The sequence below is a fragment of the Campylobacter lari genome, assembly GCF_001017575.1.
In the GTDB taxonomy this organism is placed as follows: domain Bacteria; phylum Campylobacterota; class Campylobacteria; order Campylobacterales; family Campylobacteraceae; genus Campylobacter_D; species Campylobacter_D lari_C.
The window spans coordinates 1-112146 of the sequence record NZ_CP011372.1 but is presented as its reverse complement, the minus strand read 5'-3'; the positions used below and the strand labels follow the sequence as shown (position 1 = coordinate 112146).

Annotated in this window: 134 protein-coding genes, 2 tRNA genes and 1 pseudogene (1 of these 137 only partly in view); 33 read left to right on the top strand and 104 right to left on the bottom strand. The window is 30.9% G+C overall.

The features are described 5' to 3' along the window. The 3 genes in view from CD56_RS00675 to CD56_RS00665 are tightly spaced (at most 9 nt apart) and all read left to right on the top strand, a layout consistent with a single transcriptional unit that may run on beyond the window. A protein-coding gene (locus tag CD56_RS00675) for a hypothetical protein (protein ID WP_047207888.1) crosses the window boundary here: on the top strand, positions 1–487 show its 3' end. It extends 860 nt beyond the left edge of the window; 487 of the gene's 1347 nt are visible here — the last part of the coding sequence; the start codon falls outside the window, past its left edge; it ends in the stop codon at positions 485–487. 9 nt (positions 488–496) lie between these two features. Further along, entirely contained in the window at positions 497–1117 is a 621-nt protein-coding gene (gene lpoB / locus CD56_RS00670; RefSeq protein ID WP_047207887.1) for a penicillin-binding protein activator LpoB, read from the top strand. Further along, positions 1111–1983, top strand: a complete 873-nt coding sequence (locus CD56_RS00665; protein ID WP_047207886.1) for a hypothetical protein — start codon at positions 1111–1113, stop codon at positions 1981–1983. The genes lpoB and CD56_RS00665 overlap by 7 nt, the downstream gene beginning before the upstream one ends. Here CD56_RS00665 and CD56_RS00660 read toward each other — a convergent pair. Next, positions 1967–2824 carry a radical SAM/SPASM domain-containing protein gene (locus CD56_RS00660; protein ID WP_047207885.1) on the bottom strand — a complete coding sequence of 286 codons (858 nt, stop codon included), beginning with the start codon at positions 2822–2824 and terminating at the stop codon, positions 1967–1969. The two genes, CD56_RS00665 and CD56_RS00660, sit on opposite strands and share 17 nt — an antisense overlap. Continuing rightward, positions 2814–3857, bottom strand: coding sequence for an A/G-specific adenine glycosylase (mutY, locus tag CD56_RS00655; RefSeq protein WP_052768399.1), 1044 nt, complete (start codon positions 3855–3857; stop codon positions 2814–2816). Before mutY ends, CD56_RS00660 begins: the two co-directional genes overlap by 11 nt. Before the next feature lie 74 nt (positions 3858–3931). Between mutY and CD56_RS00650 the strand changes: the two genes are divergently transcribed. The 6 genes from CD56_RS00650 to CD56_RS00625 all read left to right on the top strand — a co-directional run bounded on the left by CD56_RS00650 (position 3932) and on the right by CD56_RS00625 (position 8150). After that, positions 3932–4684, top strand: coding sequence for an SIMPL domain-containing protein (locus CD56_RS00650; RefSeq protein WP_047207883.1), 753 nt, complete (start codon positions 3932–3934; stop codon positions 4682–4684). Between the two features lie 62 nt (positions 4685–4746). After that, the gene (locus tag CD56_RS00645; RefSeq protein WP_047207882.1) at positions 4747–5160 is read left to right on the top strand and encodes a DUF1104 domain-containing protein; all 414 of its coding nucleotides are present in this window, start codon (positions 4747–4749) and stop codon (positions 5158–5160) included. Between the two features lies 1 nt (position 5161). Then, positions 5162–5848, top strand: a complete 687-nt coding sequence (locus tag CD56_RS00640) for a response regulator transcription factor (RefSeq protein WP_039627745.1) — start codon at positions 5162–5164, stop codon at positions 5846–5848. Continuing rightward, complete coding sequence (locus CD56_RS08040; RefSeq protein WP_052768349.1) at positions 5838–7151, top strand: sensor histidine kinase; 1314 nt, start codon at positions 5838–5840, stop codon at positions 7149–7151. Before CD56_RS00640 ends, CD56_RS08040 begins: the two co-directional genes overlap by 11 nt. Positions 7152–7153: 2 nt before the next feature. Next, on the top strand, positions 7154–7843 hold the full coding sequence (gene ung, locus CD56_RS00630) for a uracil-DNA glycosylase (protein WP_047207881.1): 690 nt from the start codon (positions 7154–7156) through the stop codon (positions 7841–7843). 49 nt (positions 7844–7892) lie between these two features. After that, positions 7893–8150 carry a TFIIB-type zinc ribbon-containing protein gene (locus CD56_RS00625; protein ID WP_039617224.1) on the top strand — a complete coding sequence of 86 codons (258 nt, stop codon included), beginning with the start codon at positions 7893–7895 and terminating at the stop codon, positions 8148–8150. A 19-nt stretch (positions 8151–8169) separates the two neighbouring features. On the opposite strand, the gene CD56_RS00620 is transcribed toward CD56_RS00625, so the two are convergent. Together CD56_RS00620 and CD56_RS00615 are read right to left on the bottom strand one after the other, a co-directional pair. Further along, positions 8170–9006, bottom strand: coding sequence for a YncE family protein (locus CD56_RS00620; protein ID WP_047207880.1), 837 nt, complete (start codon positions 9004–9006; stop codon positions 8170–8172). Between the two features lie 65 nt (positions 9007–9071). Beyond that, entirely contained in the window at positions 9072–9950 is an 879-nt protein-coding gene (locus CD56_RS00615) for a helix-turn-helix domain-containing protein (RefSeq protein WP_052768348.1), read from the bottom strand. 113 nt (positions 9951–10063) lie between these two features. Here CD56_RS00615 and CD56_RS00610 point away from each other — a divergent pair, with 113 nt between their 5' ends. Then, positions 10064–10603 (top strand): superoxide dismutase family protein, encoded by a 540-nt coding sequence (locus tag CD56_RS00610; RefSeq protein WP_047207879.1) that lies wholly within the window; start codon positions 10064–10066, stop codon positions 10601–10603. Between the two features lie 32 nt (positions 10604–10635). Here the strand turns inward: CD56_RS00610 and CD56_RS00605 are convergent, their stop codons facing one another. From CD56_RS00605 to CD56_RS00550, 12 genes are read right to left on the bottom strand one after another with little or no spacing between them, the layout of a single operon-like run. Further along, positions 10636–11157, bottom strand: a complete 522-nt coding sequence (locus CD56_RS00605) for a flagellar FLiS export co-chaperone (protein ID WP_052243052.1) — start codon at positions 11155–11157, stop codon at positions 10636–10638. A gap of 42 nt (positions 11158–11199) precedes the next feature. After that, positions 11200–11790 carry an ABC-type transport auxiliary lipoprotein family protein gene (locus tag CD56_RS00600; protein WP_047207878.1) on the bottom strand — a complete coding sequence of 197 codons (591 nt, stop codon included), beginning with the start codon at positions 11788–11790 and terminating at the stop codon, positions 11200–11202. A gap of 1 nt (position 11791) precedes the next feature. Beyond that, positions 11792–12619 carry an MlaD family protein gene (locus CD56_RS00595; RefSeq protein WP_047207877.1) on the bottom strand — a complete coding sequence of 276 codons (828 nt, stop codon included), beginning with the start codon at positions 12617–12619 and terminating at the stop codon, positions 11792–11794. Continuing rightward, positions 12619–13341, bottom strand: a complete 723-nt coding sequence (locus CD56_RS00590; RefSeq protein ID WP_047207876.1) for an ABC transporter ATP-binding protein — start codon at positions 13339–13341, stop codon at positions 12619–12621. The genes CD56_RS00595 and CD56_RS00590 overlap by 1 nt, the downstream gene beginning before the upstream one ends. Then, entirely contained in the window at positions 13338–14438 is a 1101-nt protein-coding gene (locus CD56_RS00585; RefSeq protein WP_373274253.1) for an MlaE family lipid ABC transporter permease subunit, read from the bottom strand. The genes CD56_RS00590 and CD56_RS00585 overlap by 4 nt, the downstream gene beginning before the upstream one ends. Position 14439: 1 nt before the next feature. Continuing rightward, complete coding sequence (gene tkt / locus CD56_RS00580) at positions 14440–16344, bottom strand: transketolase (RefSeq protein WP_047207874.1); 1905 nt, start codon at positions 16342–16344, stop codon at positions 14440–14442. A gap of 3 nt (positions 16345–16347) precedes the next feature. After that, a complete protein-coding gene (locus CD56_RS00575; protein ID WP_047208738.1) occupies positions 16348–17193 on the bottom strand; it encodes a polyprenyl synthetase family protein in 846 nt (281 codons plus the stop codon). Further along, positions 17193–18272, bottom strand: coding sequence for a DUF7488 domain-containing protein (locus CD56_RS00570; protein WP_047207873.1), 1080 nt, complete (start codon positions 18270–18272; stop codon positions 17193–17195). Before CD56_RS00570 ends, CD56_RS00575 begins: the two co-directional genes overlap by 1 nt. Further along, the gene (locus CD56_RS00565; RefSeq protein ID WP_039640540.1) at positions 18269–18574 is read right to left on the bottom strand and encodes a YbaB/EbfC family nucleoid-associated protein; all 306 of its coding nucleotides are present in this window, start codon (positions 18572–18574) and stop codon (positions 18269–18271) included. The genes CD56_RS00570 and CD56_RS00565 overlap by 4 nt, the downstream gene beginning before the upstream one ends. Beyond that, a complete protein-coding gene (locus tag CD56_RS00560; RefSeq protein WP_047207872.1) occupies positions 18575–19858 on the bottom strand; it encodes a UDP-N-acetylmuramoyl-L-alanyl-D-glutamate--2,6-diaminopimelate ligase in 1284 nt (427 codons plus the stop codon). It lies immediately after the preceding gene. Further along, positions 19842–20381: a hypothetical protein gene (locus tag CD56_RS00555; protein WP_039617205.1), complete on the bottom strand. Its 540-nt coding sequence runs from the start codon at positions 20379–20381 to the stop codon at positions 19842–19844. The genes CD56_RS00560 and CD56_RS00555 overlap by 17 nt, the downstream gene beginning before the upstream one ends. Further along, the gene (locus CD56_RS00550; RefSeq protein WP_039619526.1) at positions 20368–20637 is read right to left on the bottom strand and encodes an iron-sulfur cluster biogenesis protein NfuA; all 270 of its coding nucleotides are present in this window, start codon (positions 20635–20637) and stop codon (positions 20368–20370) included. Before CD56_RS00550 ends, CD56_RS00555 begins: the two co-directional genes overlap by 14 nt. Before the next feature lie 124 nt (positions 20638–20761). Here CD56_RS00550 and CD56_RS00545 point away from each other — a divergent pair, with 124 nt between their 5' ends. Then, positions 20762–22003 carry a multidrug effflux MFS transporter gene (locus tag CD56_RS00545; RefSeq protein WP_047207871.1) on the top strand — a complete coding sequence of 414 codons (1242 nt, stop codon included), beginning with the start codon at positions 20762–20764 and terminating at the stop codon, positions 22001–22003. A gap of 345 nt (positions 22004–22348) precedes the next feature. Here the strand turns inward: CD56_RS00545 and flgE are convergent, their stop codons facing one another. The 16 genes from flgE to infA all read right to left on the bottom strand — a co-directional run bounded on the left by flgE (position 22349) and on the right by infA (position 35400). Further along, on the bottom strand, positions 22349–24727 hold the full coding sequence (gene flgE, locus CD56_RS00540) for a flagellar hook protein FlgE (protein WP_047207870.1): 2379 nt from the start codon (positions 24725–24727) through the stop codon (positions 22349–22351). A 311-nt stretch (positions 24728–25038) separates the two neighbouring features. Beyond that, positions 25039–25665 (bottom strand): bifunctional phosphoribosyl-AMP cyclohydrolase/phosphoribosyl-ATP diphosphatase HisIE, encoded by a 627-nt coding sequence (hisIE, locus tag CD56_RS00535; protein WP_047207869.1) that lies wholly within the window; start codon positions 25663–25665, stop codon positions 25039–25041. 11 nt (positions 25666–25676) lie between these two features. After that, on the bottom strand, positions 25677–26444 hold the full coding sequence (hisF, locus tag CD56_RS00530) for an imidazole glycerol phosphate synthase subunit HisF (protein WP_039625107.1): 768 nt from the start codon (positions 26442–26444) through the stop codon (positions 25677–25679). Further along, a complete protein-coding gene (locus CD56_RS00525) occupies positions 26445–27410 on the bottom strand; it encodes an HTH domain-containing protein (protein WP_047207868.1) in 966 nt (321 codons plus the stop codon). Beyond that, positions 27395–28126 (bottom strand): 1-(5-phosphoribosyl)-5-[(5-phosphoribosylamino)methylideneamino]imidazole-4-carboxamide isomerase, encoded by a 732-nt coding sequence (gene hisA, locus CD56_RS00520; protein WP_047207867.1) that lies wholly within the window; start codon positions 28124–28126, stop codon positions 27395–27397. The genes CD56_RS00525 and hisA overlap by 16 nt, the downstream gene beginning before the upstream one ends. A 6-nt stretch (positions 28127–28132) precedes the next feature. Then, on the bottom strand, positions 28133–28714 hold the full coding sequence (hisH, locus tag CD56_RS00515; protein WP_039617194.1) for an imidazole glycerol phosphate synthase subunit HisH: 582 nt from the start codon (positions 28712–28714) through the stop codon (positions 28133–28135). Further along, positions 28711–29778, bottom strand: a complete 1068-nt coding sequence (hisB, locus tag CD56_RS00510) for a bifunctional histidinol-phosphatase/imidazoleglycerol-phosphate dehydratase HisB (protein WP_047207866.1) — start codon at positions 29776–29778, stop codon at positions 28711–28713. Before hisB ends, hisH begins: the two co-directional genes overlap by 4 nt. Then, on the bottom strand, positions 29775–31055 hold the full coding sequence (gene hisD, locus CD56_RS00505) for a histidinol dehydrogenase (RefSeq protein ID WP_047207865.1): 1281 nt from the start codon (positions 31053–31055) through the stop codon (positions 29775–29777). The genes hisB and hisD overlap by 4 nt, the downstream gene beginning before the upstream one ends. Before the next feature lie 9 nt (positions 31056–31064). Beyond that, positions 31065–31964, bottom strand: coding sequence for an ATP phosphoribosyltransferase (gene hisG, locus CD56_RS00500; protein ID WP_039617188.1), 900 nt, complete (start codon positions 31962–31964; stop codon positions 31065–31067). Between the two features lie 116 nt (positions 31965–32080). Next, complete coding sequence (gene rplQ, locus CD56_RS00495) at positions 32081–32434, bottom strand: 50S ribosomal protein L17 (protein ID WP_012660847.1); 354 nt, start codon at positions 32432–32434, stop codon at positions 32081–32083. Positions 32435–32437: 3 nt separating this feature from the next. Further along, positions 32438–33451 carry a DNA-directed RNA polymerase subunit alpha gene (locus CD56_RS00490; protein ID WP_039627711.1) on the bottom strand — a complete coding sequence of 338 codons (1014 nt, stop codon included), beginning with the start codon at positions 33449–33451 and terminating at the stop codon, positions 32438–32440. A 14-nt stretch (positions 33452–33465) separates the two neighbouring features. After that, entirely contained in the window at positions 33466–34092 is a 627-nt protein-coding gene (rpsD, locus tag CD56_RS00485) for a 30S ribosomal protein S4 (RefSeq protein ID WP_039617184.1), read from the bottom strand. Positions 34093–34122: 30 nt separating this feature from the next. Next, positions 34123–34515 (bottom strand): 30S ribosomal protein S11, encoded by a 393-nt coding sequence (gene rpsK / locus CD56_RS00480; protein ID WP_012660844.1) that lies wholly within the window; start codon positions 34513–34515, stop codon positions 34123–34125. A 9-nt stretch (positions 34516–34524) separates the two neighbouring features. Further along, entirely contained in the window at positions 34525–34890 is a 366-nt protein-coding gene (gene rpsM / locus CD56_RS00475; RefSeq protein ID WP_012660843.1) for a 30S ribosomal protein S13, read from the bottom strand. Between the two features lie 3 nt (positions 34891–34893). Further along, complete coding sequence (rpmJ, locus tag CD56_RS08145) at positions 34894–35007, bottom strand: 50S ribosomal protein L36 (RefSeq protein WP_002781429.1); 114 nt, start codon at positions 35005–35007, stop codon at positions 34894–34896. A 174-nt stretch (positions 35008–35181) separates the two neighbouring features. After that, positions 35182–35400, bottom strand: a complete 219-nt coding sequence (infA, locus tag CD56_RS00470; RefSeq protein WP_012660842.1) for a translation initiation factor IF-1 — start codon at positions 35398–35400, stop codon at positions 35182–35184. A 135-nt stretch (positions 35401–35535) separates the two neighbouring features. On the opposite strand from infA, the gene CD56_RS00465 reads away from it, so the two are divergent. The 4 genes and pseudogenes from CD56_RS00465 (at position 35536) to CD56_RS08620 (ending at position 39589) form a co-directional block, all read left to right on the top strand. Next, positions 35536–36825 carry an MFS transporter gene (locus tag CD56_RS00465; RefSeq protein WP_047207864.1) on the top strand — a complete coding sequence of 430 codons (1290 nt, stop codon included), beginning with the start codon at positions 35536–35538 and terminating at the stop codon, positions 36823–36825. Positions 36826–36879: 54 nt separating this feature from the next. Continuing rightward, the gene (locus CD56_RS00460; RefSeq protein WP_080956349.1) at positions 36880–37803 is read left to right on the top strand and encodes a cytochrome-c peroxidase; all 924 of its coding nucleotides are present in this window, start codon (positions 36880–36882) and stop codon (positions 37801–37803) included. Further along, a pseudogene (locus tag CD56_RS08625) lies at positions 37787–38461 on the top strand (DAHL domain-containing protein); the annotation flags it as partial. The gene CD56_RS00460 and the pseudogene CD56_RS08625, both read left to right, overlap by 17 nt. Before the next feature lie 480 nt (positions 38462–38941). After that, positions 38942–39589 (top strand): methyl-accepting chemotaxis protein, encoded by a 648-nt coding sequence (locus tag CD56_RS08620; RefSeq protein WP_410689932.1) that lies wholly within the window; start codon positions 38942–38944, stop codon positions 39587–39589. Positions 39590–39605: 16 nt separating this feature from the next. Here CD56_RS08620 and map read toward each other — a convergent pair whose 3' ends face one another. The 30 genes from map to rpsJ form a co-directional block, all read right to left on the bottom strand. Next, positions 39606–40361 (bottom strand): type I methionyl aminopeptidase, encoded by a 756-nt coding sequence (gene map / locus CD56_RS00450; RefSeq protein WP_039617176.1) that lies wholly within the window; start codon positions 40359–40361, stop codon positions 39606–39608. A gap of 89 nt (positions 40362–40450) precedes the next feature. Further along, positions 40451–41818: an L-serine ammonia-lyase gene (locus tag CD56_RS00445; protein WP_047207861.1), complete on the bottom strand. Its 1368-nt coding sequence runs from the start codon at positions 41816–41818 to the stop codon at positions 40451–40453. 11 nt (positions 41819–41829) lie between these two features. After that, positions 41830–43113, bottom strand: a complete 1284-nt coding sequence (locus tag CD56_RS00440) for an aromatic amino acid transport family protein (RefSeq protein WP_047208737.1) — start codon at positions 43111–43113, stop codon at positions 41830–41832. 99 nt (positions 43114–43212) lie between these two features. Continuing rightward, positions 43213–44241 (bottom strand): oxidoreductase, encoded by a 1029-nt coding sequence (locus tag CD56_RS00435; protein ID WP_047207860.1) that lies wholly within the window; start codon positions 44239–44241, stop codon positions 43213–43215. 225 nt (positions 44242–44466) lie between these two features. After that, entirely contained in the window at positions 44467–45018 is a 552-nt protein-coding gene (locus CD56_RS00430) for a ribonuclease HII (RefSeq protein WP_047207859.1), read from the bottom strand. After that, positions 44996–45490 (bottom strand): DNA-deoxyinosine glycosylase, encoded by a 495-nt coding sequence (locus CD56_RS00425; protein ID WP_047207858.1) that lies wholly within the window; start codon positions 45488–45490, stop codon positions 44996–44998. Before CD56_RS00425 ends, CD56_RS00430 begins: the two co-directional genes overlap by 23 nt. A 54-nt stretch (positions 45491–45544) precedes the next feature. Continuing rightward, on the bottom strand, positions 45545–46192 hold the full coding sequence (locus CD56_RS00420) for a ferritin family protein (protein WP_012660833.1): 648 nt from the start codon (positions 46190–46192) through the stop codon (positions 45545–45547). Between the two features lie 83 nt (positions 46193–46275). After that, on the bottom strand, positions 46276–47307 hold the full coding sequence (locus CD56_RS00415; RefSeq protein ID WP_257936139.1) for a type II asparaginase: 1032 nt from the start codon (positions 47305–47307) through the stop codon (positions 46276–46278). A gap of 115 nt (positions 47308–47422) precedes the next feature. Next, positions 47423–48163: a glutamate racemase gene (gene murI, locus CD56_RS00410; RefSeq protein ID WP_039627696.1), complete on the bottom strand. Its 741-nt coding sequence runs from the start codon at positions 48161–48163 to the stop codon at positions 47423–47425. A gap of 40 nt (positions 48164–48203) precedes the next feature. After that, complete coding sequence (gene secY, locus CD56_RS00405) at positions 48204–49466, bottom strand: preprotein translocase subunit SecY (protein ID WP_047207857.1); 1263 nt, start codon at positions 49464–49466, stop codon at positions 48204–48206. After that, a complete protein-coding gene (gene rplO / locus CD56_RS00400; RefSeq protein ID WP_039617163.1) occupies positions 49466–49858 on the bottom strand; it encodes a 50S ribosomal protein L15 in 393 nt (130 codons plus the stop codon). Before rplO ends, secY begins: the two co-directional genes overlap by 1 nt. Positions 49859–49861: 3 nt before the next feature. Then, positions 49862–50305 (bottom strand): 30S ribosomal protein S5, encoded by a 444-nt coding sequence (gene rpsE / locus CD56_RS00395; protein ID WP_039617161.1) that lies wholly within the window; start codon positions 50303–50305, stop codon positions 49862–49864. 16 nt (positions 50306–50321) lie between these two features. Beyond that, positions 50322–50678 (bottom strand): 50S ribosomal protein L18, encoded by a 357-nt coding sequence (gene rplR / locus CD56_RS00390; protein ID WP_039617157.1) that lies wholly within the window; start codon positions 50676–50678, stop codon positions 50322–50324. Positions 50679–50687: 9 nt separating this feature from the next. Beyond that, complete coding sequence (gene rplF / locus CD56_RS00385; protein WP_039617154.1) at positions 50688–51224, bottom strand: 50S ribosomal protein L6; 537 nt, start codon at positions 51222–51224, stop codon at positions 50688–50690. 78 nt (positions 51225–51302) lie between these two features. Continuing rightward, positions 51303–51698 (bottom strand): 30S ribosomal protein S8, encoded by a 396-nt coding sequence (gene rpsH / locus CD56_RS00380; protein ID WP_039617152.1) that lies wholly within the window; start codon positions 51696–51698, stop codon positions 51303–51305. Positions 51699–51710: 12 nt separating this feature from the next. After that, positions 51711–51896 carry a type Z 30S ribosomal protein S14 gene (locus CD56_RS00375; RefSeq protein WP_012660824.1) on the bottom strand — a complete coding sequence of 62 codons (186 nt, stop codon included), beginning with the start codon at positions 51894–51896 and terminating at the stop codon, positions 51711–51713. 1 nt (position 51897) lies between these two features. Continuing rightward, positions 51898–52443: a 50S ribosomal protein L5 gene (rplE, locus tag CD56_RS00370; protein ID WP_039617150.1), complete on the bottom strand. Its 546-nt coding sequence runs from the start codon at positions 52441–52443 to the stop codon at positions 51898–51900. A gap of 1 nt (position 52444) precedes the next feature. Continuing rightward, on the bottom strand, positions 52445–52672 hold the full coding sequence (gene rplX / locus CD56_RS00365; RefSeq protein ID WP_012660822.1) for a 50S ribosomal protein L24: 228 nt from the start codon (positions 52670–52672) through the stop codon (positions 52445–52447). Further along, positions 52672–53040 carry a 50S ribosomal protein L14 gene (gene rplN / locus CD56_RS00360; protein WP_012660821.1) on the bottom strand — a complete coding sequence of 123 codons (369 nt, stop codon included), beginning with the start codon at positions 53038–53040 and terminating at the stop codon, positions 52672–52674. The genes rplX and rplN overlap by 1 nt, the downstream gene beginning before the upstream one ends. After that, on the bottom strand, positions 53040–53291 hold the full coding sequence (rpsQ, locus tag CD56_RS00355) for a 30S ribosomal protein S17 (protein ID WP_039617148.1): 252 nt from the start codon (positions 53289–53291) through the stop codon (positions 53040–53042). The genes rplN and rpsQ overlap by 1 nt, the downstream gene beginning before the upstream one ends. A gap of 9 nt (positions 53292–53300) precedes the next feature. After that, a complete protein-coding gene (gene rpmC, locus CD56_RS00350; protein WP_012660819.1) occupies positions 53301–53486 on the bottom strand; it encodes a 50S ribosomal protein L29 in 186 nt (61 codons plus the stop codon). After that, the gene (gene rplP, locus CD56_RS00345; RefSeq protein WP_012660818.1) at positions 53473–53898 is read right to left on the bottom strand and encodes a 50S ribosomal protein L16; all 426 of its coding nucleotides are present in this window, start codon (positions 53896–53898) and stop codon (positions 53473–53475) included. The genes rpmC and rplP overlap by 14 nt, the downstream gene beginning before the upstream one ends. A gap of 2 nt (positions 53899–53900) precedes the next feature. Continuing rightward, a complete protein-coding gene (gene rpsC, locus CD56_RS00340; protein WP_039617145.1) occupies positions 53901–54602 on the bottom strand; it encodes a 30S ribosomal protein S3 in 702 nt (233 codons plus the stop codon). A gap of 1 nt (position 54603) precedes the next feature. Next, positions 54604–54978 (bottom strand): 50S ribosomal protein L22, encoded by a 375-nt coding sequence (gene rplV / locus CD56_RS00335; protein ID WP_039640497.1) that lies wholly within the window; start codon positions 54976–54978, stop codon positions 54604–54606. Between the two features lie 9 nt (positions 54979–54987). Beyond that, entirely contained in the window at positions 54988–55269 is a 282-nt protein-coding gene (rpsS, locus tag CD56_RS00330) for a 30S ribosomal protein S19 (protein WP_039617142.1), read from the bottom strand. Position 55270: 1 nt separating this feature from the next. After that, positions 55271–56101: a 50S ribosomal protein L2 gene (gene rplB, locus CD56_RS00325; RefSeq protein WP_039617141.1), complete on the bottom strand. Its 831-nt coding sequence runs from the start codon at positions 56099–56101 to the stop codon at positions 55271–55273. Between the two features lies 1 nt (position 56102). Then, a complete protein-coding gene (locus tag CD56_RS00320) occupies positions 56103–56384 on the bottom strand; it encodes a 50S ribosomal protein L23 (protein ID WP_039617139.1) in 282 nt (93 codons plus the stop codon). 1 nt (position 56385) lies between these two features. Then, complete coding sequence (rplD, locus tag CD56_RS00315) at positions 56386–57000, bottom strand: 50S ribosomal protein L4 (RefSeq protein WP_039617137.1); 615 nt, start codon at positions 56998–57000, stop codon at positions 56386–56388. After that, positions 56997–57572 (bottom strand): 50S ribosomal protein L3, encoded by a 576-nt coding sequence (gene rplC, locus CD56_RS00310; protein ID WP_012660811.1) that lies wholly within the window; start codon positions 57570–57572, stop codon positions 56997–56999. The genes rplD and rplC overlap by 4 nt, the downstream gene beginning before the upstream one ends. Before the next feature lie 9 nt (positions 57573–57581). Continuing rightward, positions 57582–57893, bottom strand: a complete 312-nt coding sequence (rpsJ, locus tag CD56_RS00305; RefSeq protein ID WP_012660810.1) for a 30S ribosomal protein S10 — start codon at positions 57891–57893, stop codon at positions 57582–57584. 226 nt (positions 57894–58119) lie between these two features. Here rpsJ and CD56_RS00300 point away from each other — a divergent pair. Together CD56_RS00300 and CD56_RS00295 are read left to right on the top strand one after the other, a co-directional pair. Next, positions 58120–58195, top strand: a tRNA-Ala gene (locus tag CD56_RS00300). A gap of 18 nt (positions 58196–58213) precedes the next feature. Further along, positions 58214–59275, top strand: a complete 1062-nt coding sequence (locus CD56_RS00295; RefSeq protein ID WP_047207856.1) for an ATP-binding protein — start codon at positions 58214–58216, stop codon at positions 59273–59275. Here CD56_RS00295 and CD56_RS00290 read toward each other — a convergent pair. From CD56_RS00290 to coaE, 3 genes are read right to left on the bottom strand one after another with little or no spacing between them, the layout of a single operon-like run. After that, the gene (locus CD56_RS00290; RefSeq protein ID WP_047207855.1) at positions 59272–59979 is read right to left on the bottom strand and encodes a glucosaminidase domain-containing protein; all 708 of its coding nucleotides are present in this window, start codon (positions 59977–59979) and stop codon (positions 59272–59274) included. The two genes, CD56_RS00295 and CD56_RS00290, sit on opposite strands and share 4 nt — an antisense overlap. Further along, complete coding sequence (gene dapF, locus CD56_RS00285; protein ID WP_047207854.1) at positions 59954–60703, bottom strand: diaminopimelate epimerase; 750 nt, start codon at positions 60701–60703, stop codon at positions 59954–59956. The genes CD56_RS00290 and dapF overlap by 26 nt, the downstream gene beginning before the upstream one ends. After that, the gene (gene coaE, locus CD56_RS00280; RefSeq protein ID WP_047207853.1) at positions 60690–61292 is read right to left on the bottom strand and encodes a dephospho-CoA kinase; all 603 of its coding nucleotides are present in this window, start codon (positions 61290–61292) and stop codon (positions 60690–60692) included. Before coaE ends, dapF begins: the two co-directional genes overlap by 14 nt. Positions 61293–61350: 58 nt before the next feature. Here coaE and purM point away from each other — a divergent pair, with 58 nt between their 5' ends. Continuing rightward, a complete protein-coding gene (purM, locus tag CD56_RS00275; protein WP_047207852.1) occupies positions 61351–62340 on the top strand; it encodes a phosphoribosylformylglycinamidine cyclo-ligase in 990 nt (329 codons plus the stop codon). Positions 62341–62370: 30 nt separating this feature from the next. Here the strand turns inward: purM and sodB are convergent, their stop codons facing one another. The 5 genes from sodB to CD56_RS00250 all read right to left on the bottom strand — a co-directional run bounded on the left by sodB (position 62371) and on the right by CD56_RS00250 (position 66880). Further along, on the bottom strand, positions 62371–63024 hold the full coding sequence (gene sodB, locus CD56_RS00270; protein ID WP_039617122.1) for a superoxide dismutase [Fe]: 654 nt from the start codon (positions 63022–63024) through the stop codon (positions 62371–62373). A 68-nt stretch (positions 63025–63092) separates the two neighbouring features. Next, positions 63093–63602 (bottom strand): anaerobic ribonucleoside-triphosphate reductase activating protein, encoded by a 510-nt coding sequence (gene nrdG, locus CD56_RS00265; RefSeq protein ID WP_047207851.1) that lies wholly within the window; start codon positions 63600–63602, stop codon positions 63093–63095. Continuing rightward, positions 63574–65853, bottom strand: a complete 2280-nt coding sequence (locus CD56_RS00260; protein WP_047207850.1) for an anaerobic ribonucleoside triphosphate reductase — start codon at positions 65851–65853, stop codon at positions 63574–63576. Before CD56_RS00260 ends, nrdG begins: the two co-directional genes overlap by 29 nt. Before the next feature lie 132 nt (positions 65854–65985). Next, a complete protein-coding gene (locus CD56_RS00255; protein WP_052768347.1) occupies positions 65986–66600 on the bottom strand; it encodes a BspA family leucine-rich repeat surface protein in 615 nt (204 codons plus the stop codon). Positions 66601–66805: 205 nt separating this feature from the next. Then, positions 66806–66880 (bottom strand) — tRNA-Glu (locus tag CD56_RS00250). 122 nt (positions 66881–67002) lie between these two features. Between CD56_RS00250 and CD56_RS00245 the strand changes: the two genes are divergently transcribed. Then, complete coding sequence (locus CD56_RS00245; protein WP_047207849.1) at positions 67003–67560, top strand: manganese efflux pump MntP; 558 nt, start codon at positions 67003–67005, stop codon at positions 67558–67560. Here the strand turns inward: CD56_RS00245 and CD56_RS00240 are convergent. Then, complete coding sequence (locus CD56_RS00240) at positions 67557–68315, bottom strand: exodeoxyribonuclease III (protein WP_047207848.1); 759 nt, start codon at positions 68313–68315, stop codon at positions 67557–67559. The two genes, CD56_RS00245 and CD56_RS00240, sit on opposite strands and share 4 nt — an antisense overlap. A 98-nt stretch (positions 68316–68413) precedes the next feature. On the opposite strand from CD56_RS00240, the gene CD56_RS00235 reads away from it, so the two are divergent. From CD56_RS00235 to pyrC, 4 genes are read left to right on the top strand one after another with little or no spacing between them, the layout of a single operon-like run. Beyond that, positions 68414–69946, top strand: a complete 1533-nt coding sequence (locus CD56_RS00235) for a phosphoethanolamine transferase (protein WP_047207847.1) — start codon at positions 68414–68416, stop codon at positions 69944–69946. Further along, positions 69946–70317, top strand: a complete 372-nt coding sequence (locus CD56_RS00230; protein ID WP_047207846.1) for a diacylglycerol kinase — start codon at positions 69946–69948, stop codon at positions 70315–70317. The genes CD56_RS00235 and CD56_RS00230 overlap by 1 nt, the downstream gene beginning before the upstream one ends. Next, positions 70302–70532, top strand: a complete 231-nt coding sequence (locus CD56_RS00225; protein ID WP_047207845.1) for a helix-turn-helix domain-containing protein — start codon at positions 70302–70304, stop codon at positions 70530–70532. Before CD56_RS00230 ends, CD56_RS00225 begins: the two co-directional genes overlap by 16 nt. An 8-nt stretch (positions 70533–70540) precedes the next feature. Beyond that, positions 70541–71536, top strand: coding sequence for a dihydroorotase (gene pyrC, locus CD56_RS00220; RefSeq protein ID WP_047207844.1), 996 nt, complete (start codon positions 70541–70543; stop codon positions 71534–71536). Here the strand turns inward: pyrC and CD56_RS00215 are convergent. The 3 genes from CD56_RS00215 to CD56_RS00205 are packed head-to-tail and all read right to left on the bottom strand — an operon-like array spanning position 71520 to position 73011. Beyond that, positions 71520–71888 (bottom strand): TM2 domain-containing protein, encoded by a 369-nt coding sequence (locus tag CD56_RS00215; protein WP_039627667.1) that lies wholly within the window; start codon positions 71886–71888, stop codon positions 71520–71522. The two genes, pyrC and CD56_RS00215, sit on opposite strands and share 17 nt — an antisense overlap. An 8-nt stretch (positions 71889–71896) precedes the next feature. Then, a complete protein-coding gene (locus tag CD56_RS00210; protein ID WP_047207843.1) occupies positions 71897–72274 on the bottom strand; it encodes a TM2 domain-containing protein in 378 nt (125 codons plus the stop codon). Between the two features lie 38 nt (positions 72275–72312). Continuing rightward, a complete protein-coding gene (locus CD56_RS00205; protein ID WP_047207842.1) occupies positions 72313–73011 on the bottom strand; it encodes a class I SAM-dependent methyltransferase in 699 nt (232 codons plus the stop codon). 60 nt (positions 73012–73071) lie between these two features. On the opposite strand from CD56_RS00205, the gene CD56_RS00200 reads away from it, so the two are divergent. From CD56_RS00200 to CD56_RS00190, 3 genes are read left to right on the top strand one after another with little or no spacing between them, the layout of a single operon-like run. Continuing rightward, the gene (locus CD56_RS00200) at positions 73072–73908 is read left to right on the top strand and encodes a metal ABC transporter solute-binding protein, Zn/Mn family (protein ID WP_047207841.1); all 837 of its coding nucleotides are present in this window, start codon (positions 73072–73074) and stop codon (positions 73906–73908) included. Further along, positions 73905–74654, top strand: coding sequence for a metal ABC transporter ATP-binding protein (locus CD56_RS00195; protein ID WP_039627659.1), 750 nt, complete (start codon positions 73905–73907; stop codon positions 74652–74654). Before CD56_RS00200 ends, CD56_RS00195 begins: the two co-directional genes overlap by 4 nt. Next, positions 74647–75456, top strand: coding sequence for a metal ABC transporter permease (locus tag CD56_RS00190; protein WP_047207840.1), 810 nt, complete (start codon positions 74647–74649; stop codon positions 75454–75456). The genes CD56_RS00195 and CD56_RS00190 overlap by 8 nt, the downstream gene beginning before the upstream one ends. A 9-nt stretch (positions 75457–75465) precedes the next feature. Here CD56_RS00190 and CD56_RS00185 read toward each other — a convergent pair whose 3' ends face one another. The 10 genes from CD56_RS00185 to purB all read right to left on the bottom strand — a co-directional run bounded on the left by CD56_RS00185 (position 75466) and on the right by purB (position 87162). After that, entirely contained in the window at positions 75466–76374 is a 909-nt protein-coding gene (locus tag CD56_RS00185) for a DNA ligase (protein ID WP_047207839.1), read from the bottom strand. Continuing rightward, positions 76352–76705 (bottom strand): 50S ribosomal protein L20, encoded by a 354-nt coding sequence (gene rplT, locus CD56_RS00180; protein WP_039617097.1) that lies wholly within the window; start codon positions 76703–76705, stop codon positions 76352–76354. The genes CD56_RS00185 and rplT overlap by 23 nt, the downstream gene beginning before the upstream one ends. 98 nt (positions 76706–76803) lie before the next feature. Then, a complete protein-coding gene (rpmI, locus tag CD56_RS00175) occupies positions 76804–76995 on the bottom strand; it encodes a 50S ribosomal protein L35 (RefSeq protein WP_039617094.1) in 192 nt (63 codons plus the stop codon). Between the two features lie 76 nt (positions 76996–77071). Further along, entirely contained in the window at positions 77072–78166 is a 1095-nt protein-coding gene (locus tag CD56_RS00170) for a DNA adenine methylase (RefSeq protein ID WP_047207838.1), read from the bottom strand. Positions 78167–78200: 34 nt separating this feature from the next. Beyond that, positions 78201–78722, bottom strand: coding sequence for a translation initiation factor IF-3 (infC, locus tag CD56_RS00165; RefSeq protein ID WP_039617082.1), 522 nt, complete (start codon positions 78720–78722; stop codon positions 78201–78203). After that, positions 78719–80530 (bottom strand): threonine--tRNA ligase, encoded by a 1812-nt coding sequence (thrS, locus tag CD56_RS00160; RefSeq protein ID WP_047207837.1) that lies wholly within the window; start codon positions 80528–80530, stop codon positions 78719–78721. Before thrS ends, infC begins: the two co-directional genes overlap by 4 nt. Positions 80531–80636: 106 nt before the next feature. Further along, positions 80637–81443, bottom strand: coding sequence for an undecaprenyl-diphosphate phosphatase (locus CD56_RS00155; RefSeq protein ID WP_047207836.1), 807 nt, complete (start codon positions 81441–81443; stop codon positions 80637–80639). Then, complete coding sequence (locus CD56_RS00150; protein ID WP_047207835.1) at positions 81440–83425, bottom strand: OPT family oligopeptide transporter; 1986 nt, start codon at positions 83423–83425, stop codon at positions 81440–81442. The genes CD56_RS00155 and CD56_RS00150 overlap by 4 nt, the downstream gene beginning before the upstream one ends. Positions 83426–83440: 15 nt before the next feature. Next, entirely contained in the window at positions 83441–85816 is a 2376-nt protein-coding gene (locus CD56_RS00145; RefSeq protein ID WP_047207834.1) for a ribonucleoside-diphosphate reductase subunit alpha, read from the bottom strand. Between the two features lie 17 nt (positions 85817–85833). Beyond that, positions 85834–87162, bottom strand: a complete 1329-nt coding sequence (purB, locus tag CD56_RS00140; protein ID WP_047207833.1) for an adenylosuccinate lyase — start codon at positions 87160–87162, stop codon at positions 85834–85836. Between the two features lie 79 nt (positions 87163–87241). Here purB and CD56_RS00135 point away from each other — a divergent pair, with 79 nt between their 5' ends. Next, complete coding sequence (locus tag CD56_RS00135) at positions 87242–88144, top strand: RluA family pseudouridine synthase (protein WP_047207832.1); 903 nt, start codon at positions 87242–87244, stop codon at positions 88142–88144. Here the strand turns inward: CD56_RS00135 and CD56_RS00130 are convergent. From CD56_RS00130 to CD56_RS00120, 4 genes are read right to left on the bottom strand one after another with little or no spacing between them, the layout of a single operon-like run. Continuing rightward, a complete protein-coding gene (locus CD56_RS00130) occupies positions 88141–89151 on the bottom strand; it encodes a radical SAM domain-containing protein (protein ID WP_039627649.1) in 1011 nt (336 codons plus the stop codon). The two genes, CD56_RS00135 and CD56_RS00130, sit on opposite strands and share 4 nt — an antisense overlap. Continuing rightward, on the bottom strand, positions 89141–89251 hold the full coding sequence (locus CD56_RS08390) for a hypothetical protein (RefSeq protein ID WP_087699086.1): 111 nt from the start codon (positions 89249–89251) through the stop codon (positions 89141–89143). Before CD56_RS08390 ends, CD56_RS00130 begins: the two co-directional genes overlap by 11 nt. Next, positions 89248–90318: a 23S rRNA (adenine(2503)-C(2))-methyltransferase RlmN gene (gene rlmN, locus CD56_RS00125; RefSeq protein ID WP_039627647.1), complete on the bottom strand. Its 1071-nt coding sequence runs from the start codon at positions 90316–90318 to the stop codon at positions 89248–89250. Before rlmN ends, CD56_RS08390 begins: the two co-directional genes overlap by 4 nt. Before the next feature lie 8 nt (positions 90319–90326). Next, entirely contained in the window at positions 90327–90860 is a 534-nt protein-coding gene (locus CD56_RS00120) for a nucleoside phosphorylase-I family protein (protein ID WP_047207831.1), read from the bottom strand. A 90-nt stretch (positions 90861–90950) separates the two neighbouring features. On the opposite strand from CD56_RS00120, the gene rsmA reads away from it, so the two are divergent. The 5 genes from rsmA to prfA all read left to right on the top strand — a co-directional run bounded on the left by rsmA (position 90951) and on the right by prfA (position 95886). Further along, entirely contained in the window at positions 90951–91772 is an 822-nt protein-coding gene (rsmA, locus tag CD56_RS00115) for a 16S rRNA (adenine(1518)-N(6)/adenine(1519)-N(6))-dimethyltransferase RsmA (protein WP_039627644.1), read from the top strand. Next, positions 91738–93696, top strand: a complete 1959-nt coding sequence (locus CD56_RS00110; protein WP_087689676.1) for a ribonuclease J — start codon at positions 91738–91740, stop codon at positions 93694–93696. The genes rsmA and CD56_RS00110 overlap by 35 nt, the downstream gene beginning before the upstream one ends. A gap of 9 nt (positions 93697–93705) precedes the next feature. Next, positions 93706–94467, top strand: a complete 762-nt coding sequence (locus CD56_RS00105) for a pseudouridine synthase (RefSeq protein WP_047207830.1) — start codon at positions 93706–93708, stop codon at positions 94465–94467. 83 nt (positions 94468–94550) lie between these two features. Beyond that, positions 94551–94814: a 30S ribosomal protein S20 gene (gene rpsT, locus CD56_RS00100; protein ID WP_039617063.1), complete on the top strand. Its 264-nt coding sequence runs from the start codon at positions 94551–94553 to the stop codon at positions 94812–94814. 4 nt (positions 94815–94818) lie between these two features. Continuing rightward, complete coding sequence (gene prfA / locus CD56_RS00095; protein WP_039617060.1) at positions 94819–95886, top strand: peptide chain release factor 1; 1068 nt, start codon at positions 94819–94821, stop codon at positions 95884–95886. Positions 95887–95895: 9 nt separating this feature from the next. Here prfA and CD56_RS08035 read toward each other — a convergent pair whose 3' ends face one another. The 3 genes from CD56_RS08035 to CD56_RS00080 all read right to left on the bottom strand — a co-directional run bounded on the left by CD56_RS08035 (position 95896) and on the right by CD56_RS00080 (position 99741). Further along, the gene (locus CD56_RS08035) at positions 95896–96474 is read right to left on the bottom strand and encodes a lytic transglycosylase domain-containing protein (RefSeq protein WP_052768346.1); all 579 of its coding nucleotides are present in this window, start codon (positions 96472–96474) and stop codon (positions 95896–95898) included. 68 nt (positions 96475–96542) lie between these two features. Continuing rightward, entirely contained in the window at positions 96543–98114 is a 1572-nt protein-coding gene (gene recJ, locus CD56_RS00085; protein ID WP_047207829.1) for a single-stranded-DNA-specific exonuclease RecJ, read from the bottom strand. After that, positions 98104–99741, bottom strand: a complete 1638-nt coding sequence (locus CD56_RS00080; RefSeq protein ID WP_039627637.1) for a CTP synthase — start codon at positions 99739–99741, stop codon at positions 98104–98106. The genes recJ and CD56_RS00080 overlap by 11 nt, the downstream gene beginning before the upstream one ends. Positions 99742–99841: 100 nt before the next feature. Here CD56_RS00080 and thyX point away from each other — a divergent pair, with 100 nt between their 5' ends. Beyond that, positions 99842–100474: an FAD-dependent thymidylate synthase gene (gene thyX, locus CD56_RS00075; protein ID WP_039617054.1), complete on the top strand. Its 633-nt coding sequence runs from the start codon at positions 99842–99844 to the stop codon at positions 100472–100474. A 13-nt stretch (positions 100475–100487) separates the two neighbouring features. Here thyX and CD56_RS00070 read toward each other — a convergent pair whose 3' ends face one another. The 13 genes from CD56_RS00070 to dnaA form a co-directional block, all read right to left on the bottom strand. Then, complete coding sequence (locus CD56_RS00070) at positions 100488–100697, bottom strand: alkylphosphonate utilization protein (RefSeq protein WP_039617052.1); 210 nt, start codon at positions 100695–100697, stop codon at positions 100488–100490. A gap of 9 nt (positions 100698–100706) precedes the next feature. Further along, the gene (locus tag CD56_RS00065; protein ID WP_047207828.1) at positions 100707–101351 is read right to left on the bottom strand and encodes an outer membrane beta-barrel protein; all 645 of its coding nucleotides are present in this window, start codon (positions 101349–101351) and stop codon (positions 100707–100709) included. Positions 101352–101405: 54 nt separating this feature from the next. Then, positions 101406–101792, bottom strand: a complete 387-nt coding sequence (gene queF, locus CD56_RS00060) for a preQ(1) synthase (protein ID WP_039617048.1) — start codon at positions 101790–101792, stop codon at positions 101406–101408. Between the two features lie 46 nt (positions 101793–101838). Beyond that, positions 101839–102591, bottom strand: coding sequence for an urease accessory protein UreD (locus CD56_RS00055; protein WP_047207827.1), 753 nt, complete (start codon positions 102589–102591; stop codon positions 101839–101841). A 1-nt stretch (position 102592) separates the two neighbouring features. Next, positions 102593–103192 (bottom strand): urease accessory protein UreG, encoded by a 600-nt coding sequence (gene ureG / locus CD56_RS00050; RefSeq protein WP_039617044.1) that lies wholly within the window; start codon positions 103190–103192, stop codon positions 102593–102595. 10 nt (positions 103193–103202) lie between these two features. Continuing rightward, positions 103203–103871 carry an urease accessory protein UreF gene (locus CD56_RS00045; protein WP_047207826.1) on the bottom strand — a complete coding sequence of 223 codons (669 nt, stop codon included), beginning with the start codon at positions 103869–103871 and terminating at the stop codon, positions 103203–103205. Positions 103872–103873: 2 nt separating this feature from the next. Continuing rightward, positions 103874–104341, bottom strand: a complete 468-nt coding sequence (locus tag CD56_RS00040) for an urease accessory protein UreE (RefSeq protein WP_047207825.1) — start codon at positions 104339–104341, stop codon at positions 103874–103876. Further along, entirely contained in the window at positions 104341–106038 is a 1698-nt protein-coding gene (gene ureC, locus CD56_RS00035) for an urease subunit alpha (protein ID WP_047207824.1), read from the bottom strand. The genes CD56_RS00040 and ureC overlap by 1 nt, the downstream gene beginning before the upstream one ends. Further along, positions 106035–106706: an urease subunit beta gene (gene ureB, locus CD56_RS00030; RefSeq protein WP_039617037.1), complete on the bottom strand. Its 672-nt coding sequence runs from the start codon at positions 106704–106706 to the stop codon at positions 106035–106037. The genes ureC and ureB overlap by 4 nt, the downstream gene beginning before the upstream one ends. Before the next feature lie 47 nt (positions 106707–106753). Then, a complete protein-coding gene (locus CD56_RS00025; protein ID WP_047207823.1) occupies positions 106754–107281 on the bottom strand; it encodes a zeta toxin family protein in 528 nt (175 codons plus the stop codon). Between the two features lie 7 nt (positions 107282–107288). Next, positions 107289–109607, bottom strand: a complete 2319-nt coding sequence (gene gyrB / locus CD56_RS00020) for a DNA topoisomerase (ATP-hydrolyzing) subunit B (RefSeq protein WP_047207822.1) — start codon at positions 109605–109607, stop codon at positions 107289–107291. 9 nt (positions 109608–109616) lie between these two features. Then, the gene (gene dnaN / locus CD56_RS00015) at positions 109617–110684 is read right to left on the bottom strand and encodes a DNA polymerase III subunit beta (protein ID WP_047207821.1); all 1068 of its coding nucleotides are present in this window, start codon (positions 110682–110684) and stop codon (positions 109617–109619) included. A gap of 133 nt (positions 110685–110817) precedes the next feature. Continuing rightward, entirely contained in the window at positions 110818–112146 is a 1329-nt protein-coding gene (gene dnaA, locus CD56_RS00005) for a chromosomal replication initiator protein DnaA (RefSeq protein WP_047207819.1), read from the bottom strand.

The following is a 112146-nucleotide window of genomic DNA, read 5'->3' as shown; positions in this document are numbered from 1 at the left end:
ACCATTTGTTTTTAATGATAATCTTGCAAATATTAGCGTAGCTTTTGCTTATTTAAAGTCAAGAAATGCTTCTTATAAATTCTTGCAAAGTCAAGATGAAAAAACCCAAAATTTAATTTATTTTGATGATATTATAGCAAGTGAGTTTAAAACTCTTTTACCTTCTATGGTGATGAAAACCCTAGTCTCAAGCGCACTTAAAACTTCAATTAATTTAGCCATAGCTAATAATGATTCAAGTGGTTTTTTATCATTTATTAGCACTGCTAGCACTGCTTTAATCAACAAAGCCGATCTTAGAATGTGGCAAGCTTTACCAAAAAGTGCTAGTATTTTAATGCTAAAAAATGAAGGTTTAGTTAAAATTTATGATGATAAAGAAAAAATGATTTTTGAAGATGCGTTGGAAAAAGATAAAAATTATATTGTGCTTATAAGATCTTTTGCGCCAAATTCAAATATTATTTATAAAATCAAAGAACAATAAGGAGATAAAATGAAAAAAAGTTTATTTTTTATGATTTTTGCACTTTTAGTTTTCAGTGCTTGCTCTTCACAACCAAAATATACCGATGGCAAAGCTTCTCAAAAAGTGCAAGGCGATGCACTTACTTTAGGACTTGATAGAGAAGATTTTGAAAAAACTGCTGAAGATATGATACAAAGTTTGCTCAGCGATCCTGCTTTTGCAAATTTAAATAGCTCCAATAGAAAAGTTGTTGCTATAGGAAAAATCATCAATGACACCCCACAAAGAATAGACACAGACAAACTCACTTCAAAAATTACCATAGCATTAAGAAAATCTGGAAAATTTATACTAACAACTGCTGTAGCAGCAGGTGGAGCAAAAGATAGCTTATCTCATGATGTAAGAGACTTAAGAGACAATGAAGAATTTAATCAAAACTCCATAGCTAAAAAAGGCACACTTTTAGCCCCAAATTTCTCACTTTCAGGTAAAATCAGACAAGATACTGTGAAACTATACAATGGCAAAATTCAAACCGAATATTTTTTTCATTTAATTCTTACGGATTTAACTAGTGGCTTAGCCTTTTGGGAAGATGAAAAAATCATCAATAAAACAGGCAAAGGCAAAAGTGTAACATGGTAAAAAAACTACTAATTCTTTTTTTAACCCTAGTCTGTCTTTGTCAAGCACAAAGTGCTTTAAACAAAGAAAGTTATGGCGAGGGTTTTGGAAATACAAGAAGTGAAGCGATAAAAAATGCTATCAATGAAGCCCTAGGAAAAATGGAGGGTTTAAAACAAGTCAAGCTTAAAAAATTTGAGTTTAATTTTAATGGAAATTTCAATATAGGCTATGATGAAGAAATTGATTTTGTTAGCAATGGGGTTTTTAATAGCTATGATATTAAATCCTTAACTCAAACAAATCAAAACGAATTTCACGCAAAAGTTGTAATTTATAAAAAACTCTATAGTGAAAAAAACCTTGAGGATAAAAGTTCGCTAATTATCATCAACAAAGTTAAAGATGAACTCTCAGCTAAATTTGAACAAGAACTTTTAAGCGTTTTGCTCCAAAGTAAAAAATTTAGAATTTTAGATAGAGCAAATCTTGATCTTTATAATCAAGAAAAATCTTTACTTATAAAAAATGCAAGCGACGATGAGCTTATTAAGCTTTACAATGTTTTAGGTGCTGATTTTTTACTCATTTTAAATCCTAAAATAAAACAAACACAAAATGAAATTAGCACTCAAACTTATGATATTAACATTGATTATCGTTTGATAGAATTTGCTACAACTCAAATCAAAGCCTCTAATACCTTAGAGTTTAAAATGAGCTCTACAAGCAATTCAAGCAAGCAGAAAGCCCTTAGAGGCATTGCTACAAAAATTACAGAAGATATTTTTAAACATTCTAAAGACAATCAAGAAGAAGAAACAGAGCAAGGTTTAGACGCAAACTATCAAATCAACAATGAAGGTGGAGTTAATTTAGGTTTTTAGCCTCTAAAAACTCACACCTTTTGCAAAGCTCGGCTTTTAAAATTCCTTGCTTAAATCCTTCTTTTAATTCCATATATAAAGACGAATTTAAAAGCTCATTAAAATCTTTTTCAAAACAATTTCCTAGTTTTATATCCCCTTTAGTATCCAAACAACAAGGCACTAAAGTTCCATCACTTAAAATAGCAATTTGCCCATTTAAAGCATGACAAAACCCCTTCTCTCTAACAACCTCATCTTTCAAAGAAGGCCATTTAAAAAGCCTAGCTTGGTGTAAGATAATATGCCTTTCCAAGCGATTTTTAGCTTTTTGCTTTTGAATTTTTACTTTAAAAATTTGCTCTAAAAAATCATAAATTTTCTCATTTTCCAAAGGTGGGTTGAAATTTTTATCCAAATTCCATAGTCTTAGGTTGATAAAAGAATTATTTTTATTTTCTAAGTGCAAAAAAATAAGTTTCAAAATAGGCTCAAAGTATTCTTTTAAGCTCATTTTACTTTGAGATAAAAAAGCACCCAAGGAAATATTGATTTGTCGGACGTTTTTAGAGTCTAAAATGAGCTTTATCTTCTCATCATTAAAATAAAACCCACTCGTAGTAAGCTCTATTTGCATATTAAATTTTAAAGCTATTTTTAAATACTCTTTTAAATTTAAAATCCTTAAAGGATCTCCAAGTACATGAAAAGTAAAAAGCTTAGCGTGATTATGCACGCTTTTACAAATTTTTTCAAAGTTTTCAAGGCTCATTTGTTTTCTTTGGGCTTTTTGGCTAGGACAAAAATCACATTTTAACCCACAAATATCACTTAATTCTATATAAATTTTCTCAAATCGCATAATCACTCTTTTTAAAAAGTTCAAGTGCTTTTAGAGAAAGTTTTGAAAGAGCAAGATGTTCTAAGTCTTTACAAGAAAATGCTTTTGCTTTTAAATCTTCAAAATCATCATCTTTTAAAAAATACACCTTAGCATTGATTTTGTATTTAGTGTAAGAATGTTTAAATTCTCCTATAAATTTTGCATTTTTTTGGTTTTTATATTCTAAAAAATTATACATATTAAAATACAATTTTTCTACACTTTTAACAAGCAAGAATTGCTCATTTTTTTGTACTATAAGTATATTTAAAATGGTATTTTCGTATTGATTTTTTTTAGTTGGGTTGAATTTTTCATATTCATTTTTTCCACTACAAAAGCTTACTAAAGGGCAAACTTCACATTTTGCATTTTTAGGCAAGCAAACCAAAGCCCCTATATCTAGTAAAGCTTGATTATGATCAAATGCATTATCATGGTTTAAAAATTCTTTTGCTTTTTGTGTTAAAAGTTTAGAGTTTGGATTTTGCAAACTGTAAAATCTACTCAAAACTCTTTTAATATTTGAATCCACAAAAGACTTAGCTTGCAAAAAGCCAAAACAAGCTATAGCTCCGGCTGTATACTCCCCAATACCAGGAAGCTTTTGAAGCTCTTTGATATCAAATGGTAATTTTGCATTAAATTTTTGCACACATATTTTTGCACATTTGTGCATATTTCTAGCTCTAGTATAATACCCAAGTCCTTGCCAAGCTTTTAAAACCTCATCTTCACTTGCCATAGAAAGTACTTTTAAAGAAGGAAATTTAGCTAAAAACTGAAAATAATAATTTTGCAAAACACTTTTTACCTGAGTTTGTTGAAGCATAATCTCACTGACATAAACCGCATAAGCAATATCAATATTTTTTAATTTTTCCAAATCATCTGCTTTAGCGTATTTTTTATATTCATCATGCAAAATACGCCAAGGAAGATTTTTTCTACCATTTTCGTTATACCAATTTAAAATATTTTCATGAATCTTTTGCATTAAAACTTTCTTTATTTTTAAAAAAATTATACAATCTATTCTTAAAGGCTTTATGTTAAAATAAAAAAATGTTTTAAAAAGGAGCAAAAATGAAAAGTTTTTTAAAAGGTTTGGGTTTAGGATTACTTTGTTTAGTATTATTTGTACTAGGAGTAGTTTTTAACACTGAATTTTTAGGTTTAAAAAATCACGATAAACAAAATATAGAATTTTCAAGAAATATAGAAGTATCTAATGAAATTATGCCAAATATCTTTAATGCCACTTTAAATTTTAGTGCTAGCGAAGAACTTAGTAAAAAAACTACCATCTCTAGCATTGAAAAAGATCATATTGCCAAGACATTTAAAGAAATCTCAGATCGTATTGCCAAAGAAAATTATTGCAAAGGTGGAAGCTATACTTTAGAACCAAGTTATAATTATTATCAAGAGGCAAAAACACTAAATGGATATAAATTATACTCTAATTTCACTTGTCAAATTCCACAAAACAAAAGCAAAGACTATGAAAATCTTATAAAAGATATAGAAAGTATTAGCAATACTAATGTTTTAATTTCTTTTAACACTAAAGCTTTGCAAGCTGGTTTCGATGAGACTATTTTAGAAGCAAATAAAGAAGATTTATATGACCTTGCATTAAAAAAAGCTTTTGAAAAGGCTCAATATTATTCTAAGACTTTAGCAAAGACTTGCTTAGTAAAAAATATTCATTTTGATAATAACAATATTAAATATTATGCTCCAAACCTAACAGCGAGTGCAGATAGCGTTGTGCTACCTATTGTTAAAAGCGAAAAACAAAACCTAAAAGCCAATGTGCTTTTTGTTTGTCAATAAATTTCATTTTGACTTTATTTTGAGCTTTTATAATTTCTCATCATTAATTTAAAGGAGAAGCAATGAAAAAAATTATAAGTTTATTTATCACAAGTTCTTTAATGGCTTCATTTGCACTAGGAGCTGATTTTTCCAAAAAAAGCAATGAAGAGATTTTAAATCTTGCAAAAACCGTTAATGCTCAAGATCAAGCCGATTTGATGATAGAAATGAAAAAAAGAATGAATGAGATGAAATACAAAGACGCAAAAGATTTCCACCAACAATTTAGAACCAATTTACGCGAAAACATCTCTAAGCTTTCTGCACAAGAAAGAAACCAAAGAAGAGCTATCGTTCAAGAAGATATGCAAAAACTAACTGATAATATGAGTGGTAAAGAAATAAGAGAATTAAATTTACATCAGCATGGTAAAAATCCACATAAAATGCATAAAATGGATCATCAAAATCATACAAATTGTCCAATGAGATAAAATGGCAGCAAAAATTTTACTTCTTGAAGATGACTTAAGTTTAAATGAAATTATTAGTGATGCCTTAAGTGATGAGGGCTTTAAAGTCTCTTGTGTATATGATGCACAAGAGGCTCTAGAAAAAGCTTATGAAGAAAATTTTGATCTTTGGATTTTTGACGTTAAAGTCCCAAAAGGTAATGGTTTTGAAGTTTTAAAAGAATTAAGAGAAAGTGCCAAGAACACTCCTGCTATATTTTTAACTTCCTTATCTATGCTTGATGATGTAAAACAAGGTTTTTCATCAGGTTGTGATGATTATATTAAAAAACCTTTTGATGTAGATGAGTTAATCATCCGAGTAAAAAACATCATTAAAAGAAATTTTAGCCACCAAAAAGAAGATTTAATCTTACTTAGCACCTCAAAAAATATTTCTTTTGATCCACTCAATAAAACTCTTTATCAAGATAAAGAAATTATTACTCTTACCAACAAAGAAAAAGAGCTTTTATCTTTACTTTTAAAAAAACGCCCACATTTTGTAAGCATAGAGACAATTTTTAATGAAATTTGGAGTTTAGATGAAGAGCCTGTAATCATGAGTCTTCGAGTATATGTTAAAAACTTAAGAAAAATTCTTGGTAAAGATCTTATCATCAATCAAAGAAACATAGGTTATGCCATTAGGCTAGAAAATGAAAAGTGAAAATTTTAATAATACTATTTTCAAAATCTTAATCCTTTATATTATCACAAGTGGTGCTTTTCTTACGATTTTTTTTATCACTTTCTATCAAAAAGAAGCTAGCTATATACGCTTAAACCAACTAACGCATGTTTATACACACCACAATTATATTCTACAAAATATTATAGAGTCAAATCACAATCAAATTGCTTTAGAAAAAATTGATTTCGCAGAAATTTCTGATAAACTCAATACCTCTTTTGCTCTCATCTTAGATCAAAAGGTAATTTTTAGTAATCTTTCTTTTGATGCCATGAGTATCTTAAGACATTTAGAGCAAAACAATTTTATTTACAGTAGAGATAAGAAATTATTTATAGATTTTTTAAGAATTCGTAATCTTGATGCTTATATAGACAGAACCGATGTAAAAAAACCTAGACATTATTTTAAATTTTTAAAACATAAAAATATCCACATCATCATGGAAACAGATGATCTTGGTTTTAAAAAAGAACAATATCGCAAGGATAATTATAATAATTTAGACATTAATGATTTTTCTCATGAACTTTGGAAATTAAAATTAAAAACCATTTTTTATACTCTTATATGTATTATACTACTTGCTATAATTGCTTATGTGCTTATCATGCTTGTTTTTAAAAACATCAAAGAACAATTTAAAGCACTTAATGATTTCATCAAAGACACTACACACGAAATTAATACGCCTTTAAGTGTGATTTTAGCTAGTATTAAAAAATTTGATGATGCAAATTTAAATCCAAATAACGCAAAAAAACTAAATCATATTAAACTAGCAAGTAAAAATTTAAACCATATCTATCAAAACCTCATAGCCTTAAATTTTTTCATACAAAAAGAAAACACCAAAGAAGATATAAATTTAAAAGAACTTTTAGAGCAAAGATTAGAATACTTTGAAACTTTAATCGCCCAAAAAAATCTCATCATTGAAAAAAATCTTTTAGAGCAAAACTTTTATGCTAATAAAGAAGAAATGCAAATCTTAATCGATAACCTTTTAAGCAATGCCATAAAATACACCAATCCTCATAAAAAAATCTATATTTACTTAAAAGAGAAAACACTTAGCATTAAAGATGAAGGCCAAGGTATGAGCACTAAAGAAATAGCTCAAATTTTTACACGCTACAAACGCTTTAATCAAGACCAAGGTGGCTTTGGCATAGGTTTAAACCTAGTCAAACAAATAGCCGATAAAAACAATATCAACATTAAAGTTTTAAGTAAGGAAAACGAAGGAAGTGAATTTATACTTTCTTGGCAAGGATAAAAATGAATATTTGTTTAGAAAAAATAAAAATGGAACAAACTTGGAAAGAATTTCTAAAAGATGAATTTTTAAAACCTTATTTTTTAGAGATAAAAACTCATTATATCAATGCTATAAACGAAGGAAAAACCATATATCCACCAGCAAATTTAATCTTTAATGCATTTAATCTAACCCCTTTGCAGGATCTAAAAATCATACTTTTAGGACAAGATCCTTACCACAACCCTCATCAAGCCATGGGTTTGAGCTTTAGCGTGCCAATGGGAGTTAAAATTCCTCCATCTTTGCTTAATATCTATAAAGAATTGCAAGATGATTTAAATATTCCCATAGCAAAACATGGTGATTTAAGCAAATGGGCCAAACAAGGAATTTTGCTTTTAAATTCTATTTTAAGTGTAGAAGCAAATAAACCTGCTTCGCACACACATTTTGGATGGCAAAAATTTACCGATGCTGTTATATCAAAACTTAGCAATGAAAAAGAGGGTTTGGTATTTTTACTTTGGGGAAATTATGCTAAAAACAAAAAAGTTTTAATCAACACCCAAAAACACTTCATCTTAGAGGCAGCACATCCCTCGCCTTTAGCAAGAAACGCTTTTTTAGGCTGTAAGCATTTTTCAAAAAGCAATGAAATTTTATTAAAACTTGGTAAAAGTCCTATTGATTGGGATTTAAACTCATAATTTACTTTAAACCTATATACTTTAATGAAATTTTTTATAAAGGATAAATATGAATTGCCCAGTTTGTGTGAATACTGATTTATTAATGAGTGAAAGAAATGGAGTTGAAATTGATTATTGTCCAAAATGCCGTGGTGTCTGGCTTGATCGTGGTGAACTTGATAAAATCATAGAAAGAAGTTCTTCTCAAAGCACGCCACAACCATCTCATCAACAAAATTACAATCAACAAGCAAATTATCATCATAACAATGGCTATAAATATAAGAAAAAAGAAAGTTGGCTTGGAGAATTATTTGACTTTTAAGCCAAAAGGCTTAAAAGTTTTATAATTTTATTTTGATTAAGGCATTCTCTGCCATTTTTGGCACCCATAAATACTTACCATCAAAAAACATATCCGCAGGACCTTTTATAGGATTTAGATCTAGTTTTACCTCTTTATTATCTTTTAAAGCATAAATATATCCTTGAAGATTTTTACCCCAGCTTGATACTAAAAGATTTTTATCTTTATCATATACAATACCATCAAACTGTTCTATTTTATTGCTTAATTCTTGAATTTTCTTTGTGTTTAAATCAATACTAATGATTTTTCCACCTGCTTTATCACTTGGATCATAACCTGCAACAAATAAAGTGTTTTTATCTATCAATAATCCATTTGGCCCACCATATTTTGAATCTAAATGGATAAAGTTTTCATATTTTTTGTCTTTTAAAAATACTTTATGGATATACCCTGTGCCTGTATCACTCACTAGCAATGTATTATTATCTAAAACTGCTATATCATTTAAAAATACTGCATTTTTTATAGGAAGTTTAAAAATTTCTTTTTTGCTTTTTACATCAAAACCATATAAGATATCAATATCTACAACATACAAAATATCACCTATTTTAGACATACCTTTTGGAGCATTAAGATTTTTGATAAATTCTAATTCTATGATTTTTCCATTTTTATCCAACTTTGAGATAAAACCATCGTTATCCTTATTTAATGGAGCCAACTCTTTTCCTACATTAGACACATAAACCACACTTTTGTCTACATACACACTTTCAGGATGTGCAAAACCTTTAAATTCTTGCACCTCTAAAGCATTTGCACTACAAAATGCAAATAAAGCTAAAGCTAAAATACTTTTTTTCATATTGTTACCTTTCTTAATTTTTATTTACAAATTTTAATATAATTTAAAAATAAAATCTATCACTTTTAAGATAAAAAATATAAGTTTTTTGATTTTTGCTCTTGTTTTGGAGTAATACCATATCTTTTTTTATATCTTGCTATAAACCAAGCAGGGGAATTAAATCCAAGCTCATGACAAATTTGAGTAATATTTTTAGTAGAAAATTCTAATAAAAATTTAGCCTTCTCAAAACGTTTATTGTCAAGCCATTCTTTAGGACTTATCCCAAAACTTTGTTTGAAATTACGACTAAAGCTTGCTAAATCCATTTTACTAAATTTAGCCATAGAAGCCACATTTTCAAAATCATTTTTACAATACGCAAACATCTGATAAAGATCTAATTTAAAACCACTTAAAATTGCTTTTAAAAAGGCTAAAAATTCTGCATTGTCTTCACTATATAGTAAAGATAAAAATAATTCTTCAAATTTTAACTTAAGTAAATATTCGTTATTTTTAGAACTGTTTATATAAGGTAAAAATGATTGAAAAATACTCTTAGTTACAAAATCTGATTTTAAGCTAAACAAACTTTTAGAATACTCTAAAGAGCTTAATTTAGAAATTAAATCTTGATATTTAAAAACAAGCTCTATCAAAATACTCTCTTTAAAACATAAAATAACAGACTTATAAGTATTTTCACTATTTAAATAATCTCTAATAGAAAAGGAATTTTTTGTAAAAAAAATAATTTCATCTTTGCTTGCTTTAAAATGATTATCAATAGTATAAATACTTTTAGAACCCTCTAATATAAAAACCAAAGCATAATCTTTAAATATAACTTCTTGTTTTTTATCATTTAAGGAATTTTTTTGATAAAAACACAAAGAGAATAAAGAATTGTTTAAAACATTTGAACTAACTTTATTAAAGTCTTTTGGAAAAACTAACATTTTGACCTTTTTATAAGTTTTTTGATTATTGTATTTTATAAAAAATAACAAAATACAATTTTTTATTAATAGTATATGCTACAATAAAATAATTTTTAACAAAAGGAGAGATAATGAAAAAAATTATACTAGGTTCTTTATTAGCATCAAGTTTTTTAATTGGAGCAAATTTAGAAAATTTTGATCCAAAAGCACAAAAAGATCATTTAGTTATCAAAATGGAAATTCTTGATAAAAATACCAACAAAAATGCAGGTGAAGTAGTAGCGGTACAGACTCCTTATGGAGTAGCATTTTATCCAAATCTTCAAGGTTTAGAAAGTGGAATTCATGGTTTTCATGTTCATGCAAACGCTGATTGTGGAGCAACTGATAAAGGTTTAGGTATGAAAGCTGGTGGTCACTGGGATCCTGAAAAAACTGATGCACATTCAAGCCCATGGGATGATAAAGGCCACAGAGGTGATTTACCACCACTTTATGTAGAAAAAGACGGTAAAGCAACTAATCCTGTATTGGCACCAAAAATCAAAACACTTAATGAGCTTAAAAACCACTCTTTAATGATACATTTTGGAGGAGACAATCATAGTGATCATCCTGCAGCACTTGGTGGTGGTGGCGCTAGAATGGCTTGTGGAGTTATTAAATAAAACACATACTAAAGGCTAAAAGGCCTTTAGTATTATTTAAAAAGCTTAGTAAAATCTAAATCATTCATAAAATCATGGCTTGATCCGCCAAAACTTTGACTAGGACTGTAAGTAGCAATAGCCACTGCAAGCTCACTAAGCATAGAAGCTATTTCTTCTCTTTTATCTACTATATAAGCTTTCATACCCTCATAATCACTAGTTTCTAGAATTTTTAAAGGGTTGCAAATTTCAAAAGCAAAAGCCTTTGAGCCTACATTTACATTATAATTATTATCAAATAAAGCATTGCCTAAAAATGAGCAATTATCTACTATTTTCAAACTTTCACTTGCGATTAATACTTTATCTTGCACATCTTCATAATTTTTATCTTCTAAAAGTTTTGAAATTTTTTTCAACGAAGAATCTAAAATTTGTAAAGCACCAACAAAATCGTTTGCATCGGTAATATCTTCACTAAATTTTTGTGTTTGGTGTTTTAAATTCGCACCATCTATACTTGAACCTACTTGTCCTAAATGTTTTTGTAAGATTTCTAATTCATCTCTCATAATACACCTTCCTTGTTATTGCTATAACAAGAAAAGCATTTTTTATTCCAAATTTTGATCTATCCAAACTCTAAAATCTTTAGCAAAAAGTAAAAAAACCTCATCATAATTTTGGATTAAAATTTGAGGATTATTATCATTTAATTCTTTTTCATAGTAAAAATACTTACTTGCTATAAGTTTTTTAGTGTTTATTTGCACCAAATTTAAATTAATGCCTAATTTTATTTTAGAATGCATCTCATCGCTAAAATCTTGCTCTAAAATATCTACTTTACTTTCTAAAACATAATCAGCACTAGCTAGACTATCTTGGTTTAAAACCGCTTTAAATGCTTCTAAATCTTGCAAATGAAATTCCAAAAAAGTTTTAATCATCAAAGCAGGATTTTCTTTCCAAAAATGATAAGCATAAGCATTAACAACATGATCTTTTTTATAAAAAATTTCATTAGTATAAGCTAAGCCCTTAGGCAAAGAAACTATAATAGTTGCGTTTTTTTTATTTTGACTTTGCTCTAGCTTTTCTAAATTAATACTAAAATATTTATTTGCAGGTAAAGTTTGACTTGGACTAATCAAAGAACAAGCACTAAAAAAAATAGTTACTAAACTAATATATAAAAATTTCATTTTATTCTCCTGGAGCATATTGAGTGACTTTATCTTTATAAATTACATCGGAAGGATTTTGTTTTAAATTTTTTAATAATTGCGTAAAATCTAAAAATAAAACTCTTAAAATATCTAAATTTTCATTTAAAAGCATTCTGCTTTTATTAAGCTCGTTAAGTTGGCCATTAGCGTTATTTAAAAAATTTGAAAATTCATCTGAACTTTTACCAAGTTTAGAGCTTGTTTTATTTAAATTTTCTAAAAATACTGGTGCATTAGTATTTAAATACGCAGAAAACTCGGATGTATTTTGTAAAATAGACTCTATATTTTTTAAATTTTTATCACTTAAAAGATTTTCTAGTTTAAGCTTTGAGACATTAATAAGCTCTAAAAGATTATTTGCTTGCTTATCTATGCTCGTAAAAAAACTTTCCTTTGATTTTATAATAGGATAAACATCATCATCTGCTTTTAAAACACTAGCTTCCTCACTACCCCCTGCAAGCTGAATAAACTTAAATCCTGTTATACCTTGAATTTGCAAACTTGCATAAGTATCTGTTTTAACCGCTAAACTAGAATCAAGCTTAACTAAAATTTTCACTCTTAGTTGCTTACTTGAGCTATCTATGCTGATATTTTCAACACTGCCAACATCAACCCCTAAAAATTTAACCGGAGCTTTGACGCTAAGCCCTGCAACTGATTCTTCCATATAAATTTCATAATAATTAAAAGATTTTTCATCTTTTAAATTCCCATACCATACTATAAAAAACAAGCTGATAAAAAATAACACACAAACAAAAATTCCGATCAAAATATAATTTGCTTTATTTTCCATTATTGCATAAACCTCTCATAAAGTCTTGGATTTTGCTCTTGTAAAGCCTCAACATTTCCCAAAAAACCAACTTTTTTATTCTCTATAATCAAAAAGCGATTTAATACATTTTTCATACTTTCTTTATCATGAGTAATTAAAACTACACATAATTTAAAGCTTTGTTTTAAATTCAAAAGCAACTCATCAAATTCTCTTGAACTATAAGGATCAAGCCCTGAAGTTGGCTCATCTAAAAAAAGCAATTTAGAATCAAGTGCCAAAGCTCTAGCTATGGCCACTCTTTTTTTCATACCTCCGCTTAATTCACTTGGATAAAGTTTTGCCACACTCTCATCAAGTCCCACCATCTTAAGCTTCATCATGGCTATTTCTTTGATATCGTTTTTGCTAAGTTTTGTATATTCAACTAAAGGTATGCTAATGTTTTCAAGTATATTAAAAAAGCTAAATAATGCTCCATATTGAAAAACAACACCCCATTGTTTTTGCAAAAACAAAGCATCTTCATCGCTTATATTTTTTAATCTCTTGCCTAAAATTTCATACTTGCCCTTATCAAAATGCTCAAGCATTAACATTTGTCTTAAAAGCACAGATTTACCACTACCACTACCACCTAAAATGCCAAAAATTTCATTATCTTGCACTTCAAAACTAATATCTTCATGCACACATTTACTTCCAAAATAAGTGCTGATATTTTTAGCCTTTATAATCAAAATCCAGCCTTTGTTAAAAATACAGAAAAAATCGCATCAAAAGCTATCACCCAAAAAATAGCATTTACCACGCTTTTTGTCGTATAAACACCTATGCTTTCAGTAGTTTTTTGCACAAAAAATCCCCTAAAACAAGCAATAGAAGCGATCAAAAATCCAAAAATAGGTGCCTTTATAAGCCCTATGATGATATGTTTTAGCTCCACTGCTTCTTTGAAACGACTCATAAACTCACTCGCACTAATTTCTAAACTAAACCAAGCAACTACAATTCCACCTATAATGCTTAAAATATCTGCCACTATTACCACCAAAGGCATAGCAAGTGCCAAAGCTAAAACTCTAGGCAAAATGATAAATTCACTTTCTTTAAAACCCATAGTTTTCATCGCATCAATTTCATCAGTGAGTTTCATTACTCCAATTTGAGCTGTATAAGAACTTGCACTCCTACCAGCTATAACAATAGCACTAATTAATGGTGCAAGCTCTCTAGTAGCAGAAATTCCCATTAAATCAACAATATAAATATTAGCTCCAAATTGTGCAAGTTGATACGCAGCTTGATAAGCAAGCACTACACCCACAAGCAATGAGGTTAGCATAATAATAGGCAAAGCATTAATAGCACTATTTTCTACATGATATAAAAATGCTTTAAAGCGAAGTTTTTTAGGGTTTAAAAGTGTTTTAAAACAAGTATAAATGATAAGCCCTATGAAATTTAAAAACTGCACTAAAAGCGTAAAAGATTCAACAACCTTTTTTCCTAAATTTTCAAAAAAATCTTTAAGTGTTTTTTTATCTTCATGAGTATTATGAAAACTTTTATAGTGTTTTTGACAAAGTTCAAAAAGCTTAGCATGCTCGCTTTTAAGATTTATCCTACTAAACTCAAAACCTTTTTGCTTAAGTTCATTTTCTAAAGCTAGAAAATACCTAATCCCTGCAGTATCTATAAAATCTAAATTTGCAAAATCAAAAATAATATTTTTTTGAGTAGGAAAATCTAATTTTTCTAATTTTCCTACACTAGTTTTATCCCATATACCAAAAACACTAAAAACACATTCTTGGTTTTTAATGTCTTTGATGATTTTATTTTTCATTACATAAACTTAAAACATATGAGCTTAATTTTTCCTCGCTAAATCCAAAATGCTCAAACACATCTTTATCCTTACCGCTCTCACCAAAACTTTCTATACCATAAAGCTCATCACAAATTCTATAAAGCTCATTTGAATTTGCAGCTTCCACGCCTATAACCTTACCTTGTAGAATTCTTTCTTTATAAGATTTTTCTTGGGCAATGAATAATTCATAACAAGGCATAGAAACCACATTCGCAATTACGCCTTTTTCTTTTAAAAGCTTAGCTGCTTTTAGACACAATGATACTTCACTACCACTAGCTAAAAGTGTAAATTGCGCATTTGCGTTTTCTTCTAATAAATAAGCCCCATTTTCCACATCTCCAAAAACAGGCTCGCTTAAAGCATTTAATTTTTGGCGTGATAAAACAAAAACACTTGGCATATTAGTTTTAAGTGCTATTTGCCATGCTTTTACATTTTCAACCCCATCAGCTACTCTAAATGTTAATGAGTTTGGCATAGCTCTAAAAGTGCTAAGTTGTTCTATAGGTTGGTGTGTTGGACCATCTTCACCCACACCTATACTATCGTGAGTAAAGATAAAAAAGTGTTTAATTTTCATCAAAGCTGCTATTCTTGCAGCAGGTTTTAAATACTCACTAAATATAAAAAAAGTAGCACAATAAGGCAAAAACAAACCATATCTTGCAAAAGCATTTGATATAGCAGCCATTGCATGCTCTCTAATACCATAGTGGATATTTTTTCCATTTGGGAAATCACCCATATCTTTTAGTTCAGTTTTATTTGATGGACCTAAATCTGCACTACCACCTAAAAATCCCGGTAAAACTTTAGCGATAGCATTTAAAATCATACCATTACTATCTCTAGTAGCTAAATCTTTTCCTTTAAAATCAGGAAATTGTATTTTTGAAAAATCAGGCTCTAAAAGCTCTTTTAATAAAGCTTGTTTTTCTGTATTTAAATTTTGCACTTTTTGATTCCACTTAGCTTGTGCTAAATCTCCAAGTTCTATTGCGGCATTAAAGCGAATTTTAACTTCTTCTGGAATTTCAAAAGTTTTTTGTGGATCAAAACCTAAAGCTTCTTTTGCCTTTTTAATAAGATCTTCGCCCAAAGGCGCTCCGTGAGAATGATGACTTCCTTCAAGCTCCAAAGCCCCTTTAGCTATAGTAGTATGAGCGATGATTAAACAAGGCTTTTTACTTTCTTTAGCTGTTTTTAATGCTAAATCAATTTGCTCAAAATCATGCCCATCTATCTCAAGCACTTCAAAATTTTGCGCTCTAAAACGTTCTTTTACATTTTCATTAAAGGCAATAGCCACATCACCTTCGATTGAAATATTATTACTATCATAAATGATGATTAAATTATCAAGTTTGTGAAGTCCTGCTAAAGAACAAGCTTCATAAGAAATTCCTTCTTGTAAATCCCCATCACCACATAAACAATATACTTTATGATTGATAATATCCTCACTCAAAAGTAAACTTGCCTTTTTAGCTGCCATAGCAAAACCAACCGCATTTGCAATGCCTTGCCCTAAAGGTCCTGTGGCAATTTCAACACCTGGAGTGAAAATTTCAGGATGACCTGGGGTTTTAGAGTGTAATTGACGGAAATTTTTTAAATCCTCTAAACTTACATCATAACCACTCAAATGCAAAAAGCTATAAAGCAAAGCACTCGCATGACCACCTGAAAAAACTAATCTATCACGGTTTAACCATGTAGGATCTTTTGGATTATGCACTAAATGAGTACTTAAAACACTCATAATATCAGCTAAACCCATAGGTGCACCTGGATGGCCTGAATTTGCCTTTTGTATCATATCCGCACATAAAAATCTTATAGTGTTGGCTTGTTTTTGTAACATTGTTTAACCTTTTAAATATTTATCAATCAAAATTTGAAGCTCGTTAGCAAGCTTAGAATCTAAATTTTTCATTTTTTCTTCGCATAATGCAATTTTATCATCTTTTGCCTTTTTAGCACCTTCTAAACCCAAAAGTTTTACAAAAGAATTTTTATGCAAATCATTATGAGTTGGCTTTCCTGCTTCTTGGGTATCTAAAGTCGCATCGATAATATCATCTTTGATTTGAAAAACCAATCCTATCAAAAGCCCTATTTCATAAATTTGCTCGCATTCTTTTTCATCTAACTCACAAATTTCACAGCCCATTTTTAAAGCCGCTGCAATTAATCTTGCAGTTTTATGGATATGCAAAAACTCAACTTGTTCTAAATTTAAAGGTATATCTTCAAAACAACAATCAATAGCCTGACCGATAATCATACCATTAAGCCCTGCATTAAAAGCTAAGGTTTCTATGAGTTTTAATCTAACATTTTCTTTTAAATCAAGTTTAGAAAGTAATAAAAAAGCTTGAGTATTTAAAGCATCACCTACTAAAATAGCGGTGGTTTCATCGTATTTTTTATGTAAGGTTTGCTTTCCTCTGCGTAAAGAAGCATTATCCATAGCGGGTAAATCATCATGTATTAAAGAGTAAGTATGGATAAATTCCAAAGCCAAAGCTGCATTTAAAGCCTTTTTAAACAAAGCAGGATTTTTAGCATTAACTATACCCAAAAGAAGTTGGGCTCTAAAATGCTTCCCGCCAGCTTCTAACATCCATTTTAAAGCCTCATTGAAAAATGGATGAAAGCTTTGAGTTTTAGGAAAATTTTGCTCTAAATGTTGTTTGAATTTTTCTAAAATCACTTATTTAGCCTTATAAAAAAGTCAAAATACCCTTTATTAAAATGCTCAAAATCATTATTTTTCGCTGAAGGGATATTGCTTGCTTGTCTTGAAACTAAAACATCAAAAGTATTAGCTTGAGTTAATATGGCTTGAAGTTCATTGAAATTGTTGATTTTTTGATTATTAATTCTTAAAATTTTATCCCCTTTTAAAAATCCAGCCATTTGCGCTTTAGAATTTGGAGTTACCTCTGTAACATTCATTTTTGTATCTACGCGTAATCCTAGATTACTATAAAAAGAAGTCGGTTTAGTTTGAACTACTTTTTTAGGTTTAGCAAATATACCCAAATCTTTATCAAAAACTGTCGTAGAAATATTTACATCTTTATTATCTCTTAACATATTAAAATACAAAGTCGCACCACGATCAGCAAATAAAATTTTCTCATTCAATTTTCTTATATCATCATACACTTGCCCATCTACACTCACAAGCTCATCATTAAGCAAAAATTGTCCGTTTTTGCGTACATTTTTAACATAAATTTTACCATCACGCATATCAAAATCCACACCTATATCACCCCAATAAACATCAGGATATTTTGCAAAGTGTTTTAAATAGCGATTACCTATAAGCTTGCCATCTTCTAAAGTTATACCTAGCATTTTACAGCATGGTGAGTTAAGTTCTCCGATTTTAGAAGTAAAATCAAGCTGATCACGTTCTGTTAAACTTTGTCCAAAATACTTCAAATGTCCTATATAGCTTTTGTTATTGTCTAAAATTCCCACCCAGCTATTACGCGTTAATTCTTCTTCATCTCCCATGGGCGCAGGGATTAAACTAAAATCTGTTTTTACTAAATATAAATTTAAAAAAGGATCATACTTAGTATAACTATTTAATTTTGCATTTTTAGTTTTAACTACTGCTAAGGTGTTTTCATTTAAAGCAAAGGCAGGTAAACCCTCATAAATTAACATACTAGCTTTGTTTTTTTCATAACAACCCAAAAAATCATTAAAAGTCGGTCTTGGCACAGCAAAAAGCACACAAGTTATACCTAAAATACAAAGTAAAATTCTCATAGCATTCCCATTCCGCTAAATAAATTACTAGCCATTGATTTTTTATTTTGTTCTACCATTTTCATCACATCATTCATCGCTGCTATTAGTAAAATTTGCATAGACTCTTTATCTTCTAACAAAGAATCATCAATGCTTATATCGATGATTTCACCTTTTCCATTAGCACTAACTTTTACTAAACCACCGCCACTTTTTGCACTGAATTCTTTTTTTAAAGCTTCTTGCTCTAATTCATTTGCTTTTTCTTGAGCCTTAGTTAAAAGCTCGCCCATTTTAGAAAAATCCATATTTTCAAACATTTATTTTCCTTCTTTTAATATCTCTAATACTACTTCTTTATCATTAAAAGGATATTTTACACCCTTAATCTCTTGATAAGTTTCATCGCCCTTACCCAAAATCACTACAAAATCATTTTTAGTTTTAAACTCTAATGCTTTTTTTATCGCTTCTTTTCTATCACATTCTATAAAAATACTCTCATCTTTTTCTATACCACTTAAAATATCATTAATGATATCCATAGGCTCTTCTGAGCGTGGATTGTCACTTGTGATGATGAGTTTTTTGGCGTAGTGTTTGGCGATTTTAGCCATTAATGGACGCTTAGTTTTATCCCTATCTCCCCCTGCTCCAAAAACCACAATCAAATCACGATATTTTAAAGCATCTAAAACTTTTTCTATACCATCAGGAGTATGAGCAAAATCTACAATAACATCTTTTGCAACTACTTGCATTCTACCCTCAATGCCACCAAAATTACTAATGGCCTTTTCAAGCTCTTTTAAATTTGGCTTAACAAGTTCATTCACACAAGCACTTGCAGCTAAAAGATTATAAAGATTAAAAAGCCCCACTAAAGAAGAGTCAATCATAAAAGTTTCTTTACCAAAATTTACCACAGCTTCAATGCCATTTTTTAAAGCATAAGCTTTAATGTGATAATAACTTGGATTTTCTACTCCATAAGTAAAAGCACCTTTGACATTAAAATTTATAGCTTTTGCGTCTTTATTAATAAATTTCATACACTCATCAGTAAAAAAACTTTCTTTTGCCACTTGGTAGTTTTGAAAGTTTCCATGAAAATCTAAATGGTCTTGAGTGATATTAGTAAAAATTTTAGCCTTAAACTCAAGCCCTTCAATGCGGTTTTGCACCAAAGCATGTGAGCTTACTTCCATAATTAAAAATTCACATTTTTCCTTACTTGCTAAAGATAAAAGCTCTAAAGTTTGCAAAATAGGAGCAGTAGTTAAGCCTTTTGGAGTGATATTTTTATCATTTATAAAACTACCCCTAGTTCCCATCAAGGCACATTTATAACCTAAATCAAGCAAGATAGAGTAAATAGCCCCCGCAGTAGTTGTCTTGCCATTTGTGCCTGTAATGCCTATGATTTTTATATTTTCATCTATATTTAAAAGTTTCTTACACTCAGTTATATTTATAATTTTTGCTTGTTTTTCTAAAGCTTGATGAAGAAATTTTTCATTTTGAGCAGTTTTTAAGAAAAAACAATCTTTTTCGCATTCATTAGAATTATCACAAATGAAAGTATTTTCAATCTTTACTATCATAATTTAATTCCTTGATTTTCTCACTAAGCTTGATAAATCTATAGTTAGAATAAAAATGCACCGAAACATCTTCCATATAAGCTACAAGCATATCTTTATAACCATGCTCTAAAAGTTTTTCTAAAAAATCCACAAAATCTTCTTTATCATTAATGATAAGTTTATTTGATATTATAACATTTTCTAAAGCTTGTTTAAACCCAACTTTTGCTTCACTCAGTAAAAAATCTTGATAACTCAAACCCTCAAAGTCTTCACTATCTTCTTCAAACTGCACACTTTGACTAAGATTAATAAGTTTTTCAATATCTTTATCTACTTTAGTATTTTTATAATTTTGCATAAAAAACTCAAAAAACACAAAGGCTTCTTCAGGACTTTTTAATGCCAAATCACAAATATTAATAAAAGTTAAAAGTCTTTTATTTTTACGCTTTTCATAAGCAAGAGAAAAATACATCTTAGCATTTTTAAAATCTTTTTTATAAAAGCATTCTATGGCTATTTTTTTATAATTTTGCAAATTCGCTTTCCCCACCTGCTAAATTTACTATAGTAATATCTGGGTGTATGTCGATTTTAAGCTGTTTTTCTAAGCCATATTTTAAAGTCGTCCCACTAGCTGGACAACCATGACAAGCTCCTGTTAGCTTCACATAAACCACACCATTTTTAACCCCTAAAAAATCAAGCCCACCACCATCATTTTCTAAAATATGCATAGTTTTAGCTAGACTTGCTTTTACAGGCTCTATTAATTCCTCATCACTAAAAGGCATATTCATAACTTTTCCTTGGATTATTTTTATTTTAATTTTATCTTATTTGCCTTTAAAAAATGTAAATTATTGTTTATTTTAGACTTTTTGATATACAATGATAAAAAATATTTTAGGATTTTTTATGCAAAAACGCACTCAACTAAAAGGTTTTGAAAAACTCAAACTCATTTTTATACTAGGCTTTTTATCTGCTATAGCACCACTTTCAACTGATATGTATTTACCTGCTTTAAATGAAGTAGAAAAAAGTTTTCAAACAAATTCTTTTTACACTCAACTTTCTCTTGCAAGTTTTTTCATAGCCTTTTCTTTAGGTCAGCTTTTTTATGGGCCATTAAGTGATATATATGGCAGAAAAAAACCTTTATATATAGGGCTTTTTCTTTTTATTTCTTCAAGTATTGCTTGTGTTTTAGTTGATTCCATTCATGCTTTTATAGCTTTGCGTTTTTTTGAAGCTTTAGGAGGTTGTGTGGGTGTAGTTGTAGCAAGAGCTATAGTAAATGATGTTTTTGAACTTAAAGAAGCAGCAGGGGTTTATGCTTTGATGATGGTTTTTACTTCTTTAGCTCCTATGCTTTCCCCTACTTTTGGTGGGATTTTGCTTGAGTTTTTTTCTTGGCGTAGTATATTTTTGACATTGTTTATCTTAGGTTTTATTTTATTTTTACTTGTTATTTTCTCCTTAAAAGAAAGCAACCTCAACACCCAAGGTAAAAAATTTAATCACAAAGAAGTTGCAAAAAGTTACAAAAAAATCTTAAAAGATCGTCGTTTTGTGGTGTATTTGCTTTGTGGAAATTTAATCTTTGCAGGTTTTTTTGCTTATTTAACCGGCTCATCTTTTGTTTTTACGCGTGTTTTTGAACTCAGCCCTCAACAATACGCAGCCCTTTTTGGAGCTCATGCTTTAAGTTTTGTTGTATGTGCTAATATAAACGCAAGAATAGTTCTTAAACTCTCGCCTTATTATGTTTTACCAAGAGCGCTTATGATGATTACTTTTTTAACCTTTTTACTCATTTTAGGGGCAACTTTTGATCTAGGTTTTTGGGCTTTTGAAATTCCTTTGTGTTTAATCATAGCAAGTTTGGGTTTTATCCTGCCAAATACCACCACTTTAGCTATGGCAAGATCAAAACAAAATGCAGGCAGTGCTTCAGCACTCTTAGGGGCAGCGCAATTTGCTATGGCGGGAGTAATGGCATTTTTAGTAAGTCTTTTAAATGCTAATACACCTATATTTTTATCGCTTATTTTAGGAACTTGTACATTTTTATCTTTGGTTTCTTATCTGAGTTTGATTAATAAAAGAAAGTTAAATAAAATCAAAAAGAAGTTAAGCGTGATTTCTCACGCTTAATTAAGCAATATTTTTGAAAAGATTCACTGACTATATCGAACCTTTTTCAAAAAACTTTATATCAATAAACAATATTTATATTTTTCTTGATAATTTTAGTGTTTTTGATCATGATAGCAAAACAAAATATTTTAAATTTGCAATGATTAAAACTATTAATAGATGATTAGCTTTATAAATTTTTATTTTAACTTGTCGATATGCAAATCATGCTACTCACTCCTTAAGGCAAGAAAGAAGTGAGTTAGCAATAGATTGAAGGCTTCAAGGCTATCAAGTATTACAAGGCTACCTCGATAACCTTGTAAAGCTTGATCCCAAGGTTTTTAAAACCTTGGGTTAAGATTATTGTTTTAATTGAAGCAAAGTATTTAAAAGCTGATCACTTGTAGTAATCGTTTTTGAGTTTGCTTGATAACCCCTTTGGATTACAATAAGCTCAGTTAACGCACGACTTAAATCCACATTTGACATTTCTATGGCTGAGCCTTTTAAGCCCCCTCTACCACCTTCGCCAGCATGACCTATAGTAGGACTACCTGAGTTAGCAGTTGCTTTGAAAAGGTTATTACCCATTTCTTCAAGACCCATGTTGTTTGGGAAAGTAGCTAGAGCAACCTTAGCTAGAGCTAGAGTTTTACCATTTGTAAATTCTCCATAGATATAACCATTCTCATCGGTTCTTAATGCATCTGGTTTTAAGTTACCCCCTGTGTAACCATCAGTTTCTTGTTTAGTGGTAGCTGAGTCTTTATCATAGCTTGTTAAACCATCAAAACCACCTGTTGTACCAAAGTCAAGTTTTATAACTTGATCAGGTTTTGAGCCGTTATTTCCGGTGAAATTTAACACATTTGGTGTATAGCTTTGTAAAGAGCCATCATTACCAAATCTTAAATTTCCTACTACTATATTTCCTGGAGCACCATCACCACTGAAATTAATCTCTGCAGGCTCAGGCACTGAGATGATGATAGACCATTCAGCCCCACCATCTGCTGTTTTACTTTGCTTAGTAAATTGCACAGTTAGCTCATGTCTAGTTCCTAATGAATCAAAGATTTCTATACTCGCAGTATGCGCTGATAAATACATGTCTTGAGAATATTTTTCATTATTACCTGCATTGAAATTTCCATCTAAGGCACTAAACATCGCTGTGAATTTATCATTTGTGGCGATTTTATTAGCTTCATTAGAGTAACCAGTAACTTTAAAGGTCATATCTTTTGCATTCTCTTGAGCTGGATTAGTAATTTTAAATCTACCATCACTTTCCACTACTACTTTTACACCAACATTAGCATCATCTGTTGTTCTTCCACCACTTCCATCATAGTCTACAGCCCATCTTGCATCTCTTTGTAAAAGCTCTCTTAAGTCTTCTGTAGTATGAAAAGTTCTTCTTCCAGCCATATCAGGCCATGTGTCATCATCATTAGGATCCGGATTAGCTCCTATATCTACATTGTTTGAACTATAAATATACTCATGAGCAGTTATTACACTTATTGGCTGTTGAGCTCCACCTATAATATTGTTTCCCGCTGCTGGAGCATTTATATTTCCAACATCTCCTCCAGAGTTTATAACCTCTCCCGCCGTATTTGTGTTACCAACAGTAATATTAATATTTTTTGTTTTAGAGGTAGTTCCTGTGCTATTGTCATTTGTAAATGTCAATCTTCCATCTACTATAGAAGCTACTACACCTGTTTCTGATGTTTTAGCATTTATAGCATTAATAAAAGTATCTCTTCCTACGCCTGTAGCTTGGATTCTAGTTCCATTAATGGTTATGTCTAAAGTAGCAGGTACTTGAGTGCCATCAGCCTTAGTATAACCCCAAAAAGTATAATCGGTATTTTGCTGAATATCTGCTTGGGTTGTAGGTAAGTCTGGATTAGTAAATGCTGTACTTTGCCACTTAGCGTCCGCGTAACTTACCCATATACCTTGTCCATCTCTTAGGTTTAAACCCTCACCCTGAGCATTAAATACCACGCCCATATCAACACCTTTTTCAGTTACTTGTGCTCCGCTTTTTGAAGTAGTATAAAACTCAGTATGACCAGTATCATTTTCATCTACAGCCGTTCCAGTATCATCTCTTCTACCATGAGTAGAATCAAGAGCATAAATAGGTCTTTTTGCAGAAGCATTCATACCCAAAGTATTGCCACTATCTAAATTTGCTGTAAGTTTTACAGAAGAACTTGGTCTAGCAGGCATACTCATACCAGGTGGGATTACGATATCACCTACTGAAGTTGAAGAATCAATTTGACCTGTTTCTTGATTATAATTCCAACCTTGAACAGTATAGCCGTTATTATCTACGAAATTTCCTACTGCGTCTGTTTTAAAATCCCCTGCACGGGTATAATACTGAGTAGTACCACCATCATTTGATACGATGAAAAATCCATCTCCATTAATAGCCATATCGGTGTTTTTATCTGTGGTTTGGATGTTACCTTGAGAGTGAATTCTAGTTGTAGAATTTACACCCGCACCAAGTCCAACTTGCATAGGGTTTTTACCACCTAAATTGCCATCTGGAGCTGTAGCTATCTTAGAAGTTTGGCTCATAAGCGTTGAGAAATCCGCACGAGAATACTTAAAACCAAATGTATTAACATTTGCTATGTTGTTACCTTCTACATCCATTGCGTATTGGTGTGCTTGGAGTCCTGAAACCCCAGCCCAAAGAGATCTCATCATAATTAAATCCTTTAAAAAATATTGCTTTGTGAATATCTCACAATCTTCTATTGCTTAGCAGGTATAAAGCAATAAGTGTTCCAAAAATGTAAATAAAATGTTATACAATTGAATACATATATTGCAAAAGTAATTTAGTAAAATAATGGAAAAAAAGCTTTTAGTCAAAAATTAATGTCTACAATTTTCATAACAAATTGTTATAAAAATGCATACTATGTCTTTAAAGTGTAAAGTTTTTTTTAAAATTACTCGATATAGTCAGTGAATCTTTTCAAAAATATTGCTTAATTAAGCGTGAGAAATCACGCTTAACTTTTATTTCTTTCTTTTAATTTAGCAATCACATCATTTAAACTCAAATCCGCATCAGCTAATAACACTTCTAAATGATAAAGTAAATCAGCTGCTTCATTTATAAACTCATCTTTGTCTTTAACAGTAGCAGCTAAAGCCGTTTCAACGCCTTCTTCTCCTACTTTTTGCGCTATGCGTTTAGTGCCTTTTGAAAAAAGCTCAGCTGTGTAAGAAGAACTTGCGCAAGTGTTTTTACGTGAATTAATCAGCTTTTCAAGACGCGATAAAAAAACAAAATCAGCTTTTTTGGAAGTTTGTTCAAAACAAGATATATCGCCAGTATGACAAGTAGATCCACAAGGTTGAGTTAAGATTAAAATACAATCTTTATCGCAATCAAGCCCCATATCTATGATATGTAAAAAATTCCCACTTTGCTCACCTTTCATCCACAAACGCTCTTTAGTGCGTGAGTAAAACACAACCTTTTGGTGTTTAAAGCTTTCTCTTAATGCCTCTTCATTCATAAAACCTTGCATTAAAACTTCGCAAGTTTGATAATCTTGAATGATCACAGGAACAAGGTTATTAACCTTTTGCCAGTTAATGCTTTTTATGAATTCTTCTTCATTTATCTTCATAGCTTTTCCTTTTAAATACGAATTTGTATGCCTTGATCTTTTAAAAATAGTTTTAATTCTTTAATATCTATAAGTTTTTTATGAAACACAGAAGCTGCCAAAGCTCCATCAACACCAAGTTTAAAAGCGTCTAAAAAATGCTCTTTAGCTCCTGCACCACCACTTGCTACTAAAGGCACAGGGCAAATTTGTCTAACTTTAGCAAGTTGATCTAGATCATAACCCTTTCTCATGCCATCTTGATTCATCATATTTAGCACGATTTCACCCGCTCCTAGCTCACATACTTGCTTAACCCACTCTAGTGTTTTTTTACCACTATGATGAGATTTACTCTCATCTCCTGTGTATTTATAGACTAAAAGCTCGTTGTTTTCATCTTTAAAAGTATCTATGCCTACGACTACACATTGTACTCCAAAGCTTTTTGCAAGGCGTGAGATTAAATCAGGGTCATTTAAAGCAGGGGAATTAATAGAAATTTTATCAGCACCATTTGCTAAAAGCTCTTTTGCGTCATCTTCGCTTTTTATACCTCCTGCAACGCAAAATGGTATAGAGATATTTTGCGCTACTTTACTTACCCAAGTTCTATCAATGCGCTCATTTTTAGCTGAAGCGGTTATATCATAAAATACTAGCTCATCAATGCCATTTTGTGAGTAAAATTTAGCAAGCTCGATGATATCGCCCATATCTTCATGGTTTTTAAACTGTACCCCTTTAACTACTCTACCATCTTTTACATCTAAACATGCGATTATGCGTTTTGCAAGCATTTATTTCTCCAAAATACACTTTTCTTTAAGATATTTTTGCATTTGATCATCATTCTTAACCTCATCAAATTTTGCATGAATTTTTACCTCTACCCCAACTTTTATTTGTTTATTAATATCATCAATAAAATCTTTGAAATTTTCATTTTTTTCTACAAGCATATCTATGGTTTGTATATCTAGTTCTTTTTCTTTTGCATTAAGAAGAATTTTTGAATTTAAAATATCTTCACTATCAAGCTTTATCACACCTATACCAAAACTTTGATTAAGCCTTCTAAGTTCACTTAAAACCTCGCTATCGATTTCTTTTAATACTACCAAGTAACCCTCATTTGCCCAACTAGAATTACTAACAGCTTGAAAATAATATTCTTTTAAATTTGAAAAATTAATACCTATTTTAAGTTCAAAAGAAAATATTTTATAGCTGTTTTGTTTAAGACCTTCCAAAAGTCCTAATGTTTCTTTTTGATAATCATCATAGGGAAAATATACCCCCACTACATCAGGATAATTCCATTTATCTTTACCGCTTTCGCTTTTTTTGCTTTTTTCATGGTAGATTGTTTTGCAATTTAATCTAAAATCAGAATTTTCATATAAGTATTTTACAAGCAAAGGATGCAAATCCCTTTCATAAAATTTGTTTTTTTCTTGTTTTTCTAAGTCTTTTTCAGTTTGATTTGAAAAATCAATATTCAAAAGCTCATTTTGTCTTTCTCTTAACCAAAATGTAGTAGGTTTTTTTGTTATTTTAATAAATAGAGAATTTTCTTGAAATTCTTTTATATCCACATAAATTCTAGCACCCAATGTAGCTATAGGTGTTTGTCCTACACTAGGAAGCTTTTTATCTAAGCCTTTATCACAAGCTTCTTTCCAAATTTCATTTACTCCTAAAGGTTTTTTAGCATGTTTTAAAACTTCTAAAATCAAATCCTTATAAGTTAGTTTATTAGACATCTTATTGCCTCCTTTATACTAAATTCTTTATCAAGCAAGGCTTTGCCTACGATGATACCACTTACTATGCCATTTAGCTTTTTAAAATCTTCTAAACTTGCCACACCTCCGCTTGCTTGGGTTTGTAAATGCGGGAATTTCTCATGCAAAGTTTTATATAAAGTGATATTTGCTCCACTCATCGTGCCATCTTTGGAAATATCTGTGCATAAAATGTGCTTTACATTTTTATAAAAATTTAAAAGCTCAAATAATTTTTCATCGCTTGTTTTACTCCATGCATCAACAGCCACAAAAAACTCATCTTTAACGCAAACACTATCAAGTGCTAAGACTATATTTTCTACACCAAATTCATTTAAAAGCTCTTGTGTAAAGGCTTTGTTTTTAACCGCCAAAGAGCCTATAACTACGCGTTTAACACCACTATCAAGCAAAGCTTTAACCTCATCTTTAGTGCGAATTCCTCCACCTACTTGAAGATTTACTTTGATTTTAGAAGCTAGGTTTTCTATAAGTTTTAGTTGTCTTTTACTAGGATCTTTTGCACCGCTTAAATCCACCAAGTGAAGCCAAGCAATGCCTTGAGCCTCATACTCTTGAAATTTAGCTAAAGGATCAAAGCTGTACTCTTGCTTTTTAGTATAATCTCCTTTATAAAGCCTTACCACTTTGCCATCTATTAAGTCCAATGCTGGAATGATTTGAGTTTGCATTTTTACCTACATATTTATGAAATTTTTTAATAACACTTCACCCGCTTCGCCACTTCTTTCAGGGTGAAACTGCACACCATAAAAATTGTCTTTGTTTAAACTTGCACTAAATTTAGTAGAGTACTCACACTCTGCGATGGTGTATTCATTTAAACTCACACAATAACTATGTACAAAATAAAAATAAGCCCCATCTAAGCCTTTAAAAAGCTCATGCGAACTAAAGACTTGATTCCACCCCATATGCGGGAAAGTAAAATTTGCTTTTTCTTGGAATTTTTGTGTATCAAAAGGCATAATACCAAGTGTTTTTTGGTGTAATTCCTCTGAAAATTTACCCAAAATTTGCATACCAAGACAAATACCTAAAAGTGGTTTTGCGGTAGTTTGGATAAAATTTTCTAAATTAAGTGCTTTTAGATTAGCCATTGCTTTAGCTGCGGTGCCAACCCCAGGAAGCAAAAGCTTATCTGCTTGCGAGAGTTCTTTTAAATCATGTGTGATAATACTTTTTTGTCCTAAACGCTCGAGCGCAAAAGCAAGAGAAGCTAAATTCGCACAACCTGTATCTATAATAGCTAGTTTCATATCACTCCTTTAGAGCTTGCTAGGTTTTCATTTTCTATTTTTATAGCCATTTTTAAAGCTCTTGCAAAGGCTTTAAAAAGTCCTTCGGCTTTGTGATGATCGTTTTTGCCTTTAACTTTTAAATGCAAACTCGCACCCATAGCATAGCTTAGTGAGTAGAAAAAATGCTCTATCATTTCTGTGCTTAATTCTCCAAGTTTTTCTTTTTTAAACTTAGCCTTATAAACTAAATGCGGTCTATTACAAAAGTCAATCGCACAACTTGCCAAGCACTCGTCCATAGGCAAAACAAAACCATATCTTGCAATGCCTATTTTTTGATCAAGTGCGCTTTTGATAGCCTCACCCAAAGCAAGTGCGACATCTTCTACGCTGTGATGTTCATCAACTTCTAAATCTCCTTTGCATTTTACCTCTAAAGATATATTTGCATGCGTAGCAATTTGCTCTAACATATGATCAAAAAATGCGATATTTGTTTTGATATTAGCTTTTGCTTTTTCATTAAAAGCTATTTTAACTTGAATTTGAGTTTCTTTGGTATTACGCTCTATGCAGGCACTGCGGTAATTTTGCAAGATAAAATCAGCGATTTGTTCCCAGTTAAAGTCGTTTTTGTCATATTTTAAACCTTGAATTTCAAGATTTTGTGCCAAAAGCATATCGCTGTCTCTATCGCCTATAACAAAGCTTTTATTTTTATCATAAAGTTTATTTTTAATATAGTTTTCAAGCATGGCAGTTTTTGGCTTCCTGCAGGTGCAATTTTCATGCTCAAAATGCGGGCATATAAAAATATCTTCAAATTCTATGCCACAACTTTGAAAAACACTTAGCATTTTTTCATGAGCCTTGTCAAAATTTTCCTTAGGAAAAGAATTTGTGCCTAAACCATCTTGATTACTCACCATAACAAATTTAAAACCAAAATTTTTTAACTTTAAAAGTGCATTGATAGCACCTTTTTCAAACTCAAGCTTTTCTAAAGAATCGATTTGAAAATCATCTTTTGGCTCATCAATAAGCGTGCCATCTCTATCGATAAATAAAATTTTTGCACTCATTTTAGACTTTCTAATCTTAAACTCACGGCGTTTTTATGCCCATCAAGCCCTTCAGCTGCTGCTAAAATTTCCACCACAGGCCCAAGTTTTTTAAAGCCTTCTTTGCTAAGTTCTTGTACAGTCATTCTTTTCATAAAATCAGCAAGCCCTAATGAAGAATAAGACTTAGTAAAACCATAAGTTGGTAATACATGATTTGTACCACTTGCATAATCTCCCATGGATTCTGGAGAATACTCACCTAAAAATATTGAACCTGCATGCATAATATCATCAAGTAAGCTAGATGGATTTTGTGTATGAATGATCAAATGCTCGGGTGCATAGTCATTTGAAATACTTATGGCATGTTTTATATCTTTTGCAAGAATGATTTTAGAGTGTGCTAAAGATTTTGAAGCAATTTCTTTACGCGAGAGTTTTTCAAGCTGTAAAGCAACTTCACTATCTACTTCTTTAGCTAGTTTTTCACTTGTACAAACTAAAATCGCTTGAGAATCTGCTCCATGCTCAGCTTGTGAGAGTAAATCTGAAGCTATAAATTTAGCATTAGCAAACTCATCTGCTAAAACTAACACTTCAGAAGGCCCTGCTTGCATATCAATAGCTACTCCATGATTATTAACTTGCTTTTTGGCTTCAGTTACAAAGGCATTTCCTGGGCCAAAAATTTTATCTACTTTTTGCACACTTTGCGTTCCATAAGCAAGCGCCGCTATGGCTCCTGCTCCACCTATTTGATACACTGCATCAACTTCGCAAAGTTTTGCTACAAAAGCAATGGCAGGGTGTAGTGGTGCTGGGGAAGCTAAGGCTATGAATTTACATTTTGCAATTTTAGCAGGGATAGCTAGCATGAGTGCAGTTGAAAAAAGTGGTGCTAAGCCTCCTGGTATATAAAGCCCTACTTTTTCAATGGCTCTTGTTAGCACCTTGCAAGTTACTCCTTCAAAGGTTTGAACCTCTATGGTTTGACTTTCTTGAGCTTTGTGGAATTTATAGATATTTTCATAAGCTATTTTGATAGCTTGTTTTAACTCATCATCAATTTGCTCTGCTAAATTACTAAGCTCTTCATCACTTAGTTTGATGGAATTTAACTCTACTTTATCAAATTTTATAGCCATTTGTTTTAAAGCTTCATCGCCATTTGTTTTGACATCTTCAATGATTTGTTCTACTATGGTTTTAACCTGTGCATTAGCGCTTATAGCAGGACGCTTGAGTGCTAATTCTTGTTCGCTTTGGTTTAATTTTTCAAAATCAAGTATTTGCATTTTTATCCTTTAAGAGAGCATTTTTTCAATAGGTAAAACTAAAATCGCACTTGCGCCTTCTTTTTTCAAAGCTTCCATAGTTTCCCAAAATAAATTTTCTTGACTTACCATGTGTAGCGCCACTCTAGCTTTATCATTTTCTAAAGGTAAAATCGTAGGTTTTTCAACACCTGGTAATAAAGCTGTAATTTTTTCTAGCTTTTCAATAGGAGCATGCAACATGATGTATTTTGACTCTCTTGCTTGCATAACTCCATGAATTCTAATGAGTAATTTATCGATTAATTCTTGTTTGTGTGGAGCTAAACTTTCTTTTCTTTGGATAATACAAGCTTTTGACTTATAAATTACCATAACTTCTTTAAGCCCATTTGCTTTCAAAGTAGCACCACTTGAAACTAAATCACAAATTCCATCAGCTAAATTTGCACTTGGCGCTACTTCAACTGAGCCTGTTAGCATACAAGTTTTATAAGGAATGTTATTTTCTTCCATAAAACGCTTTAAAAGCTGTGGATAAGAAGTTGCTATGCGTAAATTTTTAAAACTTTCTATACCTTTATACTCACTATTTTCTGGCAATGCCAAAGACAAACGACACCCTCCAAAATCAAGTTTTTTAAGCATTATAAAATCTGCATTTTCGTTTTTTGATTTTCTTTCTAACTCATTTTCTTCTAAAACATTTTCTCCAACTATGCCAAGATCCACTACTCCATCAAAAATTAATCCTGGTATATCATCATCTCTTACTCTAAGTAAATCAATAGGTAGATTTGTAGAAAAAGCAATCAAGCTTTGATCGTGTATGCGAAGTTTTACGCCTATAGACTCAAGTAAGGCGATAGAATCTTTACTTAAACGACCTGATTTTTGTATAGCTATGCGTAATCTTGAATTTTCTTGCATTTTTTTCCTTTTTTGTAGTTAAAAGATTAATAGTAGCAAAAAATGGATAAAAATACAAAAAATAGTAAGTAAATAAATAAAAATAAGAAGTTTTTAGCCTTTAAAAAGGCTAAAAATTAAGCTACGAATTCGATAAAAGCCATTTCTGCAGCATCGCCACGGCGAATTCTTGTTTTAATAATTCTTGTATAACCACCGTTTCTATCTGCGAATTTAGGTGCAATTTCTGTTACAAGTTTATTTGTAGCTTCTTTATCTTGCAAGCTAGCAAAAACTGCTCTGTGAGCATTGAAATCACCTTTTCTTGCACGAGTGATCAATCTTTCAACATAACCTCTTAATTCTTTTGCTTTAGGTAATGTTGTTTCTATTTTACCTGCTTTAATAATAGCAATGGTAAGGTTTTTTAATAAGGCTGCACGATGAGTAGAAGTGCGACCTAACTTTCTATATCCATGTCTATGTCTCATTGATTATCCTTCATTTTGTGCTTTTAATTCTGTAATTTTTTTCTTTAGCGTTTCTTTTGCACTATCACTGAGTTTTGAATTTCCTATAGGGAAACCTATAGATTCCATTACGCTTTTAATCTCATCTAAAGATTTTTTACCAAGATTTTTTAAATCTGCAAGTTCGCTAACACTCATTAAAGCAAGCTCACCGATATAAACCACATTTGCTTTTTCTAGGCAGTTAAAGCTTCTTGCACTTAAATTTAACTCAGTTATATTTTGAAGTAATTTTACATGTTCTACTTCATTATTTGGTGTTTGACTTCTTACAACGCTTTGTGCATTAGTGATTTTATCAAACACTGATAATTGTTTATACATTGCTTCTAAAGCATTTTTAAAAGCATCGCTTGGTGAAATTTGACCATCAGTTGTGATTGTAAAAACAACTTTTTCATAATCTGGATTATCTTCAAAAAGCACTTTTTCTATATCATAAACTGCATGTTTTACCGGAGTAAAGAATGCATCAAGTGCTATAAATTCAGGATCTAAGAAATTTTGGATTTCTTCAGAAGGCACATAACCTATACCTTTTTCAATGATTAAAGTAAATTCTAAATCCGCATCTTCATTAATCGTTGCAAGATAGCTATCTGCATTCACAACTTCAACAACTTCATTGTCTAAGTCTTTTCCGCAAATTTCTTTTGGTCCTTTAAAACTAAAGGTTACGATTTCTTTTTCAGAATCTGTTTTTAGTTTAAATCTTAATTTTTTTAGATTGATAATAAACAATGCTACATCTTCAAGCATACCGCGCATACTATCAAATTCATGTGCTACGCCTTTGATTTTAACTCCTGTTGGAGCAAAACCTACTGTGCTTGAATAAAGCAAACGACGCAAAGGATGCGCCAAAGTAATAGCATAGCCGATTTCAAAAGGCCATGCACTTACTTTTGCTACTGTATCACTGATATTTTCAATACTAAACTCTGTTGGTGTATAAGCAGAAGTTGTAATATGTCTCATATCAAAAACCTTTATTATTTAGAGTACAACTCAACGATATATCTTTCCTCAACTGGAATGATAACTTCTTCTCTTTCAGGTTTTCTTGTAAAAATTCCAAATCTTTTATCTTTTTCTACATCAACCCAAGCAACTATACCAGTTTGAGCAGTAAGTTCGATCGCTCTTGAAATTTGAGGATTGTTTTTGCTTTTTTCAATCACTTCAATTTTTTGACCTGCTTCTACTCTATAACTAGGAATATCCACTCTTTTACCATTTACTAAAATGTGTCCATGAGTTACAAGTTGTCTAGCAAAACGACGTGTTGTAGCAAAACCCATTCTATAAACAACATTATCAAGTCTTTGTTCTAAAAGCTGAATTAAAAGCGCACCGGTGTTGCCATCTTTTCTAGCAGCTTCACTAAATAATCTTCTAAATTGTTTTTCGCTAACTCCATACATAAATTTAGCTTTTTGTTTTTCTCTTAATTGAAGTCCGTATTCGCTGATTTTAGCTTTTCTTTGTCCATGCTGACCTGGTGCGTAAGGGCGTTTATCTAAAGCACTTTTACCTGCTAATCTTCTTTCGCCTTTCATTGCCAAGCTTACGCCAAGTCGTCTTTCTAATTTCTCTACTGGTCCTCTATATCTTGCCATTATAATTCTCCTAAATCTTATATCTTATTCTTAGACACGACGACGTTTTGGTGGTCTACAACCATTATGAGCTAATGGGGTAATATCTTTTAAGAAAGTTACTTTAATACCTTCCATAGCACCTACACTCTTAACCGCTGTCTCACGACCACTTCCTGGTCCTTGTACTTTAATACCTACTTCTTTAATACCATGTTCTTTTGCTTTATTTAAAGCATCTTCTACTGCTTGTTGTGCTGCATAAGGAGTTGATTTTTTAGAACCTTTAAATCCTAAACCACCTGCACTACTCCAAGCGATAGCATTTCCCATTTCATCAGTTACAGTAACCATAGTATTATTAAATGTTGCACTGATATAAACTATACCTTTAGCTATATTTTTTTTAACTACTTTTTTCTTAACTACTTTTCTTTTTGCCATTTTCTATCCTTATGATTTTGCACCAACGGTTTTTCTCTTACCTTTTCTAGTTCTGGCATTTGTTTTTGTTTTTTGACCACGAACTGGTAAGCCTTTTCTATGTCTTAAGCCTCTAAAGCTTCCTAAATCCATCAATGCTTTGATATCCATAGCAACTTGTTTTCTAAGATCACCCTCAACCATGTAGTTTTCTTGAATTTCTTTACGGATAGCCGCTGCTTCATCTTCACTTAGCTCATGAACTCTTTTATCATAAGAAATTCCTGTTTTATCTAAGATTTTTCTTGAAGTATGCAAACCTATACCATAAATATAAGTCAAGCCATATTCAATTCTTTTTTTCTTTGGTAAATCCACACCTGCAATACGAGCCATAAATTATCCTTGTCTTTGTTTGTGTTTTGGATTTTCGCAAATAATGCGAACTACGCCTTTACGACGAACTACTTTGCATTTGTCACACATCTTTTTAACAGATGGTCTAACTTTCATGCTTTACTCCTGTTATTGTAAATTCCACTTTTTTTACAACTGCACCAGGTTTTTAGAGCAACCAACTATTTTCAAAATAAGTGGTGATTTTGAAAATACTTCTTCATACAGTTTTATTGCAATTTCTGCAAAAGTGCTAATTATACTTTACTTTTGCTTTTAAACAACTTAGACTTATTTGTATCTAAATGTAATACGACCCTTATCAAGACTATAAGGCGTTAGCTCTACTTTAACTCTATCGCCAGGCATAATCCTGATATAATGCATACGCATTTTACCTGCAATATGACAAAGTATCACATGTTTATTATCTAATTCAACTTTAAAAGTTGCATTAGGTAAAGCTTCGATTACATTACCATCAATTTCGATAATATCATCTTTTGCCAATGTTTTCTCCTTTCTATAAAATACAAAACTATTATTTTAACATAATTTTTCTTTTTAAATTTTTAATATTTTTTAACAAACTATGATATTTTTTTACTATAATTATAAAATTACTACAAAAAAGAAAGTATTTAGATGCCAAAAAGTTTAAAAAGAAGTGATTATAAAACACTTTCCTTATCTTCTTTAGGTGGGGCCTTAGAATTTTATGACTTTGTGATTTTTGTCTTTTTTGCTAATTATATTTCAAGAAATTTTTTTCCAAGTGATTTAAGTGATTTTTGGAAACTTTTAAATACTTATGGAGCTTTTGCGGCAGGATATTTAGCTAGACCACTTGGTGGCATAGTTATGGCTCATTTTGGTGATAAATTGGGTCGTAAGAAAATGTTTATGCTAAGTATATTACTCATGGTGCTTCCAACTTTTTCTTTAGCTTTTATACCTACTTTTGAAAGTATAGGTTATTTAGCTCCTATTTTTTTACTACTTGTTAGAATAGCTCAAGGTATAGCCATAGGCGGAGAATTACCTGGTGCTTGGGTTTTTGTAAAAGAACACGCACCCGATGGAAAAGATAGTTTTTATATTAGCGCTATTAATGCTTCTATGGCTTTTGGTATTCTTTTAGGATGTTTTGTTGCACTAGTAATTAATCATTGTTTTGATCAAGAATCAATTTATGATTATGCTTGGCGTATTCCATTTGCCATAGGTGGTATTTTTGGTATTATTTCTATCTATCTTAGAAAATTTCTAGAAGAAACACCTGTTTTTCAAAAAATGCACCAAGAAAATGATTTAGAAAAATTTCCTTTAAAAGCTCTTTTTAAAGAAAAAAATATTTTTTTAGATATCATCGCTTCTATGCTTTTAACATGGATGCTTACAGCTTGTGTGATTATACTTATTTTACTTATGCCAAATTTTATACCTGAAGTTTTAGTTCTTGATAAAACAGACGCTATTTTAATACAAATGATTGCAATAGTGATTTTATCTTGTGGAACCTTGCTTGCTGGAATTTGGGTGGATAAATTTGGGTTTTTAATGACTAGTTTAGTATTTATAATAGGCTTTAGCTTTTCTTGTTTCTTTTATTTTTATTTTTTCTATGCGCAAATTTTGCATTTAAGTATATATTTTTATTTTATTGCATGTTTTTTTGGCGGAATTAACGCTCTAGCGCCTATTTTAATGTGTAAAATTTTTAAACCAAACATTCGTTTTAGTGGGATTTCTTTTTCTTATAATATAGCTTATGCCATAGCAGGCGGCTTTACACCTCAACTTGTATTTGCATTACACTCTTTAGCCATAAAACCTGAAAATCCTTTTGTATATGGAATTTTTATTTATATTCTATTTCTTTCACTAATAACGCTGTTAGCTACTGTATTTACTTATAAGAGATTAAGATTTTAATGTTATAATTAAGAAAAATTATTAAATAAAAATTTATAAAAATAAAGGAAAATGATTATGAAAATTTTTATTATTTTAATATTTTCTTTACTTCCACTTATTGCACTTGAAATGATCACACCTATACCAGAAAGTATATCTTATGATAAAGAAAAAGCTATCTTAGGAAAAAAACTTTATATGGATACAAGTTTATCAAAAGATAAAAAAATATCTTGTAACAGCTGTCATGATATTGCAAATTTTGGAGTAGATAATAAAACTTTTTCAACAGGTATTAATGGTATAGTAGATGAGCCATTCCATACCCCTACAAATTTTAATGCTGTTTTTAATCTGGCTCAATTTTGGAGAGGCAATGCAAAAGATTTGCAAGATCAAGCTAAACATCCTTTATTAAATCCTAAAGAAATGGGGTTAAAAGATGGCGAAGAAGTGGTACAAATAGTAAAAGCTAATGCAGTTTATGAAAAAGAATTTAAAAGACTTTATGGGGAAATAACCTTTGATAATATAGCACATGCTTTAGCTGAGTTTCAAAAAACCTTACTCACTCCAAATTCGCCTTTTGATCGCTATTTAAAGGGTGATAAAAATGCAATAAGTGAGCAAGCAAAAAGAGGTTATAATGCCTTTTTATCAAATGGTTGTATAGCATGTCATCAAGGACAAAATATAGGTGGAAATATGTATCAAAAAATGGGAGTATTTGTACCTTATGATAATGGAACAAACTGGAAAGGGCGCTACGAAATCACTCAAGATCCTCGCGATCAATTTGTAGTAAAAGTCCCAAGCCTTAGAAATATAGCTAAAACTGCTCCTTATTTCCACGATGGCTCTATGCCAACCCTTGATGCTTGTGTACAATTTATGGCGTATTATCAGCTTGGTAAATTTTTAGAACAAGATGTAGTTGATGATATAGTTGCATTTTTAAAATCTTTAACAGGGGAATACCATGATCCACTCAAATAAAAAATCTTTTTCTTTTTTAAAACAATTTATTACTTTATCTATAGTGGTTTTGGTGTTACTTTTAACTTTGACTTTGTTTATTTTTAATACCTATAACACTACAAAAAGAAATTCACTCATTATGGGTTCATTTCAGAAATTAGAAATTCTAGATACCAAAATAGATGAGATTTTTAAAAATAAACTCAACTTGCAAAATTACGATACTAGTGTTGCTTTAGTGCAAGAATTTGAAAACACTTTAGCAATCCTACAATCTAATAAAATAGACATCAAAAAAATACAAACAATTTTTGAGAAAAAAAACACTCAATTACAACATTTTAAATCAGCTAATTCTATTGCTATAAATTCAAAACTTTATCTTTATGAAATTCAACAAGAAATCATCAAGCAAACAAATCAAATAGCACTCAATACTCAAGAAGCCAAACAAATAGATTATACAGGAGATATATTAAGCATTATAGGAACTATGGATATACTAGAGCCTTTAGCGCAAAATCGTCTCCAAAATTTAGTAGCAAATTTAAATACAAAAGGTTCGCAACTACCACAAGATTTATTTGGGCTTTTTACCACGCATTGTAAAATGATACTAAGTCAAATAAAAGTTTTAAAAGATAATTCTCAAAGTTTTCTTGACCAAGAACTACAAAAAGAAATCATTACTCATAAAAATTTAATTACCCAAGAAATTAATCTTAACAACAAATATAATCTTTACACCGCTATAGGAATTTTCTTATTTATTTTAGCTGTATTGGTGTTTTTTATATTGCTGACATTAAAAAAAGTAATTATACCTATTTCTTTACTAGAAAAATTAAGTGCAAATTTGGCAGGTGAGCATGCAAATTTAAGTGCAAGATTAGATATTGACAAAAAAAGTGAATTAGCTACAAGCGCTGGTTATATAAACTCTTTTATACAAATAGTACAAAATTCAGTTTTAGAAGCTATACAAACTGCAAATTCAAGCCACAAAAGCTCACAAAAACTTTCTCAAAATGCTGAAGTTTTACAGCAAAGTTCGCTTTTACAACATGAACAAATTTCTAATGTGCACGAGATAAGTTCTGTTTTAGAAAGCCATATAGATTTAACTCAAAACCTAGCTAAAAACACTATAAAAGATATGTATGATATGCAAGAAGTGATGGGAGAAGTTGAAACAACACTTAAAGAATTAGTAGAGCTTATATTATTAAGTGGCGAAAAAGAACAAAGTGTTTTAAGTGCTATGGATATGCTAGTGCAAAGTGCTGATAGCATAGTAGAAGTTACTACAACCATAAAAGATATAGCCGATCAAACCAACTTACTTGCACTAAATGCAGCTATTGAAGCAGCACGCGCAGGCGAACATGGACGTGGCTTTGCTGTGGTTGCAGATGAAGTTAGAAATCTAGCAGATAAAACTACAAAATCTTTAGTTGCCATAGAAACAACCGTAAGAACTATAGTACAACAAATCAATGACAATAAAAGCTTGATGGATGGAATTCATCAGTCTATGAATGATACTTCTAATAAAGCTAATATCTTGCAAGGCGAGGTTGGAACTTCTATAGAAAAATTAAAAACAAGTATCCATTCTACTAAAATCATGGAAGAAAAAAGCGATGAATCAAAAGCTAAAATGAATGAACTAGAACAAAATATAGAAAAAGTAACTGAGCTTGCAAATTGTGTTAAAAATTACTCCCTTGATTTAACACAAATTTCACAAGATGTTTTAGAAAATGCTTCTAAACTTTCAGAAAAACTAAAAACATTCGAGTAAGAAAGATTAAACTTTCTTACTTAGATAAAATATCTGCCTTACCATTTATTATAGCAACACAATGCTCATAATGGGCTGCATTTAAACCATCTTTGCTTCCTGCTTCCCAATTACCTTTTAAATGTACCGGTGTACCATCTTTTTGACATACCATAGGCTCTATGCAAAATACCATGCCATTTTTTATTTTAGGGCCACTTTTTGCACTAGCACCTGGTTCTAAATAATTTGGAATTTCAGGCTCACCGTGTGGCTTTTTGCCTATACCATGACCACAATAACCTTTCAAAGGCACAAAACCTCTTTTAGCAATAAACTCACCAAGCTCATAAGAAAGCTCTTTAAAGCGCATACCCTCTTTGATAATATCTATAGCATAATACAAAGCATCTTTAGCACAAGCAATTAAAGCCTCATCGGTAGCTGAAATTTTACCTATAGGTATAGTCCTTGCTGCATCTCCATAATATCCATCTATACAAGTACCCACATCAAGACCTAAAATATCGCCTTCTTTTAAAATACGCTCATCACCCACACCATGAATGCAAGCTTGATTAAGTGAGATACATATACTGCCTGGAAAACCATACAAACCTTTAAAAGATGGTTTTGCGCCATGATCAAGTATAAATTCTTCCGCTTTAATATCAATTTCTTTTAAGCTCATACCTGGAACTATAATACCCTCTAGATAATCAAGCGTTCTAGCTACAAGCTCATTTGCTTTACGTAGTTTTTCTATCTCTGCTGGTTTTTTGATTTCTATCATTTACATTTTCCTTAAAATTTTTAAAAATTTAGCATTTATGCGCTTTTAAAAGCTTTAAGGAAAAACCTTAAGTTCTAAAACTTAAGGTTTTAACATACACTTGTAAGATTGGTAGCTAAGCCACCTAAAGAAGTTTCTTTGTATTTTGAGTTCATATCCTTGCCGGTTTCATACATGGTTTTTATAACCTCATCAAGACTTACTTTTGGAGTAGATTTTCTACTCATTGCCATTCTAGCAGCTGAAATAGCTTTGATTGCTCCAAAGGCATTTCTTTCTATGCAAGGAATTTGCACTAAACCACTTACTGGATCACAAGTTAACCCCAAATGATGCTCCATTGCAATTTCAGCAGCATTACAAGCTATCTTTGCATCAAAACCCATCACAGTAGCCATCGCTCCTGCTGCCATAGAACTTGCACTACCAATTTCAGCTTGACAGCCAGCTTCAGCACCACTTATGCTTGCATTTTTCTTATAAAAAGAGCCTATTAACATAGCAGTTAGTAAAAAATTAATAGCCTTTTCATCATTAAAACCAACCGTATGGTTTTTAAGATAAAGCATTACAGCAGGCACAACAGCACATGCTCCATTAGTTGGAGCAGTTACCACTCTAGCTCCGCTTGCATTTTCCTCTGCAATAGCAATAGCATATAAAGAAATAAAATCAATAATCCCCAAAGGATCACTTGTCATAGCCAAACGTTCATTAAGCCCTTTAGCACGACGCTTTAAGTGCAAATTTCCTGGAAGAAAATCTGAACTTGGATGAATACCATTATAATAAACTTCTTGCATTACTTCCCAAATTTCTAAACAATAAGCTCTAATTTCTTCTTTTGTATGAAATTGAAGCTCATATTCATAAGAAAGTTTTGCTAGATCCCATGATTTTTCTTCACAAATTCTCAAAGCATCGCTTGCGTTGTTAATATCAAGTTCTAATTTAGTATGTTTTTGCTCGCAAACCCCATCTTTATGTTTTTGAAGCTCAGCTTGACTCATAACAAAACCACCGCCCACTGAATAATAAATTTCTTCAGCAATGATTTCTCCGTTTTCATCATAAGCACTTACTTTTAACCCATTTTCATGCAAAGGTAAAAAGTCTTTTTCAAAAATCAAATCTTTATCATAATCAAAATTTAATTCTTTTTGAGCATTTAAAACCAAAATTTTATCTTGTAAAATTTTATTAAACACACGATCTTGCAAAGCAGCATTGAGTTCTTTTGCCCTTAAGCCACTCAAACCCCATATAATAGCCTTATCACTTAAATGGCCTTTACCAGTAAGTGATAAAGAGCCATAAAGCTTGATTTGAATTTTTGTAATTTGCGTGATTTTATCTTTGATTTTTTCACAAAACATATTCCCTGCTAACATTGGTCCTAAGGTATGAGAAGAAGAAGGACCAACACCAACTTTAAATATACTTAAATTACTACTCATTCACTAGCACCTTAAAAAGTATAAATTACAGTAATGATTGTCAAAACACCTGTGATAAATACAAATGCATCCAAAGCTTTGTTTTGGAATTTTTTCATTTTAGAAACAGTATAAATTGCAATCATAGGCATTAAGAATAAAATCGCAGCAATAATCGGTCCACCTAAGCTTTCAATAAAACCTAAAATACTTGGATTTACATAAGCAGTAATCAACATAATAATATACATTACTAAGGTTGAGTAAACTGCTATTTTTTTCAAATCAGGGTTTTCATTGCCTGCTAATTTACAACATTTTCTAACTATACCATAAGCACCCTCTCTAGCACCAAAATAATGCCCAAAGAAAGAACTAGAAATTGCTAAAAATGCGATTAATGGACCACCATAAGAAATAAATGGATTGTCAAGTTTGTTAGCAAAATAAGAAAGCACAGGTATGTTTTGCGCTCTAGCTTCAGCAAGTTCTGCAGGAGTTAAAGAAAGCACGCAAGATACCACAAAAAACATAACAAAGGCAAGTAACATTACAGAAGTTCTAAACAATACTTGATTTGCTTTTTGTACTGAATTTTCAGGATATTGTCTTTTTACACTTAAAGAAAAAGTAGAAATCGCTGGTGAGTGATTAAATGAAAATACTAAAACTGGTAAAGTTAGCCATACTATAGTGATAAATTCTTTTGTTCCTGGAATAGCGCTAAAACTTTCAAACGACCATTGTGGGATAAGATATAAAGAAAATAAAAATAAAATAGCACATAAAGGATACACAAGCCATTCACATACTTTAGTGATTAATTCTTCACTAAAAAGCATAATAAGCATAAAAATACTTACTAAAACAAAAGCAAAAAGTGCTCTATAAAAAGGAAGTAAATTAGCTATAGTTTTTCCTTGCTCATTAACACTTGTTTGATACATAACACTAATTGCATTTGCAAAAGAACCATTTGGATCTAAAAGTGGTAAGAATTGATTATAAATAAAACTCTCAAAAGTATTAGTTATACCTACACAATATGCTAAACAAATTGGAAAAATTGCAAAGAAATAAAGCACAGAAATAAAAATACTTACTTTTCTACCAAAATACTCTTCAGCCGCATGAGTAATGTCTTTATCATTACCATTTGCTTGACACACAAAACGACTTAAAGCCCTATGACTTAAATATACCATTGGGAAAATAATCAAAGCCATTACAACAACTGGCCAAAAACCACCAACACCTGCCTTAATAGGTAAAAATAAAATCCCCGCACCAACTGCAGTCCCAAAAAGAGAAAGCATCCAACGCGTATCAAAAGAATTCCACTTAAGATTATCCACATTTTCTCCTTGTAAAAAATAATAAAAAAAGCTTTTACCTAAAAAACTTTTTGTATTATTTTACAAATATGCTCTAGAATAATTTGGCATAATTTTTTCTCTTTCATTTAAAACAGCTGCGGCTTCATTTACAAAATTTGGATTTCTTAGTAATTTCCTACCATAACAAACCAAATCACACACCCCACCCAAAAGCAAAGCCTCACCTTCACTAGCGCTATTTATAAGACCCACACAAGATACAGGAATTTTAACAACTTCTTTTAAAGCTTTAGCATAAGGAGCTTGATAAAGTGGTGCTATATTTGGCATTAAAGAAGGCTTATTGATATTTCCTCCTGCTGAAACATCCAACATATCAATCCCTAATTTTTCTAAAATCAAGGCGAGTTTTTTGCTATCTTCTAAACTCCAACCACCCTCTTGCCATTCTGTGGCTGAAATTCTTACAAATAAAGCAATATCAACTTCTTTTTTTATACGCTTAATAATATCACACAAAAGACGTATTCTATTTTCAAAACTGCCACCATATTCATCATCTCTTTGATTTGATAAAGGTGATAAAAACGAACTAAGCAAATACCCATGAGCACTATGAAGTTCTACTGCGTCATAACCTGCTTCCTTGGCTCTTTTGGCACTTTGAATAAATTCTTGCTCTATTTGTAAAATTTCATCTTTACTTAAAACATGAAGTTTGGAAAATTTTTCACTAAAAGCTATATTACTTGGAGCTTTTGATATGGCATCTTTACACGAGTTTTTACGGCCACTGTGATTTAACTGAATGGCAATTTTAGCACCAAAATGATGGCAAAGCTCAACAAGCTCTTTGTGTCCTTGAATTTGAAAATCTCCCCAAAGACCTATATCATTATCAGCAATTTTTGCATTTTCATTGATCGCACAAGTTTGCACTATGATAAGCCCAACGCCACCCAAAGCTCTAGCTCCATAATGTATCAAGTGAAATTGATTAATCTTACCATCTAAAACTTGTGTTTCATACATATCCATAGGGGGCATTACAATGCGATTTTTTACATAAAATTTTCCAATCTTTAGCTCACTTAAAAGTAAAGACATAGTGCCCCTTGAAATGTTTTTATATTACTATAATAGAAAAAAATTAATTTTTCTTAAAACATATAGCAATTTTAATTAATATTATTATTTTTAATAAATAATTATTAAAAAAATATTTTTTAAATATATTTTTTTATCTTAATAATAATATTTCAAATATTAAAACATTCTATTATTTTTAAAAGAAAGTAAAATTCAAAATAAAAAGTGTAAAAAACACACAATTTAATCAAATAAGCTTTTCTCAAAACACTTTAACATAAAGCTTTTACGGTGCAAGGGCGAATAACCAAATGCTTTAATCTTTTCTATATGAGCTTTTGTGCCATAACCTTTGTGTTTATCAAAGTCATATTTATTATATAATTTAGAAAAATAACACATTTTTTGATCACGACTTACCTTGGCTAATATGCTAGCTGCTGAAACCTCTTGCACCTTCATATCAGCTTTAATCATGGTTTTAATACCCAAAACCCCATAATTTAAATTTCCATCATATAAAATCTCATCTTCACTAAAATGTTTTCTAATGATTTTTAAAGCTAGTTGTAAACACTGACTAAGCCCTAAAGTATCAATTTGTAAAGGTGAAAAAGCAAGAATCAAAAAATTTGAATGATAAAGAATTTGCTCATATAACTCTTCCCTTTTTTTTGCGCTTAATTTTTTAGAATCAGCCAAACCATCAATATTTTTTAAAAGCTTGCAAGCTCCTATGTGCATATCTCCAGCCAAAGCCCCACGCCCAGCCTCATCTACTCCAACTAAAGCCATTATTTTCCTTTATAATGCTATATTTTTCTACTAAATTTTCTAAAGAATAATTCATATTAGCAGGAGAACTTGAAGGAAGTTCAAAAAATTCTTGCTCAGGATAAAATTTGCTAAAATATTTACTTGCAACCTTACCTAATACACAAATTTTTTCTATATTTGCTTTATCTAAAATAATATTTATATCATTTGCTTTAGCATAAGAAATAGTTTTATCATCTGAATTTTTTATCTTACAACTTGCTATAACATCCCAAAGTGCTATATGATTTGCTTTTAAAAAAACTTTTTGATCTTGCACTGTTTTTAACTCACACTTAAATAATATTTCAAAAATACGCCAAAAACGATTTTTGCTATGTTGATAATAAAAATTTTCTTCTCTTGATTTAATAGATGGAAAAGAACTTAGTATCAAAACTTTTGAGTTTTCATCAAAAAAAGGTTTAAAAGGATGGGTTAAAATTTGCATATTAGACCTTGATAAAAATAAAATATTTTATCATTTTTATCAAGGTTTTTAAAATTATCCTAAAAATTCGCGTTTGAAGTATTCTTTTGGAGCTTTACATAAAGGACAGGCATTTGGTGCTTTTTTACCACGGTGTATATGCCCACAAACTTCACAAACCCATAATTCTTCTACTTCTGAATTAAAGAAATCTTCTTCTTCAAGCATTTTTTTAAGTGCTAGATATTCTCTTTCATGCTCAATTTCTACTTTGCCTATAGCTGTAAATAATCTTGCTATATTTCTTTTGCCCTCATCTTCTGCGATTTTTGCAAAATTTGGATACATAGTAGTATGTTCATAGTTTTCACCTTCTGCTGCACAAATTAAATTTTTAGCAGTTTCTTCTAAAGCTTTACCATCTACTAATTCATGATAAGCTTTAAACTCAGCTCTTGCGTGCCATTTTTCATTTTCTGCAGCTTCTCTAAAATGTTTTGCAATAGCATGCCAACCTTCTTCTTGAGCAATATCTGCAAATAAATCATATTTATTTCTTGCCATAGACTCACCCGCAAAAGCTTTCATTAAATTTACAGCTGTTAGATCTTTAGTAATACACTCCATTTCTTGACCACAGCAGCTAAGCTTTCCACCACCTACATTTTGTACTTCTACTTCATTGCCACATTTTTGGCATTTATAACTTTCATATTGTTTCATTTAATATCCTTGTGATTAATTAAGTAAGATTTTGATTGAAAAATCCACCCAAATGTTATTGTAGCATTTGGGTGTTTAAGATTTTAGTATTTTAAGAAATATTCTTGAATTTTCTTAGGATCACTTGTTTTAGTTAGAGCAAGCATTAATAATACTCTAGCTTTTTGAGGACTCATATCACCTGTATCAATGAAACCAAGTTTTGCATCAGCATCACTTACTGCAACTCTACCAGCTACTACACGTGAGCTTACCGCTACATTAAGACCTTTTTTAAGTAATTCTTTTAACACATCTTTTTGATAATCATGAATGCTACCAGCACCTGTTCCAGCTACAACTATACCTTTAGTTCCATTTTCAAATAAAGCTTTTGCTGCAACACCGCTACCATCATTTGCATAACTATAAAGAATATCTACTTTTGGTAATTCTTTTAACTTGCTAACATCAAATGGAGATTTTTTAGTGTGTAATTTTGTATTAGTACTATAGAAAAATGCTTTTCCATCTACTATATAACCCATATCACCCATATCTGGCGAGCTAAATGCATTTACATTTAAACTATGAGTTTTCATAACACCTCTAGCGCTTTGAATTCTATCATTCATAGCCACCATTACACCTTTGTTTTTTGCTTCAGGGTTAGCCGCTAAAGCCACAGCATTATAAAGATTTTTAGGACCATCTGCACTAATTGCAGTTGATGGGCGCATTGCACCAACTAAAACAACAGGTTTGTCGCTTTTTACAGTTAAATTTAGGAAATATGCAGTTTCTTCCATAGTATCAGTGCCATGTGTAATTACAACTCCATCTACATCAGATTTTAAAAGTCTATTAACTTCTTTAGCAAGTTTTAACCAAATTTCATTTGTCATATCCTTGCTATCAATATTAGCAATTTGATCTCCACTAATTACTGCTAAATCTTGAATTTGAGGCACTGCTTTAATTAAAGTATCAACCCCCAAAACTCCGGCTGTATAACCTGTAGTGGCTACTGAACTATCAATCGAACCAGCAATAGTTCCACCTGTAGCTAAAATTGCAACTTTTGGTTTTGCTTCCAAAATTCCTGCTCCTAAACTTAGTGCCATAGCTGCACACATTAACATTTTTTTCATGTTAGTCCTTTCATCAGAAATGATAAAGATTATAATGCAACTATGTTTAAATAAAAATAAATTATTAATATAAAAAATACTTTAGTAAATAGCTATTAACTTAAAGCCATAAATTTGCAATTTTTTTTAGTTTTTCTACATCACTTGAAGCGTAAAATTCGATATTAGCTTCTTCATGAATTGATGTTAAGTTAAATTCTTGCTGTAATTGCAAAGCTATAGCTTCACCCGAATGAATAAGTTTTGTATTTTTACCAAAATACTCTTCCAAAGAATGAGCGATCAAAGGAAAATGCGTACATGCTAAAATCAGAGCATTAGGATGAAATTTGAGTTTATTAAAATAATACTCAAAAGCAGCCTTTAAAAAATCTCCTTGAAAAATCCCTTCTTCTACCATAGGTACAAAAAGCCCAGTTGCTTTTTCTTCCACTTTTAAAAAACCTTCTTTAATTAAAGCTTGCTTATAAGCGTGAGAATCCACAGTAGCTTGTGTTGCAATGACTAATATATTGGAGTTTTTATCTTCTAAAGAGTTTTTAACCGCTAAAACCCCTGCTTCTATAACCCCAAGAACTGGAAATGGTGCATTTGCTTTTAGAATTTCTAAAGCATGCGCACTAACAGTATTGCATGCAATAATAAGCATATCGACTTTTTTTTCTTTGAAAAATTCTAAAGCTTCTAGGGAAAATTTAATGATGGTTTCTTTATCTTTAACCCCATAAGGCACTCTTGCAGTATCCCCATAGTAGATATATTCTTTAAAAAGTTTTGCTTGGAGTAAAGATTTTAAAACACTAAGCCCACCTACACCACTATCAAAAACGCCTAGTCTCATCAAAATCCTTAAAAGAGAAGAAAGTAGAAAATCTACTTTCTTATAAGCCTACTGCACTTAAAGTTTGGTATTTATTCATATAAATTTGAGCTTCAATTTTCCTCATCGTATCAAGCGCTACTTGAACTACAATCAAAACAGAAGTCCCACCAAAATAAAAAGGTACACCAAACAACTTCACAATAAGCCATGGTAACGTAGCTACAAGTCCTAAATAAATAGAACCTGATAATGTAAGTCTAGATGCTACTTCATTAAGATAATTTGCAGTTCCTTCACCTGGTCTAATACCTGGTATGAAACCGCCTTGTCTTTTAAGATTTTCAGCTATATCTTTTGCATTAAATACAATTGATGCATAAAAATACGCAAAGAAAATAACAAGTAAGAATGTTAAAAAATGAAAGAAAAATCCGTTTGGATTTAAAAAGTCATAAATTTTTAACACATATTCATTTGTACTTGTTTGCAAAATAGTACTTGGAAACATCAAAATCGCGCTTGCAAAAATAGGAGGAATAACACCACTTAAGTTGATCTTAATAGGTATATAGTTCATAATGCGTTTGTTTTGATTTTGCATGATTACTTTTCTTGAGTAAGAAATAGGAATTCTTCTTTCTCCAAGCTCTACTACTATAATAGCCCAAATAGTAAGTAAAATTACAACTAAAATGGCAATGATAGTCAAGAAATTCATCTCACCTGTATTTACCAAATTTACTGTTCCACTAATTGCACCTGGAATTGTAGAAACAATACCACCAAAGATGATTAAAGAAATACCATTTCCTATACCACGTTGAGTGATTTGCTCACCTATCCACATCAAAAGCATGGTACCTGCAAGCATAGAAACAGCAGAAAGTGCGATAAAAGTATTCATATCAATCATAATAGCTGATTGACCTGCTTTTCCATGAAGACTTTGTAAGCCTATAGAAACGCCTATACTTTGTATCAAAGTGATAGCTATAGTAGCATAACGGATAATTTGCATATATTTTTGCATACCATCGCGTTCTTTTTTCATTTTTCCTATGTTAGGAAAAGTTGCCGCTAAAAGCTCCATAATAATCGAAGCAGTAATATAAGGCATAATGCCTAGAGAGATGATGCTAAGTCTTTCAGCAGCACCCCCACTAAACATATTAAACAAGCCTAATGCATTAGATGCATTAGAATCAAAAAATTCCTTGATAACACTGACATTAACCCCCGGAACTGGAACATAAGCTAATATTCTATAAGCGAATAAAAAAGCTAATGTTATGAGAATTTTATTTGTCAATGTTTTATTCATTATTTTTGTCCGCTAAAAGTAATCTTCTCGTCTTTAATTTTACTAGCAAGATCTTTAGCGCTTGCCCCAATAAGCTTAACTTTATTTACATTTTTTGAAAGCTTATGAATGCTATTGATTGTTTCGAATGTAATTTCGCTAAGCTCTTTGATTGCTGTGATTTTTTCAACATTAATCACATAAGGTTTTTCAAATTTAGAAGTAAAGCCTACTTTTGGTAAGCGTCTTTGAAGTGGTTGTTGACCCCCTTCAAAACCTCTTTTTTCGTTATAACCTTTTCTAGCAGTTTGGCCTTTTCCACCTTTAGTAGAAGTTTTACCCATACCACTACCTTGACCACGGCCTATTCTTTTGGTTTTATGTGTTGAACCTGGTGCTTTTGTTAAATTCATTGATTATCCTTTAAGCATTGTAAGTGCTTTGATAGTAGCACGCACAACATTTGCTGAATTATTTGAACCTAAAGACTTAGTTAAAATGTCTTTAATACCTGCAAGTTCCACGATAGGACGTGTTGAACCACCTGCAATAACCCCTGTACCTTCGCTTGCTGGTTTAAGTAAAATTCTACTTGCGTTGTATTTTACTTCTACATCATGAGGGATAGTTGAACCTTTTGTTTTAACTTCAACAATGTTTTTAAAAGCATCATCAACTGCTTTTCTGATAGCATCTGGAACTTCTTTAGCTTTTCCATAGCCCACACCAACTAAACCTTTTCTATTTCCAACGATAACTAAAGCAGTAAATCTAAATCTTCTACCACCTTTAACAACCTTAGTAACCCTGCCGATATCGACGATTACTTCTTCAAATTCTTCTCTATTATATTTTTCCATCGATCTTCCTTTTGGGTTATAGTTTGATTCCGTTTTCTCTTAGTGCCTCAGCTAATGCTGCAATCACACCATGGTATAAATAACCATTTCTATCAAACACTGCTTCTTCTATGTTTTTAGCTTTTAAAACTTTTGCAAATTCAGCTGCTATTTTTTTAGCACCTTCTTTATTTGCTTTAACACCAATTTTTCTTCCATCTACTGCTGCTAAAGTTACTGCTTTAACATCATCGATAGCTTGGATATATAAAGTTCTGTTTGATTTGAAAACAGAAACTCTTGGAAGAGCTTGTGTTCCTGAAATTTTTGCTCTAATTCTTTTTTTTCTTTTAATTCTTAAAGATATTTTTCTTTTTAATACATTTGCTCTCATATTCTATCCTTACTTCTTAGATGTCTTACCAGCTTTGCGGATAATACGCTCATCTGAATATTTAACACCTTTTCCTTTGTAAGGCTCAGGTGGTCTAAATTCACGAATTTGAGCAGCAACTTGACCTACCACTTGTTTATCACTACCTTTGATAATAACATTGTTTTTATCAACAGTAATTTCTATGCCTTCTGGAATAGCATAGTTGATAGGATGAGAAAAACCTAAAGCAAGTTCAAGAACTTTACCTTTTAACGCAGCTTTATAACCAACACCGTTGATTTCTAAAGTTTTGCTAAAACCATCAGTTAAACCGATGATGATGTTTTGAGCTAAAGCTCTATAAGTTCCCCAATAAGCTCTACTTTGTCTATCTTCACCTTTAGGAGAGAAAAGAATTTGTCCTTCTTTAATCTCAACATTAACATTTGCTTTTGTATCAAGCTCTTTTGCTAAATTTCCTTTTTTGAATTTTAGCAAGTTACCTTCTAATTTTACTTCTACTCCACTTGGAATAGCAACTGGTTGTTTACCTATACGAGACATTCATTTTTCCTTTTTACTTGTCTACGATATGACTACTTTATAAGAATGGATACCGAATACCATAAAAAGTAGAAACTCTTACCAAATAGTACATAAAACTTCGCCGCCAACGCCTGCTTTATAAGCTTCGTCGTTAGCTAAAACACCTTTTGAAGTGCTTACTACAATAGTACCATAACCGTTTTTAAATCTTTTGATCTCATCTTTGCCTTTATAAACACGACGACCAGGTTTAGAAATGCGCTTAACTTCGTTAATTACGCTTTTGCCTTTTTCATCGTATTTTAAAACTACATTGATGAATTTCTTTTTATCCTCTTCAATAACATTAAAGCTTTCAATATAGCCTTTAGCTTGGAAAATTCCAAGTAAAGCTTCGATAACTTTAGAATGCAAAAGTTGAGTGGTTTCTAATCTTCTCATCCCTGCATTTCTAATTCTTGTTAGTGAATCTGAAATTAAATCATTTATCATGGTTCTTTCCTCTTACCAACTTGCTTTTTTAAGACCAGGAATTAAACCTTCATTTGCCATTTTTCTTAAGCAAACTCTACAAATTCCAAAATCTCTATAAACTGAATGTGGTCTTCCACAAATTTGGCATCTAGTATACCCTCTAACGCTAAATTTAGGTTTGCGGGCAGCTTTTGCAATCATTGATTTTTTAGCCATATTACTTTCCTTTTGCAAATGGCACACCAAATAATTCTAATAATTTTTGTGCCTCTTTATCTGATTTTGCTGTTGTAACGATAGAAATGTTCATACCATGAGTTCTTAAGATTTTATCATATTCAACTTCTGGGAACATTAACTGCTCATCTAAACCAAAGTTATAGTTTCCTCTTCCATCAAAACCATCTCTTGGAAGACCTCTAAAGTCTTTAACACGAGGAAGAGCTATAGTAATAAGCTTATCTAAGAAAGCATACATATTGTCTTTTCTTAATGTTACCATTACACCTACTGGGAAGCCTTCTCTCACTTTAAAACCAGCAACTGATTTTTTAGCTTTTGTGATAACTGCTTTTTGTCCAGCGATCAATGAAATAGTATCTGCAACATTTTGTAATACTTTTTGATCTTTTGCTAATTCCCCAGCACCTACACTGATTACAACTTTTTCAATAAAAGGAATAAGCATAGGATTTTTGATATCAAATTCTTTTACTAAAGCAGGTTTGATATTTTGATCATATTTTTCTTTCAATCTCATCATCTTATTCTCCTGCCTTTGCTACATTTGAAATATCCATTGGCATTTCTTTATTGATAAAACCGCCGTTTGGATTTTTATCACTTGGCTTAACAGCTTTTTTAGCGATTTTACAACCCTCAACAATTACTTTATTTGTTTTAGGAAATACTGCTAAAACTTTACCTGTTTTACCTTTGTCATCGCCTGCGATAACTTTTACCATATCATTCTTTTTAATTTTTAATTTCATTACAACACCTCCGGTGCTAGTGAAACAATTTTCATAAAGCCACCATATCTTACTTCACGACCTACTGGTCCAAAAATACGCGTTCCGATAGGCTCTCTTTTAGCATCAAGAATAACTGCCGCATTTTCATCAAAACGAATTAAAGAACCATTATCTCTATGAATTTCTTTTTTAGTTCTAACGATAACTGCTTTTACTACTTGACCTTTTTTAACTTTACCATTTGGTAGAGCTTTTTTTACAGATGCAACGATTACATCACCAACAGTAGCGTATCTTCTTTTACTACCACCTAAAACCTTAATACACATTAATTCTTTTGCACCGCTATTATCAGCAACTGCAAGCCTAGTAAAACTTTGAATCATTACTCAACTCCTGCTGATACTATAGTTTTTAAGCGAAATGATTTTCTCTTAGAAAGTGGTCTACATTCAATAGCAACTACAGTATTTCCCACTTTAAGCTCATTTCTTTCATCATGAATTAAATATTTTTTAAAGCGTTTTACGATTTTTCTGTATTTTGGGTGAACCACTTTTCTTTCAACCAAAATTGTTGCTGTTTTATCTCCAGCAATTTGAACAACAACGCCTTGAATTTCTCTTTTAAATGCCATTTTCTATCCTTATTTTAAAGCGCTAATTGCAGTATTGATTCTAGCGATGTCTTTTTTAACTTCGCTAATCTCTTTAGGATTAGTTAGCTGCATTGTTTTTAGCTTTTGTCTTAAAGTAAATAAAAGCACCTTTTTTTCTTTTAGCATTGTTGCAAGCTCACCTGCTGTTTTATCTTTAATCTCAGTATATTTCATTTTGGCTCTCTCTTGTAACAAACTTAGTTTTAAATGGCAATTTGTGCATCGCTAAAGTTAAAGCTTGTCTTGCCATTTCTTCATTAACCCCTGCCATTTCATAAATGATACGACCTGGTTTAATGTTCATTACCCATTCCTCAACTGCACCTTTACCTTTACCCATACGAGTTTCTAAAGGTTTTTTAGTTAGAGGTTTATCTGGGAAAACTCTAATCCAAGTTTTACCTTGTCTTTTTACAAAACGAGTTAAAGCAATACGAGCTGCTTCGATTTGACGTGAATTGATACGGCCAGCTTCAGTTGCTTTTAGGGCAAAATCACCAAAAGTAAATTCAGTCCCTCTGTTGGCATAACCTCTGTTACGCCCTTTCATCATTTTACGATATTTTGTTCTTTTTGGCATTAACATGATTATTTACCTCTTCTTGCTCTTCTAGTTTTTTTAGCTGGAGCGTTTTCTTCGGTTTTTTCAGGTTGAACACCCTTTTGTAAAACTTCACCTTTGAAGATCCATACTTTAATACCTATGTTTCCATAAGTAGTATGTGCTTCTGCAAAACCATAATCGATTTTTGCTCTTAAAGTATGAAGTGGAACACGACCTTCTAAGTACCATTCAGTTCTTGCCATTTCAGCACCACCTAAACGGCCTGAAACTGAAACTTTAATCCCTTTAGCACCTGCTTTTTGCGCTCCTTGAATTACTTTTTTCATTGCTCTTCTAAAAGCAATTCTTTTTTCAAGTTGAGTAGCAACACTTTCAGCTGCAAGCTGAGCTGAAGCACCTGCTTTTCTTTCTTCTTTGATATTGATATTAACTTCTTTTTTGATTAAATCTTGAAGTTCTTTTCTTAAAATATCAACATCACTACCTTTTTTACCAATAATAATCCCTGGTCTTGCAGCTACAACAGTTACTCTTAATTTTTTCGCTGTTCTTTCTACAAGAATTTGGCTAATTCCTGCATAATAAAGTTTTCTTTTTAAGAAAGTTCTGATTTTATAATCTTCACCAATATTTTCTGCTAAATTAGCTTTTGTAGGAAACCATCTTGATTCCCAATTTCTATTAATTCCTAGTCTTAAACCAATCGGATTTACTTTTTGTCCCATATTAGCTTTCCTTTTTCACTGATGCTTTTTTAGCTTTTGTAGTTTTTTCAGCATTTGCTTCTACTTTACTAACTTCTACCAAAATGTGTGAAGTTGGCTTTCTAATACGACTAGCACTTCCTCTAGCTCTTGGTCTAAATCTTTTTAAAACCGCACCAGCATCAACACGACAACTTGAAACAACAACTTCATTTGCTTCAAATCCGCCATTTGCTACAGCACTTGAAATAGCATTTGCTATAAATTTAGCACCTTTATTTGGCATAAATTTCAAACTAGCTAATGCAAGCTCTGCATTCATACCTTGAACTTCTCTAGCAATCAATCTCGCTTTAGTTGGAGATAATCTTATGAATTTAATTAACGCTCTACTCATAAATCTCCCTTACTTACCTATTTTTTTCTGAACAGAGCCTTTGTGACCCTTGAATGTTCTAGTAGGTGCAAATTCACCTAATTTGTAACCGATATGATTTTCAGTAACATATACTGGGATAAAGCTTTTTCCATTATGAACATTAAAAGTTAAACCTATCATATCAGGTATAATAGTGCTGCGTCTTGACCAAGTTTTAATTGGCTTACCATCGTTAGCTTTTTTAGCAGCGATGACTTTTTTCATTACATGGTCATCAACAAAAGGACCTTTTTTTAGTGACCTAGCCATCTTACTTTCCTTTTCTTCTTGAAATTATTAGCTTATCGCTAGCTTTTTTACGGCGAGTTTTAGCACCTTTAGTTGGTTTACCCCATGGAGTAACTGGATGACGGCCTGAATTTTTCTTACCTTCACCCCCACCGTGCGGGTGATCAACTGGGTTCATCGCAGAACCTCTTGTTTGAGGACGAATACCTCTATGGCGATTTCTACCTGCTTTACCGATAGTCACGTTTGACCATTCTTCATTGCCAACTTCACCGATACTTGCCATACATTCAGCTAAAACTTGTCTCATTTCACCACTTGCAAGTCTTAAGATAACGTATTTTTCTTCTTTACCCATTAATTGAGCATAAGCACCTGCTGAACGGATCATTTGACCGCCTTTACCTGGCTTTAACTCAATATTGTGTACGATAGTACCCACTGGGATGTTTCTTAATTTCATTGCATTACCTGGTTTAATGTCAAGTCCGCTTTCAGCAGCACAAACAACATCACCAACACTTAAACCTTTTGGTTGTAAGATGTATCTTTTTTCACCATCTCTATAAGAGATTAATGCAATACGACAATTTCTGTATGGATCGTACTCGATTGCTTCAACTTTACCTTCAATACCAAATTTTCTTCTTTTAAAATCTATAATTCTGTAAAGTTTTTTAGCACCTGCTTCTTTATGACGGCTTGTGATTCTACCATTATTGTTACGACCTGCATGAGCTGGAAGTTTTACAAGTAATGAACGCACACTAGCTTTCGCTGTGATATCATCAGAGCTTACACCTGTGATGTATCTTCTACTTGGAGTATATGGTTTATAAGTTTTAATTGCCATCTTATGCCTCCGAACTTTCTAAGCTCACACCTTCTGGTAGCTTAACATAGAATTTTTTAAAGCTATTTCTTTGACCTTCACGACCTCTAAAACGCTTTACTTTTCCATCCATTTTTAAAGAATTAATTCTTACTGGAGTTACACCAAAATATTCTCTTAAAACTTCTTTTAGACCATTTTTAGTCATTTTTGGAGAAGTTTGAATAACTACAACACCTTGCTCTTGAAGGTTTAAGCTTTTTTCAGTGTAAAGTATTGTTTTTATATCAGTAATATCTGCCATTTTAACCCTCTTTTACGATAGATTCAAGCGCTGCTTTTTCAATGATAACAGCATTAAATACAGATACTAAATAAGCATTTACTTCGCTAATATCAACTACATAGCAATTTGCTAAGTTTCTAAAAGCAAGAAGTGTTTTTTCATCTAGTAAATCTTTTACAATTAAAGCATCTTTTAAACCAAGCTTTTTAATAACTGCATTTGCATCTTTTGTTTTACCGCTTTCAATGCTTAAACTATCTACTGAGAATAATGCATTGTTTTGTGCTTTATCAGCCAATGCTCTTTCAAGCGCTAAGCGTTTTTGTTTTTTATTAACTTTTTGGAAATAGTTACGATTGTTTGTAGGACCAAATGCTACAGCACCACCAACCCAAACATTCGTTCTTGTTGAACCTGCTCTTGCACCACCACGACCTTTTTGTCTCCATGGTTTTTTACCACCACCGCTTACATCGCTTCTACCTTTAGTATGAGCTGTGTTTGCTCTAAGGCTAGCAAGATAAGATTTTACATATAAATAAAGGTTGTGAGGATTAACTTCTGCATATTTTGCTGGAAGATCGAGTTCACTAGCTTTTTCAAATTTATCATTTAAAACAGTTACTTTACTCATTTTGCAATCCTTATTTTACCCATAGCACCATTAAATCCTGGTACCGCACCTTTTACTACTAAGATGCCATTTTCTTCATCAAATGAAACTACTTCATTTTTAACAGTAACTTTTACATTACCATAATGACCTGCCATTTTCATACCTGGTTGAACACGACCTGGCCATTCGCGGTTACCGATTGAACCGTGACGTCTGTGGAATCTTGAACCGTGACTTGCAGGACCTCCGGCAAATCCATGTCTTTTAACAACCCCACTATAACCTCTACCTTTAGAATTAAAGCTTACTTTTAAAATAGAAGCTTCTTTTAAAGGATTAAGATCAATATCGCCTGCTTCTGTGTTTGCTACTTCTAAAGAAGCAAATCTATTATATTCAGCTGAAAGATTGTATTTTTTTTGCTGACCTGCAATGCATTTATTATTTGCTTTGCCTTTTACATAAGCAACCAAAGCTTTTCCATTTTCTACTTCACATACTTTAGTTTGAACAAGTTTAAGTAAGGTTACAGGAATGCTTGGCGTGCTGATTGTTCTACTCATACCAATTTTTTCTACAATGTATTCCATATTCTATCCTTATTTACCCATAGCTCTTACTTCAACATTGACCTCTGGAGCCAAGTCAAGCTTAGTGAGTGAATCTACTGTATCTGGAGTAGCTGCTACAATATCAAGCATACGAGCATGAATTCTCATCTCAAATTGTTCGCGTGAATCTTTGTTGATGTGTGGAGATTTCAAAACTGTGTATCTTTTGATTTTTGTAGGCATTGGCACTGGACCTCTGATGTCAGCACCTGTTCTTTTAACAGCTTCTACAATTGCTGCAACTGTGCGATCTAGAACTCTGTGGTCATAAGCTTTTAGCTTAAGCCTGATTCTTTCCATATTTTTTCCTTTGTAAAGAACTCGTTAGACCCATAAGAATCTAACCACCATATAAAATGATGTTGAGATTATATAAAAAGAGCCTTTGCTATGTCAAGAAATTTATATATTTTTTTTAATTATTTTCCTTTTTAAAAGGATAAAAATTAAATTTTACAAATTTTACAAGATTTTTTATGCATTAAGAAAATCTAAGAAAAGATATAGTATGATTTCAAAATCTAAAGGGGCATTAGCTCAGCTGGGAGAGCACAACGCTGGCAGCGTTGGGGTCAGCGGTTCAAACCCGCTATGCTCCACCATTTAGTATAAAGAAATCTATGAAATCACTACAATTTTTTTACGATAATTACCCAAAATTTCAAAAATTTGATGAAAGAAAAATTCAAATCCAAACCCATAAAAACATCGTCATAAAAGGTGGTTTTGCAAGTGGTAAGAAAAATTTAATTTTAAATTTTTTGTCTTTATATAAAGCAGAAAATATACTTTTTATCGATTGTGATGATTTAAAATTTCAAGCAAGTGCTTTAATAAATTTAAATTCGTTTTTAACTTATAATCCGCAAATTAAATTTCTAGCTTTGTGTAATTTTGCTCATGATTTTGACTTTGCTAGTTTAAAACATCTTAACTTGCAAATCATACTTAGCGTTTGTGATAGTAATTTTTGCTTAGATCAGTTTGAAGAACTTCATTTAGATTATTTAGATTTTGAAGAATTTTTAAGCTTAAATAAAAAATATGCTGATACCAAAACCATGGTAAGTTATTTTTTACACACAGGACGCAATGTGATTTTAAATCACAACTTTAACACAAATTCATCATACTTAAAAAGCTTTTATACCCCATTAGAGCTTACTATACTCAAACAAATTGCCTTAGAACTTGGGAATGAATTTAGCGTTAATGAGTTATTAAAAACTCTAAAAAATAGTATAAAAATTTCCAAAGATACCTTATATAAAAGCATAGAAAAACTAGAATCAAACTACACTTTGTATTTTGTAAAAAATCTTGAAAAAAATTTAAAAAAAGTATATTTTTGGGACTTTTCATTAAAAAATTCTCTAAGCATACAAAAAGACTTTAGTGCTTTGTTTGAAAATTTGATTTTAAGCGAGTTGTTCAAATTTAAGCAAGAAATTTTTTATACTAAGCATTTTGATTTTTACTTACCAAGTCTTAAAAATGCATTTTTATGCTCACCCTTTAAAGATAAAGATTTGCTTAGCTTAAAAGTCAAAAAAATACTTAGTAAAAACCAACTCGCACTTTCGACTATTTATATCATCACACTTTCGCAAAGAGATGAGTTTTTCATAGAAGGGGTTCGTGTGATGATTTTACCTTTTGATGAGTGGGCTTTGGGTAACTAATCTAACTCATCAAGATTATGTTGTTCTATAATAGAAATAATGAGCTTAGTATAATTACTTTTAATCTCTGAGTATTTTTCTAAATGACTTGCTGCTTCTTTACCATCAAGTTTTTTATTTTCACTTATAGTATCCCACCGCCAAGATCTAAATTCTTTATAAGCATCATGGCGATTTAAATTAAGCAAGTATGAATCCACACTTTCTTGCAAACTATCAAATATACGAATTTTGTGAGTTTTACCCTCGCCTCTTTCTTTTGGAATTAAACCTTTTTCACCCCAAGTCCATTCTCCAAATAAATTATTTGCCTCTTTAGCAAAACGACTTGTACCAGTTGCACTTTCAATAATAGCTTGAGCTATAGCTAAAGACTTTGGTACCTTTTGGATACGCATTTGATATTCTTTATGATCGTATAAATTTTTAACGCGATATTTTTCTTTTAAAGACCATAGTTTTTGCACAGCATTAGAATTTAGTTTTCTAAAATTATTCTTTAAAGCTTCCCTAAAAAAAATATTTACAAATTCTTTTTCCTTTTCTATCTCTTTAAAAGAAACATCTAATAAAGCATTGATTTTTTTGATAAAAACTTCACGCTTTTCTTTTATACTTAAAGTATAGTATTGCTCATCAAAACCTGCTATAAATTCAGCTTTTAAAAATAAGACACTACTAAGTAAAATTATAATCAGCTTCAAAACAGCACTTCACCTTTCCTCTAAAAAATATTTGATCCTCTTCTAATCTAAAATACAAACTTTCATTACTCTTTGGTTTTACCAAAATATCATCTTTAACTTTTTGATTTAAATACGCTAGATAAAAACAAGCCCCCATGCCCGTACCACAAGCTAAAGTCTCATCTTCTACTCCACGTTCATAAGTTCTAACTCTTATAAACTCATCATCTTCCACTTTAGCAAAATTAACATTTGCATTATATTTTTTACGCACTTCCTTGCATAAATTTATATCAAATTCATTTAAATCATCAACAAAGGTTACTATGTGTGGAACTCCGGTATTACAACCTTGCCAAATTCTACCCTTATATTCAAAAGCTTCTTTGATATCCTTTACCCCGCTAAGTTTTATTTCAACTATGTCATCATCAACAAAAGACTTTATAAGCCCTGCGCCGGTTAAGAAATTTAAATATTGAGATTTTTTTAAATAATGATGGGCAAAATGCGCTGCTGCACGCGAGCCATTACCACACATACTTGCCTTACTCCCATCACAATTATAAAATTCCCATTCAAAATCATATCTATCATGAGGCACAACTACTATAAGTCCATCAGCGCCTATACCCTCATAACGATTACAAAGAATTTTGGCTAACTCGCTACGATCTTTTTTTTCACTATCTGCAAATACTACAAAATCATTTCCACTTGCACAGTACTTATAAAATTTCATCCATTACCTTTAAAGTGTGTTTTAAAAAATTTAGCACATTTTTCTCAAAATTTTCATAACCTGAAGTATTTTTTATCACAAAATCTGCTTTTTTTAGTTTTTCTTCTATATCAAGTTGTAAATTAATTCTTTTTAAGGCTTCATTTTCATCTAAATTATCTCTTTGTATTAGTCTTTGAAGTAGAAGTTCTTTTGGCGTATAAATTAATATACTTTTTCCTAAATTTTGATAGTGATTGTTTTCAAAAAATAAAGGCAGTTCTATAAAAAAAGCTTTGTTTTTTTTATCTAAAATTTGGGCTTTTTGCAAAATTACTTCTTTGATTTTAGGATGTAAAAAATCTTCTAACTTTTTTTTGGCATTTAAATTATTAAATACAATAGCACCAAGTTTTTTTCTATCTATTTTTCCTGCTATGATTAAATCATCATCATTAAAAAGCTTAGCTATGGAATTTGCATTTTCATTTAAAAGCTCATGAGCTATTGTATCTGCGCTTAAAGTATCAAAACCCAAATTTTGAACTATTTTTATAAAGCTTGACTTTCCACCCGCTATACTTGAAGTTACAAAATAAGCATTTTGCATAATTTAGCCTTAAAACATTTTTAGTTAAAATACCTTTTAAATTCTTAAAGGAAGATAAATGAATATAAGCTATGAAGATGCGGGCGTAAGTATAGATAATGGCAATGCTTTTGTAGAAGCAATCAAGCCTTTAGTAAAAGAAACTTTTAATGAAAATGTTTTAGGTGGCATAGGCTCTTTTTCAGGTGCTTTTGCTATACCAAGTGGTTTTAAAAATCCTGTTATGCTAGCAGCAACTGATGGAGTAGGTACGAAGTTGCGCCTTGCTATTGATAGTCAAAAATTTGATACCATAGGCGAGGACTTAGTAGCAATGTGTGTAAATGATTTAATTTGCAATTTTGCTACGCCTTTGTTTTTTCTAGACTATTATGCAACTGCAAAGTTAGATGTAGAAGTTGCTAAAAAAGTCGTAGCAGGGATTGCTAATGGTTGTAAAAAAGCAAATTGTGCCTTAATAGGCGGAGAAACTGCTGAAATGCCTGGAATGTATCATAGCAATGATTTTGACTTAGCAGGTTTTTCAGTGGGTATGGCTGAAAAAGATGAAATCGATAGAAGAAATTTTGTAAAAAATGGAGATATTTTACTAGCTCTACCTAGTAGCGGGCTTCATTCTAATGGGTATTCTTTAGCTAGAAAAGTATTATTTGAAGCACAAAAGCTTAAATTTGATGATAAAATAGAGGGTAAAAATTTAATCGATATCTTACTTGAACCTACAAGAATTTATGTAAAAGACTTTTTAAAATTAAAACCATTCATTAATGCACTAGCTCATATAACAGGTGGTGGTTTGGTAGAAAATTTACCTAGAGTTTTCCCAAGAGGAATAGGCGCAATCATCAGAAAACATCATTTAAAAACTCCTGAAATTTTTTACCAAATAGGCCAAAGTGTAGAAGAAGTTGAAATGTATAGAAGCTTTAATATGGGTGTGGGCTTAGTTATGGTAATAGATCCATCTAATGTAGGAAAAGTTTTAGAAAACTCAGACGCTTATGTAATAGGTGAAGTTGTATTAAATGAAGGTGTTGTTTTAGAATAAAATCTCTTAGAAACTCTAAGAGATTTTATTTTAGTTTAGTGGATGAAGTTCGTTTGCATAAAAGCTTACTGAGTTCATACCTTCTTTAATAGCCCATTCATAAGCTTTTGCTACAAATTCCCAGTTAATGTGCGCGTAGAATTTTTCTAAATACGCAGGGCGCGCATTGCGGTGATCTACATAGTAAGCATGCTCCCATACATCAACTACTAAAAGCGGAACTTTACCTTCAGTGATAGGTGTAGCAGCATTGCTTGTAGCTACTAGTTCTAATTTTTGATTTTGAGTGTTATAAACTAGCCAAAACCAACCAGAACCAAATACTCCTGTAGCTCCTTTAATAAATTCTTCTTTTAAATTTTCCATAGAACCAAAGTCTTTTTCAACCGCTGCTTTAAACTCAGCGCTCAAAGAACAGCCACAGCCACAGCATGTTTTTGGCTTAATGCAGTCAAAATAAAAGTCATGATTATACACTTGAGCAGCGTTGTTAAAAACTCCACCATTTGAATTTTGTATAATATAAACTAAATCTTTTCCTGCAAATTCAGTATCTTTGATAAGATTGTTTAGGTTATTTACATAAGTTTGGTGGTGTTTTCCATGATGAAATGCAAAAGTTTCTGCGCTTAAAAAGTCTCCAAAAGCATCTGCTTCATAAGGTAGTTTTCTTAATTCAAACATATTGTTCTCCTTTTTTTAAATTTATGGATATTCTAACATAGTTAAATTAAAAAAGACTAAATGAGTCTTTATTTTTCAAAAAGTATTACTTTGCCTTGCTCTAAGCTTTTTACTACATCGATAATGCGTTGGTTTTTACTACCTTTAAATTTTAAAGATAAGTCTTTTTGCTCTAAAATAAACTTACCATCTATTAAAATATCAGCCAAAACGAGTAATTCTTTCATGGATTTTTCTTGCACTAGCTCTTCATAAGTAAAACCTGTATATATAGTAAGATCAAGCCCTAAAGCCTTAATATGCTTTGCTAGAATGCTTAAATTTTTTGCTTGCATAAAAGGCTCCCCACCACTAAAAGTAACACCTTGGAGCAAAGGATTTTTACAAATCTCATCATACAAACTTGCTAAATCTTGTAAATATCCTTTGTTAAAATCATGCGTTTGTGGATTATGACAACCTTTGCAATGATGAGGGCAGCCTTGAGTAAAAATCACATAACGAAATCCATAACCATCGACTATGGATTCTTTTACAACACCAGCTAATCTAAGAAAAATCGTGTTTAATTCTTGCATGAACTTCAGCTTTTTTAGCATCATTAAAACGATCAAGCGTTCCTACTAAATAGCCTGTAATTCTTCTTATGCGTTCGAATTTAATATCATCTTCTTTTCTATGGCACTTTGGACAAAATTCATCTATCATGCCACTATAACCACATACGGGATCCCTATCTAGTGGGAAATTAATCGAGCCATAGCCTATATTGCTTTCTTTCATACATCTTATAATGCGTTCAAAACTTTCTAAGTTTTTACTCACATCGCCATTTAATTCTACATAAGTAATATGTCCGCCATTATTTAACTCATGATATGGGGCTTCGATTTGAATTTTTTCATAGATACTGATGGGAAAATCCACAGGAATATGAAAAGAATTAGTATAAAAATCTTTATCGGTTATGCCTTTTAAAATACCGTATTTTTTTTGATCTAGTTTTAAAAATCTTCCACTTAAACCCTCAGCTGGAGTAGCTATGAGTGAAAAATTCAGCTTATCTTTGAGTGCTTTTTCATCGACAAATTCACGCATAAAACGCACGATTTGTAAGCCAAGCTCCCTTGCTTCTTGACTTTGTCCATGATGAGAACCTATCAAAGCTATTAAACTCTCACAAAGTCCTATATAACCTATAGCCAAAGTTCCATGTGCGATAACTTTTTCTACGCTATCATTTTCTTTTAAAGTATCTGAATCTATCCAAATTCCCTCGCCCATTAAAAACGGGAAATTTTTAACCTTTTTTAGACTTTGAATTTTATACCTATGAAGTAATTGCTCATACACAAGCTCTAATTTTTCTTTTAAAAGTGAGTAAAAAAGCTCTAAATTTCCTTTAGCTTCTATGGCTAAACGCACAAGATTTATACTTGTAAAGCTTAAATTTCCCCTACCACTTGTGATTTCTTTGCTCTCATCATAAACATTTGCCATAACCCTAGTTCTACAACCCATATAAGCTACTTCACTATTATAATCGCCCTTTTTATAGTATTTTGCATTAAAACTTGCATCTAAAAAGCTAAAATTTGGAAAAAGTCTTTTAGAAGAACATTCTATAGCAAGTTTAAAAAGCTTGTAGTTTGGGTCTTTTTCATTATAATTAACACCCTCTTTTACTTTAAAAATTTGCACAGGGAAAATCGGCGTTTCACCATTTCCTAAACCTCTCATCGTGGCTTTTAGTAAATTTTCTATCACCATTTGCCCTTCAAAAGATGTATCGGTACCATAATTTAGCGTGCTAAAAGGCACTTGAGCTCCTGCTCTTGAGTTCATAGTATTAAGATTATGTATTAAAGCTTCCATAGCTTGAAAAGTTGCATCTTGGGTTTGCTTTAATGCTCTTTTATAAGCATAAGCATTTGCTTGTTTTAAAAAATTCTCATCGCTATTTAAATCAAGCCTTAAAAGCTCTTTGAAGCATTCTTTTTCGCTTGAAACTTGAAATTTTGTGTTATCAAAGCAACTCTCATCTAAGTTTTGCTCTAATTTTATTTCAAAAAAAGCATTTATAGCCTTTTTATACTCTTTTTGAAAAGTCTTTACCACACCTTTTGCCATAGCAAAATCAAAATTTGGTATAGACTGACCCCCATGCATTTCATTTTGATTAGCCTGCAAGGCAATGCAAGCTAAAGAAGCATAAGATCTGATATCATTTGGCTCACGCAAACTTCCATGCCCTGTACTAAAACCCTTTTCAAAAAGCTTCAATAAGTCTATTTGACAACAAGTTTGTGTTAGCATATAAAAGTCTTTATCGTGTATGTGTATATCGCCGTTTTTGTGTGCATTTGCGATATGTTTTGGCAAAATACACTCATCTACATAGTATTTTGCACCTTCTGAGCCATATTTTAACATCATTCCCATAGCACTATCTGAATTAATATTTGCATTTTCTCTTTTTAAATCAGCTTCTTTAGAATCTTTAAAAGTTAAATCATCATACAAACTTAGCAAATCATAGCTACCATTGCGAATTTGTGTTCTTTTTTGACGGTATAAAATATAAGATTTTGCTGTATTGACTAAGGTATTTTTGATTAAAACTTCTTCAACTTTATCTTGAATTTGCTCTACTTGTGTGTGCTTTTCATCAAGTAAAGCTACAACCTCATCACAAAGCTTATCTAAAAAATCTTTGTTTAATTTTTCATCTGTGGAGTTTATATTAGCTTTGAAAATAGCATTTTTGATTTTAAAAATATCAAATGCAACTTGGCTCTTATCTCTTTTTATAATAAATTTTATTTTCATGGAAATTTTCCTAAAAAATAATCTCTAAGTACTTAAAAATAGCACTTTAAAAAGATAAGTGTAGTACAAAAACTTGATGAGAAACTTAAAAAGATAAAAGAAAAATTCACACAAAAAATGTGTGAATTTTGTTTATTCTAACTCTATACCTTTTACGGTATAAATTTTATCAAGGCCACGATTTCCAAACATTTTTTGAGTATTGCAATCTTTTTGAATATTCCATTCATCTAGTTCGTGATGAAAATTTTTACAATTATGGAAAAGATAGGCCATGGTAATTACATTTTGTACATCCCAATTTGCAACGCTATGCTCATATGCATGGCAGTTTTCAAAGCAATGCGCCATTCTAGTAGCATTTGAAGTCTTCCAATGCAACAAAGAGTGGTTAAATTTAGTACAATTAAAAAACATATAAGACATATCTTTTAGACTTTGTGTGTTCCATTTTGATAAGTCTTGATTGAAATTTTTGCAATTAAAAAACATACTTGCCATATTTTCAACCTTAGAAACATCCCAACGCGACAAATCTGCATTAAAACTTTCGCAACAATAAAACATATAAGACATATCTTTAGCATTTGATACATCCCAACGCTCAATACCTAAAAAATCTAGTCTTTTAGAATAATAAAACACATAAGAAAAATCATCAATCAAAGATACATCTATATCTCTTAAAGAAATTCTTTCATTGTGCACCAAATTCATTAACTCGTTTTTGTTTTTAGGTCTATACATTTTGTCCTCCTTTTTGTACATTTTAAAAAACAAGTGTGAAGTCAATGTAAATTTAAAAAATAATTGGTAAAAATTTTGAGAATATTAATAATATTTAATTTAATTTTAACTTAATTTAAACAAAAGAAAATATCAAATTCAAACAATGTAGCTTTTTTACAAAAAAAACAACAGTTATCAAAAAAATGGGGATAAAAATAAGAAGTGGTGACCCATACGAGACTCGAACTCGTGTTACCGCCGTGAAAGGGCGATGTCCTAACCGCTAGACGAATGGGCCATTTTGTAGTTTTTCTTTTTATGAAATGAAAATTATATCTATGTTTTACTTAATAAATAATTAATTTGTTATTTTATGTAAAAATATATAATTTCACTCTATTTAAGTATTCAAGGAAAAAAATGGATATTTTAAGCTTAATTGTTTTGTCTTTTGCTTTAGCAGCAGATGCTTTTGCGGTTTCGCTATGCAAAGGCTTTAGTGTTAAAAAATTGAAATTAAAACATTATTTAATAGTTGGACTATATTTTGGTGGTTTTCAAGCTTTAATGCTGGCTATTGGATATATTTTAGGTTCTTCTTTTGGTTCTTTTGTAGAAAAAATTGATCATTGGATTGCTTTTATTCTTCTTAGTATTATAGGCGGTAAAATGATACAGGAATCTTTCAAAAAGGATAGTTGTAAAGAAAATTCAAATTTATTTGATTTCAAAACCATGATAGCTCTTGCTATTGCCACTAGTATTGATGCGCTTGCTGTTGGGGTGAGTTTTGCCTTTTTAAAAGTGGATTTATTTATAGCATTGTTATGTATAGGTGCAATCACTTTCATAATGTGCATTCTAGCTTTAAAAATCGGTAGCAAATTCGGCACTTATCTCAAAAGTAAAGCCGAATTTCTAGGTGGTACGATTTTAATTTTACTAGCAGTTAAAATTTTATTTGAACATTTATCTTAGATATCTATTTCTATTCCTACAGGAGCATGATCTGAACCAAAAATATCATCTCTTATGAAGGCATTTTTGAGCTTATCTTTTAAGCCATTAGAAATGAAAAAATAATCAATCCTCCAGCCTACATTTCTTTCTCTTGCCTTCATTCTATAGCTCCACCACGAATACTTTTCTTTAATATCGCCATTGATATGTCTAAAAGTATCAATAAAGCCTAATTTTAGCAAATCATCTATCCAAGCACGCTCAATCGGTAAAAAACCTGAAGTTTTTTCATTAGCTTTTGGGTGGGTTAAATCTATCTCACGGTGAGCAGTATTTACATCTCCACATATGATGATTTCTTTACCTTCTTTTAAAAGCTTATCTAAATACACTAAAAAATCATTATAAAATTTCATTTTAAAGTTTAAACGCTCTTCATCTTTTTGACCATTTGGAAAGTAGATATTAAACAAAACTACATTTTTAAAGCTATGTTCTAAAACCCTACCCTCATCATCATCAAAAAATTCACATTTTTTTACCTCACAATCAAAATTACACAAGCTCATTACACCTGAATACCCTGCTCTTTTAGCACTATTTGAATACATATGTTTAAAAGGATACTCATAAATTCTTTTTGGAAATTTATCCTCGTGTGCTTTGATTTCTTGAAAACCTATAAAATCGATTTTTTCTTTTTCAATCCAATCCAGTGCATTTTTATCACAAATTGCCCTTAGGCCATTTACATTCCATGATAATAATTTCATAAAATACCTTTACTAATCTTCTTTTGTTGCTATTTTATATGCGATTTATTAATTTTATTCAAATAGACTAAGTTTTTATTTTATTCCAAAGGAAAAAAATGCACCTAAAACTTTCATGGACAAAATTTACCCTGCTTAATGCAGTTTTTATCATGGTCTTTAATTTTCCATTATTTGAGTTTGTATATGAAAAGATAGATCAAAATACTATGCTTTTTAGTGTGTTTTTTGGAATTTATTTTTTCTTGGTTTTAAGTGTTTTATCTTTGGTGTATTTTCCCTACATTAGCAAAATTTTAAGCATATTTTTACTTAGCACTTGTGCTATTTGTAGTTATTTTGTTAGCAATTATGGGGTTTTAATCGATGATCATATGATACAAAATGTCATTGAAACAGATAATAGGGAATTTTTTTCTTATTTTAATTTTTCCTTTGCTTTGTATATTTTAGCCTTTGTGATTTTTCCTAGTTTGCTTGTGATTTTTACTAAGATTGATTATCAAAAATATTTTTTCAAAAAAAGTGTATTGTTTTTGATTTCTTTGGTATTTTGCTTTGCTTTAGTGGCTCTTAGCTCAAAAACACTTTTGCCTTTTTTAAGATCATACAATATCGTTAGAATGTATAATCTACCTTTTTACCCAATATACTCAAGCATAGAATTTACGAAGAAAAAACTAGCAGGTAAAAAAGAACTAACTATCATTTCAGATGATGCAAGCTTAAAAGATACCAACACAACTAAGCTTATGATTTTAGTTATAGGCGAAACTGCTAGAGCAAGTAATTATTCTTTAGGTGGATATAGTACAAATGATACGAATTTTTATACCAAAAATGAGCCAAATTTAGTATATTTTAGTGATGTAAGCTCTTGTGGCACTGCTACTGCAAGAAGTTTGCCTTGTATGTTTTCAAGACATAAAAGAGCAAGTTTTGAAAACGAATTGTATGAAGAAAATGTTTTAGATGTCTTACAAAAGGTTGGAGTGCAAAGTGTTTGGTTTGGTAATAACTCGGGAGGTTGTAAAGGAAATTGCGATCGTATAAAACACAAGCTCATTGCAAAAGATTACGATGAAAGCTTACTTGAACTTGTAAAACAAGAACTTGAAAATATAAATTCAAACAAAATCATCGTTGTGCATTTGCAAGGCTCACATGGGCCAACTTACTACAAACGCTACCCAAATGCATTTAAAAAATTTACACCAACTTGCGATACAAACGAGCTAAATACCTGCTCACACGAACAAATCATCAACACCTATGATAATACTTTACTTTATACAGACTTTATTATAAAAAGCCTTATAGATATGCTTAAGCAAAATCCTACCAAAGAAGCTTCTTTACTTTATTTATCAGATCATGGAGAAAGTTTAGGTGAAAATGGAATTTATCTTCATGGTATGCCTTATTTAATAGCACCAAAAGAACAAAAACATATACCAATGATATTTTGGAGTAAAGATAGCAAATTAAGCCAAGATTTACAAAGCAAAAAAGACTATAAACTTTCTCAAGATAATCTTTTTTCAAGCTTGCTGGGGTATTTTGGTGTAAATAGCAAAGAATATGAGGCAAATTATGATATATTTAGCAAAAATTTAAAGGAAAATCCTTAATGAAACCAAAGTATTCTTTATTTAAAAATGCAAGCTATGCCTTTAATGGAATTAAATTTTTACTCCAAGATGAAATGGCTTTTAGGATAGAATTTGCCATTATTTTACCTTTGATTTTTGCAAGCTTATTTTTGCCTGTAAGTTTTTTAGAGCATTTTGTGCTTGTATTTGTTTTGGTGCTAATTTTAATTGTAGAAGCACTAAATTCTGCCATAGAAGCTTGTGTGGATCTTTGCACAAGCGAATTTCACATCTTAGCTAAAAAAGCAAAAGATTGTGCGAGCGCTGGGGTGTTTTTTAGCGTGGTTTTAGCTATAATTACTTGGAGTTTTATTCTTTTTGATTTGGTTAGAGAATGGATGATAAAGTAAAAACACTATGCGCGAAAATCTTTGGTAAAAAACGCTTTGAAATTTTAGAATTTTTAGCTCTTCATGCTGATGATGATGGCTTTGTCTTTGCAAATATAGAAGAACTTTCTAAAAGGTTAAACATCAGCAAACCAACCATCATTTCTACTTTTAAATTTTTAGAAGAAAAAGCTTTGCTTGAAAAGCTCAAAAATGGTTTATATAAACTCAAATAGGAGATAAAATGACACTTAAAAACCCTTTGGATATGCATTTACATTTACGCGATGAAAGCATGCTTGAACTTGTAGCCCCATTTAGCGCAAAAGACTTTAAAGCAGGGGTTATCATGCCAAATTTAATTACCCCGCTTACTGAAATAACTGCACTCAAAGCTTATAAAGAACGTATTTTAAAAGCGTGTAAAAATGAAGATTTTACGCCTTTGATGACTTTATTTTTTAAAGATTATGATGAGCAATTTTTAGAAAAAGCTAAAGATGAGCTTTTTGCTATCAAGCTTTATCCTGCAGGTATCACTACCAACTCAGATAATGGAATTTCAAGCTTTGATATAGAAAAGTTAAAGCCTACGTTAAATGCTATGAGTGAGCTTGGCCTGCCTTTGCTAGTGCATGGAGAAACAAATGATTTTGTAATGGATAGAGAAGCAAATTTTGCTAAAATCTATGAAAAATTAGCCAAAAACTTTCCAAAATTAAAAATCATCATGGAGCATATCACCACTAAGGTTTTGTGTGATTTATTAAAAGATTATGAAAATTTATACGCAACTATCACTTTACACCATTTAATGATAACGCTTGATGATGTAGTAGGTGGCAAGATGGATCCGCATTTGTTTTGCAAACCTATTGCAAAACGCTATGAAGACAAAGACGCTTTATGCGAGCTTGCTTTTAGTGGTTATGAAAAAGCTATGTTTGGAAGCGATAGCGCACCTCATCCATTACACACTAAAGAATGCTGTGGTTGCGCAGCTGGAGTATTTAGTGCGCCGGTGATTTTACCTGTTTTAGCTGAACTTTTTGAAAAACATTCAAATGAAGCAAATTTACAAAAATTTATTTCAGATAATGCTTGTAAAATCCATAATCTTAAATTTGAAAAAGATAAAATCATCACTTTAGAAAAACAAGAATGGCAAGTAGCACAAAAATACGGCGATGTAGTGCCATTTATGGCAGGAAAAAATATTGGTTTTATGACTCTTTCATAAAACCAATAATCTTTTTAAAATTATCTTTTTTTATACCAAAAAACACCAAAAAAATATCAGCAATATACCAAAATAAAACCACAAATACACAAATAACATCTATAGGGGTATTAAATACAACATACAAAAACAGAAGCGATAATTTAGCACAACCAAGAAGCCAATCACCTTTATAAAATCTATCAACCCCGCAAGAACCAAAAGTAATGCTTAAGATTAAACCAAGCTCGGCATTTTTTAACTTAACTAAATTAAGTTTTTGAAGCTTATCTTCCGAAATATGCTTTAATTGTTCTTCAATAAAAGATAGTTTATTTGCAGGAATTTTATCTTTAAGATAAAGCAAAAACATCTTAATTATCAATCCAAAATACTATAAATTTTTGATAAGTTTCTCTTTTTGGTTTCTTTCCATACAAAATATAAATCCACCAAAACATATAGAGTAATAATCAATCTTAAAGTATCAATTTGTGTTACTGTTACAACCACAACAATAAAAACAAATAAAGCAATCTTAGCAAAAGCAATTTTTTTATCACCAATATAAAATCTATCTGCACCGCACCATCCAAAGAAAATACCTATAACCAAAGCAACTATATTACTTTTTAAAGGCGTTAAAGCAATTTGAGATAAAGCTTCCTCTGATGCATTAGATAATTTTTGTTGTAATTCACTCCATTTGTTTGATGGGGTTTTATCTTTAAGAGACAAAAATACAGAATTTGCATCCATTATATTTCCTTTATATTTATTTTCATAGAATAATATATTTATTCTATGAATAAAATTTTAATATTTGCTTCTATAATCTCTTCTACCTCATCTTTTACAAAGCTTTCTAACTCTTGTTTGTTTGCATTAATACCATTCATACTCAAATGCCACAAAGCATTTTCTATCGCACTTTCTTTATCTCTTTTTACTACTCTAGTTTCGTTAAAAACTTCACTTTCATAAGAGATATTTTGCGCATTTAAAAAACTTTGTAAATCCTCCTCATAATAACCTTTAAAATGCGTGTTAAAACGCTCAAATATAGGATCTAAAAAGCTACTTTTGCGCCTACTTGCCCAACCTAAATACACTTTTTTAGAAGCTAAGTTTAAAAAAGCTTTATAGTCTTTTTCATTTTGTAAAGCAGGAGACATACTCAAAAAGGCTAAGTCAAATTTCGTGTTATTATTTTTATAAAAGTTTTCAAAGTCTAAATTTAAAGTTTTTACATTTGATATAGCATGAGTTTTTGCATCTTCTTGTAAAATTTCAAGCATAGCACTAGAGCTATCTACACCCAAAACACTTTTTGCTTTTTGTGCCAAATGCAAAGTCCAAACACCACTCCCACAACCTATATCCACTACACTTTTACCTTGTAAGGATCCAAGTTTTGCAAAAGTAGCTTTTTGAATTTCGTTTAAACTAGGATTATACCTTGCATAGCTTTTTGCTTTTTTATTCCATAAATTCATCTTCACTCCTTATTTTTTCTAATATAGTATAATATTTTTTTGTTTTTAAAAAGGAAAATTATGCGTGTATTGTTTTTGTGTTTGATTTCATTTTTAAGTATATATGCTAAAGATTTGGTAAGTGTTAGCATAGCTCCACAAGCTTACTTTGTAAAACAAATTGCTAAAGACACTTTAGATATTAATATAGTCATACCACCTAATGCAAATGAGCATACTTTCGAATTTAAACCAAGTGGTATTTTAAAACTTGAAAAAAGCGATATTTACTTCACAGCAAATTTAGAATTTGAAAAAATTTGGATTTTAAAACTTAAAGATAATCTCAAAAATACCAAAATCATCTCTACTCAAAATGGCATTGATTTTATACCTTTGCAAGAGCATGCACATGAAGGACACCATCATCATGGAGATGACCCTCACACATGGCTTGATCCACTTTTAGCAAAAACTCATGTTAAAAATATCACTTTAGCACTTATAGAACAATACCCACAAAATAAAGCATTTTATGAGCAAAATTTAGAAAATTTCTTAAAAGAAATGGATGCATTAAATTTACAAATACAAGCTTTATTTAAAAATGTAAAAAACAAGCATTTTCTAGTCTATCATCCATCTTGGGGGTATTTTGCAAAAAGATACCATCTAAGTCAAATTCCTGTTGAAATAGAAGGAAAAGAACCTAAGCCAAAAGACTTAGCCAAGCTTGCAAAACTCATACAAAAAGAGCAAATAAAAGCTATTTTTGTACCTAAAGGAGCTAATAATAATACCATTAAAGCTATGGCAAGTAATTATAATCTTAAAATCATGGAACTTGATCATTTGCCAAGTGATTATAAAAATGAGCTTTTAAAAGATGCAAAAAATATAGCAAGCGTTTTACAATGATAAAAATCAATATTAAAAATTTAAATTTTTCATATAACCAAGATGAGGTTTTAAAAAATATCAACCTAAACTATGAAAGCAAAGACTTTTTAGCCATAGTAGGGCCAAATGGCGGGGGTAAATCTACACTTTTAAAACTCATACTAGGCTTACTAAATAGTCATAAAAATATAAACTTTGAAAACTTAAGTTTAAAAGATATAGGTTATGTCCCACAAAATACTTTAGCTAATCCAAACTTTCCAGTACGCGTGCTAGAAGTGGTGATGATGGGAAGGGTGGATAAAAAATTCTTTGGTTTTTATACCAAAAAAGATCAAGAGCAAGCCTTGCTAGCCTTAGAAAAAGTAGGTATGAGAAATTTTTGGGATAAAAAAATCAACGAACTAAGCGGAGGCCAAAGACAAAGAGTTTATATAGCAAGAGCCCTAGCAAGTGAATGTAAGCTTTTGATCCTTGATGAGCCTACTGCAAGCATAGATACCAAAGGCTCGGTGCAGATTTTTGAGCTTTTGAAAAAATTACACGAAAGTGGGGTTGGCGTGATAGTAATATGCCATGATTTAAATGTAAGCTTAGCTTATGCAAATAAAATCGCATATTTAAACAAAGAATTATTCTTACATGAAAACACCCCTGAAAAAAAGGCACATTTGCTAGCGCATTTAAGCCAAAATCACACGCATTTTTGTGATGTGGAGCTTAGCTTGGAGCAGTGTTGCTGTGAAGGAAAAAACCATGCTTGAACTTTTATCTAGCTCTTTTATACAAAATGCTTTTTTGGCTGCATTTTTAACTAGTATTGCTTGTGGGATTATGGGGACTTTGATCATGATCAACCGCTTAAGTTCTATGGCAGGAGGCATTACGCATGGGGCTTTTGGGGGTATAGGCATAGCATTTTATTTTGGTTTGCCAGTGCTTGTTAGTACGAGTTTATTTACGCTTTTTTTAGCCTTGCTTGTAGCATTTTTAGTACAAAAATATCCTTTTAGAAGTGACAATATAGTCGGGGTTATATGGGCTTTTGGAATGGCTGTTGGTATCATACTCATAGACTTAACCCCTGGTTATAATGGTGATTTAATGGGGTATTTATTTGGTAGTATTTTGTCTGTGCCTACACAAGATATAGTTTTATTTGCAGTGATTGATGTGATTTTTATCATTTTAGTATTGCTTTTTTATCGTCAATTTGAAATTCTAAGCTTTGATAAAGAATTTGCAAGCTTAAGAGGGGTTAAAACTAATCTTTTTCATTATCTTTTAATCGCAATGATGGCTTTTTGTATCGTTATAAGCATCAAAGTAGTAGGACTTATACTTGTGATAGCTTTGCTTAGTATACCTGCATTTATCGCTGAGAGCTTTTCTAAAAAGCTTGGTCAAATGATGATCATCTCTACGCTTTTGAGCATAAGTTTTTGCGTGATAGGGCTTTTTGTGAGTTTTTATTATAATCTTGCAAGTGGAGCTTGTATCATAGCTAGTGCTTGTATAGCTTTTGTGCTTTATCTTTGTTTTAGAGTTTTTGCAAAGAAAAATTGAAATTTACTTTTATTTTAAAACGCTATTTTCATGCACTCTTAAAAAGCTAGCAAATTTTGGCTTGCCATTTTTGGTTAAGCCGTTGTATTTAAAAGTGATGATAGCACCAACTGGCGGAGGGTTTAAGCGATCGCTTTCTTTAAAACCTGAGCCTATTTTAAAACTTACTTTTTTACCCTCAATCACTGCTTCACAAAGTAAAGATCCCATTTTACCTTCAAATTTTCCCTTACCTTCAAAATGCTTTTTTACAACACATTCTGTATCATCAAAAGGTTTTAGTTTAAAAGCATTGCTTGATCTTTTCTTTTCATAAGGTGCGTTGTTTAATCTTATGATCGCACCCTCACCTTTATGCGAAATGATATCTTGGTAAAATTGCTTTAAATGATTTTTATCTTTAATGTGAATTTGTGGGATGATTTTTATAAAATCATTTGGATTTTTAACCAAATACTTTTTTAAAACTTCTAATCTTGCTTCTAAAGTACAAGGATCAAGTTTAAATTCCTCGCAAGCATTTGGCACATCAAAGACATTATAACTTACTTTTTGCCAAAGTTTTTCATCAGGATTTTCTTGGCGTATTAAAGATGAAATTTCTTCAAAAGAAGCTCTTTTTATCCAAAGTTCTCCATCTAACTCAAATTTAGGAAAGTTTTTTGTGAAAAATAAAGGAAGTTTTATAGCATTTCCTGCTCTTGTTTGCATAGACTTACCACTCCAAAGTCCTCTTACGCCATCGAGTTTTTCGCTCATGAGATAATGGCTTAAATTTATATCTTTAAATGCTTTTTCATCATAAACTTTAAAAAGTAAAATATCTTTTGCAAAAAGAGGATTTAAAAAGAGAGTAAAGAGAAAAACAAGGCTTATAAAAAGCCTTGCAGTAAGATTAAAGTGCTTTTTTAGCAGCATCTGCTATTTTAGCAAAAGCAGCTGCATCATTCATCGCTAAATCAGCTAAGATTTTTCTATCAAGCTCAATGCCTGCTTTTTTAAGACCATTTATAAATCTTGAATAACTAATATCATTTAGTCTGCAAGCTGCATTGATACGTACTATCCAAAGACGACGGAAATCACGTTTTTTGCGGCGTCTATCACGATACGCATAAACCAAACTTCTTTCTAATTGTTCTTTAGCTTTTCTAAAGTGTTTGCGGCGACCACTATAAAAACCACGCGCAAGTTTTAAAACTTTTTTATGTCTGCGGCGTCTTACAACACCTGTTTTTACTCTTGCCATATTTATCCTTTCACAAATTGGCGTTCGTTAAACGAATCTTGCCCTTTAAAATAAGGGGAGTTTGAATGACTTTCGTCAAAAACTAAATTTAAGCGAGCTTAAATTCCTAACATTTTTTCAACCGCTTTAACATTGGTTGAGTGAACATACTTAGAAGTGCGAAGATCGCGCATTCTTTTAGCAGGTTTTTTAGTCAAAATGTGGCTTCTATAAGCAGCACCTCTTTTGATTTTATTTTTACCTACTTTGAAGCGTTTAACAGCACTTTTAACGCTTTTCATTTTTGGCATGTGTATCCTTTGGATAAATTTTTTCATAAAAGAAAGCTATCATTTTACTACAACTATGCTTTAGAAAAATTAAATTCTAATTCTTCTTTTTTAACACATAAAGTTGTTCTTGTATATGCATAGAGCGTTTAGAAAGGTTTCTACTAGCTCTAAAGGCATTATACTTTTGCTCAAGCACAAAGCATTCTCCAAGACTTTGAAGTCTTTTTGTGAAATTTTCTTTTTTTACAAAACCCTCACAATTATAAGAAAGTAATACAATCTTAGCTTTTAAATCATCTATCAAATCAAACAAAGCATCTTCGGCTTTTTTTTCTTTGTTAAAAGCACTGCGGTTCCAGTCTTTTGGTATGCCAGAAACCTTTGAAATTTCCTTTGGCTTTTTATAATTAGCGATTAAATTTAACATAAAATAATTTGACCCATAAGGGTGTTGATTATAAGGTGGGTCTAAATACGCCACATCAAAGCTATCAAGCTCCTTAGCTAAAATATTTGCGTCTTTTTGAAAAACCTCATACTCACAAGTAAAATTTGAAAAAATAGGCATTTTTAAAGCTATATCACCCTTTATACGACTAAGCGCATTTGCTCCATTTCCTCCAAATTTTCCCACTCCATTTTTATCTTTATAAAAGCCTTTAAAAACCCCGCTTGTATTTGCATGCACGCTTGCTTCATAGATAAGCGGCGCGATGAAGTATTTTTGTATATTACTTGGCAGGTTTGAAATTTTTTCTCGCATAGAGTCTAAATACATCGCATTTTTAAGCGTGTAAAAAACTCTTTCATCTTTTTGGATATATTCATCATCATTTGGCGCATAAAGTTTGCTTATAAAGCCTTTTTTGAGTTTTAAATCAGAAATTAAAAAATCATAATATTTTTGTAATTCTTGTAAAAATTGTGCATTTTGATTACTCAAATAACATTCATTGATGATTTTAGAATAATCTTCCAAATCATTTGCCATGATAAAACTCGCATAAGGCCTCACAAAACGCGAAACTACCCCAGAGCCACTAAATACATCGCAAAAACTAAATTTGTCCTTTTTAAGCTCATTTTGTGCGAATTTAAAGCCTTGATTTAAAAACTCAAGCAAGGATCTTTTATTACCAAGGTAAGTTATGATTTGTTCTTTTAAAAATTGTGGATTTTCTTCTAGCATAAGTTTAAAATACAAGCCTTAAAAAGGCTTGTGATTATTTTTTCTTTTTAGGAGTTACTAGCATATTTACATAGCGTCCTTCGAGTAAAGGCTCTTTGTCTCTATCTGCTATATCTTCAACCATTTGCCAAATTTTTTCAAGCAACGCCACCCCTGCTTCAGGAGAGCCCATCTCACGACCTTTTAAAAACACTCTAAATTTCACATGCTTGCCTTGCTCTAAAAACTCGCTTGCATGTTTGACTTTATAATTAATGTCATTTTGAGCAATTTTCACAGAAAGTTTGATTTCTTTTATATCAATAACTTTTTGTTTTTTCTTTGCTTCTTTTTGTTTCTTTTCTTGTTGATAACGGAATTTTCCATAATCCATTATCTTACATACAGGTGGTTTGGCTTCAGGGGCTATCATCACCAAATCAAGCCCTAGTCTATTTGCTATATCTAGCGCTTCATCACTACTAATAATGCCATAAACCTTGCCATCATCACCTATACATCTGATCTCATCTGCTTGAATTTCTTCATTTAGCAATACTTCTTTTTCTTTACTCAAAAGCGTACCTCACTTAATTTCTCCTTTGTTAGGGTTATAAATTCATCTAAAGTCATTGTTTTTTGTTCTTTTGCTCTTCTATCTCTTAAAGCCACACTTTTATTTGCTACTTCTTCATCACCTAAAACAAGTATCATAGGTACATGTGCTTTTTCAGCGGTGCGGATTTTTTTATTTAAGCTTTCATTTTTATTATACACTTCACTATCAATGCCAAGTTCTAAAAGTTTTCTTGCTATTTCTTTTGCATACTCATGATGATTTTGCGAAATAGGCACTATAGCTACTTGAGTTGGTGCTATGAAAAATGGCAACTCACCCGCACAATGCTCTACTAAAATTCCTATAAATCTTTCAAAAGAACCTAAAATAGCACGGTGAAGCATTACAGGTTGTTTTTTCTCATTATCTGCGTCTGTGTATTCGAGTTTAAAACGGCTTGGTAAGTTAAAATCTACTTGTATAGTTCCGCACTGCCATTTTCTTTTTAGCGCATCAGTGATTTTAATATCGATTTTTGGGCCATAGAAAGCTCCACCGCCCTCATCAATGCCATATTTTAAACCTTGCTCATCTAAAGCTTCTTTTAAAGCCTTTGTAGCTATATCCCAAATTTCATCATCACCTATTGCTTTTGCTGGGCGTGTTGAAATTTCCATTTCATAATCAAACTCAAAAGCCTTCATCAAAGTATCAACAAAGCTTAAAATTTCTAAAACTTGTTCTTTTATCTGACTTGGCATACAAAAAATATGTGCATCATCTTGAGTAAATTCTCTTACCCTAAAAAGCCCGTGTAAAACTCCACTTTTTTCATGGCGGTGCACCACACCGTATTCAAAAAATTTCAAAGGCAAATCACGATAGCTTCTAACATCACTTTGATAAATTTTAATATGTCCTACACAATTCATCGGCTTAATGCCATATTCTTGCTCATCAATTTGCGTAAAATACATATTTTCTTTATAGTTTGCATAATGCCCACTAATTTTCCACGCATCAGCTTTTAAAAGCTCAGGTCCACGCACAGGCTCATAACCTCTTAATCTATGTGCTTTATATAGCAAATGCTCTAATTTACTTCTTAATTTTGCACCATTGCTAAGCCATATAGGAAGCCCACCGCCTATTTCATCATCAAAGGCAAAAAGCTTCATTTCATTGCCAAGTTTTCTATGATCTCTTTTTTTAGCTTCTTCAATGATTTTTAAGTATTCATTTAAACTTTCTTTATCTGCAAAAGCAGTACCATAAATTCTTGTAAGCATTTCTCTTTTTTCATCACCACCCAAATACGCACCAGCTACACGAGTAAGCTTGAAAAATCTTAAATATCTAGTGTTTGGTACATGAGGTCCACGGCATAAATCTTCAAATTCGCCTTGCTTATAAATGCTTACTTTTCCATCAGGAATTCTTAGTAAAACTTCTTGTTTTAAATCATCATTGGCAAATTTTTCTTTAACCTCGGTCTTTGAGAGTTCATATTTTGTAATGTCTAGCTTTGCCTCTGCTAGTTCTTTCATTTTCTTTTCGATTTTGCTTAAGTCTTCTTCTGAAATCTTACTATCAACTCTAAAATCATAATAAAACCCATCTTCTATCACAGGCCCTACGAAAAATTTAGCCTCTGGATATAAACTTTTAATCGCTTGAGCCATTAAATGCGCACAAGAGTGACGGATAACTTCTAAACTTTCTTTAGAGTTATCAAAATAAATCGGAGTTAAATTTGTGTCATTGTTAAAACTTTGAGTATCTATCAAAGTTTCATTATTTGCATATGCAATTATATCTTTTGTCATTTCTACCCTTAACACTCACTAACCTTGTGAGCTTAAATTAAAATATAAGACTAATTTTAGCTATGAAAAACTTAAACTTTTTTTAAATAAAGGATATTTTTATATTTCAAACACCCGTTCTTGATATATCTAAAGCGCCACTCATAAAAAGGTATAAAAATACAAAACCTAAAATTATCCTATAAATTCCAAAAGGTATAAAGTTTATCTTGCTGATTAATTTTAAAAATATTTTAATTACTACAAAAGCCACTACAAAAGCTGTTATAAAACCTATGGCTAAAGGAATGAAATTATTCATATTGCTTAGAACCTGTGGTTCTTTATAAATGCTATAAGCTGTTGCTATAATCATGGTAGGAATTGCAAGTAAAAATGAAAATTCAGAAGCCACTTTGCGATCAAGCCCAAGCAATAAGCCACCTATGATACTTGCTCCACTTCTTGAAGTACCTGGTATGATAGCAAGAGCTTGAGTTAAACCTATCAAAAAAGCTTGTTTATAACTTACCTCATCTAAAGAGTGGATTGTGTAATCTTTTTTTCTATGTTTAAGTTCTATAATGATAAAAATAATCCCACCAATGATTAACATAGTAGCCACAGTATAGCCATTAAATATTTCTTTTAAAAACTTATATGCTATAAAACCTACTCCACCTGCGGGCAAAAAGCCCACAGCAAGTTTTAACCAAATATCAAGTTTTTGAGTTAGTTTATCTTTGAAAATAAAAATCACCGCTAGTATAGAACCAAGCTGAATGATGATGAAAAAACTTCTCCAAAAATCATCTATATTTAAACCTAAAATTTCAGCACCCAAGATCATATGCCCTGTAGATGAAACAGGTAAAAATTCTGTCAAACCTTCGATAATTCCCAAAATCAAAGCATAATAATAATCTAAATTCATTTTTTAAGTACTCTTCTTGCAAAAATTAGCATAATCGCTACAAAAACTACAAAACCTATAATCCCATCGTCTTTAAATGAAGTTGCAATAGCAAGTGGGTCTTCAGCCCCACCTCTACTAATAGAAAGCACAGTTAAACCAGCTATTAACACTCCAAACAAACTCTCACCTACTATCAAACCAGAGGCAAATAAGGTTCCTTTTTGCTCATGCTCTTGAATAAGTTCTTTTTTATGAGCATTTTTAACATATCTTTGCTCTAAACGCTTTTTGATTAAATACGCCAATAATCCGCCTACAAATAAAGGCATAATAACAGCAGGTGGTAAATATATACCTATACCCACGGCTAAAGGTGGCAAAGACATATTTTTCTTTCTTAATAAACGATCGACAATGATTATACCAATGCCCACAAAAGCTCCCGCTATAATATAACTCCAATCGATATTAGCGTTAAAAATGCCTTGTGCAATAGTACTCATCAAATTTGCTTGTGGTGCAGCGAGTGCATTTGCCTCATCCATTCCTTCTCTTGGCATTGCACCCACAAAACCATAAGCTTGGTATAATAAATTTAAAACAGGAGCAATAGCCAAAGCTCCAAACACACAACCTATAATCAAAGAAACTTGTTGTTTCCAAGGAGTTGCACCCACTAAATAGCCAGTTTTTAAATCTTGTAAATTATCATTAGAAATAGCAGCAGTTGCCAAAATAACACTAGTAGTAAATATAGCAAAAGCAATAGCAAATTTAGACATTAAAGGATCGCTAAATAAATCTACTTGATAACCCAAAAGTAAAATAATTAAAGAAGAAATCATAATCCCAATAAGTCCTATACCAGAAATAGGAGAAGATGATGAACCCACCAAACCTGCCATATATCCACAAGTAGAAGCTACAAAAAAGCCTATGAAAATAGCTACTAAAGTTCCTACCAAAGCAAAAAGAATTTGATAACCACTTGCTAAATTTGAATCAGCCACAAAAGCATAAAATGAAACAAACAAACCTATACACATAAGCACAAATAAACCTAGCATAGCTTTTAAAGATAAATCCATATCTTTAGGATCTTGTGAGAGGTTTAATGAGGTTTTTTTAAGCATGTTTTTCATACCATCATATACAGGCTTTGCAAGCTCTATTAAAGTCCATAATGCTGCTATAGCAATAGCTCCTGTACCTATTAAGCGTACTTTTTGAGCCCAAATTTGATTAGCTATATCAAGCGCGCTTAAACTCGCATCAAAACTTTCTTTAGCAGAAAAATATGGCACAAAAACCATCCAAGCAAGCACCATACCCGCAAGTAATGCAACACCTCCGGCTATACCTACTAAGTATCCAGCACCCAAAAGTGCCACTGAATAACCCATAGAAAAACCAAAAGTCATTTTTTGCCAAATGAATGCAAAACTGCTTCCACTTGAAAGTAATTTAAAACCGCTTGAAAAAAGACTTATCACAGAAGCAAAAACCACGCCAAGCGTGATTTCTTTTAAGCCTACTTTTCCTTTTTTATCAGCTTGATCTTTATTAGCTACTTTTAAAATTTCAGCAGCAGCTCTTCCTTCAGGATAAGCTAATTTACTCTCTACTACCATAGCTCTACGCAAAGGTATAGTAAAAAGCACGCCTAATCCACCTCCACAAAGACAGAGCATAAAAGTAAGCCAAAGTGGAAATTCAAACCAATATCCACACATAAAAAGACCTGGTATAACAAAAATCACAGCCGAAAGCGTACCTGCAGCTGAAACTTGAGTTTGAACCATATTATTTTCTAAAATATTAGAGTCTTTAAAGATTTTTAAAACAGCCATTGCGATCACAACAGCAGGAATAGAAGTAGAAAAAGTAAGACCAACTTTGAGCCCCAAATATACATTTGAGGCGGTAAAAATAATCGTTAAAATACTTCCTAGTATTATACCCCTAAGCGTAAGCTCCGGTAGTGAGTTTTTTGTATGCATTTTGCTTCTCCATTTTTATTGACAACCTTCACATTCTATAGTTCTATCAACCACATCATCATTTACTTTTTGACTATCAGGACTTTCACTTCTTAGATAATAAGTTGATTTAACACCTAATTCCCAAGCAAGTTGATAAATTTCATTTAAATATCCACCGCTTGCTTTATCTAAAGAAACAAAGATATTTAATGATTGACCTTGATCAATCCATTTACCACGAATCGCTGCTGCTTTTACTAAGATTTTTTGATCAAGCTCATAAGCAGGAGTGTAATACTGCCAAGTATTAGCACTTAAATTTGGTACTACAGTTGGTATCATACCGCTTAAGTTTTGCTCAAACCATTTTCTTTTATATACAGGCTCAATTGTTTGAGTAGTACCCACTAAAATAGAGATAGAAGAAGTTGGTGCTATAGCCATTAAATAGCCATTTCTTATGCCATCTCTTTTTAGTTTTTCTCTTAATTTTTCCCAATCACACTCGCTTTGATCAAACAAACCTTCACTTGCGGTAAGTTTTTTAGCATTTTCATTTGCTACATCAATTGGCACTATACCTTTACTCCAGTTTGATCCTTCAAAGTCAGGATAACTTCCTTTTTCTAAAGCTAAATTTGAGCTAGCTAAAATCGCCTCATAGCTAATCATCTCCATAATACGATCAATTTTTTCAAAATGTTCATTAGAACCCCAATAAATTTGAGCTTCAGCTAGCATTTGCGCTTCACCCATTACACCAAGCCCTATAGCGCGTGATTTTAGATTGGTATTTTTAACCTTTACATGAGGATAAAAATTTAAATCAATCACATTATCAAGCATTCTTATAGCTGTTGGTACTACTCTTTGAATATCTTCTTTGGTATTGATTTTACTTAAATTTATACTTGCAAGATTACAAACTGCGGTTTTTCCTTCGTTTTTATATTTTTCTACTATATAGACTTTTTTGCCATTGATACTATCTAAAGTAGAAACTTTTTTAGCAAGCTTTTTATATCCTCCATCTATTGTAAGCTCTTCATCCTCATCTAAATGAAGCTCTGTTTTATCATCAAATACGATTTTGATTTTATAATAATTTGGATCTGTATTTTGAAAAATTTCTGTACATAAATTTGAACTTCTTATAATTCCTGCGTGGGAATTTGGATTTGTTTTGTTTGCACTATCTTTAAAACATAAAAATGGCATACCTGTTTCAAAATAAGATAAAAGTATTTTTTTCCAAAGCTCTTTTGCATCTATAATTTCTTTAGCTATGCTTTCATCTTTTTCAAATTCTTCGTATTTTTTCTCAAATTCTTCACCGTATAAATCGCATAAACTTGCCGTATCAGCAGGATCAAAAAGCGTCCATTTACCATTTGCTCTTACTCTTTTCATGAACAAATCATTAATCCACAAAGCAGGGAAAAGCTCGTGTGCTCTTCTTCTTTCTTCACCTGAGTTTTTACGCAAATCTAAAAAGTCGTTAATATCCATATGCCAAGGTTCAATATAAACCGCAATCGCCCCTTTTCTAGTACCAAGTTGGTCAACAGCAACGGCTATATCGTTAGTGATTTTTAAAAATGGTATGATCCCGCCTGCTGCATTTTTATGCCCATCTATGCTTCCACCCATAGCGCGCACCTTAGACCAATCCCAGCCTATACCACCACCAAATTTAGATAAAAGTGCCATTTCTTGATAAGAATCAAAAATTCCTTCTATATTATCAGGCGTACTTCCTATATAACATGAGCTTAATTGGTGTCTTGTAGTTCTTGCATTTGAAAGGGTTGGGGTTGCAAGCATTACTTCAAAAGTTGAGATCAAATCATAAAATTTCTTAGCCCAAGTTTGAGAATCTAGCTCATTTTGTGCTAAAAACATCGCAATAGCCATAAACATTTGTTGTGGTAATTCTATAGGCATACCCTTAGAATCTTTAATCAAATATCTATCATATAAAGTTTTTATACCAAGATAAGTAAATCGCAAATCACGTTCTGGCTTTATATAAGCATTAAGATCATCTAAGTCATATTTTTCTTTTAAGCCAATTAAAATCCTACCTTCTTTTTCACCTTTTTCAAGATATTCTCTTAAATGTTTATATCCATTATAACCACTTACTTTTTTATATAAATCATATAAAAACAATCTTGCAGCAACAAAGGTCCAATTAGGTCTATCAATATCTATTTTATCTACTGCTGTTTTTATAAGAGTTTGTTGGATTTCTTCTGTTGTTATGCCATCACGAAATTGAATTTTTGCATCTACTTCAAGCTCACTTTGGCTAACATTTTCTAAATTTGCCACTGCATCGGTGGTATATTTTTTAATCTTAGAAACATCTAATTCTTCAGTTCTACCATTTCTTTTTAATACTTTCACTCACAACCCCTAGTTTATTATTTAAATGTTCTTGCAAATATTTTATCTACATTTTTTGTATAGTAGTTATAGTCAAAGCAATTTCTAATATCTGCTTCACTTAAAGACTTTTTCAAATCCTCATCAGCTAATAAAGCTAGCAAAAATAAACTCTCACCTTTTTCATTTAAAGCAGGCTTGCCATTTTGCAAATCAGCCCAAACTTTCATAGCATTTCTTTGAACGATTTTATAAGCTTCTTCTCTGCTTATACCTTTAAATGGAAGTTCAAGCAACACTCTTTGAGAGAACACAAGCCCCCCGGTTAAATTTAAATTTTTCATCATATTTTCTGGATACACCAAAAGCTTTTCTATCACACCACATAATCTTGAAAGCATAAAATCAGTCGTGATAAAAGCATCAGGTAATACAAATCTTTCTACGCTAGAATGTGATATATCTCTTTCATGCCACAATGCTACATTTTCCAATGCAGGTATTACATAAGCTCTTATCATCCTGCAAAGACCGGTAATATTTTCGCTCAAAACAGGATTTCTTTTATGAGGCATAGCTGAGCTTCCTTTTTGTCCTTGAGAAAAATATTCTTCAGCTTCATATACTTCTGTTCTTTGAAAATGGCGGATAGCAACAGCAATTTGCTCACAACTTGAAGCTAAAATAGCTAAAGCTGAGATAACTTGTGCATAACGATCTCTTTGTATGACTTGGTTTGAAACTGGTGCTGGCTTAAGATCTAAGTTTTTGCAAACTTCTTCTTCAAACTCAAGTGGAGCATGAGCAAAATTCCCCATGGCACCGCTAATTTTTCCATAGCTAATCACTTCTTTTGCGTGAATGATTAAATCTTTTGCATGAACTAGCGAATCATACCAAATAGCCAAAACTAAGCCAAAAGTTATAGGCTCCCCATGAATTCCATGACTTCTTCCTACCATTAAGGTATTTTTATGCTCATATGCTCTTGTTTTAATCGCTGCTAAAACTTGATCTAAATCTTGCAAGATTAATTCTAAACTATCTTTAATCTGCAAAGCAACTGCAGTATCAATACAATCTGAACTTGTCATTGCATAATGCACAAAACGACTTTCCTCACCCAAACTTTCACTTACACTAGTTAAAAAAGCGATAACATCATGTTTGGTAGTTTTTTCTATCTCATCTATTCTTGCTATATCAAATTTTGCATTTTTTATAATTTTTTCACAATCATCATCTTTAATAAGACCAAGTTTATTCCACGCTTTCACAGCAGCTAATTCCACTTTTAGCCATGCGTCATATTTTGCTTGCATGTCCCATTTTTTAGCCATGATTTCTCTACTATATCTTTCAACCATTTTCAAGACCTTTTTTTATATAATTTTTTATGAAAAAATAGCTTGAATTTTATTATAAATTACCTAAGAAAGTTATTAAATGGCATATATTAAAAAGAAACTAGCAAATAATGGAAAAAAGGCGTTTAGACTGCTTATGGATGAGTTAAAAATTTCTATGCGTGAAGCACAAAAACTCATTGACAAAAAAAGACTATTTTGTGATGGAAATTTGGTAGAAGAAAAAAACAAATTTTTAGATGGCTTAGTGGAATTAATCGTATATGAAAATAACCCTAAAGGATTGGAAATAGTTTATGAAAATGAAGATTTTGCTGTAGTAGAAAAACCAAGCGGGGTACTAACTCATCCTAATGGACGCAATTGTACTTATAGTCTTTGTGATGAAATTTGGCATTTATGGGGTGAAAAAGCTTGCGTAGCTCATAGATTAGATAAAGAAACAAGCGGGCTTTTACTCATAGCTAAACATAAAAATGCACAAATTGAGTTAAAAACCATGTTTGAAAAAAGATTAGTGCAAAAAAGCTATCTTGCTCTAGTAAAAGGAAAAACTAAAAAAGAATTTATAGTAGATAAAAGTATGGATTTAGCTAAAGACTATGATGCAGTAAAAACTAGAATGCATATTTATGAAAATGGTAAAGAAGCTTTAACACAATTTTACACTTTAGAATATTTTGAAAATTTAGATACTAGTTTAATTTTAGCTAAACCTCTAACAGGCAGACAACACCAAATAAGACTACATTTGTTTCATGTGAAACATAAAATTTTAGGTGAACCTTTATATGGTTTAGAAAAAACACAAATTGAGCAAATATTAGATGGAAAAATGAGCGATATAAAAAGAGCTCAAATCACAGGTGCTAAAAGACTGCTTTTGCACTCTTTTAGCTTAGAATTTACATATAAAAATCAAAAATTTTTGATACAATCTCAAAAAGATATAAAAGATGAGTTTTTGAAAAATTTATCTTAGTCTTTTTCTAACTTTAAAACTTTATCAGTTTGGATTGCAATTGGAATTTTTTTGATAGGCTGACTAAAATCTCTACAATAATCACAAGATTTATAAAAATCTTGAGAATAAAATTCAAAAAATCTTTCTTTAGAATCCTCTAAATTTAAAAAATCGCCATTAAATTCTTCAAGTCCTTTTAAACGTGATAAAGAACTTGATATAGGGCAAACAAAAATAGCTCCTTTAGGTGCTAATTGTTTATTTTCTAAGCCCTCAGATGTCATCAAACTTACACATGACATTTGACAATTATAATAATTTTTAATTATATCTTCTTTGCTTCTACCGCGCTTGTAAATTTTATCTATATCATACCAATAATCTATTGTATTATAAGAAAACGCTATATTATTTTTCTTAAGCTTGCTCAAAATACTCTCTTGTTTTAAAGGTATTTTTAAATTTGGTGATTTTCTATAATCTGAAATACTTATTTTTCTTGCTTTTTTTGATTTTTTAAATCTCAAAATCAAATCTTCTTTAAAGTCTATTGTTGCATTAGTTAAAATATCAAAAGTTAGTATTTTCTTTTGAGTATCTAAATAATCAATCAATTGCGGTAAATCTTTAAACAACAAAGGTTCTCCACCTATAATTCTAACTCTTGCGATAGAATCTACCTTAGATAAAAGTAACTCTAATGATTCTATAATGCCCTCTAAAGTACAAGCATATTGATTTGATGGTGAAAAATATTGCATCAAATTATTGCATGACTCACAGCGCAAAGTACATCTTGTAGTTAAAACTAATTCTAAATAAGGAATATCCACTTTACCTTCTAAAACTCTCTTTTCGAAGTATTTTTTCAAATAAAATTTTTTCATCAAAGCAGCATAAGGAACTTTAAAAATTCTAGCAATTCCTCTTTTACCATTTAAATACGAAAAATACCAAGAAATATTTGGCTTTATATATCTATTTTGAAATAATTGATTTTCTAACAACTGTTTTTTATCTATCATTATTTTTCCCTTCATTCTTTAATACATAAATAATTCCACCAAGTCCTATGATCACCACTATGCTTATAAAAATAAGCTGTGCTATATCTAAAAAAGTCATTGTTTGCTCTGCCTTTCTTTAAGCTGTCCGCATGCAGCTGAAATATCAAGTCCTTTACTTTCTCTTATCGTACAAGTAACACCTTTTACACTTAAATAATCTTGAAATTTAACCGCATTTTCAACACTTGGTCTTTTATATAAACTTCCTTCATGTGGATTAAAAAGTATTAAATTCACTTTAGCTTTTATGCCATTTAAGAGCTTCACTAGTTCTTTGGCATGCTCTATTTTGTCATTTATCCCATCAATTAAAAGATATTCAAACATCACTCTTTTACGTTGATCTATAGGAAAATTTCTCACCGCTTCCATAATGCTTGCTATATTATAAGCTTTATTAATGGGCATTAATTCACTTCTAAGCTCATCATTTACAGCATGGAGCGAAATAGCCAAAAGCACACCCAAATTCATTTCTCCAAGCTCTTTGATCTGTTTTGCTAAACCACTTGTACTTATAGTTTGTCTTCTAGGGCTTATTGCTAAAGCATCGTTATCTGCTAAAATTCTAACTGCCTTAGAAACATTTTTGAGATTATCCAAAGGTTCTCCCATGCCCATATAGACTATATTAACTCTTCTTTCATAAGGTATGTTGTTATGTTTTTTAATCCACAAAATTTGTCCTACTATTTCTCCTGCACTTAAATTTCTTTTCAAACCGCCTTTAGCAGTCAGACAAAAACTACACCCACTTTTACACCCCACTTGCGAAGAAACACAAATGGTATATCTTGCATGTTTGATGATTTTTCCATTTTCATCTACAAGCTCTTCTTTCATAGGTAGCAAAACAGCTTCTATTTTTTTACCATCTAAAAGTTCAAAAAGATATTTTATACTACCATCTTTGCTTTTTTCATCTTTCACACATTTTAGAGGTGAAAAATGAAAATTTTCTTGCAAGTATACTCTAAAATCTTTTGGCAAAGACGACATTTGTAAAAAATCGTCTGCATATTTTTTATATACCCATTCAAAAATTTGCTTTGCTCTAAATTTTGGCTGGACTAAATTTTCTAATTCTTCTTTAGTAAAATCTAATATATTTTTTAATTCACTCAATTTTTTTCCTATATAAGTTTTTTATCTAACAAAAATTCTTTTAATAATTCTTTTGCTTTTTGATGGTTTTTTAAAAAATCTTCATGTGCTAATTCATTACAAAAATTTGTCGCACATAAATAACAAATTCCTTCTATCCCTTGCATTTTTGCACAAGAAAGCACCGCGTATGCTTCCATATTTTCTATATGTACGCCCTTTTTAAAAAATTCTTGGGCGATATTTTCATCTTTGCAAATATAATTTGAAGAATTAATCATAGTTTCATGTGAAACATTTAATCTAATCTCATTAGATATAGGCGTATAAAAACTATCAAATAAATCTGAGTATTCTAAATTCGCTGCGTTAGAACTTTCATAAATGTCTAAAATTTTTCCTTCTTGGTAAATTCCACATGTACCTATAAAAATTACCTTATCTACTTTTACTTGACTTAAAATTTTACCTAGAAAAAAAGCAGAATTAACCAAACCTATGCCTATACTTTGTGCAAATTTAAAATCCTCATTTCCTCCTGCACATACTATAAGATTTTTCAAAAATTAACCTTTATAAAAAATAATTCAAATTTTATCTAATTAGCGCTTAAAATAATGCTATAATTAATATTTTTTAGATAAAATAAATTTATGATAAAAGCAAAAAAACATTTTGGACAAAATTTTTTATGTGATAAAAGCGTGGTAGATAAAATCATCCAAGCCATACCCAAAGATACTAAAAATATAGTTGAGATTGGGCCTGGCTTAGGTGATTTAACGCAAGAACTTTTGAAAATCCCACAAGCTCATATTAGAGCTTATGAGATTGATAAAGATTTGATTCCTATTTTAAATAAAAAATTTCAAAATGAGATTGAAGGTGGAAATTTTGAGCTTATCCATCAAAATGCAAGTGATGCTTTTGATCAAGGAAGTTTAAGCGATAAAGAGTACTTTTTAGTAGCAAATTTACCATATTATATTGCTACAAATTTGATTTTAAAAGCCCTAGAAGATCAAAATTGCCTTGGGCTTATAGTAATGGTGCAAAAAGAAGTAGCACAGAAATTTTGTGCAAATGAAAAAGAAAGTAATTTTTCGGCTTTAGGGGTGCTTTGTGCATTAATATGCCAAAGACAAATGCTTTTTGACATACAACCACAAAGCTTTAATCCTCCGCCAAAAGTTACTTCAGCTGTAATGAAGTTAATAAAAACTACTCATTATCAGCAAAAATGTGAAAATATAGAAGCTTTTAAAGAATTTCTTAGAGCTTGTTTTCAAAACCCTAGAAAACAACTCTTATCTAATTTTAAAAATAAAAAAGAAAAAATTTTAAAAGCATTTGAAGCACTAGACATCTCTTCTACCTCAAGAGCTCATGAAATTAGCGTTGATTCATACCTTAAAATTTATGACTATTTAAAGGATGACTATGAGCGAAGAAAACAAAACTCAAGAGCAAAATAAAACTAAAAGATTTAATAAATTCAGAAACAAAAGAAAAAAAGATTCACAAAATCAAGAGCAAAATAGTGAAATTAAAAACGAAACAAAAGTAGAAAATACTCAAACTGAAGCTAGCGAAGAAAAAAAGAAAAAGAAAAAAAATAGAAATTTACCTTCTAAATTAAGTGGTAATGAGGAATGGCAAATAGAACTTGCCAAAAGCATAGAAGCTAATAAAATTATGCACGAACTAAGACTTCACCCTTTAAAACACAACAACTCAAGCGAACATAAAATTCGTATTACACCTTTGGGTGGGCTTGGGGAAATCGGTGGAAATATCACTGTTTTTGAAACCAACAACGATGCGATTATCGTTGATATAGGTATGAGTTTTCCAGATGGAACCATGCATGGAGTAGATATTATCATACCTGATTTTGACTATGTAAGAAAGATTAAAAACAAAATTCGCGCTATCATCATCACTCATGCTCATGAAGATCATATCGGTGCTGTGCCGTATTTTTTCAAAGAATTTCAATTTCCTATCTATGCAACACCTTTAGCATTAGGTATGATTTCAAATAAATTTGAAGAACATGGTTTAAAAGCTGAGCGTAAATGGTTTAGACCTATAACAAAAAGAAAAATTTATGAAATAGGCGAGTTTAACTTAGAATGGATTCATATAACCCACTCTATCATCGATGCTTGTGCTTTAGCCATTAAAACTAAAGCAGGAACCATCATACACACTGGTGATTTTAAAATAGATCAAACACCAATTGATGGTTATCCAACGGATTTAAGTCGTTTAGCTCAATATGGCGAAGAAGGTGTGCTTTGTCTTTTAAGTGATAGCACAAACTCATATAAAGAAGGTTACACAAAAAGTGAAAGCTCCGTAGGACCTACTTTTGATCAAATTTTTGCCAAAACTAAAGGCAGGGTAATCATGAGCACCTTTAGTTCTAATATCCACCGTGTATATCAAGCTATTAGCTATGGTTTAAAATATGGTAGAAAAGTGTGTGTTATAGGACGCTCTATGGAAAGAAATCTCTATACCACTATGGAACTTGGCTATATCAAACTTGATAGAAAAATTTTCATTGACGCTGATGAAGTAAGCAAATACAAAGACAACGAAGTACTAATTGTCACGACAGGAAGTCAAGGCGAGACCATGAGTGCTTTATATAGAATGGCAACTGATGAGCATAAATTTATCAAAATCAAACCTAGCGATCAAGTTATCATTTCAGCTAAAGCAATACCAGGTAATGAAGCAAATGTTTCTGCTGTGCTTGATTTTCTTTTAAAAGCAGGGGCTAAAGTAGCTTATCAAGAATTTAGCGAAATTCATGTAAGCGGACATGCTAGTATAGAAGAGCAAAAACTCATGCTAACTTTAGTAAAACCTAAATTTTTCTTACCAGTGCATGGAGAGTATAATCACATCAATAAACACAAAGAAACCGCTCTAAAATGTGGCATACCTGAAAGAAATATCTACTTAATGAGTGATGGTGATCAAGTAGAGCTTTGTCAAAAATACATCAAACGTGTAAAAACAGTTAAAACAGGAAAAGTCTTTGTAGATAATCAAATCAACAAACAAATCGCAGATGATGTAGTAATTGATAGACAAAAACTAGCAGATAGTGGCATAGTTGTCATCATTGCTCAGCTTGATAAAGCAAGTAAAACACTGATTAATAAACCAAGAGTATTTAGTTATGGCTTGGTAGCTGATAAACAAGATGGAGCATTCTCAAAAGAAATGAGTGATGTTTTAAGTCAATTTTTCCCAAATGTAAAAGATGAAATTTTAGATAATCCAAAAGTTTTAGAAGCTCAAATTAGGCAAGTACTAAGAAAGCATATTTTTAGAAAAATCAAAAAATATCCAACTATAGTACCAACTATTTTTGTGATGTAAAGTAAAATTATGAGAATTAATAAATTCATCTCACACAATAGCAAATATTCTCGCCGCGAGGCTGATGAGCTAATCAAGCAAGGCTTAGTAAAAATCAATAAAAAAACAGCCTTGCTAAGTGATAGTGTAAATGCTGAAGATAAAGTTTTTATCAATGGTAAAAAACTCCATAAAAAAACACAATTTTCAGTCATCATTTATCATAAACAAAAAGGTGAAATAGTTAGTAAAAAAGATGATAGAGGTAGAAAAACCATCTATCATACCCTGCCAAAACAATTTAGCACTTGGCTTAGTGTAGGAAGGCTTGACTTTGCAAGCGAGGGATTGCTTTTATTAACTGATTCGCCTGTGATAGCAGATGCGCTTATGCATAGTGATTTAGAAAGAGAATATTACTTAAAAGTAAAAGGTAATATAGATAAAAATGTCATTGAAGCTATGCAAAATGGCTTAGAAATTCAAAATGAAAAAAAAGGGGCTCATGCTAAAACTAAAATAACTTCAATGAGTTTTGCTCCATTTTTAGGCTTTGAAATTTTTGGCTCAAGCGGAGGCTATACGAAGCTAAAAGTAATCATTAATGAAGGTAAAAATAGAGAGCTAAGACGCTTTTTTGGGCATTTTGATTTAGAAGTGATGGATCTTAAAAGAGTAGCTTTTGGAGCATTAGATCTTGGTATGTTAAAAGCTGGCAAATATCGTTATTTGGAAAATGGCGAGTATGAAAAACTACGCGATTTTTTAAAAACAAATAATATTAGATATTAATACTTTAAAAATACTTAAATTAATTAAAATTTAATTTTATTTTTGTATAATTAGCAATTTAATTTATATAAAAAAGGAAAATTATGGCAAACCATAAATCTGCTGAAAAAAGAGCAAGACAAACTATCAAAAGAACTGAAAGAAATAGATTTTATAGAACAAGATTAAAAAACATTACAAAAGCGGTTCGTGAAGCAGCAGCAAATAATGATAAAGAAGCTGCACAAAATGCATTAAAAGTAGCTAATAAAAGTATTCACGCTATGGTAAGTCGTGGATTTTTGAAAAAACAAACTGCATCACGCCGTGTTAGCAGATTGGCATTATTGGTAAATAAATTAGCATAATTTAATGTTAGCTGATAAACTCAAACCTTTTTTAGCACGCTTTGATGAGTTAAACACTCTTCTTAGCGATGTTAATATCTCTAATGATATTTCTAAAATGACAGCTCTATCTAAAGAGCAAAAAAATTTAGAACCTATAGTAGAAAAAGCAAAAGAGTATCTCAAAACCTTAGATGATATAGAAGAAAACAAACTTCTTTTATCTGATCCTGAACTAGGGGAACTTGCAAAAGAAGAACTTAAAAATCTCGAAGTTTTAAAACCGCAACTTGAAGAAGAATTAAAAATTCTTTTACTACCTAAAGATCCAAATGATGATAAAAATATATTTTTAGAAATTCGTGCAGGAACAGGTGGTGATGAAGCTTCTTTATTTGTTGGGGATTTAGTAAAAGCTTATATACGCTATGCAGAAAATCGTGATTATAAATACGAAATCGTAAGCTCAAGTGAAGGTAGCGTAGGGGGATTTAAAGAAATCATCATTCTTATTAAAGGAAACGGAGCTTATTCGAGACTAAAATACGAAGGTGGCACGCACAGAGTTCAAAGAGTACCTGAAACAGAATCTCAAGGTAGAGTTCATACTTCAGCTATTACAGTGGCTATTATGCCTGAAGTTGATGATGTTGAAATTCAAATCAATCCAAATGATTTAAAAATCGATGTAATGCGTAGTAGCGGTCATGGTGGACAAAGCGTAAATACCACAGATAGTGCTGTAAGAATCACTCACATTCCAACAGGTATAGTTGTAGTAAATCAAGATGGTAAAAGCCAACACAAAAACAAAGAAAGCGCCATGAAAGTCTTAAAAGCAAGACTTTTTGAAATGCAAGAACAAGAACGCTTAGCTAAAGAAAGCGAGGCAAGAAAATCACAAGTTGGAAGTGGCGATAGAAGTGAGCGCATACGCACTTACAATTTCCCTCAAAATAGAATTAGCGATCATAGAATAAATCTTACTTTATATAGACTTGATGCGATTTTAGAAGGTGGGCTTTTTGATGAGATCATCGAGCCATTAATCGCTTATTATCAAGCAGAAGCTTTAAAACAAGAAAATTTATAATTTCTTGTTTTAATTATTACTTGCTAGCAAAACTCTATATTGTTCCTTATCAACATTCATCAAAAGAGAGGCGAGTTTAAAAGCTCTAAATTTTTCCATTACAAAAAGATCTTTGCTATCTTTTAAGACTATAGCAACTAAATTTTTCATTACTTTATCAAGCCAAATATTTTTATATTTATCATTTGCTGAATGGTATCTTCCAATGGCATTCCAACTAAAACCATGCTTTTGTATAATCTCATGAAGCAATCTTGCTGCTGTGTCGATATTTACACTAGATTTTACAATCTCTTTTTCGGCAATTTTATAGCGTTTTAAATGAATGCTATTAATTTGCATTAAACCATAATCTCTTGTTTGATTTTTATTTTTACCGATGATATTATGCTTGTATGCAGCATTTTCTGTTAAAGCTATAGCCTTAAGTAAAGCCATAGGTATGTTATATTTTCTAGCTGCAGCCTTAAAGTCTTTGTCGTATTTATAAAAATTTTCAGGTATATAAGTATCACCTATAAAAATTTTTGTATCAAAGGCAAAAGTAAAATTAAAAAATACTACTAATAATAAAATCCTTTTTAACATTTTACTCCTTTATATTACTTATGCTATAGCAAATTTATAAATAAAAAATATGTGAATAAGTTAATAAATTATCTAAGAATTTCTTTGATAGTAAGTTGAGGGGTAATTAATCCTCTAAAATTATTTTTGGAAACACTAGCTATAAAGTTGATATTTTCTCCAATTTCTGGCTCATAGTCAAAGTTAAAAAATAAAGCTTCTAAAGTCTTATTTCCTTGTGTTAGAATAAGCTTTATATGGTTTTCTTCCTTACCTAATCTTCTTTTATTTTTTACAAAAAGCTTATCAAATTTAAAATAAGGTCTTGGGTTTTTATGTCCAAAAGGTTCAAAAAATTCTAATATCTCTAAAAGTTCAAAATCAACTTCATTTGGGTCAATACTACCCAAAACCTCATCAGCATTATAAAAATCATCTTTAGGGATATTTTGACAAATTTCGTAAAGCTTACTTTTAAAAATACCAAATTTTTCAAGCTCTACTAAAACTCCGGCTGCACCTTTATGCCCACCATAGCTTAAAACAAATTCTTTAGCTTGTTCTATAACATTTAAAATATCTATCCTACCTACACTTCTAACGCTAGCTTTAGCTTTTTGCTCACATTCTGAAAAAACAAAGGCAGGTTTGTTAAAATGCTTTGCTAAACGACTTGCAACTATACCCAAAACACCCTCATGCCAATTTTGACCATTGACAATAATCACAGGATCATTTTCATCAACTTGTTCTAAACACTGCTTAAAAAGTTCGCGTTCTTCATCTTTACGGCTATTATTATAAGCAATGATTTGCTCTAAATACCCCATAACTTCATCAATATTTTTAGAATGCAAAAATTTATAAGAAATAATCGCATCATCCATTCTACCTGCACTATTAATCAAAGGTGCGATTAAAAAGCTAATATTATCAAGCTCAAATTTATCCTTACCAAAATACTGCTTAATCGCTTTAAATGCTACACGTTTTGAATCATTAATACACTCTATACCTTTTCTAACTAAGGCTCTATTTAAGTCTCTAAGCTCCATCATATCTGCGATAATTGCAATTGATAAAAGCTCTATAAATTTACACATATTATAATTAATCTTACATACTTCTTTTATCGCAGCGACTAAATACCAAGCCACTTGAGCTCCACAAATTTCAATATCAGGAAATTCACAATCTTGTTGTTTAGGATTAATGATCGCATAAGCTTTTGGTAAAATAGCTGGTGGCATATGGTGATCGGTAATGATTAAATCAATTCCTTTTTGTAAACAAAGCTCTGCTGCATCAAATGCTGCTATGCCATTATCTACAGTGATGATTAAATCTACCCCATCAAGTTCATTGATGATTTCTTCATTTAGACCATATCCATCTTTAAAACGATTTGGAATTTTTACCACATAATCATATCCGATATCATCAAAAAATTCAGATAAAATCACACAAGAAATCACCCCATCTACATCATAATCCCCAACAATAGCAAGCTTTTGATTTTTTTCAATCGCTTCTTTGATACGCAAAGCACCCTTATAGACATCTTTTAAACAAGATGGCATAGGTAAATCACAAAGCTTTACATGTGTATCGTTGATAAAACGCTGGTGTAAAATTTCTTTTATTTTAGCTTTATTTAGCATGATTTGTTAAAGATGCCTTGATAAAAGAAAAAATAGCCGGATTAACTCTAACTAAGCGTGAAGTAAATTCAGGGTGAAACTGCACTGCTAAGAAAAATGGATGATCTTTAAGCTCCACAGCCTCAACCAAACCTTCATTTTCCCCGCTTATAATAAGTCCATTTTTCTCAAACATTTCTTTGTATTTTGGATTAGCTTCATAGCGGTGGCGGTGACGTTCTTTTACGCTTTTTTGATTATCATAAACCTTACTTAAAAGTGTATTTGGCTTGATATGACACTCATAAGCCCCAAGACGCATAGTTCCACCAAGTGGAGTTTTACTTGTTCTAATTTGCTTTTCTCCACTTGCATCAATAAATTCATCAATCAAAAAGATGATAGGATTTTTACAATTTGGATTAAACTCATGAGAATTTGCATCTTCAAGTTTTAAAACATTGCGTGCAAATTCCACTAAAGAAAGCTGCATACCCAAACAAATTCCTAAAAATGGAATTTTATTTTCTCTTGCATATTGTATTGCTTTGATTTTTCCTTCTACCCCACGATAACCAAAACCACCTGCTACTAAAATCCCACTTACATCTTTAAAGCTTTCTTCAACATTTGCATTTTCTAATTTTTCACTATCAATCCATTTTAAATTTACTTTCGCATCAAGTGCTGCACCCGCATGGATAATGGCTTCTGTCAAGCTTTTATAACTTTCTTTTAAATCTACATATTTTCCTACAAAAGCAATGCTAAGTTCATTACTTGGAGCGATGACCCTTTTTACTAAAGAATCCCATTCGTTCATATTTGGCTTTAAATTTTGAAGATCTAATAAACTTGCAATAGAATTTAAAATATCTTGTTTTAAGAAATTTAGTGGAATTTGATAAATACTAGCTGCGTCCACACTTTCTATAACGCAGTTTTTTTCAACTCCACATGAAATTGCGATTTTGTCTTTTAACTCTCTATCTAAAGATTTTTCACTTCTACAAATAATCATATCAGGGCTTATACCTATACGGCGTAATTCTCCCACGCTATGTTGAGTTGGTTTTGTTTTAAGTTCTCCTGCTGCTTTAATAAATGGCACTAAAGTTAAGTGAATATTAATAGCGTTATATTTACCCACTTCAAGCTTTAAAGCTCTAATGGCTTCTAAAAATGGTAAACCTTCTATATCTCCTACTGTACCACCTATTTCAACGATTAAAATATCTTTATCAACTCCGGCTTTTTTAATGCGATCTTTTATCTCATCAACTATATGAGGGATTACTTGTATGGTTTTTCCTAAGTAATCTCCTCTTCTTTCTTTTTCTATAACACTTTGATAAACTCTTCCTGTTGTGAAGTTATTATCCTGAGATAAGCTCTCATTTAAAAATCTCTCATAATGTCCTAAGTCTAAATCTGTCTCAGCTCCATCATCTGTAACAAAAACTTCCCCATGCTCTAAAGGACTCATCGTACCAGGATCTACATTGATATAAGGATCTGCTTTTAAAATACTTACTTTTAAACCTGAATTTTTTAAAATCGTAGCTATAGAAGCTGCTGCTATACCTTTTCCTAATGAGCTTAAAACACCACCGGTTACAAAAATATACTTAGTTTGTTTTAATTTCATAAAATAACCTTAATTTCTTTTTTTGAAATTATAACGAATAAAAAATTTTATTTTTATAAACATTTGTGTAAAATTCAATTATTTTTGAAGGAATTTTTTGATGAAAATCACATTATTAAATCATACTCCACTTTCTGTATGCTCTCATGCGACAAGAACATGTTGGCAAAGTTTTGACAAAGGCGATTGTGGTGGCGAAAAAGATAAAGAATTAATCGATCGAGTGGGAAATAAATTCAAACATGCTTCAACCTTAGAGCATTTAAACTATACTTTTTATATACAAGGTATTTCAAGAGCATGCTTACAAGAAGTTGCAAGACACCGCCACACTAGTCCTAGTGTAAAAAGCACAAGATATACCTTAAAAGAACTAAGAAATGAAAGTGAATTTAAAGAAAATGACTTTGAAAATGCTAAAAGATACTTGGTATTAACTGGAAATGAAGTAGTAGATAATGCAAGTATCAAAGCTTTAGAAAATCTGCGTTTGATTTTGCAAAATAGTATTAGTTTAGACATAGCAAAATACTGCTTACCAGAAAGCTATAAAACAGAATTAACTTTAACGATTAATGCAAGAAGTTTGCAAAATTTTATCACTCTAAGAAGCTCAAAATCAGCCCTTTGGGAGATAAGACAACTCGCAAATGCTTTATTTGAGAACTTACCTGAGGAACATCAATTTATTTTTAAGCATTGTGTTTATCAAGAAGAAAATTCCCAAGATTGATTGGGAATTTTTACTATATTTTTTTAAGAAATTCAGTTTTTAAAACAATCACACCAAATTTATCTACTTTAGCTTCAATTTCAGTGTCTTTGTTTGTAAGTTTAATATTTTTTATAGTCGTGCCACGCTTTAAAGTAGTGCTTGCACCTTTAACCTTTAAATCTTTCACAACACTTACACTATCACCTGCATTAAGTTCGGTTCCATTTGCATCTTTTGGCATATATTCTCCTTAAAATTTATAAGTATATCCTAAATATAAACCATAATTTGTTTGTTTAGGATCATAAAAGTTTGATGAATTAGCAGTGCTGAAATTTCTTGTATCATAATGAGTTTGTTCAGCTTTAAAACCAAACTCAATTTCATTTGCTTGATTTAACTCATATAAAGCACCGATTTTTGCCCCATATGTATAACCATCAAAGTCTTGAGATAATGATAAAATACTTGTTTTTAAAGTCATATTCGTTCTTGCATAACCACCATATACACCTAAAACTACTCTTGTTTTTTCAAAGATTTTTGGAGTAAAATCATAACCAAGTAAAAATTTATGTGTAATAAATTCTCCATCAATTTTAAACTTTGCAGTATTGATTACATCACTAAATTCACTTGAGTAATTATAAGCACCATAAAGTCTATGGTTTTCACTAAAACGATAACCAACTCTTAAACCAAAAACAGGAACATCACCTTCTAAATCACCATTATATTTAATATTTTTTGTTTTACTATGATCAAGATCAGATTTTACCTTAGTATGAAACCATCCTGCATCAATACCTAAAAGCAAACCTGAATTTTCATCAGCTAAAGCTAAATTTGAAACCAAAGCAACACTTGCAACTAAAGAAAATAATTTAAATTTCATATTTTCCTCCTTTTAGAATAAGACTCAATATATCCTTTTATTTTTAATAAAAACTTAATTTTGTGGTACTACTAAGTCAGATCTGCATTCAATCACAGTATGTACATTGCCACGAGGGTTAAAATCACCTACTACTTTTATCCATTTTGGATCAAGTTTTTCTTTTAAAGTATTATAAATTTCATTAATGCTTGCTTCATGTGAAACATTTCTATACATAAAGGTATTGATATAAAGTTTGATTGCTTTAAGTTCTACTACTAATTTATTTGGAATGTATTCTAAGTAAATCGTAGCAAAATCAGGATACCCACTACGCGGACAACAACACATAAATTCAGGTAAAGTAATTTTAATCACATAATCATTTTTGGCATCATTTGGCCAAACTTCCATATTTTCTACACTAAATTCTTTGATTTCTTTTTCACCATATCGCATTTATAATCCTTAGTTTGTTTTTAAAACTTTATAATACCACAATATTTTATATTTTATTTTGACAAAATTTAAAAAGTTTATCTTGAAGTAAGAGTAATTTTTCACTTTCATTGCTAAGAATTTTTATACACAAACCCTCATAAAAAAGTTGATTTATATCGTCAAATGAAGCTTTTAATTCTTCATAAAACTCATCATATCCAAAAAGATAAATACTCAAATAATGTGTATGATTTGCAAAAAAATTAAATTCATTTTCTTTCATATAAGAAGGATTGATTTTAATTTTATCATTTAAAATTAAAGTATCATTTCTGTAAATTTGAGTTAAACTCTCATAATTTTTAAAAGCAAATTTTTCATCCATAGCCACTCTACCAAAAATGACAAAATCAACATAAACTAATCTTGAAAAAGAAGCTAGATTGATCTTTGTATTTTGTATAAAATTTGCATTTTCTTGAAGCAAAAGTGGCTTTGGCATATAAAAAAAGCTTGCATTTTCTTCAAGAGTATAATCAATATTTTTACTCGCAAAAGAATCTTTAGTATCATATACCTTTTCATAACTTTGTGTGAGTATAGCGGTGTTTGTATTTTTCTTACATATGATTTCAAAACTTAAATGATCCTCTTTGAAAATTCCAGCACTAGAGTTTAAAACATATATACTAGTTAATTTTTTATCATAAAAATTCCTCATAAGCTTAAAAGGAGGAGTGAAAAAAGAATTTTTTATGATAGTTTTTTCATTGATAGTATCTAATGTAAGTTTAAAAACACTCTTTTGAGCAAACAAATCAATCCTTTAAAAGTGTGTATTTTTTAATCCAAGTAATGATTTCTTCTAAACCTTCTTTAGTTTGAAGATTACTCATGATAAAAGGTCTATCTCCACGCATTTTTAAAGTATCTTCTTGCATGATTTTTAAAGAAGCATTCACATAAGGAGCTAAGTCTATTTTATTGATAATCATTAAATCAGATCTACAAATAGCAGGACCACCTTTGCGTGGAATTTTTTCTCCTTGAGCAACATCTATAACAAAGATAAAAAAATCCACAAGTTCAGGTGAAAAAGTCATTGATAAATTATCTCCGCCACTTTCTATAAAAATAAGATCTAAATCACTAAAACGCTCTTGTAAAAGTTCAACGGCTTCAAGATTACAAGAAGCATCTTCTCTAATGGCTGTATGAGGACAACCTCCAGTTTGTACTCCAATGATTCTTTCTTTTTCAAGAACGCCTTGTTTGATTAAAAAATTTGCATCTTCATTTGTATAAATATCATTTGTAATCACAGCCAAAGAAAGTTCATCTTTTAAAGCTTGGCATAAATTTAATACCAAAGCTGTTTTACCACTACCTACAGGACCACCTATGCCTATTTTAACCATTATAACCCTTTTAAGAAATATAAATTTTAAATGCTAAATTTTGGTGTTTTATACTCAAATAATCATTTAAGATATTGTGATTTTCACACCAATCTTTTAAAGTTAAATTTTGTAATTTAGAAAGAACATTTTGAAAATCTTGCTGTAGTTGAAAAAGTAAAATCTGCCCTTCATTTTGTGATAAAGGCACGATTTTTACAAGAATATTAACAAAATTACTCATTAAAGCAAACAAAAAACTTTCATACATAAAATCAAGTTCATTATCTTTACAAAATAAAGCATACACAAAAGGATAAATAGGAGTTTGATTTTCTTTAATGTATTGATTTAATAAAGGATTTGATAATCCATAAAGACTGACATTTTTTACAAAGCGTTTAGCTAAAAAAACATAAGCTTGACTTTGTTCTTTTGCAACTATACTTGATAAAAATTTTCTTTGATAAATTAGTAAATTTTTTACATCATTTGCATTTTCATAAGCTATTTTCAAAGCTAAAAGCTCAAAATACAAAATATTAGAATAAAGCTGAGTTTTTAAAACTTTTTTAGCATCTTCTATATTTTTTATATAAGCAAAATTCACATAAGATTCTAAACCAAAAGAATGTGAAAAAGATCCTATAGGAAAAGAAGAATCACTAATTTGTAAAAGTAAAAAATTTAATTTATTCATCTTTATTCTTTAATAAGTTTAAAATTTGGATCAACTTGGATAAAACTTGGCATATCAAGCATATATTTTGGCTCTAAAATTTCCTCACATTTTTCGTATTTTATATTAAATTTTTCTAAAAACCTTATGATAGAGTTTTGCTCTAAAGTAATGAGTTTATGATCTTTATAAAATAAATTTAAATGCATATTACCCACTTGATAACTTATTAAAGCAAGGTTGTATTCATTTTCTATGTGAATTTTTAAAACCTTTTCAGGTTTGATTTTCACTAAAATCAAAAAATCCTCATCATATAAACAATCATTATGATTTAAACCTTTATTATTAGGCATTTTTATAGCGACATCTAGTCCTTTTAAAGTCGTTGTTCTTAATATCTTTTTAAAAGTATCAAACCAACTAAGCTCTAAAAAATCGCATTCTTTGTTTAAATCATAATGCGTTATTTTATTTTGAAGTAAAATCATTAAATCATAAAATATTTTCTAGCTAAAGCTAAAGAATCAACGCTCTTAGAGCTAATAAGCTCACCATTTATTTTTACTTCATAAGTTTGTGGATTTACTTCTATATCTTGAACTTTATCATTAAATTTCAAGTCTTTTTTAGTGATATTTCTACAATTTTTTACTGCAACACATTTTCTTTTTAAGCTTAATTTTTCAGGCATATTAGCTTCTAAAGAAGCTTTAGAAACAAAATGCAAAGCATTTTCATTTAAATTTGCTCCAAACATTTTTTCATAGATAATAGGCTCAGGTGTTGGGATAGAAGCATTAGCATCGCCTATTTTTGCACCTACTATCAAGCCACCTTTTAAAATAAGCTTTGGTTTTACTCCAAAAAATTTAGGTTGCCAAAGCACTAAATCAGCAAATTTTCCTACTTCAATAGAACCAACATAACTATCAATCCCATGTGCGATAGCAGGATTTATAGTGTATTTTGCTATATAGCGTTTAATACGGAAATTATCATCTAAATCATTATCTTCTTTCAAGGCACCAAATTCTTTTTTACATTTATCAGCACTTTGCCATGTTCTTAAAATCACCTCACCTACGCGTCCCATAGCTTGAGAATCACTACTCATAATGCTAAAAACACCCATATCATGAAGTTTATCTTCTGCTGCTATAGTTTCAGGACGAATTCTACTATCTGCAAATTCAACATCTTCTTTGATTTTATTATCTAAATGATGACAAACCATAAGCATATCTAAATGCTCATCAATGGTATTTTTAGTAAAAGGCATAGTAGGATTAGTACTTGCAGGTAAAACATTTTTAAAACCTGCCATTTTAATAATATCAGGAGCATGACCACCACCTGCACCTTCAGTGTGAAAAGTATGGATAACTCTACCATTAATAGCTTTAATCGTATCTTCTACAAAACCTGCTTCATTTAAAGTATCTGTATGGATAGCTACTTGTATATCCATTTCATCAGCTATATTTAAACTAGCATCAATCACACTAGAAGTAGCACCCCAGTCTTCATGAATTTTTAAGCCACATGCACCAGCTATAATTTGTTCTTTTAAAGCATTTTTATTGCTTGAATTTCCTTTACCTAAAAAGCCAAAATTCATAGGGTAATTTTGCGTAGCTTTTAACATAGAATGTATATGATAAGCCCCACTTGTACAAGTTGTAGCATTTGTTCCCTCACTTGGTCCTATGCCACCTCCTATCATAGTAGTAACACCACTATATAAAGCACATTCAATTTGAGTTGGAGAAATAAAATGTATATGAGTATCAATACCACCTGCAGTTACTATTAAACCTTCTGCACCAATAATATCTGTACTTGTGCCTATAATTAAGCTAGGATCAACTCCATCTTGTATATCAGGATTACCTGCTTTTCCTATGCCTACTATATAGCCATTTTTTATCCCAATATCTGCTTTATAAATACCGGTATAATCAACAATCAAAGCATTAGTTAAAACTAAATCCGGAAAGTCTCCCTCACTCACACTTTGAGCCATACCATCTCTGATATTTTTACCACCACCAAATTTAACTTCTTCACCATATAAAGTATAATCTTTTTCTACTCTTAAAATTAAATCTGTATCTGCTAATCTTACTCTATCATTAGTTGTTGGACCATACATATTCACATAGTCTTTTTTGCTAATCTTAATCAAAGAAATCCTTTCTCTTTTGCTTTTGATAAAGCTTTAGTTTTATTTTCATCATTGATAAAATCATCACAAAGATTATTAAAACCTAAAACCTTTTTTAAACCACCAAATTCTATTAAACTTACTGTTTTTTCTTCACCTGGTTCAAATCTCACACTTGTTCCTGAAGCGATATTTAACCTTTTACCATAAGCTTTTTCTCTATCAAAAGACAAAAAGCGATTAACCTCAAAGAAATGAAAATGTGAGCCAACTTGTATAGGACGATCACCTTTATTGCTTACTTTGATTTCTATAGAAGTTTTATTTTCATTCAGCACAATAAATTCTGATGATAAAAATATCTCTCCAGCTTTTATTTTATCATCATTTGCTATAGGTTCGTGTATAGTAACTAATTTTGTACCATCTTCAAAAGGAAGTTCTATTTGAATTTCATCAAGCATACTTGCAACACCATCTATCACATCTTCACTTGTAAGTAAAGTTTTTCCTATGCTCATCAATTCACTTACACTTAAATTTTTTCTTGCAAGTTCCATTAATTCATAACATATATAAGCTAAAGCTTCATTGTAATTTAATTTTATTTTTTGCTCTTTTCTATCTTTAGCGATTTTCCCTGCATAATGAAGCATTAATCGTTGCAATTGCTGCTGAGTAAAATGCATTTTAATCCTTATAATTTTTTAGATATTATATAACTATTTACTTGCTTTTAGGCAAAAAATTCTATTGCATTTTTTAATTCAGTTTCATAGTCTTTTTGAATTTCTATAAAAGGAAGATTTAAATTTTCACATTGAGTTTTAAGTTTTTGATGATCTAAAATAAGAGTGTTTATTTCTTCTTTTTCGCTAAATAAACGCTTTTCTATAGCATTTTCATTTTGATAGATTAATTCATAATTTTGTAAAATATATTCTTTTGAAAAAATGATATAAAGTATTTTAACATCAGAATGATTTTGAAATTTTTGTAGCTTTTTTGGAGTAAGATAAATTCCTTCAATAATTAAATTTTGTTTATTTTCTATACAAGTTTGAATTATACCATCTACAATAGGAAATAAAAACTCAGCTATTTTTTCATCCTCATCTACTTTAAAAGGAAAATCTTTCATTCCTTTAATCAAACCCATTTTTAGATGATCTAAACTCAAATAAGGATAAGAAAATTTTTCAAGAAGTTTTTGAGCAAGCAAGGTCTTTCCACTATGACCTTGCCCTCCAATTAAAAAAATCATTTAAAGATTAAACATCCAAATGTTTAACATCTTTAGCATGAGCTTGTATATACTCACGGCGTGGTTCTACATCATCACCCATGAAAAGGTTGAAAGTATCGTTTGCTCTTTGAGCATCTTCTATGGTGATTTTTAATAAACGACGATTACTTGGATCCATAGTTGTTTCCCAAAGTTGTTCAGGATTCATCTCACCAAGACCTTTATAGCGTTGTATATAAGCACCTTTTTTAGCATTTTTTTCAACTTCATCTAAAATTTCTAAAATATCTTTATCAAATTTTAAATCTCTATCTTTGATTTTTTGATAAATATAATTTGCCTCTTCATATAAAGGATTAGCAAATAAATCATCATTGATGATAAGCTCTTCTAAACCATTTTCAGTTTGCACATAAACACGAATTTCATTTTCATTGATGTATGAATTTAAGATATTGTGACTTTGTTTTTCTAAAAATTCTTTTATAACTTTAAATAATTCTTCATTAGAAGCTTTTATCAAATCAGGATTTTCTATCAAATACCTAATCACTGAAATTACATTAAATCTTTTTTCTAATTCTTTTAAAACACTTCTATAAGCTGCAACGATTTTTAGAAAATCTTTTAAATCATTTAATCCTATGCCCTCATAAGTAGAACTCTCTATACCTGTTTCGATCAAATAATCATTTAAAGCTTTTTCATCTTTTAGATAAATTTCTTTTTTCTGTCCTTTTTTATAGCGATATAAAGGTGGTTGAGCTAAATAAATATGTCCATTTGTTACAAGATCATTCATAAAGCGGAAGAAAAATGTCAAAAGCAAAGTTTGTATGTGAGAACCATCCACATCAGCATCGGTCATGATAATGATTTTATGATATCTTAGTTTTTCTATATCAAACTCATCACCGATCCCACAACCAAAAGCTGTGATCATATTTTGAATTTGTTCACTTTTTAAAATTTTATCTAGTCTTGCTTTTTCAACATTGAGTATTTTACCTCTTAAAGGTAAAATCGCTTGGAAAGTTCTTTCTCTACCTTGTTTTGCAGAACCTCCCGCACTATCACCCTCAACTAAGTAAATTTCACTTTCACTTGGATCTTTACTTTGACAATCAGCTAATTTTCCTGGCAAAGTTCCTACACTTGAACTTTCTTTTTTTCTTGTTAGCTCTCTAGCTTTTTTAGCTGCTTCTCTACCACGAGCTGCCATTAAGGCTTTATTCATGATAGCTTTTGCTTCGATAGGATTTTCTTCAAAATATTTTGTCAAATACTCAAAAGAAGCCTTAGAAACTATAGGTCTAACATAACTTGAACCTAATTTTCCTTTAGTTTGTCCTTCAAATTGTGGCTCAGGTACTTTTACACTTACAACTGCTATCAAACCTTCTCTTACATCATCACCTGTGATTTTAGAATCTTTCTCTCTAGCACTAGCATTTGCTTCAATGTAATTACTAATAACACGAGTTAAGCCCATTCTAAAACCTGCTTCGTGTGTTCCACCATCTGGAGTTTTGATATTATTTACAAAAGAAAGTAAATTTTCACTATAACTATCATTATAAAGCAATGCTACTTCAACATTTACATCTTCTTCATCTACATTGAAAAATATTGCCTTAGTTAAAGCTTGTTTTTTATTTAAATCTGTAATAAACTGACTTATACCACCTTCAAAATGAAAACTTTCTGCTTTTCCTACGCGGTTATCTTTAAAATTTATAGTAATTTTTGGATTTAAATATGCAAGTTCACGAAATCTTTTAGCTAAAATTTCATAATCAAAATCAGTCACTTCAAAAATTTGATCATCTGGCCAAAATTCTATGATTGTTCCTGTTTTTTTACTTTTACCTATGGTTTCAAAATTACTTGTGACTTTACCTTCTGAAAATTCTTGGCGATAAATTTCTCCATCTCTATGCACTGTAGCAACTAATTTTTTTGATAAAGCATTTACAACGCTCACACCAACCCCGTGTAAACCACCTGAAACTTTATAAGTATCTTTATCAAATTTTCCACCTGCATGAAGTACGGTTAAAACTACAGTTAAAGTTGGAATATTTTCAGTAGGGTGAATTCCTACAGGAATTCCTCTACCATTATCACTTACTATACAAGAACCTTCTGTGGTAATTTCTACATTAATCGTGTCACAAAAACCTGCCATAGCTTCATCGATAGAATTATCTACTACTTCATAAATCATATGATGAAGACCGCCTATATTGGTATCACCTATGTACATACCAGGGCGTTTTCTAACAGCTTCTAAGCCTTTTAAAACTTTAATATTTCCTGCGCCGTAATTTTGATTTTCTTGCATTTATTTTCCTTATAAAATAACTGGCATAATTACAGTTTGTAATTCTTCACTTGAAACTAAAAATGCCATATGAGGTTCATTTATGCTAAGTTTGAATGTTTCACTTTCAATAGAATTTAAAAAGTCAGTGATGAATTTATTTTTTATACAAAGATTAAATTCCTCATCTATATTAAGTTCCATTTCAAGTTCAGTTTTTGCTTCCATATTATCTAAACTAATACCTTCAAACACAAGTTTATCTTTATGGAAATTTAATTTCATTTTTTCAGTAATTACATTGATTTTTTTCAATGCATCCATAAATTCTTCTGTTTTAAAAATAAATTCTTTTGTGATATTTTTTGGAATTACTCTTTCATAATCAGGGAATTTATCATTAATAAGTTTTGTGAAAAACTCAAAATTATCATTTTTTGCAATCAATATATTTTCATCATAATAAATTTCAATTTTTTCAAAAAAGATTTTTTGCATTTCTAAAATAGCTTTTTTAGGAATACAAAGGTTAAATTCTTTTTCATTTGTTTTATTTAGTGTAAAAACCGCTAAGCGTTTAGTATCTGTTCCTACAAAGCTAATGTGGGTTGTTTTTATATCAAGTAAAGCACCATTTAAAGAATACTTTGGATTATTTGTATCAACTGCAGGTAGGATTTTTTTCAAAGATCTACTCAAATCACTTGAATCAATATCAAATTTATCTTTTCCTTCAGTGCTTGGGAAATTTGGAAAATCTTCATAATTAAACATAGGAAGTTTATATTTAGTTCCTTTTTGTCTAATAAAAAGGAAATTTTCTATGGTTTCTAGGACTACATCTTCGTTATTTAAACTTTTTATAATATCTAAAATACTTTTAGCATTAGCAGTTGCAAAACCTGCACTTTCAACTTTGATTTTTTTGATTTTATAATTAATACCTATTTCATAATCACTTGCCCTTATGATTAATTTATCTTCAATTACTTCAAAAAGTAAGTGAGAAGCGATATTGCTTGAGTCTTTTTTATCTACATAAGAATTAGTTAAAACTATGGCAGATTCTAAAGTGTTTTTATTAATGCTAATTTTCATTTTTACTTCCTTTGTTTTTTTAAATTTATTTTATCATAATAATAAGCAATGTGAAAATGTGAAATGCTTTTTAAAAGTCTTTTTTTATAGAAATTTTACTTATAGAATAAAATTTTTTGTTTTTCACTTTTATTCACAGGGTGCTTTTTATTTTTGTCAAAATTTTATTTCTTAATTCTTCTACTATGGCTTTTAAGTTTTCATTTTCACCCATTAGCTCTTGAATTTTTTTAATATTATGTGAAATGGCCGTATGATCTTTCATATTAAAAAATCTAGCAAGTTGAGGCATAGACATAGTTGTAAGTTCTCTTGCTAAATATATCACAACCCTTCTTGCCATAACGATATTTTGTGTTTTTTTGTTTGATTTTATATCATTAGGTTTAAGATTATAGCTTTTTGAAACATCAGCAAGTATATCTTCAACACTGATATTTTCTTTTGTTTCTTTAATGTGATCTTTCATAAAGCTTTTAACAATTTCTAAAGTGATTTCTTGGTTAAAAAGCCTTGCTTGCGCATTTAAATTTGTAATCATGCCTTCAATTTCTCGGATATTATCTCCCATTGAAGTAGCGATGTAACTTATAACTTCAGGTTTGAGATAAATAGCATTAAATTCGCATTTTTTCTTAATAATTGCGATTTTTGTATCAAGTTGAGGTGGAGTGATATCTGCAATGATCCCATTTGCAAAACGGCTTTTTAAGCGTTCTGTTATACCTTTTAACATATTTGGAGGATTGTCACTTGTCATGATGATTTGTCCAAATTTTTCCTTGATTTCATTAAAAGTAAAGAAAAATTCTTCTTGAATTTTATCTGTTTTACCTAAAAACTGCACATCATCGATGAGTAAAACATCGCAATTTTTGTATTTTTCATGGAATTTACTCATGGTTTTGTTATTTAAATGCATGGTAAAATCATTGATAAAATTATCACTTGTAGCATAAATAACTTTATATCCATTATCCAAGCATACATTTCCGACAGCTTGAAGCAAGTGAGTTTTTCCAAGTCCTGTAGGGCCATAGATAAAGATAGGATTGTATAATTTTCCAAGTTTGCTTTTATCGGTAATGGCTTTGCAGGTTGCATAGGCAAATTGATTAGAATCTCCTACAACAAAACTTTCAAAAGTAAAAGAAGGATTTAAAATAGTACTTTGAAATTTAATCTGTGAAATATCTGTAGAAAAATGTTTTTTCTCTACCTTTTGATCATTTGTGATGATTTTAACTTGAGGGTTAATTCCTGTTTTTACTTCATAAAAATAAGCTAGTTTTTGTGCGTATTTTGTTTGTATAAATTTAGCCAAAAAATGATTTGGTGCGATAAATACTAAGATATTATTTTTACTTAATTTTTCACTAAATTGTAAGTGAGAAATGTAAGTATTGTATTCGTTATTGCTAATTTCAGTTTTAAACTCAAGTAAAAAATCTTTTATATTCAT

Excerpts from the sequence above, each read along its gene's own strand:
- lpoB (WP_047207887.1), top strand. The coding sequence starts at position 497 with ATGAAAAAAAGTTTATTTTTTATGATTTTTGCACTTTTAGTTTTCAGT.
- CD56_RS00665 (WP_047207886.1), top strand. The coding sequence starts at position 1,111 with ATGGTAAAAAAACTACTAATTCTTTTTTTAACCCTAGTCTGTCTTTGT.
- CD56_RS00660 (WP_047207885.1), bottom strand. The coding sequence starts at position 2,824 with ATGCGATTTGAGAAAATTTATATAGAATTAAGTGATATTTGTGGGTTA.
- CD56_RS00650 (WP_047207883.1), top strand. The coding sequence starts at position 3,932 with ATGAAAAGTTTTTTAAAAGGTTTGGGTTTAGGATTACTTTGTTTAGTA.
- CD56_RS00645 (WP_047207882.1), top strand. The coding sequence starts at position 4,747 with ATGAAAAAAATTATAAGTTTATTTATCACAAGTTCTTTAATGGCTTCA.
- CD56_RS00640 (WP_039627745.1), top strand. The coding sequence starts at position 5,162 with ATGGCAGCAAAAATTTTACTTCTTGAAGATGACTTAAGTTTAAATGAA.
- CD56_RS08040 (WP_052768349.1), top strand. The coding sequence starts at position 5,838 with ATGAAAAGTGAAAATTTTAATAATACTATTTTCAAAATCTTAATCCTT.
- ung (WP_047207881.1), top strand. The coding sequence starts at position 7,154 with ATGAATATTTGTTTAGAAAAAATAAAAATGGAACAAACTTGGAAAGAA.
- CD56_RS00625 (WP_039617224.1), top strand. The coding sequence starts at position 7,893 with ATGAATTGCCCAGTTTGTGTGAATACTGATTTATTAATGAGTGAAAGA.
- CD56_RS00620 (WP_047207880.1), bottom strand. The coding sequence starts at position 9,006 with ATGAAAAAAAGTATTTTAGCTTTAGCTTTATTTGCATTTTGTAGTGCA.
- CD56_RS00615 (WP_052768348.1), bottom strand. The coding sequence starts at position 9,950 with ATGTTAGTTTTTCCAAAAGACTTTAATAAAGTTAGTTCAAATGTTTTA.
- CD56_RS00610 (WP_047207879.1), top strand. The coding sequence starts at position 10,064 with ATGAAAAAAATTATACTAGGTTCTTTATTAGCATCAAGTTTTTTAATT.
- CD56_RS00605 (WP_052243052.1), bottom strand. The coding sequence starts at position 11,157 with ATGAGAGATGAATTAGAAATCTTACAAAAACATTTAGGACAAGTAGGT.
- CD56_RS00600 (WP_047207878.1), bottom strand. The coding sequence starts at position 11,790 with ATGAAATTTTTATATATTAGTTTAGTAACTATTTTTTTTAGTGCTTGT.
- CD56_RS00595 (WP_047207877.1), bottom strand. The coding sequence starts at position 12,619 with ATGGAAAATAAAGCAAATTATATTTTGATCGGAATTTTTGTTTGTGTG.
- tkt (WP_047207874.1), bottom strand. The coding sequence starts at position 16,344 with ATGTTACAAAAACAAGCCAACACTATAAGATTTTTATGTGCGGATATG.
- CD56_RS00570 (WP_047207873.1), bottom strand. The coding sequence starts at position 18,272 with ATGAGAATTTTACTTTGTATTTTAGGTATAACTTGTGTGCTTTTTGCT.
- CD56_RS00565 (WP_039640540.1), bottom strand. The coding sequence starts at position 18,574 with ATGTTTGAAAATATGGATTTTTCTAAAATGGGCGAGCTTTTAACTAAG.
- CD56_RS00560 (WP_047207872.1), bottom strand. The coding sequence starts at position 19,858 with ATGATAGTAAAGATTGAAAATACTTTCATTTGTGATAATTCTAATGAA.
- CD56_RS00550 (WP_039619526.1), bottom strand. The coding sequence starts at position 20,637 with ATGCCTTTTAGTGATGAGGAATTAATAGAGCCTGTAAAAGCAAGTCTA.
- CD56_RS00545 (WP_047207871.1), top strand. The coding sequence starts at position 20,762 with ATGCAAAAACGCACTCAACTAAAAGGTTTTGAAAAACTCAAACTCATT.
- flgE (WP_047207870.1), bottom strand. The coding sequence starts at position 24,727 with ATGATGAGATCTCTTTGGGCTGGGGTTTCAGGACTCCAAGCACACCAA.
- hisIE (WP_047207869.1), bottom strand. The coding sequence starts at position 25,665 with ATGAAGATAAATGAAGAAGAATTCATAAAAAGCATTAACTGGCAAAAG.
- hisF (WP_039625107.1), bottom strand. The coding sequence starts at position 26,444 with ATGCTTGCAAAACGCATAATCGCATGTTTAGATGTAAAAGATGGTAGA.
- CD56_RS00525 (WP_047207868.1), bottom strand. The coding sequence starts at position 27,410 with ATGTCTAATAAACTAACTTATAAGGATTTGATTTTAGAAGTTTTAAAA.
- hisA (WP_047207867.1), bottom strand. The coding sequence starts at position 28,126 with ATGCAAACTCAAATCATTCCAGCATTGGACTTAATAGATGGCAAAGTG.
- hisH (WP_039617194.1), bottom strand. The coding sequence starts at position 28,714 with ATGAAACTAGCTATTATAGATACAGGTTGTGCGAATTTAGCTTCTCTT.
- hisB (WP_047207866.1), bottom strand. The coding sequence starts at position 29,778 with ATGAGTGCAAAAATTTTATTTATCGATAGAGATGGCACGCTTATTGAT.
- hisD (WP_047207865.1), bottom strand. The coding sequence starts at position 31,055 with ATGCAAATACTTGATTTTGAAAAATTAAACCAAAGCGAACAAGAATTA.
- hisG (WP_039617188.1), bottom strand. The coding sequence starts at position 31,964 with ATGCAAGAAAATTCAAGATTACGCATAGCTATACAAAAATCAGGTCGT.
- rplQ (WP_012660847.1), bottom strand. The coding sequence starts at position 32,434 with ATGAGACATAGACATGGATATAGAAAGTTAGGTCGCACTTCTACTCAT.
- CD56_RS00490 (WP_039627711.1), bottom strand. The coding sequence starts at position 33,451 with ATGAGACATATTACAACTTCTGCTTATACACCAACAGAGTTTAGTATT.
- rpsD (WP_039617184.1), bottom strand. The coding sequence starts at position 34,092 with ATGGCAAGATATAGAGGACCAGTAGAGAAATTAGAAAGACGACTTGGC.
- rpsK (WP_012660844.1), bottom strand. The coding sequence starts at position 34,515 with ATGGCAAAAAGAAAAGTAGTTAAGAAAAAAGTAGTTAAAAAAAATATA.
- rpsM (WP_012660843.1), bottom strand. The coding sequence starts at position 34,890 with ATGGCTCGTATTGCAGGTGTGGATTTACCAAAGAAAAAAAGAATTGAA.
- rpmJ (WP_002781429.1), bottom strand. The coding sequence starts at position 35,007 with ATGAAAGTTAGACCATCTGTTAAAAAGATGTGTGACAAATGCAAAGTA.
- CD56_RS00465 (WP_047207864.1), top strand. The coding sequence starts at position 35,536 with ATGCCAAAAAGTTTAAAAAGAAGTGATTATAAAACACTTTCCTTATCT.
- CD56_RS08620 (WP_410689932.1), top strand. The coding sequence starts at position 38,942 with ATGTATGATATGCAAGAAGTGATGGGAGAAGTTGAAACAACACTTAAA.
- map (WP_039617176.1), bottom strand. The coding sequence starts at position 40,361 with ATGATAGAAATCAAAAAACCAGCAGAGATAGAAAAACTACGTAAAGCA.
- CD56_RS00445 (WP_047207861.1), bottom strand. The coding sequence starts at position 41,818 with ATGAGTAGTAATTTAAGTATATTTAAAGTTGGTGTTGGTCCTTCTTCT.
- CD56_RS00440 (WP_047208737.1), bottom strand. The coding sequence starts at position 43,113 with ATGCTTTCTCTTTTTGGGACTGCAGTTGGTGCGGGGATTTTATTTTTA.
- CD56_RS00435 (WP_047207860.1), bottom strand. The coding sequence starts at position 44,241 with ATGTCTTTACTTTTAAGTGAGCTAAAGATTGGAAAATTTTATGTAAAA.
- CD56_RS00430 (WP_047207859.1), bottom strand. The coding sequence starts at position 45,018 with ATGGCTTTAGTTGGAGTAGATGAGGCTGGGCGTGGGGCTTTGGCTGGA.
- CD56_RS00425 (WP_047207858.1), bottom strand. The coding sequence starts at position 45,490 with ATGCAAATTTTAACCCATCCTTTTAAACCTTTTTTTGATGAAAACTCA.
- CD56_RS00420 (WP_012660833.1), bottom strand. The coding sequence starts at position 46,192 with ATGAAACAATATGAAAGTTATAAATGCCAAAAATGTGGCAATGAAGTA.
- CD56_RS00415 (WP_257936139.1), bottom strand. The coding sequence starts at position 47,307 with ATGTGTGCAGCTATGGCACTAAGTTTAGGAGCAGGAATTTTGGAAGCA.
- murI (WP_039627696.1), bottom strand. The coding sequence starts at position 48,163 with ATGAGACTAGGCGTTTTTGATAGTGGTGTAGGTGGGCTTAGTGTTTTA.
- secY (WP_047207857.1), bottom strand. The coding sequence starts at position 49,466 with ATGAATAAAACATTGACAAATAAAATTCTCATAACATTAGCTTTTTTA.
- rplO (WP_039617163.1), bottom strand. The coding sequence starts at position 49,858 with ATGAATTTAACAAAAGCACCAGGTTCAACACATAAAACCAAAAGAATA.
- rpsE (WP_039617161.1), bottom strand. The coding sequence starts at position 50,305 with ATGGAAAAATATAATAGAGAAGAATTTGAAGAAGTAATCGTCGATATC.
- rplR (WP_039617157.1), bottom strand. The coding sequence starts at position 50,678 with ATGAGAGCAAATGTATTAAAAAGAAAAATATCTTTAAGAATTAAAAGA.
- rplF (WP_039617154.1), bottom strand. The coding sequence starts at position 51,224 with ATGTCTCGTATAGGTAAACAACCAGTTGCTATTCCAAGTGGAGTAGAA.
- rpsH (WP_039617152.1), bottom strand. The coding sequence starts at position 51,698 with ATGATAAATGATTTAATTTCAGATTCACTAACAAGAATTAGAAATGCA.
- CD56_RS00375 (WP_012660824.1), bottom strand. The coding sequence starts at position 51,896 with ATGGCTAAAAAATCAATGATTGCAAAAGCTGCCCGCAAACCTAAATTT.
- rplE (WP_039617150.1), bottom strand. The coding sequence starts at position 52,443 with ATGATGAGATTGAAAGAAAAATATGATCAAAATATCAAACCTGCTTTA.
- rplX (WP_012660822.1), bottom strand. The coding sequence starts at position 52,672 with ATGAAATTAAAAATTAAAAAGAATGATATGGTAAAAGTTATCGCAGGC.
- rplN (WP_012660821.1), bottom strand. The coding sequence starts at position 53,040 with ATGATTCAAAGTTTTACTAGGCTTGCAGTTGCTGATAATAGCGGTGCA.
- rpsQ (WP_039617148.1), bottom strand. The coding sequence starts at position 53,291 with ATGGCATTTAAAAGAGAAATTCAAGGCGTTGTTGTTCAAATTGCTGGA.
- rpmC (WP_012660819.1), bottom strand. The coding sequence starts at position 53,486 with ATGAAATATACTGAGATTAAAGATAAAACAGCAGGTGAGCTTGCAACA.
- rplP (WP_012660818.1), bottom strand. The coding sequence starts at position 53,898 with ATGTTAATGCCAAAAAGAACAAAATATCGTAAAATGATGAAAGGGCGT.
- rpsC (WP_039617145.1), bottom strand. The coding sequence starts at position 54,602 with ATGGGACAAAAAGTAAATCCGATTGGTTTAAGACTAGGAATTAATAGA.
- rplV (WP_039640497.1), bottom strand. The coding sequence starts at position 54,978 with ATGAGTAGAGCGTTAATTAAATTCATAAGATTATCTCCAACTAAAGCG.
- rpsS (WP_039617142.1), bottom strand. The coding sequence starts at position 55,269 with ATGGCTAGGTCACTAAAAAAAGGTCCTTTTGTTGATGACCATGTAATG.
- rplB (WP_039617141.1), bottom strand. The coding sequence starts at position 56,101 with ATGGCAATTAAAACTTATAAACCATATACTCCAAGTAGAAGATACATC.
- CD56_RS00320 (WP_039617139.1), bottom strand. The coding sequence starts at position 56,384 with ATGGCAGATATTACTGATATAAAAACAATACTTTACACTGAAAAAAGC.
- rplD (WP_039617137.1), bottom strand. The coding sequence starts at position 57,000 with ATGAGTAAAGTAACTGTTTTAAATGATAAATTTGAAAAAGCTAGTGAA.
- rplC (WP_012660811.1), bottom strand. The coding sequence starts at position 57,572 with ATGGAATACATTGTAGAAAAAATTGGTATGAGTAGAACAATCAGCACG.
- rpsJ (WP_012660810.1), bottom strand. The coding sequence starts at position 57,893 with ATGGAAAGAATCAGGCTTAAGCTAAAAGCTTATGACCACAGAGTTCTA.
- CD56_RS00295 (WP_047207856.1), top strand. The coding sequence starts at position 58,214 with ATGAAATCACTACAATTTTTTTACGATAATTACCCAAAATTTCAAAAA.
- dapF (WP_047207854.1), bottom strand. The coding sequence starts at position 60,703 with ATGAAATTTTATAAGTACTGTGCAAGTGGAAATGATTTTGTAGTATTT.
- coaE (WP_047207853.1), bottom strand. The coding sequence starts at position 61,292 with ATGCAAAATGCTTATTTTGTAACTTCAAGTATAGCGGGTGGAAAGTCA.
- purM (WP_047207852.1), top strand. The coding sequence starts at position 61,351 with ATGAATATAAGCTATGAAGATGCGGGCGTAAGTATAGATAATGGCAAT.
- sodB (WP_039617122.1), bottom strand. The coding sequence starts at position 63,024 with ATGTTTGAATTAAGAAAACTACCTTATGAAGCAGATGCTTTTGGAGAC.
- nrdG (WP_047207851.1), bottom strand. The coding sequence starts at position 63,602 with ATGCAAGAATTAAACACGATTTTTCTTAGATTAGCTGGTGTTGTAAAA.
- CD56_RS00260 (WP_047207850.1), bottom strand. The coding sequence starts at position 65,853 with ATGAAAATAAAATTTATTATAAAAAGAGATAAGAGCCAAGTTGCATTT.
- CD56_RS00255 (WP_052768347.1), bottom strand. The coding sequence starts at position 66,600 with ATGTATAGACCTAAAAACAAAAACGAGTTAATGAATTTGGTGCACAAT.
- CD56_RS00245 (WP_047207849.1), top strand. The coding sequence starts at position 67,003 with ATGGATATTTTAAGCTTAATTGTTTTGTCTTTTGCTTTAGCAGCAGAT.
- CD56_RS00240 (WP_047207848.1), bottom strand. The coding sequence starts at position 68,315 with ATGAAATTATTATCATGGAATGTAAATGGCCTAAGGGCAATTTGTGAT.
- CD56_RS00235 (WP_047207847.1), top strand. The coding sequence starts at position 68,414 with ATGCACCTAAAACTTTCATGGACAAAATTTACCCTGCTTAATGCAGTT.
- CD56_RS00230 (WP_047207846.1), top strand. The coding sequence starts at position 69,946 with ATGAAACCAAAGTATTCTTTATTTAAAAATGCAAGCTATGCCTTTAAT.
- CD56_RS00225 (WP_047207845.1), top strand. The coding sequence starts at position 70,302 with ATGGATGATAAAGTAAAAACACTATGCGCGAAAATCTTTGGTAAAAAA.
- pyrC (WP_047207844.1), top strand. The coding sequence starts at position 70,541 with ATGACACTTAAAAACCCTTTGGATATGCATTTACATTTACGCGATGAA.
- CD56_RS00215 (WP_039627667.1), bottom strand. The coding sequence starts at position 71,888 with ATGTTTTTGCTTTATCTTAAAGATAAAATTCCTGCAAATAAACTATCT.
- CD56_RS00210 (WP_047207843.1), bottom strand. The coding sequence starts at position 72,274 with ATGGATGCAAATTCTGTATTTTTGTCTCTTAAAGATAAAACCCCATCA.
- CD56_RS00205 (WP_047207842.1), bottom strand. The coding sequence starts at position 73,011 with ATGAATTTATGGAATAAAAAAGCAAAAAGCTATGCAAGGTATAATCCT.
- CD56_RS00200 (WP_047207841.1), top strand. The coding sequence starts at position 73,072 with ATGCGTGTATTGTTTTTGTGTTTGATTTCATTTTTAAGTATATATGCT.
- CD56_RS00195 (WP_039627659.1), top strand. The coding sequence starts at position 73,905 with ATGATAAAAATCAATATTAAAAATTTAAATTTTTCATATAACCAAGAT.
- CD56_RS00190 (WP_047207840.1), top strand. The coding sequence starts at position 74,647 with ATGCTTGAACTTTTATCTAGCTCTTTTATACAAAATGCTTTTTTGGCT.
- CD56_RS00185 (WP_047207839.1), bottom strand. The coding sequence starts at position 76,374 with ATGCTGCTAAAAAAGCACTTTAATCTTACTGCAAGGCTTTTTATAAGC.
- rplT (WP_039617097.1), bottom strand. The coding sequence starts at position 76,705 with ATGGCAAGAGTAAAAACAGGTGTTGTAAGACGCCGCAGACATAAAAAA.
- rpmI (WP_039617094.1), bottom strand. The coding sequence starts at position 76,995 with ATGCCAAAAATGAAAAGCGTTAAAAGTGCTGTTAAACGCTTCAAAGTA.
- CD56_RS00170 (WP_047207838.1), bottom strand. The coding sequence starts at position 78,166 with ATGCTAGAAGAAAATCCACAATTTTTAAAAGAACAAATCATAACTTAC.
- thrS (WP_047207837.1), bottom strand. The coding sequence starts at position 80,530 with ATGACAAAAGATATAATTGCATATGCAAATAATGAAACTTTGATAGAT.
- CD56_RS00155 (WP_047207836.1), bottom strand. The coding sequence starts at position 81,443 with ATGAATTTAGATTATTATTATGCTTTGATTTTGGGAATTATCGAAGGT.
- CD56_RS00150 (WP_047207835.1), bottom strand. The coding sequence starts at position 83,425 with ATGCATACAAAAAACTCACTACCGGAGCTTACGCTTAGGGGTATAATA.
- purB (WP_047207833.1), bottom strand. The coding sequence starts at position 87,162 with ATGGTTGAAAGATATAGTAGAGAAATCATGGCTAAAAAATGGGACATG.
- CD56_RS00135 (WP_047207832.1), top strand. The coding sequence starts at position 87,242 with ATGGCATATATTAAAAAGAAACTAGCAAATAATGGAAAAAAGGCGTTT.
- CD56_RS00130 (WP_039627649.1), bottom strand. The coding sequence starts at position 89,151 with ATGATAGATAAAAAACAGTTGTTAGAAAATCAATTATTTCAAAATAGA.
- CD56_RS08390 (WP_087699086.1), bottom strand. The coding sequence starts at position 89,251 with ATGACTTTTTTAGATATAGCACAGCTTATTTTTATAAGCATAGTGGTG.
- rsmA (WP_039627644.1), top strand. The coding sequence starts at position 90,951 with ATGATAAAAGCAAAAAAACATTTTGGACAAAATTTTTTATGTGATAAA.
- CD56_RS00110 (WP_087689676.1), top strand. The coding sequence starts at position 91,738 with ATGAGCGAAGAAAACAAAACTCAAGAGCAAAATAAAACTAAAAGATTT.
- CD56_RS00105 (WP_047207830.1), top strand. The coding sequence starts at position 93,706 with ATGAGAATTAATAAATTCATCTCACACAATAGCAAATATTCTCGCCGC.
- rpsT (WP_039617063.1), top strand. The coding sequence starts at position 94,551 with ATGGCAAACCATAAATCTGCTGAAAAAAGAGCAAGACAAACTATCAAA.
- prfA (WP_039617060.1), top strand. The coding sequence starts at position 94,819 with ATGTTAGCTGATAAACTCAAACCTTTTTTAGCACGCTTTGATGAGTTA.
- CD56_RS08035 (WP_052768346.1), bottom strand. The coding sequence starts at position 96,474 with ATGTTAAAAAGGATTTTATTATTAGTAGTATTTTTTAATTTTACTTTT.
- recJ (WP_047207829.1), bottom strand. The coding sequence starts at position 98,114 with ATGCTAAATAAAGCTAAAATAAAAGAAATTTTACACCAGCGTTTTATC.
- CD56_RS00080 (WP_039627637.1), bottom strand. The coding sequence starts at position 99,741 with ATGAAATTAAAACAAACTAAGTATATTTTTGTAACCGGTGGTGTTTTA.
- thyX (WP_039617054.1), top strand. The coding sequence starts at position 99,842 with ATGAAAATCACATTATTAAATCATACTCCACTTTCTGTATGCTCTCAT.
- CD56_RS00070 (WP_039617052.1), bottom strand. The coding sequence starts at position 100,697 with ATGCCAAAAGATGCAAATGGAACCGAACTTAATGCAGGTGATAGTGTA.
- CD56_RS00065 (WP_047207828.1), bottom strand. The coding sequence starts at position 101,351 with ATGAAATTTAAATTATTTTCTTTAGTTGCAAGTGTTGCTTTGGTTTCA.
- queF (WP_039617048.1), bottom strand. The coding sequence starts at position 101,792 with ATGCGATATGGTGAAAAAGAAATCAAAGAATTTAGTGTAGAAAATATG.
- ureG (WP_039617044.1), bottom strand. The coding sequence starts at position 103,192 with ATGGTTAAAATAGGCATAGGTGGTCCTGTAGGTAGTGGTAAAACAGCT.
- CD56_RS00045 (WP_047207826.1), bottom strand. The coding sequence starts at position 103,871 with ATGAATAAATTAAATTTTTTACTTTTACAAATTAGTGATTCTTCTTTT.
- CD56_RS00040 (WP_047207825.1), bottom strand. The coding sequence starts at position 104,341 with ATGATTTTACTTCAAAATAAAATAACGCATTATGATTTAAACAAAGAA.
- ureB (WP_039617037.1), bottom strand. The coding sequence starts at position 106,706 with ATGCATTTTACTCAGCAGCAATTGCAACGATTAATGCTTCATTATGCA.
- CD56_RS00025 (WP_047207823.1), bottom strand. The coding sequence starts at position 107,281 with ATGATTTTTTTAATTGGAGGGCAAGGTCATAGTGGAAAGACCTTGCTT.
- gyrB (WP_047207822.1), bottom strand. The coding sequence starts at position 109,607 with ATGCAAGAAAATCAAAATTACGGCGCAGGAAATATTAAAGTTTTAAAA.
- dnaN (WP_047207821.1), bottom strand. The coding sequence starts at position 110,684 with ATGAAAATTAGCATTAATAAAAACACTTTAGAATCTGCCATAGTTTTA.
- dnaA (WP_047207819.1), bottom strand. The coding sequence starts at position 112,146 with ATGAATATAAAAGATTTTTTACTTGAGTTTAAAACTGAAATTAGCAAT.